This window comes from Desulforamulus ruminis DSM 2154 (assembly GCF_000215085.1).
In the GTDB taxonomy this organism is placed as follows: domain Bacteria; phylum Bacillota; class Desulfotomaculia; order Desulfotomaculales; family Desulfotomaculaceae; genus Desulfotomaculum; species Desulfotomaculum ruminis.
In genome coordinates this window covers 980,417-1,095,759 of sequence record NC_015589.1, presented here as the reverse complement: position 1 = coordinate 1,095,759, position 115,343 = coordinate 980,417, and the positions used below count along the sequence as shown (strand labels likewise).

Here is a 115,343-nt window from a genome sequence, read left to right as displayed (position 1 = left end):
AAGGCCACCGCCAGCCTTTGCTCATCTTTTAAAACCATGGCCAGGTTCAACAAAGTTAAGTCCGCTTCGGGCAGAGGTACGGCCAGCTTCAGGGCGTCGTTTACTCTGCTTCCGGGAGGCAGTTTGTAAACCCCGGGCTTTTCCACCGCTCCCACCACATAAACCACCGGACCGGTTTCCTGCTGTTCCCTTTGGTTGTTTTCCGAAAGCACAGTGGGTTCCGCCGGCCCCTTATCCCGGGCCGCCAGCCGGTAACCGGCAGTGAATAAAAGGACTGCCATAAAAATAAAGAGAACCGCTTGCTCCCTGCGGCCAAGGTTAAACACCGCAACCAACTTCTTTCTCTAATATCATCCATGGTTGCAAAGTATTATCAGCAAATCTTTATAGGTTATTTCTAGCTATAGCTGCATTTTCCTTCTTTTATTTCCATATTCAGAGATTATTTTTGCCGGTCGTCATTTTGACAATCAATTAATAACTGGCCGTTGGTATTTAAGGTGGCCAGCAAAACCTTTTTGGGATGAAAGCCTCTTTCCGCCAATTTTTCCTTTAACCAGGCTTCGGTTAAATTTACTTTTTGTAAATTTTCCTCCAGTACATCCCCATCCATAACTAGAACCGTTGGCAATCCCTCATAGGGAGTGGGAATGCCCAGGTCTTCGGGCGTTACCGGCCTCTTTTGGGAACGGGGAATAACGCTTAATTTTCCGGATGTCTCCAGGATGGCGTATTCCACGTCCTCCATGTTGGGATAGCCCTTTTCTCTTAGTTGACTCAAAAGATCATCCAGGTTATACCGGGAGGACCTCATTTCATGCTTTAAAAGTTTCCCGTTTTCAATAATCACCTGGGGGGATCCGTAGACGATCTTACGCAGGGGGCGGTTGAGCAGAGTTAGATAGGAAAAGGTTACTTCCAGCAGGCCCAGGGTGGCAATGGGAACAATGCCGTGCCAGATGGGGATTTTTTCCGATTCCATAGGGATGGCCGCTAATTCAGCCAAGATAATGGCTACGACAAAATCAAAGGAAGAGAGTTGGCCGATCTCCCTTTTCCCCATTAAACGAACGATAACCAGAACCGAAAAATAGATTATCACCGTGCGCCAGACGTAGGTTAAGGCCATATCCACCGGTGCCACCTCCCTTTGAGCATACATGTTTTAGTATGCTCAAAGGGGGTAAAGTTATACGAAGGTTTTATTTTGATTTTAACAGCCGGCTTTTGGGGCCCGGAAAAACACCTCCCCGGACTGCCCGGGCATCCGAGATATTAAAGAAGATGCCCTCCTGAACCTCATCCAGAATCTTCAAGGCAATTTTCAGGTTTTTTCTACCTAATAAAACAAACAGAATGGTTCGTTCTCCGCTTCTCCCGCAGCATCCTACGGTACTCACCCCAAAGCCCTCTCCCCGGAACCGGTTCACCAGTTCATCCACACTTTCCGGTCGGGGAAATACCTGCATGGATAAATGTCCTACAGCCAGCCACTCTTCAATTAACGATCCCACAAAGTTCCCGGTGGCAAAGCCCCCGGCGTAAGCGATCACTTTAAAGGGGTCATCCAGCCCTCCGGTTAAAACCTGTCCCAGGGCCACAATAAATACAGTGACCTCCACAAAGCCAATCAAACTGGCCACCACTTTGCGTCCCCGCATCAGCATCATCAGACGGATGACATCCAGGGAAATATCTACTACCCGGGCAAAGAATATAAAGAGATAAGCGAAAATGGGTATTGAAAGGAACTCCAACAATATCTCCTCCCAGTAAAAATTTTTAGTAAAGATGAAAGACACCGGAAGGTGCCTTTTGATTTTTTATTTGATTATCTTACCACAATATTTAATAATTTACCCGGTACGGGAATGACCTTAACAATTTGTTTCCCAGCAATTAAGGCTTGAATGGATTCCTTTTGCAGCAGTATTTCCTGCATTTCAGCGGGTTTCAGATTGGCGGAAATGTTCATGCGGTCTCTGATTTTGCCGTTGATTTGAATGGCAATTTCCACTTCCTCTTCCACCAGGGCCGCCGGGTCATAAGCCGGCCAGGGCTCTTTGTGCACACTTCCCCGGTGCCCTGTTTCCTGCCACAGCTCCTCCGCCACATGGGGGGCAAAGGGAGCCAGCAGAATGATCATGCTGTTAATGGCCTCCGCCAGAACCGCGGGGTCCCGTTCCACTTCCGCTACTTTATCCCGGTAGGTATAGGCGCCGTTGACCAGTTCCATGATGGCGCTGATGGCTGTATTGAAATTAAACCGGCCGCTGATATCTTCAGTGACTTTTTTAATGGCATAATGGGTTAACCGGCGCATTTCCTTGTGCACGCCGATGTAATTTTCAGCACGGACCGGCGGCGCCGCTATGACCTGATCTTTAACGGAATAAACCAGCCGCCACACCCGGTTTAGGAAACGGTGGCTGCCTTCAACCCCCCGGTCGCTCCATTCCAGGTCTCTCTCCGGCGGTGCTGCAAATAAGATAAACAGTCTGGCCGTATCTGCGCCGTAACGAGCCACAATGTCTTCGGGACTTACCACATTTCCCTTGGATTTGGACATTTTAGCCCCGTCTTTTAACACCATGCCTTGGGTCAATAGGTTTTCAAAGGGCTCCTGCACATCCAGCAGATCCAGATCATAAAAAACCTTGGTAAAAAACCGGGAATACAGCAGGTGCAAAATGGCATGCTCCACACCCCCGATATACTGATCCACCGGCATCCAGCCCTTGGCCTTGGCTTTGTTCCAGGCTTCCTGCGCATCCCTGGCGCTGGTATAACGGATATAATACCAGGAGGAGTCCACAAAGGTATCCATGGTATCGGTTTCCCGCCGGGCTTTTCCGCCACAGTGGGGACAGGTCGTCTGAACAAAATCCGCATCACCCTTTAACGGGGACTCTCCGGTTGGTTTAAAGGCCACCTCGGTGGGCAGCAGTACCGGCAGTTGGTCCTCGGGAACCGGAAGGGCGCCGCATTGCTCACAATAAATAATAGGAATGGGGGTTCCCCAGTAACGCTGGCGGGAAATTAACCAGTCCCGCAGTCTGAAGTTTACCAGCCCCTGGCCAATGCCCTTTTGTTCGGCGTATTCGATGACTTTGCGAATGCCCTGCTGATTGGGCGTGCCGTCAAAGGGCCCGGAATGAATCATAAATCCGGCCGAAACATAGGCCTCTGTCATTTGGTCCGGGTGCAATGCTTTCTCTTTGGAGGGAGTGATAACCACTTTGATGGGCAGGTCGTACTTCCGGGCAAACTCAAAGTCCCTTTCATCGTGAGCCGGCACACCCATCACAGCTCCGGTGCCGTAATGATAAAGCACGTAATTGGCTGTTAGAATCGGTACTTTTTCTCCATTAAAGGGGTTAATACAATAGGCCCCGGTAAAGACGCCTTCTTTTTCGGTACTGGTCCGGGCCAGCTCCGTTTGTTTGGCCACCCGGTTTACAAACTCCGCTACTTTGGCCTCCTGGGGCGTCCCTGCCGAAAGTTTGGCCACCAGGGGATGTTCCGCCGCCAGCACCATATAGGTTACACCGTAAACCGTATCGGGCCGGGTGGTAAAGACCTTGATTTCATCGTCGGTGCCGTCCACCTTAAAGGCCAGTTCAGCACCCTCGCTGCGGCCAATCCAGTTTTCCTGCATGATCTTTACTTTATCCGGCCAGCCTTCAAGCTTTTTAAGATCATCCAGCAGGCGCTGAGAATAATCCGTAATGCGAAAGAACCATTGATCCAGTTCCTTTTGCTCAACGGTTGCGCTGCAGCGCTCGCAGCTTCCCTCCACCACCTGCTCGTTGGCCAGCACGGTGGCACATGCCGGACACCAGTTTACCCGGGCGTGTTTTTTATAACATAATCCCTGCTTATAAAGCTGGAGAAACAGCCACTGGCCCCATCTGTAGTATTCCGGATGGCAGGTGGCCACTTCCCGCCGCCAGTCATAGCTCAGGCCCAGTTGCTTTAACTGTGCTTTCATCTGTTCAATATTGTCCCAGGTCCAGGTCGCCGGGGGAATCCCGTGTTTAATGGCCGCATTTTCCGCCGGCAGCCCAAAGGCGTCCCAGCCCATGGGATGCAGAACATCAAAGCCCTGCATGGTTTTAAAGCGAGCCACCACATCCCCAATGGAATAGTTACGAACATGGCCCATGTGCAGCTTGCCCGAGGGATAGGGAAACATTTCCAGACAATAATATTTGGGTCGTTCGGAATCATCGGGAACTTGATAAATATTTTCCTGCTCCCAATATTGCTGCCATTTTTTCTCTATTTCCTTGAAGTCATAGTGCTCCTGCAAAATACTTCCTCCTACCTACATCACGATTCATTCTCGATTTTTACCTGCTGATCGTTTTATTCTTTCAACCGGGTTTCCTCGAGAATTTTACCATGATTTCGGCTTTATTTCAATCATTGCTAGGCGGTTTCAATCTTTGTCAGGTTTTCCAGTCCCAGGGCGGTGATGGCTTGTTCCCTGAGCTTATATTTTTGTATTTTGCCGCTGGCAGTGATGGGATAGTGATCGATAAATAATACATAGGAAGGAATTTTATATTTAGCGATTTTATCCCTACAATAGTCCTGAATTTCTTCCTTGGTCAGGGTAACGCCTTCCCGGAGCTGAACGTAGGCCAGGACCTCCTCGCCGTACTTCATACTGGGAACCCCCACCACCTGAACATCTTTAATTAAAGGATGAGTATACAGAAATTCTTCGATTTCCCGGGGGTAAACGTTTTCTCCCCCACGGATAATCATATCCTTCAGGCGTCCGGTAATTTTAAAATAACCCTTTTCATCCATAATGCCCAGGTCGCCGGTGTGCAGCCAGCCGTCCTGGTCTATGGCCTGAGCGGTGGCCTCAGGCATTTTATAATACCCCTTCATGACATTGTATCCCCTGCTGCAGATTTCACCCTGAATACCCGGCGGACAATCTTCTCCGGTTTCCGGATCTACGATCTTGGCTTCTACATTGGGGATCACTTTTCCCACCGTGGCAACCCGCAGTTCAATGGGATCGTCCGTTCGGGTCATGGTAATGGCCGGTGAAGCTTCCGTTTGACCGTAGGTGATGGTGATCTCTTTCATTCCCATCCGGTCCACCACCGCCTTCATCACCTCAATGGGACAAGGGGAACCCGCCATAATACCGGTACGCAGGCTGCTGACGTCATAATTTCCCTTGGCCAGTTCTTCCAGCTCCATAATAAACATGGTGGGAACGCCGTGCAGAGCGGTGCAGCGTTCCTGATCCACGATTTCCAACACTCGCACGGGATTGAAAACTTCCAGGGGTACCATGGTGGCCCCGGAAACCACACAGGTCATGGTTCCCAGCACGCAACCAAAGCAATGGAAAAAGGGAACGGTAATTAACAGTCGGTCCCGCTCGGAAAAGGCCATACAGTTGGCGATGCTGTGGGCATTATTGACAAGATTGGTATGGGTCAGCATCACTCCTTTGGGAAATCCGGTGGTCCCGGAGGTATACTGCATGTTGATGCAATCATCCGGGTCCAGGCTGGCCTGGCGTGCATCCAGTTCTTCATCGGTTATCTGATTAGCCAGTTCTAAAAGATCATTCCAGTTCAACATCCCCGGCTGGGCTTCTTCGCCGATAAAGATGATATTTTTCAGCAGGGGCAGACGGGCGGAATTTAACTGTCCCGGCGGACAATCCTTCAGTTCCGGACAAAGTTCATTGATAATTTTTAAATAATTGGTTGTCTTGGTTCCACCGATCATGACCAAGGTGGTGGCATCCGACTGCTGAAGCAGGTACTCCACTTCAAAGCTTTTATAGTTGGTATTCACCGTAACCAGCACCGCGCCCATTTTGCCGGTGGTAAATTGCAGGGTTACCCATTCTGGAACATTGGTGGCCCATATGGCAATATGCTCGCCCTTTTGAATGCCAAGGGCCATTAACCCTTTGGCTACTTTCCGGCACAGCCGGTTAAATTCCTGGTAACTGAGACGTAGATCCCTATGATTATAAACCAGTGCGTCGTTTTCCGGGAATTGTGCCGCGGTTCGATCCAGCAGAGCACCCACCGTGATTCTGTCAAGTTTTTGCATCGTATCCCTCCCAAGCTGTTTTTTGAACATTCTGTTTTAATTTTTTAAACCTCTAACCCCTTCAGGACAAGCCGTGATAAAAATAATAAAACCCCTCATCCCACGTAGGGACGAGAGGTTACTCCCGCGGTACCACCCCGGTTGATAAGTATGAAAACACTTATCCCCTTAAAAGCTGTAACGGGCAAACCCGGCCCGGTGTACGGATGCCTTTCCACCGGACGTCTCCGGGGCGAGATTCAGCAATTACGCACGCTGCCTTACACCATCCGGCAGCTCTCTGATGAGCGGTTTTGCCTACTGCTCCCCATCAAGGACTTTTATAGCGATATAGTGGTAATTATAAACAAATTCATAGGTTATTGTCAATGAAAGTTTTGAAAATTAGCCCTTTGCAGAAACTTCCACCACTTGTGCGTCACCCCAAAGTCGTTCCAAATTATAGAAGCTTCTCTCCATTTCCTGGAACACATGAATGACCACATCACCATAATCCAACAACACCCATGTACCTTCCCGAAAACCTTCCCTGCGCAAAGGCCGGACGCCGGATTCCTCCAGTTGGTCCTGTATATGCTCCGCAACGGCTTGCACCTGGGTACTGGAACGTCCGGTGCAAATCAGAAAATAATCGCAAATAATGGAGATATGCCTGATATCCAGCACCGTGATATCGGTTGCCTTTTTGTCCTCGGCAGCCCGGTAAGCAATATCAAGCACTTGTTGTGGATTAAGCGTCAATCAAACCCCTCCTAATTAAACTTAAGATCATTATATCCTATTCCACTATTTTCTAAAAGACCCCCTTGCGGTCAGGACCGCATTGCGGGCCTTCACACTGGTGGGATGGAGCAGGCATCCGATTTTTAAGGCATAGCGAATACTTTCATCGATGCACAGCAGCAGGGCTTCATCCAAATCCTTTTCAGCCCGCTTACGGATTTCCTCCACAGCACCGTGGCGGCGGTTGGGTTCCATTTTATCGGCTACAAAAATTATCTTGTCCAGTTGATTCATGTAGGGGGAGCCTACGGTATGTACGGCAATGGCATTTAAAATATCCGGGTCATTCACACCGAATTCCTCCCGGGCCATAACCGCTCCCACCGGGCCATGCAGCAGCAGGGGCATGGCAAAACCGTATTCACTGACTTGTAAATTGGCTTTTTTAGCCCTGTTCAGCATTTCGTTATCATCAAAGTCCCGGGCAATATCGTGAAGCAGTCCGGCTAACCAGGCTTTCCGGGGCTCCAGTCCAAATCTTTTGGCCAGCATTTCCGCTGTTTCGGCAACACCCAGCAAATGTTTAAAACGTTCCTCCGGTATACGAATCTGCAGGTGGCTTTTTATAGACTCTTCATTATACATCTTTTTTCCTCCTCATCCCAGTATACGAGAAAAAACCCCCATTTCCAGAGGAATGGAGGTTTAGAAAACCACTAAGCCCTGCCGGCTTCACGGCTTTTTGCTTCGTTCACGGTGATAACCCTGCCATTCAAATCGGTACCATTTAGGGCAGCTACCATTTTTTCGGCATCCTCATCATTGACTTCAACAAAACCAAACCCCCGAGAACGACCTGTTTCACGGTCTGTAATCACCCGGCTGCTTATCACTTCACCGTATTGTGAAAAAGCCTCTTGTAAATCTTCTGCTTTGGTAGCCCATGGTAGATTTCCTACATATAACGTTGCCACTTAAGTCACCTCTTTCCAGTTGGATCTATGTTTCGGTTGTAAACGTATTATTTGCAAAAGATGACGATGAAATGCGGCTCATTACACGCTAAGTTATTTCCAATTAAGGGAATAAAAGTTTTTCATTGATTTACTTGTAGATTCCATGGGATAAAATATATTCCTCCACAGACTCGGGCAATAAATATTTAATACTTTTATTCTCCCTAACTCTTCTACGAATATCGGTGGATGAAATGGACAGGGCGGGAACCTCCAAGGATATAATATTATCAAGGACCTTCCCGGAAAGGGAACACAAGTTTTTTTTCAGGCCTTTAAGGTCATATCCGGGCCGGGTGGCGGCAATGAAGGTACACATAGCCAGCAGTTCCTCGGCTTTTTTCCAGGTGATGATTTCAAGAACCGCATCCGCCCCGGTGATGAAATAGATTTCTCCTACACCATAACGTTCTTTTACTTCCTTAACCGTATCAATGGTATAGGAAGGCCCGTCCCGCTCCACTTCTAAAGTAGACACCTCAAAAAACCGGTTGCTGGCCGTAGCTAACCGAGCCATATTCACCCTGTGCAGGGGTTCCGATATCCTTTGTCCGGTTTTGTGGGGGGGTCTGGCCGCAGGAACAAAGATTACTTTATGTAAATTAAACTGCTGTCGAACCTCTTCCGCCACCACCAGATGTCCATGATGAATGGGATCAAAGGTTCCACCCATGATGCAGATACGGTTCATGGCTTACTTCCCCTCGCCTATGTTACAGTCATTGTATAAATTGATTAACCAAAAAGCAATACCATAAAAAAAACCCCTGTTTGCACAAGGGTCACAATAAAATAAACCCGCGTAGATTATTGCTTAAACGTATTTTAAGCCGATTGGCTAAAACCTATTCAATTCACTTTACATTTTTCATGGCTGTTATAATTTTATCATAAGTCTTATGCCATGCTTCAGAGATGACCCGGGTATCTCCGATAACAGCCATAAAGTTGCTGTCTCCATCCCAGCGGGGAACCACATGAATATGGAGGTGGCCCGGAATACCCGCCCCGGCTACCTTGCCCAAATTGATACCCAGGTTAAATCCATGGGGGCTGCCAAAGGCGGTGCGGAGCACCCGGACCATCTCTTGGGATACCTTCATTAATTCGGTCAGTTCATCGTCGGTCAGTTCGGAAATATCACCCACATGTCTTTTCGGAGCAATAAGCAGGTGTCCGTTATTATAAGGATATAAATTCATAATGACAAAGGTTTTATCCCCACGATATACCACCAAATTTTCTTTGTCTTCGGTGGAGTTTAATTTCTCACAAAAAATACAGCCTGTTTGAGGTTTCCCAATATATACGGACCTCCAGGGCGCCCATAAATTCTCCATGCGGCCACAGCCTCCTTACGCTACTCTTTACCTCGTAATTCTATTTTAAATTAAAATTCCCTGTTGCCATCCAGAAAATAACCCCGCCACCTGGGCGGGGTTATGTGAATTTATTTCTTTTTGAGGTATTTTTTGCGCAGATAGCTGGAGTAGCACACGGCCAGAGGATTGTGCCCCAGGACACGGTCTTTAACGGCAAAGGTGGTTACCGGAGCCTTAGAGTATTTCTTGAATAAAATATCATGGCCCACACACAATCCCACTTCCAGGTTCAGTTCCGTTTCCTTCTTATTTAACATCTTAGCCTGCAAAACCGGATTGCAGAGGATCTCCACTTTTTCCTCTTTTACTTTAGGAACATCAAAGTCCTCTTTTTTCGGTCCTCCAATTTTACAGCAGGTGGAATGCACCTCAAAGTACTGGGACAAGATTTCCTCCAGTACGGCGGCCTCATCGGCCAAACCCACGCAGAAGGCCATACCGATTTTCTTGTAGCCCATGGCCTGAGCGAACTTAATCACTTCGTCCAGGCGGGACAAATTATTGCCGCACTCTTTTTGAAAATGTCCGCTTAACCGGTGAAAGGGTTTATTTGCTTCTTCCAGGCATTCGTCTATACTCATCTTACCACCGGTGCAATCGAAGCCTTCTTTGTCACACTTATTTCTGGGTTTCATCTTACAGGAAGCACACTTCATTGCGCTGGACCCCCTTGTTAATTACCATGCTGCGGGATTTTTAGATTTAGATACCAATACCCGTGGCTGCTTTAATCATCGGACCAAACATGTATTTAATGCCTACATAGAGAAGCACAAAGGCCAGGAAATATTTTAACTTGCGGCCGTCGATGAACTTGGAAAGATGTGCGGCAACAACGGTACCAATGGCCACACCAACTAATTCAAAAGCCAGGAATGAAAGATCCATTTGACTGCCCATGTTGATATAGTTGGCAATACTGGTTAAAGAAGATACCAGAATGGAAAGTACGGAAGTTCCGGCCACAATATACATGGGGAAACCCATAATACTGGTCATGAAGGGAACCAGCAGAAATCCGCCGCCCACACCCAGGGATGCGGAAATGATGGCCACAATAATACCGGTGATGAAGGGTGTTAAAGCATTGTACTTAAATTCCTGACCGGCAAAGGTGAAGGTATTCTGCATTCCGATTTGACTAAATTTAACACCGATTTCTTTAATTTCATTCAGTTTGCCGGCAGCCTTGAGCTCTTTTACTTTCGCGGCAAAGGCCTTGTTGGCCTCCTTTACACTCTTTTGACTTTCCATAAACTTCTGGGTGCATTCGTAAAACAAACGGAAGGAAATCAACAGGGTAAAGAAGCCGAAATAGGGTTGGAAGGTTTTCATTTCAGCCAAAAAGTTTGAAGAAAAATAAGAACCGATAAGAGCGCCGATAATTCCCCCTAGACCCAGAGCGACGGCAGTGGGAACCACGATCCTTTTTTCACGAAGATATAAAGGAGTCCCGACGATGGGGCTGACAAGGGTTAATACTTGGTTCATGGGTTTTACCATATTGGCTTTTTTAATGCCAAAAACCGTCATATGACCTACACCGGCTAAAATCCCACCCGCTGCGCCTACGGTGGTAAATACATACCCTACAAAAATACCCCAGAGAATCAGGGCGATAGGGCTGGCATCAACTCCGGCCATTGAAAAATGCATAATAGAAATCCTCCATTCTTCTATTTTTCTGTTAATCCAGAGACAGGGTCTAAAGCAACCCGGGGACGAAACTTCACCCAGATGCCTTTACAGAACTTTACAAAGTAAAATAATACATAAGCCATTAAATAAGCTGCAAAAATATGAATTTCCCAGTCAACCACCGGAAGGGTAATCGTCTTCCACTTCATACTGATTAACCAAATAATTAAAATATGAGGAAGCAAACTATAAATCGCATCCACAGCAATGGCGGTTAAATAATCAAAAAACACTTCCCTCATTTCCGTTTGCAGAGACCGGTAGGCTGCCACGTCTCCTATCTCAACCGCCACATTGGAAAGTTCATCCAGTTCCTGGTATTGTTTCTTCAGACGTTGTATCTTTTTTCCATGGGGGTCTTTAAGAGCTTTCAGCAACGAAATTACTTTATCCATGGCACATGCCTCACTTACATTTATTTTCCCAATCGCAAGAAATCAGAAACAAGTATGAAATCTAAAATAATTCTTTCATTTATCCCCCTCTCTCTTTTTACATTTTTTTCGCGATTACCTTGTTAATAAAATATCAAACTTTCGTCCTGTATTCATGTCACACCCACGACTCTATTTATGTCATTATTTTTACTTATTTTTTGTCTTGTATTTTACATTTAAAATGTCATACGTAGGACAGAATGCTATTTTTTCTTAACGATCCTTTATCCTGACGAAAAAATAGAGAAGAGGCTGGTCATTAACCAACCTCTTCCCGGATGGATTATTCCATTAAACAATCCACTTCGTCAGCTTCTCATTATCGAGAATATACATCTCCCGTCCTTCAATGGCAATGCTTTTTTCCTGTTTAAAGGTGTTCAGCAAAGACGTTACGGTCTGCCTGGAGGTGCCGATCATGCAGGCAATTTCTTCATGAGTCAGACGCAAATCAATTTTTGTGCCATTCTCCGATTCAATTCCTGCCCGCTCCGCCATTTTTAATAACAACATGGCTAAACGTCCCGGGACCTGCCAGCACACCATTTCATGAATAATGGCTTCCGCCTCTCTCATTCGGACACCGAGGGTTTTAGCCACTTTAATGGCAATGGAGGGATGCTGTTCAAGCAGTTCCTCAAACCGGCCCTTGCGCACCACCACCAGTGTGGCGTCATTAATGGCTCCGGCAAAGCAGGTACGCTCCCCGTGATAAAGCGTTTCCGCCAAGCCCATTAATTCTCCGGGACTTCTCATGCTACCCACGGTCACCCTTCGGCCATCGGCGGTAATACGGTAAATTTTCACAAAACCCTCTTCAATCAAATAAATCCGGTCGGCAGTATCCCCGGCGGCAAAGATAATCTGTCCTTTAGGGTAATGAACAGCAGACCCATATTCTCTAATCAGGTTCTTTTCATGTTCTTCCAAGGCTAAAGGCTCATAATTGATGTTTTCCATCCAGAGCATCCCTCCTGAACCGGTAGGTAATTTTGAAAAATTTATAGATCCTCATGCTGAGGTTGAAAAACAACATTACCAAAAGGTCTATCCAATTCTTATATTCTAACTCAGTTTACCGGGAATCATCAACAGTTAATAAAAATTTATAGGATTCTTTTATGGTTTACCGGTATAAAGGATTTTACCCAAGAAAAGCAGTTGGGAGATTTTTAGAGTGATTGTTTAAACCAAGACTTTATACCAATAATAACTACGGACGAAAACACACCGTTCTAATTGGATTTTTTGCATGCTAAAAAAATTATTTTTTAAATACTTTATATACATACCATAATTATACAGGCTTTTGCTTCATATACCAAATGTTTAATCAGCCTCAATTTATCTAAAAGCAAGTATTTATGCCGGAAAATTCAAGTTTTGCCATAGGGTAGCAAAAAGATGAAAAAACCACAGGCCTTATTAGGCGTCCTTGCTCCTTTAGTCTATTTGTGGGCAGTCATTTTAGGCGGTTTGCTCCAAAAAGACTACAGTCATGTGACCCAAGCGATCAGTGAATTAACCACCCGGAACGCTCCGTACAAAGTGCTGTTGGATGGCCTCTTTACCATCTACAATTTTTTCATTATCTTTTTTGGGGTTTTGGCCTTCCTATCCCTAAAAAAATTCAATCTGAAAAGCCTTATGACGTCCATGATTTTATTATCGCTTACCGGGGTCTTTGGCCTGCTGATGGGATTTTTCCCTATGGATAAAAGGGGCTCGGAAGCGACCTGGCAAGGCATCCTGCATATCATTCTGGCAGGCATACTGTCTCCCACGACTCTATTGGTCCTATTACTGTCTGGTCTTGGTTTCAGGCGGGTCAAAGGCTTGGAAGGATTTGCGGCTTATTCCCTCTGGTCCGCCTTTGGCCTTTTCATTACAGGAATACTGGCTGCTTTCAGTGCAGCCAATGGATTCTTACTAACCGGGTTGCTGGAAAGGCTCACCATCGGAGCTTTTTTACAGTGGATCACCGCGCTGTCCCTTCAGTTTTACAGAAAATTTTTGTGACGGATAGTGCAAAATCAAGTCCAAGTTTAGCAAAATAAATCCCGCCGTCTCATGCTTCGGCGGGGCTGAAATTAATAATTGCTTAACTTTAAATTGTTGTCATCATCCAAAAATATTTCAACCCGGGTTAGCCGGTCTTCCAACACTTTACTCCTCCTGCCTACCTGAACGCATACGCCGGGGTAAACAACATCCAGCTTAATCTTTTTCCCTTCAGCTACCGCCAGGCGAGTTTTGGTACCCATTTCCGAACCCGCTTCGCAAATGTACAAATAATCACCGGCGTAAATGTTTCCTCCCCTAAACACACCGGTTATGCTTACCGCCCCGCCGGAGTGGATTCCTGTATTAAAACAACCGGGTCCGTTGACCTGAACATCACCGGGGCTGGCAATGGTGGAATTCAAAGCACAGGTTAACCGAATGGTGCCATGGGAGTGGCTGACGGAATCTACATAATTTAACACATCCCGAATATTATCTATACAGCTCTTGAAATCCTCGGGGCCTGTAAAATTAATGATATTGATTCCCACCAGTTGGTTAACGGCACCCGTCAACATCTCTTCATAAACTCCCAAAAGCTTTAGATCATATTCCTTCAGCTTTCTTTCCAGGGTTTCGGCGTAACTAAGCTCTTGCCTATATTTTTTTTCCTTTAAAAAGGTCAGGATGTGCCCAAAACGAACCTTCTGGGTACTGGAAATATAACGGTAGTTTTCCAGCGCCACCCCATAGACCTTATCCAAATACTGGTACAGCCGCTTGATCAGGGGCTCGATGGCTTGGGTCAGAATAACAAAACCGCCGGCAATCAGCTCACCGTTTACCACATTGCCCTTAACAATAATATTGGACCCGGCCGTGACCTTGGCTCCAGTCACCAAACTGGACACAATAACATCCCCGGTGGCGCTGACACTCATGCCGTTATCCACACAGCCTGCAATTTGAACATTGCCCCGGAAACGAATGTTGCCTGTTCCCAAATTGACATCACCAGGATGGTATAATACCGAATCAACAGTAACGGTCCAGTTGACGCCCCTCTTTTTGACCTTCGGCAACCCCTCTGTGACTGCAAAGGCTTTTTTACCATCGTCGGTCAGTTCCACTCCTTTGCCGGCCAGTAAATTAAATTGGACCGGTTCTGTGGGGGGAATAATCCGGCCGCTGACATCCTTGCCCGGCAGACCCATTTGCGGATCATAATTTAAGGCCAAGGGATCACCAACGCCAACCGTAGGTAGTTTATTAATTTCCTTAAAATCAATGTTCCCTGCGTTTTCTAAAGTCTTGGCCATATCCAGGGATTCATCAAAGAATAATTCAACCTTACCGTCTTCAGGGAGGGTGGGAGCCTGACCCCTGGCAACCTCCACCATTCCGTCGTAAGGATATTCAATTAACTGCTTAATAATGGTATAATCAATGCCATACTCAACGCCCTGTTTCTGGAGTAATTTCAGGATTCCTTCAAAATTAACGGGAGCAAATTTGGTCCGTTTTTGTTGTGCTCTGAGAACCAAACAATGACTGGCCCCGGCATCCATTAATTTATATGAAATTAAATCATCGGTTTTAATTTCCAGGTAAGCCGACAGCTTATCCTGGGAAACATGCACTTTAATAAATCCGGGCTCCTTATGGGAAAGAGGCAATACCTTGATCTCATCGGCTGCGGAGACTTCTATGGCTGCCTCCACGGGCACTCCGTTGACATGAATAGTAATGCCTGTACAGGGAGTAAGGGTTGCTTTGGCCTGACCCTGCTCGGGATCTTTGACAAAAATTTGTCCTTCCTGAACCCAGGCCAATCCGTGCCGGGCGGCGGATTCCGGCTTTCCTCCAGCAACAACGCCCTTCCCCGGCGCCGGTTGAAGGTCAAGCTTTTTCAGAGCCTCTTCGGGACTTAGTAGATTTTGCTGATCCAGCCAATGCACAAAGGCCGCCACCACCGCAGGGTCAAACTGGGTAAACACCATTTTTTCAAGTTCCGTCACCGCATCCTTCAGGCACAGGGATTTCTTGTAACACCGGTCTTCCGTCATGGCGTCAAAGGCGTCGGCTACGGCAATGATTCTTGACAGCAGGGGAATATTTTCACCCTTTAAGCCGTAGGGATAACCGGTACCGTCGTACCTCTCATGGTGGCATTCCACCGCCTGGGCCAAATCCTTGATTAGTGGAATGGATCTTATGATATCGGCACTTCTTTTGGAGTGGGTTTTCACCAGATCAAATTCTTCCCGATCCAGCTTGCCCGGTTTAAAAAGCACTTTCTCGGAAATGCCAAATTTGCCTACGTCATGAAAGATTCCTACAATGTAAAGGGATTTCAGTTGAGCCTTATCCAGCCCCATGGCTGTACCGATGGCAAGGGCATACAGCGCCACATTGCGGGAATGTCGTCCGGTGGTCTTATCCCTGAGGTCAATGGTTGCCAGCAGCATATCGGCGATTTGTTTTAATTCCTCTTCAATTTCCGGAATGGGAAGCTTAATCATCGACGTCAGGGAATAATCCATTATTATTTTTCACAACCTTCCAAAATAACTCTGAAACTTATTCTTATTTAAAATTACTAGATCAACTACAATTTGTAAATAAAAATGTTATTTTTTCCATGGGCTTCAACTATCATATCTTTTTAATGTTAAAAATCAGGTGCAAGAATCTTTAAAAATTATTTAATGCCATTGTTGAAGAATAAGGAAAGACCTATTATGAAGGAGCGACCCATGATGGCCAGCAAGGAACCAAGCATCTTTCGTCCCCCCGGCGAAGCAAACAGTTTTCTTTTGCGCGTGACCCAGGGCTGTTCCCATAATCAGTGCACCTTTTGCAGCATGTACCGGCAAGTCCGGTTTAGAGTAAGATCCTGGACAGAAGTAGAAAAGGAAATCATTCAGACCGCCCTTCATCATCCTTTTCTGCGGCGGGTTTTTCTAGCGGACGGAAACGCCCTGGTCCTGGGTACAGCCAAATTATTAAACATTATCAATACACTGCACAGGCATTTTCCAAAGCTATCCCGGGTAACTTGTTACGCTGCTCCCGGGGATATTTTAAAAAAATCTCCACAAGAATTGGACGCATTAAAACAAGCCGGTTTACGAATGATCTATATGGGCATTGAAAGCGGTGATGATGGGGTTTTGGCGGCAGTAAACAAAGGGATCACTTCCGACGGCATCATAACCGCTGGGCAAAAGGTTTTACAGGCCGGTATGAAACTCTCCACCATGGTGATCCTGGGTTTGGGAGGCCGGGAAAAAAGCAGGGTCCATGCTGCTAACACCGCTCAGGTCATTAGCCTTATTAACCCCACCATGCTGAACTTCCTAACCCTGACCCTTTATGACGGTACACCTCTAAAGGAAGAAGCCAGCAAGGGCAACTTTCAACCTTTAACCCCGCTGGAAACCTTGTTCGAACTAAAGGAGATACTGGAACAAGTCTCGTTGGTCCGGCCTTGTATTTTACGCAGCGATCATCTGTCCAACCCTTTACCCTTAGCCGGTATCCTGCCCAAGGATCAAAAAAATCTTTTGCAGGATGTTGCATCGCTCCTGCCAACCCTGCAGATAAGGTCCCCTTTTTTGTGATATGAAAAGTGAAAGGGATTGTTGCAAAAAACTAGAATGGTGGGATTGCGCAGCCTTTATTTCCAAAATAAAAAAACAATAGAACGCGGATTTTACGGATTTCCGCGGATTCCCACAGATTTTATAATTTTAATTAAAATCCGCGGAAATCCGTAAAATCCGTTTAATCCGTGTTCTATTTCTTTTTTGCCGATTGTTCCTATGTTATCTGCCGTTCTTGAAGCGCACTGCAAAGTCGTTTTGCGACAGTTCCTTCATTTCTTACCGGAACCATATATTGCGAAAGGAAATATCCTGCAGCAGATTTTGCCCGGTCTCCTTGCCTCGTTTCATAATATAACCGATAAATGCCTTTAAAAAGCTCTCCCAAATGCGTGCCACCATTTTGGCATCGGCCTTGCTGCGTGCCCGGATCACCATGCTGGCGTCCACAGCCCGCCGCAAATCCTCCAGCACCTTGGAGAGATGGGTGGTTAATTCATCTGCACCGGTCAATCACCCTCCTCCTTTTCCTCTCATTCCGATTGATTGGAAGGCGGCTTCTCCTGGGTCATTCTGGAAACCGAATCCTTTAGCCGATTAAAGTTTGCTTCGCTGACAATATCCTCAAATTCCTCTTTGGCCTGGGTAAAAAAACCTTGGGCACGGTCTGTTACTTCTATGGTTTCTTCCACCGCCTTACGGGCCAGACCCCGCATGGATTTTCCCAATGAGGGTAGAAACAGTAGTCCCAGCAGCGATGCCCCCACACCCCAGCCAAAACTGCGGCGATCAATGGTTTTTACCGGCTCGGTCAGTCGGTTGAAAAAGCCGCCATATCCTTCCGCCCCATTGCCTGCCTGCAAACTCTGCACTAAATCGGGCACACCCATTCCCTGCTGGCGGGTCTCCTGCAGCAATTCATAAACCATTTGTCTTAACCGGGGATCCGGGGTTTGTCCCCCGGGGCGGTTCATAGCGCTCACAGACCTCAGTTCATTTAAGAGGTTTCTTCTTAGCAGCATCCGTTGGCGCTGATAGTCGTATTCCTCCTGTTCAGCCCAATCCAAATCAAATTCGGGAGGTCTTCGATTTCTATACATCGGCGCCGGTGCAGGACACCAGCCCCAATATCGTCCGGGCCCCATCCCCCTGCCCCGTCCATACCTGCGTCCACCGTACCCTCCGAATTCTTGACGATCAAAATTAGCGTTATAATTGTTTTCCTGCCATTCTCTTCTCGCCTCTAAGTCATTTAAAATCTCTTCTTTAAGTTGACCCATCATTTCCGGGTCGTAAGCATTATTCTGGGTCTGCATTACTTTTGATTTAACCCCCTCTCTTGTTAATAAATGTAATATTCCCTTAAAATTGTTAATTATTACAATGACTTAGCATGGTTTTGCGAACCTTTCTCTTCGTATTGCGAAAGGCAAGAAGGTAAAAACTAAACTAAGTTTTAAAATAAGGAGGTGAGAAAAAATGCGGTGGTTAGTGGCCAGGCCATTACAAACACTGTCTCCCTTAGGACTGGTGGCCGTAGGAACCGTAGTTGGAATCGTTGGAGTGCCGGCTCTAAAAAAGACCGCCCGGGGCATTGCCGTTATGACCGTCAGAGGCGCGCTTGCTATAAATGATGTAATGAAGGGTACCCGTAACTCCGTAAGCCAAGGTTTTAATGATATCATGCAGGAAGTCCGGTCAAATTCGGACGAAGTCACACCGAGCAGCCGCACCGTATTCCAGCCAGTGGAAGGAGGCAATTTTACAACCCCACCTTCCCATGCTGGAAGAACCACCCAGGATGTGGCCGAAACCCATCCGGTGGGGAATGAAATGAAGAATTCCCTTTCTAAAAATCGGGCGAAACCCATTGCCAGCAAAACAAAATCTAAAAAAGCGAATGAGGAAGGTCTAAAATAGATTCATGAACATTCATCCGCTGCCCCTAAGAAATGGGCAGCGGATGAATGTTCTTTTTGGTTTGTCTAAGCCTTCTGCTTTGCCAAGAGGCTGTCAAAAACTTATCAAAAATATAGGTTACACCGGAAGCTCCGAACACGGTGATTAAATCCGCCGGACCCAGGGAGGAAGTTTTGAAGATTCTCCTTCCCACCGGCAAATAGAGAGCCCCGGCCAGCAGCACCGCAGATAAAGCGAGGGAACCCAGCAGATACCGGCTGTATTTCTCTTTTCGGCTCCGCTCACTGCATTCCAGGGAAAACAACAATTTACTGGTGATAAAAGAAGCCAGCAGCACCGTCCGTGCCCGTCCTAAATCCCCCTGTTTTAAAACCCGGTGATAGGTTTCCAAACCCACCAGCCCGGTGGCAACACCCCGGGTGAAGATTTGCCGGCCCAACCCGTTGTCAAAAAAGCCTTTTTGGGTTGACCTGGGCGGTTGCTTCATCAGCCGCGGGGTTGGCGGTTCCACTCCCAGGGCCAGAGCCGGCAGACCGTCCCCCAGTACATTCAGAAAGAGCAGTTGGATGGGAAGCAGCGGCATTTCCAGACCCAAAAGCACCGCCAGAAAAACAATCAATACCAGACCGACGTTGGTAGCCAGCAGATAACGGACAGAACGGCGAATATTGCCGTAGATTCCCCGTCCCTGTTCCACCGCAGACACCAGGGTAGTAAAATTATCATCGGCTAAAACAATATCGGCAGCCTGCTTGGTTACATCGGTTCCCGATTTTCCCATGGCCACTCCGATATCTCCTTCTTTTACCGCCGGGGCATCATTAATGCCGTCTCCCACCATGGCCAGGATTTCTCCCTGACTCCGGAAGGCCTTCACCAAACGAAGTTTTTGTCCGGGCAATACTCTGGCAAAAACCCGGATGTCCCGAATGGTCGCCGTCAACTCATAATCGTTAAGCCGGTCCATCTCGCTTCCGGTCAGTACTCGAGAATTATCGGTAATCCCCACCATCCTGGCAATGGCCAGGGCGGTATGAGGGTGGTCCCCGGTGATCATAGCCACTTTAATCCCTGCCCGGTGACAGGTGGCCACCGCTTCCTTAACTCCTGGCCGCGGTGGATCAACCATTCCTACCAGTCCAAGTAAAACTAGATCCTCCTCCGGGTCCTCCAGTTCCGGCTGAGGCAGGGGTTTGTAGGCCATGGCCAAAACCCGCATAGCCTCTCCGGTCATCTTCTCGTTGGCCTCCATGACTTCGGCCCGTTCTTTCAGGGTCAGAGGCGCTACCCCGCCGTTCCTTTGCATCTGGGTACAGCGCTGAATGATCATTTCCGGAGCCCCTTTGATAAAGGCCACGGTTCCATGCTTTTCTTCCCGGCAAAGGGCGGTCATCCTCAACCTTTCCGCGTCAAAGGGCATTTCCCGGATGCGACGCCATTTCTCTCTTAATTCTTTATAATTGATCTCCTGGTGTACGGCCGCCAGCAACAGTGCTCCTTCGGTGGGATCTCCGTCCACCCGCCAGTGGGATTTTTCTTTGGCCGATCCAGGACGGTTCCAGAGCAGATTGGCGTCATTGCATAATATTCCCGCTGTCAACAGCGCTCTAAGATCCTCCGGGTTCCCCTCACTCCCAAGGGGTTTAAGCATCGGTTGATCCATTTGGGCCTGCCACCACTGACCGCCGGTATAGGCTGCTTGAATTTGCTGACGGTTTTGTGTTAAGGTCCCGGTTTTGTCTGTACAGATAAGGGTAGCGCTGCCCAGGGTTTCCACGGCGGGCAGTCGACGCACAATGGCATTTTCCCTGGCCATTCTCCGTACACCGGAGGCCAGGGCAATGGTCACCACTGCCGGCAGCCCTTCCGGTATGGCCGCAACTGCTAGACTGACTCCGGTTAAAAACATTTTAAAAAGGGAGCCTCCCCGGAGGATTCCCGCCAGCACCACCAAACCGCTGACCGTCAGACAGTATTTCAGAATAACTCCGCCCACCTGGGCCATCCGGTTTTGTAAAGGAGTGAGTTCCTGTTCCTGCTGATTTAACATGCCGGCAATTTTTCCGATTTCGGTAGACATCCCCGTGGCAATCACCAGACCGGTTGCTTTTCCCCGGGTTATATTGGTGCCCATAAAAACTAGATTCTCACAGTCTAACAGGGGAATGCAGTCCGCCATCCGGCTGGCTTTTTTGACAACCGGATAAGCCTCTCCGGTTAAGGCGGATTCCTCCACTTCCAGTCCATGGGCTTCTATCAGACGCAAATCGGCGGGAACGCCATCTCCCTGTTCCAGTAAAACAACGTCCCCGGGCACCAGTTCACCGGCAGACACCCGCAGAATTTTACCATTTCTTTTTACTCTGGCTGTAGGAGCGGTCATTTTATTTAAAGCACGCAGCGCTCCTTCGGCTTTTTGTTCCTGCAGTACACCCAGTACGGCATTAATGACCAGAATGCTGGTGATCGCCAGGGCGTCGCCGAATTCACCCAGCAGCGCGCACACTCCGGCAGAAGCCACCAGGGTTTTGACCAAAAAATCCTTAAACTGACCCCAAAGTTTTTGCCAGAAACCCGAAGGGTTTTCCTCCTGCATTTTATTAAAACCAAATTGGGCGATTCGCCTGCGAACTTCATGCCCGGTTAAACCCTCGACCAAATCCGTTTTCAGTTTATGTAAAATTTCTTCTACGGACAAACTGTGCCAATTGCTGCACTGATAGGGCTGCAGATGATTTTCTTTAGCCAAGGCTTGTCCTTCTTCGGCTGCCAGGGCGGCGGCAATTTCCCCCTTGGTGCCTGAATATACCGAATCATCCATTCTCCGCCGGTTTTTACGTCCGGATAACAAGCGCAGAGAATTGGCGCCCACCGCGATGGAAGTCAAATTATTATAAACATTGGCGCTCATGGGAGAGAGCCAGCCCATGGCCCCCAGGGTCATCCCCACCGCATTGGCCGCCCGAACCAGGGCCAGGTTTTGCTTGGCCCTCTGTTCCGCCCTTAAGGCCAAGCGGAAAGCCTCCGGTAACAACGGCAGATCGGACATTAGCACATCTGCCCCCACCGGACTCAGACCTTGGCTAAGGCAAATGCTTAGAAGGGCCTCCTCGGATAATTTCGGCTCTTCATCACCGTCCATAACTACAGCTACTTTACGCCCCTGTTGGCTTAATTTTCTGATGATTTCAAGCTTTTCCCCAGGGGAGGACGGGCACCAGATATGGGTCAGCCCTAATTCCCTGACCGTCTGTTTTAGCACCGCATGTTCCGGTTTCACAAATAAACCAATATGAGGCATACCCAAGGCCCGCAGTTCGCGAATCATTTGGCGGAGCCCAGAGGCTTGACTTTGTTGAATGCCGACGACCCCTACCAGCTTACCTTGAAAAGCCACATACAGGGGCATCTGGGACAAATGCTGCATCCGTTTTGCCTTATAAGCAGCCTCCCTAATTTCAATGCCTTCCTTGACGAAGGTCTCCTCGTCCCCCACCAAAACCGTCCCGCTCTTGGAACCTGGGTTTCTTGCTTTATAATGAATGTTTCGGACTCTCTTTAACAGCAGGCTGAAAGGGTCTCTATTCTCTGCAGCGGCCCGCCCTATGAGAGCTTTCAGTTGCTCCTTACTGCTGTCGGACGTCGGAAAAAGATCTCCCAGGCAGTAGGTCATCGCGTTGTTGAATATTTCTGTTCCGGAAAAGATAACCGTATCCACTCCGCAGAGCCGTTCCAGTGTGCGTGGTTCCCGGAAAAAGATTCCCTTTTTACTTCCTTTGGCCATCACCGTTGTCACTGCCGTGGCAGCAGATATTCCGGCGGGAGACGGGTTGGCTGCCAGCAGCATGGCCAGGGACCGTTGAAATCCCCCTTTGCCGCCGGTGAGTCCTGCCAGGGAAGCCATTCCCAGGGTGGGCAGCATCACCTTGCGACCATACTCCTGGCCGGCCTCATCCCATTTTAAAGAAGTTTCCCTTGTTTCAGGCCGTGCCCCGGGTAACTGGGGCAGCATTTTGCGGTAATTCCTGAACACCAGAGATTGCCCCAAAGCCGTCAGGTTGGCCAGGGTTAGCACCAGTAATCCCGGTACGCTTTCCCGCAGCAAAATGGTTCCTAGAGCCAGACCACTGATCAGTAAATCATGATTGATTTTTCCCTTGGCCAATCCCTGAAATCCGCTGCGCAGGACAGGGTATCCGGAAATAATGGCGGTCACTGCGGCCACATTAAAAATGTGTGCATTTTGAGCCAGGGCGGTTCTACCGTACAAGGAATGTTTCAGTCCCAGATAAGCCAGCACACCGCCTCCCAAAGCCACATTCAACCATTGCCTGCGGATGGGTAAATCCTCCGGTTCTATCGGTTTCCGGGCTACTCGTTCCTCCTCTCTTAATCCTCTTGGTTCTTTTCCCTTGGTCCTGGAAGTAATTTTATTTAGAAACTTCAGAAGAACTCCCGGAGCAAGCCGGTCCTGAGCATACACTACCATCACCCTACCGGTCAAAGGATTGGCGTGTACCTCCCGAATTCCCGGCAGTTGCTTTGTCACTCGGGTTATGACTGCGCTCAAAGAAGGATTTTTCTTCAATTCAGGCAGATCTATTCTTATTCGGCCAGGCAGGGAATGAACGACTTTAACGCTCATTCTTCATCTCCTCTCGCAAGGATGCTAAACGCTATTTTTCTCTTCTTTATCATTTTTTATCAGAAAAATATCGTAAATCTCCTGTAAAGAAATATGCGGCGTTATTTGCATAAAATTCTGGCAAATTCCCAACTCTAATATGCGAGGTTTTTCCCATATAGGAGGACGGTAATGGCTTATCTATTTATTAAACATCATCTCCCGGGAAGAGTTCGGCTAGCAGTGCCCCTGCTGAGAAATAGAAAAGGATTGTGCCGGCAGTTGGAAAGCTTTTTAACCCTTTTACCGGAAATACATAGTAGCAAAGCAAATCCGCTTACCGGTTCCGTGCTTATACACTACCGCCCCCGGAGTTTTTCTCCTCGCTCTTTGCTTTTTATTACAGGAAACTATTTAAATCAGGCTGCCGGCCAACGATCGGAGGCCGCAGCAGCCTTCTGCGGTGGTCAGGCCTCGTTGGCCCCCGGCGATGAAAAAAAAGTGCCGGTTAAAACAATGGCCCCTGATGAACTGCCCATTCCTTTACAGGTGGCCCAGGTGACTCTGGGAGCCCTTGTTTTGTCGGTACTCACCCTGCGTAAATTCTTGGGTAAAAAGGGACATGGACACGGTGGAAGGGGATTTAATTTCTGTTCCGCAGCTACCTTGTTGGCCGCCTATCCCATTATGCGCAGCGGGATTAAAGGCATTGTGCAAGAAAAAAGGCTAAACAACGACCTTTTAATCAGTGTTGCCACCTTGGTAGCACTGATGATGGGGGAAGGGATCACCGCACTGGTGGTGGTCTGGCTGATTAATCTTAGTGAATTACTACAGTCTTATACCCTGGACCGCTCCCGCAGAGCCATCCGGAAACTGCTTACCAGTAAAAATGAGCAGGCCTGGCTGCTGGTTGACGATACCCAGGTAGCCGTTCCGGTAGATCGTCTAAATCCCGGCGATATTGTTGTGGTTCACCCGGGCGGAAAAATCCCGGTGGATGGCAAGGTTCTTTCCGGTACTGCGGCGGTAAACCAGGCGCCCATTACCGGCGAGTCCCTGCCGGCACACAAAAATCAGGGAGATTTTGTCTATGCCGGCACGGTGGTTGAGCAGGGTTCCATCCATATTTACGCGGAAAAGGTTGGAGACAAAACGGCGTTGGCCAGAATTATTCACCTGGTGGAAGAGGCCGGCAACAAAAAGGCTTCCATCCAGAATCTGGCGGATGCTTATTCTTATAAAATTGTCCCGCTTTCCTTATTACTGGCTTCTCTGGTTTTCCTGGTTACCAGGGATATCCACCGTACCATGACCATCCTTATTGTGGCTTGTCCCTGTGCCGCAGGTCTTGCCACTCCTACCGCCATCAGCGCCGCTATGGGAAATGCGGCCAGCAGAGGCATCTTAATTAAGGGAGGATGTTATTTAGAAGCGGCAGGCAGGCTGGACACCGTTCTTTTTGACAAGACCGGTACCCTTACGGAGGGTTGCCCGGAAGTAAGTACTTACGCTTCCCTGGATGACCATTACACTCCGGAACAAATTGTTGCCATTGCGGCAGCCGGCGAAATGCATACAAACCATCCCCTGGCCCAGGCTGTTATTGAAAAAGCCCGGCAAATAAAAGAAGAAATCCCCGCCTATCAGGATAAAGAACTGATCATTGGCAAGGGTTTAAAGTTTAATCTAAACGGCCAGCAGATCCTGGTGGGCAATGACCGCTTAATGGCAGAAGAACAAATTGATATCAGCCGGGGTGAACACTTTGCCAAAAATATGAGCGGCCGGGGCGAATCCATTATTTTTGTGGTCCGGGAGCAAAAGCTCCTGGGGTTAATCGGGGTGCGGGATACCCTGCGTAAGCAGAGTAAATATGCCATACAAAAGCTGAAAGCAACCGGTGTAAAAGACATCGGCTTAATCAGCGGCGACAACTTCCACTGTGCTCAATCGGTGGGTCAGGGTCTGGGACTAACCAGTGTATGGTCGAACATGCTGCCCGAAGATAAGGTGAAGGTAGTTCAGGAGAAGCAGCGCAAGGGTCTGGTGGTGGCCATGGTGGGCGAGGGCATTAATGACTCTCCGGCCCTGGCGGCTGCGGATATCGGCATCGCCATGGGTGTCAAAGGCACCGATGTGGCCGTGGAATCCGCCGATGTAGTCCTGTCCGGGGATGACCCGGCGAAAGTAGCACAGTTAATCCAATTGAGCCGGCGCACCTTGCAGGTGATTCACCAGAATTTCGCTTTTGCCATCGGAGCCAACGCCCTGGGCATCACCCTGGGCACGTTAAAGATTATTTCTCCCTTTGCCGCAGCCTTACTTCATAACGCCAGTACACTGGCGGTGGTGATTAATTCCACCGGTTTAATCACCTACAAAAAGAAAAATCTAAAAAAACGCCTTTCTTCGTAAAAGGGGAAAGGTGTTTTTTTACAGGATGTAAATTTAATTTATCCTTAACAGATCTTTAAAAAAGTTTTTGTACAATACAGTAGAAAGATTAAAATCTCTACGGCAATTTCTTTTTCTTCCGGGATTGACCAAAGAGCAAATCTAGTTTATAATAATGATAATCATTATCATAAACCACGGTGGAGGTAATTATAGTATGATAAACCGTGATACCTTTTGGAACAGAACAGAGTATGACTATGAACAGGATTTCACTGCTCTGATTGAAGCCGGTCAACGAACTATCGACTGGTCTCTTAAAATATATTTTAAGAATATGAAGAAAAGTATGCCCCTTTTCATTGAAAAACTGCTTAAAGAAGAAAAATTTGATTTTAACAAGGGATTTGCCAGTTTCTTTTTGCACAAAACCGAAGTTGCCGAACTGGTAAAAGATCTTGAAGAACATATCAACCTGGATATTATTTCTCTACAAAACAAATGGCTTCCGCATATTAAACTGACAAGCCCTGATCTAAACATCTCCTTTGATTTCTTTACAGAGATTTTAAAAGAACAGAGAAGAACCGTCCAACTTTGCAAACAAGTTGAAAAAACCATGCACCGGCTCACTTTCAAAACTCTTTCCGGCGTAACCTCTTCCTTTATGCCCAAAGGAAGTTTGATCAATCCGCTGCTGGTTAACAAAGTAACCGCTGCCATGGCCCTTGATACGGCTAAATCTTCCGGTGACTTATTGCAAAGCATCCTTGCCGGTTCGTTAGATAATCTTGAACATGATTGGAAGGAACAATTTAAATATCAACTAGCTGACCAGTTATATCATTGGTTTGACCGGTATATCGCTGAGCAAAAAAACCTTGAACAGGTCGTTAATCAATAGTCTATGCTAGGCCGCTCCAATATAGATAGAGATTGGGAATGAAAATTTTCCCAATCTCTTTTTCTTTTAGAGTGGATAAATTAATAAAATATTCTATAAAAAATTGGTGTAATGGATAATAGAAGACGGCGAGGGGGCGTTGGCGGGGGCGAAGGAAACGAGCCGAACAAAGGCGCTGGGAAAGGCAGCGGAGCCGGGGCAAAGATCAATGCCGGCGCTTTGATTGTAATTCAGGAGGGGGAAGCCAAGGTTTATTCCCTGAGCCAAAAAGGGACTCTTGAAAAAATTGCGGAAATGATTCCTGAAGCGATAACCAAGTTCACCAGGAGAAAGCGGGTACGGATCCCGGTTCGCGTAGCGTTTAAAATTCCAAGGGCCGCTGCCAAAAGTTTGGCGGAGGCCCTTGCTGCAGCAAAGAACCGAGTCCTTTTTTCGGACTCGGTTCGATCTTTGTCCTCTACTCTTTGAGATAGCAGGCCACGATTTCACCATAATACATTCCATGATAATCCCCTTTGGGATAAGCCAGTTTTTTGATATTTGGGGCTGCTAAAGCCGGTTCCATGGACTGCTGGTAAATTATTTTGCACTCATAATGCAAATCGCATTCGCCAATAATGGGGGTCTCTACCACCTTTCCCCGCTCCGGGGTAAGGTTGCATTCTTTAAACTTGTCGATATCCCGTCCCGATTTGGTTCCACAGAAGGCCAATTCTTTTTTGAGATCCCTTTTTACCGGTATACTTACGGTAAATTCCCTGGCATTTTCCAAAATTTGGTAGGTATGTCTGGATTGTCGGACCATGATCATAAAAACCGGCTTTTGCCAGATAAAGCCGATGGTTCCCCAGCCGATGGTCATGGTGTTTAATTTGTCCCCATCCTTTACGGTTAAAAAGGCTCCTTTCGGTAATTGTTCCAGGACCTCTTTAAGATAGTCATTGTACTTGACGTCTTCTTTCACACGGATTCCCCCTTTGAAATATTACCCTAGCTGAATAGATAGATGCCCTTTTAAGCGAACGATGTTGGTGGTTACCTCGCTGTACAGAGCATAAACTTCAACTCCTTGTGAGACGGCCTGATGGAGGCATCGGGTAAAGTGCGGGTCTGCGGCCAGGTTAGGAGAAAAGATCCGGGCATCGTCCCGCTGGACCACAAAGATGACTGCTGCCCGGTAATCTTCCTTAACGGCCTGGGCCAACTCCAGAAGATGTTTGGCTCCTCGCTGGGAAGGAGCGTCCGGAAATTTGGCCGTGCCATCCTCCACCAGGGTAACGGATTTTATCTCAATTAAGCACCTTCCGGGATTCCCTCTAAGATAGAGATCAAAACGGCTTTGCCCATAAGCCACTTCTTTTTTTATTTCCTCATAGCCTGCAAATTCCTCCATGACTCCACCGGCCAGAACCTTGTACATCAGCCGGTTCGGCAGCAGTGAATCCACGGAAACCAGCGTTTCTCCACAACGGGCAAGATGGATGCGGTATTGTGTCCGTTTGCCCGGAGGCATGGGCGTGATGTAAACGGGATTGCCCGGGAAAAGCAGTTCCCTCATTCTACCGGAACTCGGAACATGAGCGTAATAGGGCCTCCCTGCTACTTCCACCAGTCCCGCAAAACGGTTTTTTCTTTCCAGAAATACCGCTTCAGTCAGCTCCGGCAGTGGAATGACGGTTTCTCCGGTCTGGTTATTGCGTCCACTCAAATTCCCAGTTCCCAATGCGGACAATATCTCCTTCCTTGACCCCGGAGTCAACCAATTCCCGTTCCAGTCCCATCACTCTCATAATACGTTGTAAACGTTCCACTGATTCCTCTTCTTCCAGATAGGTCATGGCCACATGACGCTCAATTTCCTTGCCGGTAATCCGCCAGTTTCCGTCATAATCCCTTTGCACCTTATAACGTTCCTCAGGAGAAAAGACCGTGAGCCTTTCATCCACATCCGGCTGCACCGGCTCTTGTTTAGGAATTTGTTCCAGCAATTGGGCAACCCGGCGAATGATCACATCCAGCCCTTGGTTGATGGCCGAAGAGATGGGATAGATTTCATACTGATCCCCAAATTCTTCCTTAAGACGGGCCAGATTTTCCTCGGCCTGGGGCTTAATGTCCATTTTATTGGCAGCAATAATCTGAGGCCTTTGGGCTAGTTTAGAATCGTAAAGTTCCAGTTCCCGGTTAATAATTTTGATGTCCTCAACGGGGTCCCGGCCTTCGGTTCCGGCAGTATCCACCACATGCACCAGCAGTCGGGTTCGCTCGGTATGCCTTAAGAATTCATGTCCCAGGCCCACTCCCTGGGAGGCACCTTCAATGAGACCGGGGATATCCGCCAGTACAAAACTATGATCCAGGCCAACAGACACAACTCCCAGGTTGGGTGCCAGGGTTGTAAAGGGATAGTCGGCCACTTTGGGCTTGGCGGCGGATACCATAGAAATAAAGGTGGATTTACCGGCATTGGGAAAGCCGATCAAACCGACGTCCGCAATCAACTTTAATTCCAGTTCAACCCAGAATTCCTCTCCAGGTTCTCCTTTTTCGGCAATTCGGGGTGCTTTATTCACACCCGATGCAAAACGAACATTGCCGCGGCCTCCGCGGCCTCCCTTGGCAATGCGAATCTCCTGGCCGTCTTCCACCAGATCGGCAATGATCCGTCCGGTTTCCGCCTCCCGGATAATGGTTCCCGTTGGGACCCGGACGATCAGGTCATCCCCTGCGGCGCCGTTCATGTTGCGCCCCATCCCGTGCTGTCCCCGGTCCGCCTTAAAATGCTTTTTATAACGAAAATCCACCAGGGTATTTAAGCCCTCGTCGGCTTTAAACAAAACATCTCCTCCACGGCCGCCGTCACCGCCCCAGGGTCCCCCAAAGGGTACATATTTTTCCCGGCGCATGGCAATGCAACCGTTGCCGCCATCGCCGCCTTTAACATAAATTTTGGCTCTGTCATAAAACATGTTGATATCACCCAATACTATTATTTACTCATTTACTTATCCTAAGCCTTTGTTTTTGGAAAAATCATATATATTTCCGCATCCTTCTCCGTTACGGCCAGCTTAATGCTGCCATGGGGTTCCAGATAGCGTGATAATTCCATTTGTTTCTTGGCTTCCTGGACCACTTCCACCGGAACTCCCGGAAAACCCAGCTTGATGGTGATTTTCTTGTCTCCTTCACTAATGCTTAATTTTATCCTGCGGTCGGTAACTTGCGGCGGAGACAGAAATTTGACGGCATGGTTGATACAGTGTTCCAGGGCATTGCCAACCACCTCACCGGGAGCTTCCAGGGACTTCAGGTCTGTATCAATGTCAAAAACAAGCTCCACCTGATATTTAGCCGCCTCGTTACAGGCAATTAATAAAACGGCTTTTACTTCCGTAGATTTTAAACGAGTAATCCTGCTTAATTTCTCGTATTCCACACAAACCTGTTTGATATAATCCCTGACCCTTTCGCCCTTATTCAGTTGGAGCAGGCCGGAAATCACCTGTAAATGGTTTAAGAAATCATGCCTTTGTACTTGAATTACTTCCAAAAGTCCCTTCATTTCCATATGGCCTCTTCCTTTCAATCCAGATAGCCAGGTATTCGCCGGCTTGGATGAATTTTCCTGCCCCCGTTAAAACGAAAAACCAGCCCCAAATTGCAGGACTGGTTCTTTTATTCTATACCTTCATCAAGATAAAATTAAGTATGAAAGTAAAGGCAATGAAGAAGGATTCCGCCTGTTTTTTGCTTTGCTGCGGGAAAGACGAGTGAAAATCGCTTTCTTAATTTACTGAGCGGCGATTTCCGGTACAACAATGCTAACCTGCTTTTTATCCCGGCCTTTACGTTCAAATTTAACCACACCGTCGGCCATGGCGAACAATGTATCATCCCCGCCGCGACCCACATTATCACCCGGATAAATCTTGGTACCCCGTTGTCTAACAAGGATACTGCCGGCAGAAACAAACTTGCCGTCACCTTCTTTTACGCCGAGCCGTTTGGCCTGGGAGTCCCGACCGTTCCGTGAACTCCCCACCCCTTTCTTATGAGCCATACAAATCCCACCTCCTAATGGTGAAAAATATCGGAAAATTAAGCTTCAATCTTTTCAACAACCACCTGGGTAAAAGGCTGACGATGGCCTTTCTTACGGCGGTAATTTTTCTTGGGTTTATATTTAAAAACAATAATTTTCTGGCCTTTTCCGTGACGGACAACATCCAGGACAATCTTTGCCCCTTCCACCTTCGGAGTGCCAACTTTCACCTGGCCGTCCTTCTCAACCAGAAGAACTTCGGTTAATTCAACCTTTTGACCTGGCTCTGCGTTCAGTTTCTCAATGTACAGGGTGTCGCCTTCCTGAACCTTGTACTGTTTCCCACCAGTCACAACTACTGCGTACAAACCTACACCTCCCCATCTTTAGGACTCGCCATGAAGGTACCGTTTACGGATTTAGAAACCTTTGCTGAGCGGTATGCAGGCAAAAAGACACCTACATCTCAATATTTTATCACAATTGGCATATTTGTCAACAAATTACCGTCGCCCTATAGGATGGTTCCCGGGCTTCCTATCAAACCAGTCTGGCTTTGGCGTAGGTCCGGTGAACCTTTACCACTTCCACCGAAACCACCTCGCCAATCAAACCGCCCCCGCCTTCCACATCAATAATAAAGCCGTCCAGTCTGGCGATGCCGTCATGGGTATTGGATATGTGCGTTTCCTCCACCTTCACTTCAATCACTTCTCCGGCCTTTACCGGCAGCGTTTGAGAAACGATCTCATCGGAGTCCGACAGGGGTTTGATGCTTACCTCCTCCAAATGGTGGGTTGCTGAACCCCGGATGTATAAATTTTTCCCTGTTTTTTGTTCCAGTTCCCTTAGATTGGTTCCGCCGGCGCCGATTAACCTGGAGGCCACAATGGGATTGGCTTCCACCAGAATGGTATCGGCGATAGTTTGTTTCGCCATCTGGCAGATCTGGGTCTTTAAATGAATGCTGACCGTTTCTTCGGACAGCACCTTGCCCCGCCCTTCACAGTAGGGACAGTGTTTTTGCAGTACCTCCGACAGGGAAGGCCGTACCTTTTTACGGGTCATTTCCACCAGACCCAGTTGAGTAATGCCCAGGATGTTGGTTTTGGTTTTATCCTTTTTAATTTCTTCTTCCAGGGTTGCCAGCACCAAATTCCGGTGTTCTTCCTCAGCCATATCAATAAAATCAACGATAATAATGCCGCCAAGATTTCTCAGCCTGAGCTGCCTGGCAATCTCCACTGCGGCTTCCAGGTTGGTTTTTAAAACCGTATCTTCCAGATTGGTACTGCCCACAAATTTCCCGGTATTCACATCCACAGCCGTAAGGGCTTCGGCCTGATCAATCACCAGATAAGCCCCGCATTTAAGCCAAACCTTTCTTTTTAAAGCCTTTTCCAATTCAACGGAAATTCCATAATCCTCAAAAATATTCTCCCGTTCATCCAAAAAAACCTTTAACTTTAATTTCGGGTCGCTAATATCTAAAATCTCTAAAACTTTATCGTATTCACTTCGGGAATCCAGGGTCAGACGGTCAACATCTTCACTGAAAACATCCCGCAATATCCGTTGGATCAATTCCAGGTCCCGGTGCAGCAAATTGGGTGCCGGACTGTTGGAGGCTTTGCTTTGAATCTTGCGCCAGAGTTTGCTCAGTAATAAAATATCCTGCCGGAATTCTTCCTCGCTGACACTTTCCGCCACCGTGCGTACAATGGCTCCCATTCCTTCCGGCTTGATCCGGTTGGCCAAATCCTTTAATCTTTCCCGTTCCTTCTCCGACTCGATGCGCCGGGATATGCCGATATAATCCACCGTGGGCATCAGCACCAGATACCTTCCGGGCAGGGTAATATGGGTGGTGACTCTAGGACCTTTGGTACCAATGGGTTCCTTGACGATTTGCACAATAATCTCTTGATCCTGTTTAAGGATGTCGCCGATATTTACCGTTATTCCGGGGTTGTTTCCCCCTTCGGGGTTCCGGGTGGGTTGAGCGTCTTCCACATAGAGAAAGGCGTTTTTTTCCAGACCGATGTCAACAAAGGCAGCCTGCATGCCCGGCAGAACATTCTCCACACGGCCCTTAAAAATGTTGCCCACCAAGCGCTGATTGGGCGACCGCTCTATGTAAACCTCCACCGGGATCTTATCCTCCAAGACAGCCACTCGGGTTTCCTCTTCCCGTACGTTAATTACAATTTCTTTTAACATAAATGACATTCCTCTCCTACCCTGGTCCTCAGACCTCCCAAAGGGAGACAGGACCGGAGGGACCATTGGCGTACAGGGCGGTTCGCTGGACTCGAAAATCTTCCGGAAGCAGGGGGATTCCCCCGCTGCGGGACATTTCCCATAAAATCTCCGTAGGACGAACATTGCCTGAACTGCCAATTAGCAATTCCATATTTATTTCCAGTATATGTTCTTTTATTCTACCTGTTAGTGAAAAAAGACCGGGACGAATATCAATTTCTTTTCTTCTCCCTTTTATTTCTCTGGTAACCATGATTTCTTTAAAATTTAAAATATTCTGAACTGCGGATGATAATTCCGCCTGAGCATAATCCAAAGGCAAAGGGGCGGTGGCTCGGTAAGCTGCCCTGGAAATGAGGGACATCAAAGCAGGGCTGCCTTGGGGAATTTCCTTTACGGCAATCACCCGGTAACCCTCCTGCATATTGGCCTCTAAGCGCTCAGCCAATTCCTCGGGCGCTATGGCCCGGGTAAGTTCCATATCCATATATTCATCCCCGCCTCCAATCCCCACAGGCAGAGGGGAGGCAAAACTAAATTTGGGATGGGGGTTGAATCCTTCGGAAAAAGCCACCGGCAGGCCGGCTCTCCTGGTAGAACGGTCAAAGGCCCGGACCATATCTAAATGGGAACTGTAGCGGGCCGGGCCCTCTTTACTATATTTCACCCTGTAGCGGGGCAATGTCCGCACCTCCCAGTATGCTTGGTTTAATCTCCAGCGCAGGGCAAAGCCCGCAGCCGGTGCAACGTCCACTGCGACAATCGATGGTGGGCTGCTGTGCTAAAGCTTTTTTATGTTCCCGGATTAAGAACTTTTTGCTAACCCCGGCCTCGATATGATCCCAGGGTAAAACCTCCTCATAGCTGATTTCCCGGTAGGCGTACCATTGGGGATCCAAATTTTCCTGTTCAAAAGCTTCCAGCCAGAGAGGATAGCGAAACTGTTCAGACCAGCCGTCAAAACGGGCCCCTTTGGCCCAGGCGGTTTCCAGTACCGCTCCCAGGCGGCGGTCTCCTTTGGCAAAGACCGCTTCCAGAAAACTGGTTTCGGGATCGTGCCAGTTGTAAGAGATTCGTTTATCCTTTAATTTTTCCTTTAAATATCTCTGCTTATCCCGCAGTTCCTTCAGGGTATCCTGAGGCTCCCACTGAAAGGCTGTGTGGGATTTGGCGACAAAAGAGGAGGTACTGACGGTCACCTTCAGACGCCCTCTGGGAACGCCGCACTGGTAGCCAATCTCAACCACCTTACGGGCCATGGCGGCAATCCCGTCCAGATCTTCGTAGGTTTCCGTAGGCAAACCAATCATAAAATACAGCTTAACCGAAGACCAACCGTTTTGAAAGGCAGAGGTGACCGCATCAATCAAGTTCTGTTCAGTTACATTTTTGTTAATGACATCCCGGAGGCGTTGGGTACCCGCTTCGGGAGCAAAGGTTAAACCGCTTTTGCGTACCTTTTGCACCTCTTTGGCCAGATCAATGGAAAAAGCGTCTAATCTCAAGGAAGGCAGAGATACATTAACTCCCTGCTCGCCATAGGCATCCAGGAGGTTTTTAACCAGCGGCGCCACCCCGGTGTAATCGGCTGTACTCAGGGACGTAAGGGAGATCTCATCATGGCCGGTACTGCGAATCATCTTTTCTACCTGCCCCATCAGGGTCTCAGGTTTCTTCTCCCTTACCGGCCGGTAAAGAACCCCGGCCTGACAAAACCGGCAGCCCCGGGTGCAGCCTCGCAGCACCTCCAGCATGATCCGGTCGTGAACCACGCCCATGGATGGAACAATGGGGCTGGTGGGAAAGGCCACTTGATCGAAATCCCGGACAATCCTCTTCTCAATTTTTGCCGGCACACCCTCCTTCACAGGGAGCACCGAGTCAATTTTTCCGTCTTCTTGATAATTTACCCGGTAAAGGGAGGGTACATAAATCCCCGGAATCTTGCGTGCCATTTGCAGCAGCATTTCATCCCGAGCCATTCCCTTTGCTTTCAGCACTTTAAAAGTGTCCAGCAATTCATGGATCACTTCTTCTCCTTCACCAATGACAAAAAGATCAATAAAGTCGGCCAGAGGTTCCGGGTTAAAGGCACAGGGACCACCGGCAATAACTAGAGGCATGCTGGCGTCCCGATGCATTGAGCGAACCGGCAGACCCGCCAGATCCATCATATTTAGGATATTGCTAAAACTCATTTCATATTGCAGGGTAAATCCCACAATATCAAAATCTATAAGGGGACGCTGAGACTCCAGGCTGAATAAAAGCAGCTTTTCCTGGCGCAGTTCCTTTTCCATGTCGGTCCAGGGCGCAAAAACCCTTTCCAGCAGCGCATCCTCCCGGCTGTTGACCACATGGTAAAGAATTTGCAGACCCAGATGAGACATGCCCACTTCGTAAACATCCGGGAAAGCAAAAGCCAGTTTAACATCCATCTGGTCCCAGTCTTTTTTTATCGCGTTCCATTCGCCACCGGCATAACGGCTGGGTTTTTGAACCCGGGCCAATACTTTATCCAATCTATGCATTCTTCTGCCTCCATTATTTGCCCATAAAAGAACACTTATCTATATTATTGCCAAAATCCCTGCGGAAAAATATTCCTTAGCCATCTTTCTACATACCAAAGACTAAATCCTGCAAAAAAGAAAGGGACCCGTTCAACAGGATCCCTGTCATTCTGCCAAATTATTTAGTAGGATGAATCAATTTTCCCAGGGGATAATTCATGCCGTAGGCGAAAAGAGCGTCCACCACCTGGGCTTCGCTCAACTGTCCGAGGTATTCCATCTTATCGTTCAGGAGCAAAATCAAATGATATTTTTGCGGCACAAAAAGCTTTACAATTTCTTTGATCGGCACATCCTCTTTGGCCACCAACTGTTCTGCAGGTAAAACGCCGTTCCTGGATAACTCTTCCTTTTTTTGGGCCAGGTGCTGCACAAACAGATAGGGTACCAAACCTTTCTCCTTGGAGGCCGAGTAAAACACAAACAAAGCAATAATGACTACATCCAGTCCGGAAAGCCGGTTTGCAAAGCCAATTACCCCTAAACAGGCCACGGCCACCGCAATAACTTGTCCCATCCTTGCCGCCACCAAGGTTGCCCGGGAAACCCCGATGTGAATGGCCAGCAGTGAACGCAGGATTCTGCCTCCATCCAGGGGAAGGGCCGGTAATAAATTAAAGGTCGCCAGTAATAAATTGGTTTGCACAAAAAACGGGCCATATTCCTCCGACCATAGGCCGTAATTTTTTAACCCCAGGGCCATGCCGATCAAAAGGAGATTGGAAACCGGCCCCGCCAGAGCCACGGCAATTTCTCTGTGTGGCTCCGCGCTAATTTCATAACCAACTCTGGCCACTCCCCCAAAGGGCAGCAGTTCAATATCACTGACCCGAACCTCCATGATTCTCGCAACCAAAGTATGGGCCAGTTCATGAAAAAGAACCAGGGCAAAAATAATCAGACCTTTTTCCAGAACCCCTGCCACAAAATACAATCCTAACAGTAGCAGAAACAACAGGTTAAAATGGATTTCAATGTCCTGAAACCGGCCTACCTTCATGGTTTGGTGATCTCCGTACCTTTATTGGTACTTTCCTTTTCGCCCGGGGTTGTCTTTTCCTTGATGATCTCCGGAGTAAGATTAATTTTCTTTAGAGGATCAATTAATTTATCGTTTTCGCGCACCTCAAAGTGCAGAACCGGTTGACCCTGCTCCGGCTCCACCACTTTTCCAAGCTCCTGGCCGGCCTGGATTTGGTGTTCTTCCTGCACGGTGATATCCGTCAAACCTGCATAAAGAGCATACTCTCCCTTGCGGTGCTCAATCAGTACAAACTCACCATAGGTCCGGTCATGTCCAATACGGCTAACCCTTCCCGGCTGTACCGCCTTGACGGGAGTTCCTGCTTCCGCTGCAATATCAATTCCCGGGTTGAAGCGCTCCAGATTATCCTCCGGACTTTTTACCCAGCCGAACTCCTGCACCAGTTGACCGGATACCGGCACAGCCCAGGAAGCATTGCTTTGCCTCTCCGTAACCGCAGGGACTACCGGACCTGCCAGTTCCTCAAACATAGGCCAATCCATATTGACGGTTTTTAAGCCGACCTGCACCACCCGGTCAAAGACCGGTGTTACATCCCAATCGGTAGTCAGGGCTACCCTTAAACCCTCTTTGGCCTGTACACTCCAAGGATGTGTGGATTCTTTCATGGCCAGCAAAATGGCAAAGATCCCCAGGGCAATGCCAATTCGGTAGAAGGTCTTCCAGCCGCCTGCTTTGGGTTTTTTTCTTTTCCAGCGGCTATTGGAATAATAGGCGTTGTTCCAGTCTTCGGACGCATAATAACTGTTTAGAGGTTCCTTGTTCTTTTTCTTAAAGAAATTAAAATTAAATCGACCAATTTTCATCTCGATCTCCTCCCAGGGTATTTCTACTGTTTCCGCCTCCAGGGCTAGTACAGTATATTTACCGGGTAGGACAAATATGACAAGCCCCTGTGCTAACAGGGTATTTCTTTGGGGTCCGGCTGTTGGTTTTCAGCCATGGGTTAAAAAGAATGGGATCAAAAAGGAATGTTGCAAAACTACTTTTTAAAAGCGAGGCCAAGAACAGGCAGAGAAACCAACGAATAATAGGCTAATTAATAGAACGCGGATTCACACGGATTTAATAATTTTAAATAAAATCCGCGCAAATCCGTATAATCCGTTAAATCCGCGTTCTATTCCTTTTTATTAAATAAGGGGCTGCGCATCAGAAACCTTCCCCGGTTCTTTTGCAACAACCCCTAAAGACGATTTTTTTAAAGTCGATAACCGGACCCCCAAGAACCCCCATTAAAACAGGATCTTTTGTCTTCGCATGTAGACATTGAGTAGCATGGATGTGGCGATCATATTGGCCAGCATACTGCTGCCGCCATAGCTGAAGAAGGGCAGCGGAACACCGGTTACAGGCATAATTCCGGAAACCATGCCAACATTAATTAAAATATGGAAGGTTAACATGGACGCCACTCCGGTGGCCAGTAAGGCTCCGAATAAATCCTTGGCCTGGGAAGCAATTCGTATGGCCCGGAATAAAACAATTAAAAATAAGAACAGCAGCAGGGTGACACCAATGAATCCCAGCTCCTCGCCAACCACCGAAAAGATAAAATCCGTATGCTGTTCAGGCAGGAAATTTAACTGGTTCTGGCTGCCGTTATAAAGGCCCTTGCCGGTCAATCCTCCGGAGCCAATGGCAATTTGGGACTGAACGATATGATATCCTGACCCGTGCCATTCTTTCCAGGGGTCAAGAAATACCAGGAGCCGGTCCAATTGATAGTCTTGCAAAGGAATCCATAAACCAAATTTAAAATGCATCCACACCCAGGCAATGGCCGTACTCCAGCCCCCCACAAAGAGCCCTGCCAGCAGCTTGGGATTTGCCCCGGCCACAAAAAGCATGCCAAAGGTGATAGCAACAAAGATCAAGGAGGTTCCCAGATCCGGCTGCTTTAAAATTAAAAGCATGGGAATACCAATATGCAAAAAACAAGGTATTAATTCTTTTAGGCTATTTAATTTCCCTTCCCTTTTGGCCAGGAAATCAGCAAAGGTTATAGTAATGGCAACTTTAGCAAATTCAGAGGGCTGCAATAAAAAAGGAAGTCCTACATTAATCCAGCGGGTAGCCCCTTTGGCGGAATGGCCGATGGGAGATAAAACAATTAACAGTAAAATTAAATTCAATAGATAAATGGCTTTTCGGTGCCGTCGCAAATCTTCATAGGGCATGGAAAGGAGAATGATCAGCACCAGCACGCCCAGAAAAATAATAAAGATTTGCTTTTTCACCAGGTCACTGAAAAAAACCTTTGAATATTTCAAAATAGAAACACCAATGGGCTGCTCAGCCACTTGGCCGTCAATTCCCGATGCATCTTCACTTAAGGTTTCCTGGTGTTCTCTGAAATCCCTGGGACTGCTGACCAGGGTTGCACTGCTGATAATCGCCAAACTGAAACAGAGAATCAAAAAAACAGCAATAATCAAGGTGTAGTCAAGGTTTTTTACAAAGCGTCTATCCACCATGGCAGCACCCCCTTTTCAATATCTTAACCTATAGATTATATAATATTGAAGGACAAAACAAAAGGGGGGGATCAGGAAAGGTTTTAAAGAGAACCAGCGAACAAAAAGAAGGTGCAAAGCACCTCCTAGGCCAAACTTTTGGTTCTTTTTACCCTCTTAACAGGGATGTTGGCCACCAGGGCCACCTGATTGTCATTGCTGTCCAAGGTTACTTCCAAGGACTTTTCATCGATATCCAGGTAATTCGAGATAACCTTGATTAAGTCATTTTTAAGGGACGTAAGTAACTCAGGTGAAACATTGGCCCGGTCGTGTACCAAAACCAGTCTTAATCTTTCCTTTGCTACATTCTTGCTGCTGGCTGATTCCCGGCCAAAAATCCTGTTTAAGAAGTCCAGCACCCCGGTACCCCCCTTTCTACTTGAGTCCAATCATTTTCCTCAAAGCATTGAAAAAACCACCGTTATCCTCCAGGTTTAACAAGGGTACAGACTCACCCAAAATCCGGCGGGTAATATTGCGGTAAGCCTGGCCGCTTTGCGATTTATCATCCTTGACCACGGTCTCCCCTTTGTTGGTGGTGATGACCACCTGCTCGTCCTCCGGCACCACACCCAACAAATCGATGGCTAAAATTTCAATCATATCGTCAATGCTCATCATATCGCCATGTCGAACCATTTTAGGACGAAGCCGGTTGATAATTAGCTTTGGTTCTCTGATTTCCGCCGCTTCCAGCAGACCGATAATCCGGTCGGCATCCCGCACGGCGGAAACCTCCGGCGTGGTTACCACAATGGCTTTATCCGCTCCCGCAATAGCATTCTTAAAGCCTTGCTCAATTCCTGCGGGACAGTCGATGATTACAAAATCAAATTCTTTCTTCAGTTCCTCGCACAACTCTTTCATTTGTTCCGGGTTCACAGCGGTTTTATCTTTGGTCTGGGCTGCCGGAAGCAAATGGAGTCCCTCAAACTTTTTATCTTTGATTAAAGCTTGACGGGTACGGCATACCCCGCTGGTAACATCAACAATATCATAAACAATCCTGTTCTCTAATCCAAGGACCACATCAAGATTGCGTAATCCGATATCAGCGTCCACCAGGCATACCTTTTTACCCAGAGAAGCCAGTCCCGTCCCGATATTGGCGGTGGTGGTGGTTTTGCCAACCCCTCCTTTACCGGAAGTGACTACGATGACTTCACCCATATTTTAAGTCCCCCTTACTGTGTCGCTTTTACTTCATTTGAGAATTAAAGGTTTCAATGGTTACAACACCATTTTTTATCCGGGCCACCTCCGGGTAATCTGGGTCCGAAGTTTCATCTTCCGGGGGCCTGGTAATGTGGTTGGCAATTCGCAATTGAGTGGGCCTCAGTCGAAAGGCCAAGATCATAGCCTCCGCATCGCCCTTCGCACCGGCATGAATCACACCCCGCAGAGACCCCATTACAATAATATTGCCGGAAGCCACAATTTCCGCTCCGGGATTCACATCCCCCAGAACAACGACGTTACCGTCATGGCATATGCTCTGCCCGGAACGCAATGTTCTCTGGATTAAGACGGTATTTTCGTCCACCAATCCTTCCAATTCTACGGGAAAATGACCGGTTGAAGGCCTTGATGCAGACGAATTGGCTACAGTATCCTTGGTCAAATTCTTTACCTCCCGCATTGCCGCTTTAGTTTGAATTCTACACCCAATAACCAAATCCTTCTAAAGTTGGATAAAAAAAAGGGCCTGATGGCCCCGATATTGCGAGATAATCTGACATTTTGGGATTATTCCGGACTGTAGAACACTTGCCGGGAACCTGACTCCACTCCAAAATAGGCGGCCAGCAGGTCCCTGGTCACAGGCCCCGCCGCAGAACCCCCGTGGCCACCGTAATCAATTACGGTAACTACCGCCACCTCCGGTTTATCATAGGGGGCGTAGGCTGCAAACAAAGCATGGTTATCATGTCCGAAAACCTCTCCGGTTCCGCTTTTACCCGCCACCTCCACCGGAAATCCTGAGTAAACACCCATACCTGTTCCCTGGGTAATGACCATCCTCATGCCTTCCTGGGATAATTTAAGGGCTTCCGGTTTAACCTCCAGCCGTCCCAGTTCCTGGGGTGCAAATTCTTTTAAGACCGTACCGTCCGGACGGGTAACCTTTTGTACCAGATAGGGCTTCCAGCGGGTTCCGCCGTTAGCAATGGCGGCGATATAATTGACAATTTGCAGGGGCGTGTATTCATTGTAACCCTGACCGATGGACATATTCAGGGTATCGTAAACCTGCCAGTCTAAATCCCATTTGTACTGGTCATATTGGTTTTGTATGGACCTACGTTCCTTTTCCTTGGCCTTTTCCAGTTTGTCCCTTTCCTCAGGAGTGGCGGCATTGGCCAGCAAAGGCTGGTATTTATCTTCCACCGCTTTAAATTTAGGATTATAAATGGCATCCAGATAGTCCTTATTTCGCTTGTATTTGTACGCCGGGGTAGGAACAACGCCGGCAGGCTCTCCGGGTATTTCAATCCCGGTTTTTTCCCCAAAACCAAACATCCGGGCGTATTTTCCAATGGTATCCACCCCCAGCATACGGTGCCCCAAAATCCAGAAAAACGTGTCGCAGGACTCGGAGATGGCCTTACGCACATCCACAATGCCATGACCCCGGGGATTCCAGTCACTGAAGGTTTTATTGCCAAAGACATAATGGCCGGGGTCTGAGATGGTCCAACGGGAGTCAATCTTGCCGCTGTCCAAGCCGGCAACAGACAGAACCATCTTAAAGGTAGATGCCGGCGGGTAAAGCTGCAAAACCCGGTTGGGCAAAGCTCCGCTTTTTTGCAGGTCCTCCCATTGTTTTTGGCTGAGGCCGTCAATCCAAATAGAAGGTTCGTAGGTGGGGTAGCTGGCCATGGCCCGGACAGCACCGGTCCGGACATCAATCATGACCGTAGCTCCGCCCTTGGATTCATAGCCCTGTTTTCTCATGGCCAAAACCTGACGCTCCAGGGATTCTTCCGCTACTTTTTGTAATTTGGTGTCAATGGTTAATTGCAAATTATTTCCCGGTACCGGATCTTTAATTCCCAAATCCCGGATAGGTCTGGCCTGGGCATCCACTTCTACCTGCCTGGCGCCGTCTTCCCCTCTTAAATACTGTTCAAAGGAATTCTCCAGCCCCTCCTGGCCATACATATCTCCCAACCGGTAATCCTTGTCTTTATTGGCTTCCAACTGTTCTTGCTTTATTTCCTGAACATATCCCAATACATGGGCAAGCATGGATTTAAAGGGATAGTTGCGGACCGGCTCCACATCAATCACCACTCCCGGAAGTTCCCGGCGCCGTTCTTCAAGGGCCGTAACCGTCTCTAGAGACACATTGCTGGCCAGTCTTACCGGCTGATACATTCTAAGCTGCTGTTCTTCCAGCTTGTTAAAAATGTCGGTCGGGTCCATACCTAAAATCCCGGCTACCTGCTTCACTACTTGATCGGTATCCTTTAGTCCCAGGTAAACCAGAGATACGGTATAAACCGGCTGGTTGCCGACAATCTTTACCCCGTTCAGGTCGTATATCTCACCCCTGGGTGCAATAATGGGGTTTAAGCGCATATGATTTTGTTTGGATAAGGTTTCAAAACGTTCACTTTCAATTAATTGCATGTAGGCCAACCGGCTGACCAGGACGATGAAAATGAGCAAAACAATACAGAGGAGCACACGGGTCTTTTTCTCTATGAGTTTCCTTTCCAAATCATACCCCCCCAAATAAGATTCAGCAGTGGGAAGTGCTATCTAAACCGTCCGCTCCCATTCTTTAAGCCAGCCGAGCTCATTAGAACGGTAAAACTTCCAATAGGTTAAGGGAACCAGCAGGGCACTATAAATGGCCGTAGGTACAACCACCTGGAAAAAGGCGTAGAAGGGCAGTACTTGAATGTCTAAATAAAAAAGCAACAGGTAGGTGGCAAGCTGGCCAAAGATCCCCAATACAAATGTAATTAAGGTGGCTATAACCACACTTTCCTTATAGAAGCGCGATTCCGCCAGTCCCGCAAGGTAACCCACAGACATTTTAACCAAGGCATGGAGGCCAATATAGCTGCCGGAAAAAATATCCAGCATGAGCCCCCCTAAAAAACCCAAAAAAGCCCCCTCCCTGGAACCACGGAGGAAGCCGTTAAACACCACAAGCAGTAAAATCAGGTCCGGCTTAACTCCCGCTACCTGAAGAAAGGAAAAGAAGGTTGCCTGCAGCAGCATGGCTAAAAGAACTAAAAACAAAAGTATAAAAGAACGCAATTAATCACCCTCCGTTGGCGGAAGAAGATCGGGATTATATACCGTAGTGATAATCAAGACTTCTTCCAGGCGGTGCAGATCGGAAAAAGGATTTACCGTGGCTGTTTTAAATAATCCCGTGGGTTCGTTGGACACATCCACGATGCGGCCGATGGGAATCCCTTTGGGAAAGGTTCCCCCCATGCCGGAAGTAACTACCACCTGACCGTTACTCAATTGGGTATCCTTCGGCACATGAATCAGCCGGGCACCTCCGCTTCCCGCCGTAATTCCCTCCAGAACTCCGGGAATACGGGTTTCCTGTATCATCGCCCCCACACCGCTGCGAGGATCGGTAATCAGCATAACCTGAGAGGTGTTACGGGATACGGCAATGATCCTTCCCGCCAGGCCGGAAGGGGTTACCACGGGCATATTTTTTACTATACCATCCTTCTGACCCTTGTTCAAGGTGATGATGCCAAACCAGTTTTCCGGGTCACGTCCAATAACCATAGCCGCCGTGGTATTGAAATTTTGCTGATATTGTTCATGATATTGCAAAAGACTGCGGAGCCTCTGGTTTTCCTGTTTCAGCTCCTCCTGTAGGTAAAGCTGGCCTTTTAAGAGGTCCACCTGTTCTTGCAATTTTTTGTTTTCATCTTCCAGCCGGCCGAGAGAAACAACAGACTCCACCCCGTTGTGAAAGGTTTGGCCTATTTTCATAAAAATTCCCTGGACAGGACCCAGGGCATCCTTAACAGCCGCCTCAAGGGGGGTCAACTGATCCCGCCCCACCTGTGTAAAGCGCATCACCATTAAGGAAATTCCTACTAAAAGAACCAATAAAAATAAGTTTTTATAGGAAACAAAGCGGGGCAAAACCACTCACACCCTTAGGCTAACTTTTTAGGTTGAATTAATACTCTACGTAAAACATCGATATTTTCCAAAACTCTGCCGGAACCATAAGCAACCGCCAGTAGCGGTTCTTCCGCCATATGAACCGGCATACCGGTTTGTTCACTGACCAGCCGGTCCAGTCCCCGCAGCAGGGAGCCGCCGCCCGCCATGACGATACCGCGATCCATAATGTCGGAAGCCAGTTCCGGAGGGGTTTTTTCCAGGGTTACTTTGATGGCGTCCAGTATGGCCGCCACCGGTTCCGACAAGGCTTTAAAAATCTCCGTAGAAGTAATTTTCAATGTTTTCGGCAACCCGGTTACCAGATCCCGTCCTCTTATTTCGGTGGTTTCCTCGGCATCCGGAAGATAAGCCGTACCGATTTCAATTTTGATCTGCTCGGAGGTTCGTTCCCCTATCATTAAATTGTAGGTGCGCTTCACATGCTGGATAATGGCGTCATCCATCTCATCTCCGGCAATCCGAACCGATTTGCTGGTAACAATCCCTCCCAGAGAAATAACTGCCACTTCGGTGGTTCCACCGCCAATATCCACAATCATATTTCCTGTAGGTTCGTGAACAGGCAGCCCCGACCCAATGGCTGCCGCCATGGGTTCTTCAATCAGGTAAGCTTCTCTGGCACCGGCCTGCAGGGCCGCTTCCCGTACCGCCCGCTCTTCAACCGCCGTCACCCCGGAAGGCACACTCACCACAACTCTGGGCTTAACCAGAAAGGAACGCTGGCGGAGGGCCTTATTAATAAAGTATTTAATCATACTTTGGGTAACGTCAAAATCAGCGATAACCCCGTCCTTCATGGGACGGATAGCAACAATATTGCCGGGCGTCCGGCCGATCATCTGCTTGGCCTCTTCTCCCACAGCCAGCACCTGACCGGTTTCTCTCTGAATAGCCACCACCGATGGCTCCCTCAGCACAATGCCCTTTCCTTTAACATATACTAAGGAGTTGGCAGTTCCTAAATCAATTCCCATATCCTTTGAAAACATACCAAGTCTCATTATAAATTGCCCCCCATAGGTTAAATAAGTCCTTTCATTTTTAAACTGGCAAATTTATTATCTCCAATAATCAAATGGTCTAGGACATCAATTCCAATAATTTGACCAGCCTCGATCAATCTTTTGCTTAAAAGGATATCTTCCCGGCTGGGTGTAGGGTCCCCGCTGGGATGATTATGTACTAAAATAACAGCCGCCGCACTGCGGCGAATGGCTAATTTAAACAACTCCCGGGGATGCACCACGGAAGAATTCAGCGTTCCAATGGAAATGGTCTCTCTAACCAGCACTTGATTTTTGGTATTTAACAGCAGGGCTTGAAAATATTCCCTATCCAGGCCTCTTAAATCTTCCATCACCAGAGAAACAACATCCTCCGGACAACGAATGGTCACTCTTTCCTCCGCAGGCATAGCGGCTAACCGCTTTCCCAGTTCCAAAGCGGCTTTAATCTGAACAGCCTTTACCGGACCAATGCCCCGGATCTGACTGAGTTCTTCAATACTGGCCTGGGAAAGAATCCGCAGATCCCTAAATCTCTGCAACATCTCTGCGGCCAATTCCATGGCCGAGGTTTTGGCCGTACCCGTCCTCAACATAATCGCTAGTAAATCAATATCAGAAAGTGCCGCAGGTCCCTCTTTTAACATACGCTCCCGCGGGCGTTGTTCAGGGGGTAGCGCTCGAATGACCGGATAAGTCATAAAATCTCGACTCCAAACACCCTTAATGCATCCGCCAGTTTGGAAACAGGCAGTCCAACCACATTAAAATAACAACCCTGGATACTGTCAATAAAAATGGAAGCCTTCCCTTGAACAGCGTAGGCTCCGGCTTTATCAAAAGGCTCCCCTGTATTAACATAACGCTCAATTTGTTCCCGGGTCATGGGTTTAAAACAAACGGCTGTGGATTGATGGGTGATGACCGATTGTCCGGTAGCGGCATCAATGACAGCCAGCCCGGTTAAAACTTCATGACGTTGTCCCTGCAGGATATTAATCATCTGCACGGCCTCCTGCCGGCTTGCCGGCTTGCCAAGAGGTCTTCCCGCAAAAACGACCAAAGTGTCGGCTCCAATCACCAGGCCCTCTTTACTTTCGGCAGCCACTGCGGCCGCCTTACGCTCCGCCAGTTTTTCCACCAGTTGGGCCGGAGGTACACCGTCTTCCATAATTTCATTGACTTCACTAACTTTAACATTAAAATCCAATCCCAGATTTGCCAAAAGTTCCCTTCGTCGAGGAGAAGCGGAGGCAAGGATGATCGGCGTCACAGGAATAACCCCCCGTAAATTCACAAAGAAAACCTGGCTGTCCGAAGCCTTCTGGGCATTTGTATTCTCAAGAGTTAAAAGGGTTTGCTACAATCTTCTGTAAGCCAGAAAACCCAAAAGAATCCCTAAGCCCGTAAGGGGCCCCAGCGCCATGGTCAAGCCAAAAGAAACCTTTAAGAAGAATAAACTCAGGTTCGTATTGTCTAAACCAAAGGTTGTAAAATTTTTCAAAAAAGGAACGTAGGGTGTTAAGGCATGTCCCAGGGCGCTTCCGGCAAGCCCGCCCGCCAGGAGCAGGATCACTAAAGTACCGGGGCCTCTTCCCCCTCTGAATGGTCTGCTCAATGAACTCACCTGTCAGGAAAGTAATGGAAACCTATAGCATAAGTTTAACATCCAGGCTTTTTTCTGACAAGCGAATACATTTACTTTTAATTGTCCCCGATCTTATCATAAATATCCGGGAAATAAAAGAAGGGGTGATAAAATACACCCCGACTTTGTTTTTATTTTTCTTTCAACGCCAAGTTAAAAGTGAGTATTTCCAGCTTCACGGAAAGGTCCACATTGCGAACTTCCACATGATCCGGCAGGTTCAGGGAAATGGGCGCAAAGTTTAAAATTGCCTCCAAGCCGCTCTTAACCATAATATCGGAAATTTCCTGGGCTGCTTTATCCGGTACGGCAATGATGCCAATACGAACTTTGTATTCACTCACAACTCTTGACAGTTCTTCCAAAGGAAGAACTTCAAGGTCCGCAATGCGTTTACCGATTTTTGTTAAATCATTGTCAAATACGCCAACAATGGTAAAACCCCGGTCCTTAAACTCTCGATAGGTTACCAAGGCCGAGCCGAGATTCCCTGCCCCCACCATAACCAGATTCCATGGTTCGGAAAGACCAAGGATCTTCACGGTATAACGGATTAAGTCCTTTACATTATAGCCTACGCCACGAGTTCCAAACTCGCCGAAATAGGCCAAATCTTTACGGACCTGGGCCGGGCTGACTCCAACACCTTCGGCGATATCACCGGAGGAAACCGTCGTAATTCCCTTTTGATCCAATCTTTTCAAAAACCTGGAGTATATCGATAAGCGAGTAATGGTTGCTTCTGGAATTTTAAGTGCTTTCACAGGTTCCCTCCCCTTAGCTAAATAGTATATAAAAGATAGGATGCGATATATTATTTAATTTAATAAACTTTTTGATATTAATATTATAGTAGTAAAAAGACAGGTTGCAAAGAGTATTTGTGAATGTTATGACATCACTTTTAATGGCTTCTCTCAATTCTGTCGTCTAGATGACATTGCTGCAAATAAGCAAAAAACGATTTCGACATTATTCTACTTTATATTTTAAAAAGAAACAACTTAAATACGTTAAAAATACAATATCCCTTGTTTGTGACAGAATTCTTTTTTCACAATTGAGAAAAGGCTTTGTCATAGTTTACCCTATTTAGTCATTCTCTTTCCTTTTAATTTGAGCCATGCCCCGGCCTCGGCAATCATGTATAAAGAACCGGTAACACAAACCACCTCTCCGGGAGAAGCCATGGCTAGGGCAGTTTTTATGGCGCTCCCCACATCCTCCACCAGGGTTACCTGATCCAACTCTTTTCTTACATAATCCGCCAGTTGGGTCCAATCTCCGGCCCTGGGGCTGTTGGATCGGGTCACCACCACCGCCCTGGCCAGAGGAAGCAGTTCCGCCACCACTTTGGCGCGTTCCTTGTCTGCCAGCATACCAAGAACAAAAATAATCTTTCGGTGGGGAAAGAAGGTCTGCAAAGCCTGCTTTAAGGCCATGGCGCCGGCATGGTTGTGAGCGCCGTCAATGACCAGGGTTGGTTCGCCTCCCATTACTTCAAAGCGGCCGGGCCAGTGTACCCGAAGCAAACCACGGATCACAGCGTCAAAGGGTATGGGCTGGTCAAGACGGGAAAACAGCAGTTCAACCGCCGCAACCGCTGTGGCAGCGTTTATCTGCTGAAAAGGGCCCAGCAGCGGCAGCTCAACGGGATAACGGTTGAACAGGCCCATGACCTCAAACTGCTGTGTCCTGAAATTTCCGGAATGGTCCGAAGGGAACCATGACACATCCCGTCCTACCTGAACCAACCGGCAGTTACTGGTTTCAGCAGCCCGCCGGATAACCTCCAGCGGGCTGCCCTGGGCCGCCGTCACCACCGGAATCCCGGGTTTGATTATTCCCGCCTTGACTTGAGCAATCTCTTCTACCCGCTGTCCTAAATAATCCATATGATCCAGGGTCACATTGGTAATTACCGAGACCATCGGCATCACCACATTGGTGGAGTCAATGGCCCCGCCCATGCCTACTTCCAAAACCACAAAGTCCGTACGTTCCCTGGCAAAGTACAGCAGGGCCAGGGCGGTGCTGACTTCAAACTCCGTGGGGTGTTCCCAGCCTTCAGACACCATGTCGTCCAGGTGAGGTTTTATCTCGGAGATTAACCGGGCCAGAGTTTCTTCTTCTATAGGCTCTCCACCGAGGACAAAACGCTCGGTATAGCTGTGCAAATGGGGGGATGTAAACAATCCTGTCCTGTACCCGGCAGCCCCTAAAATACCGGCTACCATGGCCGAAGTAGATCCTTTGCCGTTGGTTCCCCCGATATGAATGATTTTAAGCAAGTGCTGGGGACGATCCAACCTGCGTAATAATTCTTCAATCCGATCAAGGCCTAGATTAATGCCAAACTTGGTTAATCCCTTGAGGTAATCCATTGCCTGTTGGTAATTCACTGCAATTCCCTTCTGTATAATAATTTCATTTTCTAGTGGCAGTTTTCAATTAACAGGAAGCGCAGGGCTTCTTTAAAATTTTCCAGCGCTTCCTCCGGGGTCGCCCCACGGGAAGCGCAGCCGGGGACATCGGGAGTCACCACGTAAAATCCTCCGTCTTGGTGGTCCGGCTCGACCTGCACCCGTATGCGCACTTTTATTTCTCCCGCCATGCCTCCCTGGGGCAGCGGGGTTACGTATTCTTCAAACTTCAGTACCATTGGAAAACTCCCTTTCTCCCAAGGTTTCTTCGCAGCTCAATAGTATTTGTTTGAGACCCTAAGAAATATCCCTAAGCCTTGGTCTCAAACATGGCTAAACGATCCTTCAAGGCGGCAGCCTTTAGAGAGAGTTCTTCTTTCTTGGCTTTCTCCTTCTCCACCACATCCGCAGGCGCTTTGGCCAGAAAGCCCTGATTGTTAAGCTTACCATGAATTCGCTGCAAATCTGCTTCCACTGTCCTTAATTCCTTATTCAGCCGGGCCACTTCTTTCTCAATATCAATCAGCCCCCGAAGCGGCACAAAAATTTCAATACCACGGGTCACCGCGCTGGCCGCCTGATCCGGTTTCTCCAGCAGTTCAGCCAGCACTTGAACCTCCGCATTGGCCAAGGCCTGAACATAAGCCTGGTTTCTCTCCAGTATGCCCTGAATCCGAGGATCGCCGGCGACCATGAGGACTTCCGCCTTTTTGCCCGGTGGAACATTCATTTCTCCTCGTATACGGCGAATAGCGGTAATAGCCTCAATCAACAAGGCCATTTCCATTTCCGCAGCTTCATCCCTGAACTTCTCCTGAGGGCAGGGCCAGTTGGCCTGCATCACCGTCTCTCCCCGGTGGGGCAATTTTTGCCAGATTTCCTCGGTGATATAGGGCATAAAAGGATGCAGCAGTTCCAAGGTTTCCCTTAACACATGGACCAGTACTTTCTGTGCGGTAACCCGGTCTTCCGGCGTTGTTTTACCAAAAAGACGGGGCTTGGCCAGTTCAATATACCAGTCACAAAATTCGCTCCAAATAAACTCATATAATACCCGGGCCGCTTCACCCAGCTCATATTTCTCCAAAAATCCGGTAGTCTCAGCGGCAATATTCTGCAGCCGGCTCAGGATCCAGCGATCCGCCAGGGTATAATCCCCGCCTTGAGCTTGCTCATGATAATCCGCCAGGTTCATCATAACAAAACGGGAAGCATTCCATAATTTATTGGCAAAGTTACGGGCGCCGTCCAGGCGTTCAAAATGGAAGCGGATGTCATTCCCCGGTGTATTGCCGGTAATCAGCATAAAACGGAGGGAATCCGCCCCATGGCTTTCAATCACATCCAGGGGATCCACCCCATTGCCCAGGGACTTGCTCATTTTTCTGCCCTGGGAATCCAGAACCAGCCCATGAATGAAAACTCCTTTAAAGGGTTCTTCCTCCATGAAGTTCAAACCGGAAAAAATCATGCGGGCAACCCAGAAGAAAATAATATCACGACCGGTAACCAGCACCGAGGTGGGGTAAAAATGTTCCAGTTCAGGGGTTTTTTCAGGCCACCCCAGGGTGGAAAAAGGCCATAGGGCAGAGGAAAACCAGGTATCCAAAACATCCGGGTCCTGTTCAACGGCTCCCCCGCATTTAGCGCAGCGGGTCACCGGCTCTGCGGAGGCAACCATTTCCCGGCAGTCCTGGCAGTAATAAACGGGAATGCGATGCCCCCACCAGAGTTGGCGGGAAATGCACCAGTCCCGAATATTCTCCATCCAATTTAAATAGATCTTGGTAAAACGTTCCGGTACAAACTGAATGCGGCCGTCCTTGGCGGCCTCAATGGCCGGCTCCGCCAGAGGCTGCATCTTAACAAACCATTGCTTGGAAAGCATGGGCTCAATGGCGGTGTTGCAGCGGTAGCAATGACCCACGGCATGGCTGATGTCTTCTACCTTTACCAATGCCCCCAAAGCCTCCAGGTCCTGAACAATTCTTTTCCGGCATTCCCAGCGGTCTAACCCCTGATATTTACCGGCCTGCTCGTTCATCCTGCCGTGCTTGTCCATAACCCGGACCTCCGGTAAGCCATGGCGCCGGCCAATTTCAAAGTCATTGGGGTCATGGGCCGGCGTCATCTTCACGGCACCGGTACCAAAGGTGGGATCACAATAGTCATCGGCAATCACCGGCAGTTCCCTGCCTACAATGGGCAGCACCACTTTTTTTCCTACCAGATGCTGGTAGCGTTCATCCTCGGGATTGACCGCCACCGCCACATCGCCCAGAATGGTTTCCGGGCGCGTGGTGGCCACAATGATGGATTCTCCGGGGTCATCCTTGGAAAGGTATTGAATATAGTAAAGTTGTCCCGGTTTATCCAGATGCTCCACTTCAATATCGGAAATGGTGGTCTGGCAGTGGGGGCACCAGTTGGTAATATAATAATCCCGGTAGATCAAACCTTGTTCAAAAAGCCGCACAAAGACTTCCAGCACCGCCTTGGAGCAACCCTCATCCATGGTAAAGCGCTCCCGATCCCAGTCACAGGAAGCCCCCAGCCGGCGCAACTGGGTGGTGATACGGTTGCCGTACTGTTCCTTCCAGTCCCAAACCCGCTCCAGAAATTTTTCCCGACCCAAATCATATTTGGACAAGCCTTCTTTGGCCAACTGTTCTTCCACCTTCGCCTGGGTGGCGATGCCGGCGTGATCGGTTCCCGGAACCCAGAGGGCATTGTACCCCTGCATGCGGCGCCAGCGTGTTAAAATGTCCTGCAGGGTATTGTCCAGAGCATGACCCATGTGCAGTTGACCCGTAACATTGGGCGGAGGCATAACGATACAAAAGGGTTTTTTATCCCTCTCTACTTCGGCATGAAAATATTTCTTCTCCTCCCAGTGCTGATACCACTTATCCTCTACCTCTCTGGGATTATAAACCGTTGGGATGTTGCTTTGCGACACGTTAATCTCTCCTTATTTTTAATCATGGCTTAAATAACAAAATAAAAAACTTCCATCCTTCAAGGACGGAAGTCTTTTTCCGCGGTACCACCTTGTTTCCGGCACGGCATTCTACCGTGCGGCAACTCTCTAGACGATAACGGGTCCACCCGTCCAGACCTACTTTCTTTCAGACTGGCAACTCCGGGGCGACATCCCGGGGCACCGGACAGGAGGCCTTCCAGCCCTGGACCCCCTTCTCTAAGACCGTGCAATTCCCTGGAACTCCCCATCTTCGACTTTACCTACCCAATAGTTTAATCATTTTACCTTTCCATGTCAATAAAGCGGTAAATCTCTCTCCTGCCCCGGGATCGTCTCCTTACTGCCGGAAGATTTACGCCGATAATCCCCCCCAATGACCCAAGGAGGGCCATGGCGACCGTCAAGATAACCGGATCAAAAACAGGCAGCCCCAGACCTGCGCTAATCATGGCAAAGATGGCGCCATAAATGAATCCCGTCACGCCGCCATGCTGCCAGCCCCGGATTCTGGCCACTGCACCGGCACTCCCTCCGCCAATCAAAGCGGAGGCCAAAACCACAAACAAAACCCCCAGGGAAAAATGATAAACCGGTTGGTTGGTTATGGCCACCACAACGCCCATGAGAAGGAACACCGCCAGCGTTGCACTAAAAGCCCGCACCAAACCCGCCCCAATGGCCTCTCTCTTTAATAGCCTGTCCCCTGGTACCCCATGCTTATGCCATTGCACAAAAGTTAACCTGCTCATAAACGAACCTCCTTACAAATAAATTCTCTATACATATGTATGGGATATTCTGAAATTTATTCCTATATATCTACAAAATGGTTATGAAAATGGTTTGATCTAATAGATATATAACAGACCCGGTAAAAAATCGTTCTTTTTTAATTCCCATTTAGGAGGTTGAAAGGATGCGCTTCAAAAGGTGGTTCATGCTGCTGTTTTTATTGGCTATGATTGTCGCCATGGTTATTTTAAGTATCAAAACTTATTCACTCTTTGGGAAGGGCCCTGAAAAAACAGATAAAATCAGGGTGCTGGAAACTGAACGCACCCTGACGGCCCTGCCCCATTATCTTGCCCTGACCCTTGGATTTTACCGGGAACAGCAATTGGAGGTGGATTCCCTCCTCCTTAAAGACATGCCCGAGGAAGTGAAGCCGGATGCCCGAGGGGAAGTCTGGTTGTGCAATCTCACCCAGTGCCTGTTTACCCGTCCCCTGGGTACAGGGGCAGAACTGGTAGCCTTTGCCGGGTTAGCCCGCAAGGACGGAACCTTTCTTCTGGGCCGGGAGGAAAATTCCTCCTTTGCCTGGGAACAGTTACGCAGAAAATCAATCCTGGGCGATCCCCCTGATGACCAGTGCAATATTCTTTTGGAAGAAATATTAAGGAAAAATAATTTATTTTTACAACATCAGGTCATTATCATTCAAAATATTCCCCGGGATTTGAAGGAAGGAACCTTTGAGGCCGGTTTAAGCGATTATGTTTTAATGCCCGAACCCATGGCAACACGGACAGAGGAAAGCGGTCTGGGGAAAAAATTAACTGCCCTAAACACATCCCTGGATCCCGTTCCCTCGCTGGTTATGGCTGCCTCCCCCGTTTACCTGAAGCAGCATGAAAGAGAAGTACAAAAATTAACCAATGGTCTGTGCAAAGCCATGCTGTGGCTGGATTATCACGGTTCTGCGGAAGCAGCCCGGGTAATCGCTCCTTTTTTCCCGGAAATAAACCAGCCAACCCTAGTAAAAATGATTCAGCAATACAGGGATATGGGATTATGGGATCAATCCCCGGTGATTGCCAAAGAGGATTATGAATTACTGCAAAGTTTTGTGCGCAAAGCCGGGGAGCTAACCAATCCGGTGGAATATAGCCGGGGCAGCAATATGAAATTTGCCCAAAAGGCTGCCGGCACCGTGCAATATATTCCTCCGGAGCAGCAAAAAGAAAAAAGCCGGTGGGAAAAAATTAAATTTTATTTCCAGGATTTGTGGGCAAAATAAATTAACAAACCTTTAGTGGAGGTGAGCCCTTGAGGGTTGCCATTATCGGAGCCGGAATTTCGGGCTTGGCCTGTGCCCATGAATTAGAACGATTCCGTATTTTCCCGGACATCTATGAAGAACGTTCGCGAACAGGAGAGCTCTTTCCTCATGTAGGCGGTTTGCTGCAACTGATGAACCGTCCTGTCCGCGATCAACTGAAATGGCTTGAAAAAGACTATCATATAAAAATCAAGCCTCTAAACACCTGGAAAAAGCTCACCATGCACGCCCCCCATGTTTCCAAAACGGTTCACTCCGGCAAGCTGGGTTATTTTGTGGAGCGCGGCCAGGGAGATCAGTCCCTGGAAGTGCAGTTAAACAAAATGATTAAAAGTCCAATTTATTATAATTGCCAGGCTGATTATTCCGAATTGGCCCGGGAATACGATTACGTCGTGGTAGCCAGCGGCAATCGGGAAATTGCGGCTACCTTGGGTATCTGGAAAGATATATTTATTACCATGGTTCGCGGCGCCATTGTTCTGGGTGACTTCAATCCCGAAGAACTGAAAATGTGGGTCAATACCGACTATGCTCTGGGCGCTTACGCCTATTTAACCGCCTTCAACCGTACCCGTGCCAGTCTGGTTTTAATTCATGCCAATACCAGTGCTAAGGAAATGGAAAAAATTTGGCATACTTTTCTTAAGAAAGAAAACCTGGATTACCAGATTACGGAGGGGTTTTTACTGAGCCATGTGGCCGGAACCGTTTTCCCTCATCAGGTTAGAAACATCCTGCTGGTGGGATCGGCCGGGGGCTTTATGGAGTCCTTCCTGGGCTTCGGAGCGATCTCCTCCCTGCGCAGCGGTGTACTGGCCGCCCGTGCCATTGCTAAAAACCTGTCCTTCGATAAACTCTCCAAAAGGCTAGATGAAGAAATGAGAAGATCCGTAAGACTTCGGGAAATTATTAACACCATGAAAAACGAGGATTACGACCGTCTTGTTACAGTAGCAACCCTGCCTGTCATTAAACAGATTGCCTATAACAGTAACTTCCCCCTATTAAAGTACGCCGGAGATATTCTGGAACTGTCCCGGGCCTCAGTTGACTGGGAGAAAAAAAGCATCCTGCCCTCTCCCAAAAAGCAAAGGTAAAACCGCTACCCGGTGGGATAGCGGTTTAGGCATTGATTATACTATGGGTTTGGGACCGTTGCTTGGGCAATCCATTGGGCAATGACTTCCAGCAGCTCTTCCCTGCCCCGCCCGGTTTCGGCGGAAAAAGGAACCAAGCGGTGTTCCGGGGACAGAGGCAGTGTTCTTTTTATAACCCCCTGCTGCTTAGCCCACTGGTTATTGGAAAGTTTGTCTATTTTCGTGGCCACCACCACTGCCGGTACGCCGTAATGAGCCAGCCACTGGTACATTTGTTTATCCTGGGCGGTGGGTACATGCCGGCAGTCCAATAATAAAAAAACGCCCTGCAAATTGGCACGGTTTTTAAGATAACCTTCAACCATCTTCCCCCACCGGACCCGCACCTCTTCCGGCACCTTGGCATAGCCGTAGCCCGGCAAATCCACCATCATAAAGTTTTCATTCACCCTGAAAAAATTAATCAGTTGTGTCCTCCCGGGTGTCTTGCTGGTCCGGGCTAAACCTTTGCGGTTGAGCATTTTGTTAATCAGGGATGATTTACCTACGTTGGAGCGACCCACAAAGGCCACCTCGGGCAAATCCCCCGGGGGATAGCCCCCGGGGTTGACAGCACTGGTTATAAATTCAGATGACTGGATTTTCACGATGGTAACTGGGTTCCTCCTTGTTGCTGAACCTCTTGATGCTCCACACCGGTGGTGAAGGGTGGATTATCCATGGTTGCCGCGGCCTCAGGAACGGAAAGACTGTTGGTCTCTTCCTTTTCCAGCAGAGCCAGCTCCAAAACCTGATCCATATGGTCAACCAGTTTGAATTCAAGCTGTTTTCTAATGTTGCCAGGAATGTCTTCCAGATCTTTCTTGTTATCCAAGGGCATGATGATCATTTTAATCCCTGCCCGGTGAGCGGCCATCACCTTCTCTTTAATGCCTCCTACCGGCAGAACCCGGCCCCGCAGGGTGATTTCTCCGGTCATGGCCACATCGTGACGGACCTTTCGTCCGGTCAGCACCGAAGCAATGGCGGTGGCCATGGTAATCCCCGCTGACGGACCGTCCTTCGGAATGGCCCCTTCGGGAATATGAATATGCATATCGTATTTTTCAAATAACTCCCCGGGAATCTCCAGTTCGCCGGCCCGGCTGCGAACATAGCTGTAACCGGCCTGGGCGGACTCCTTCATCACATCTCCCAGTTTTCCCGTGAGGGTCATGCGGCCGTTGCCCTTATAGGTAGTTACCTCAATTACCAGGGTATCCCCACCCACTTCGGTCCAGGCCATGCCGGTGACAATGCCCACTTCGTCGTATTGTTCGGCCACGCCGTAACGATAGCGGGGAACACCCAAAAATTGCTCCAGGTTCTGAGCGGTAATCTTAACCTTTGTTGCTTCCTTGGCCACAATTCTTTTTGCCGTTTTGCGGCAGAGGGAGGCAAGGTTGCGTTCCAGACTGCGTACGCCGGATTCCCGGGTATATTCCCGGATCATCTTGCGCATGGCGGTCTCGGAAAGGCTAAGCATATCCGCGGTCAGACCGTGTTCTTTAATCTGCTTGGGCAGCAGGTGACGCTTGGCAATTTCCAGCTTCTCTTCTTCAGTATACCCAGAAATTTGAATTACTTCCATGCGGTCCAGCAAAGGCCGGGGAATGGACCACATATTATTGGCCGTGGTAATAAACATAACATTGGATAAATCAAAGGATGATTCAATATAATGATCGCTAAAGGTACTGTTCTGTTCAGGGTCCAAGACCTCCAACAGGGCTGAGGCCGGATCGCCCCGGAAATCACTGGCCATTTTATCGATTTCATCCAGTAAAAATACAGGGTTTTTGGAACCGGCCTGGCGCATCCCTTGAATAACCCGGCCCGGCATAGCGCCTACATAGGTACGGCGGTGGCCGCGAATTTCCGCTTCGTCCCTTACGCCACCCAAAGAAATACGGATGAATTTACGCTCCAAGGCCCGGGCGATGGACCGTCCAAGGGAGGTTTTCCCCACACCCGGAGGACCAACCAGACAAAGAATGGGCCCCTTCATCTTTTTAGCCAGCTTACGGATGGCCAAATATTCAATAATTCTCTCCTTGGGATTCTTTAATCCATAATGGTCATCATCCAAAATTTGTTCTGCGGCTTTAATCTCCAGGCGGTCCCGGGTACTTTTGCTCCAGGGCAGGCTGAGAACCCAGTCCAGATAATTGCGAACCACCGTAGCCTCTGCGGCCATCGGGGGCATTTTTTCCAGCCGTTCAACCTCTTTTATGGCCTTTTCTTCCACTTCCTTGGGAAGTTTGGCTTTGGCTATTTTCTCCCGTAGTTCCTCACATTCCGCAACCCGTTCATCTTTCTCGCCCAGTTCCTTCTGAATGGCCTTCATTTGTTCCCTAAGGTAATATTCCTTCTGGGTTTTTTCCATTTGCTTGCGAACCCGGATATTGATCTTGCGCTCCAGTTCCACAATCTCTAATTCTTTGGCCACAATGGAACAAAGCTTTTCTAAACGCTCAACAATATCAATGGACTCCAGAACCTTTTGTTTGTCTTCAATGCGCAGGGCCAGATGAGAGGCAATAATATCGGCCAAACGCCCCGGTTCCTCAAGGTTCACCACAGAAACCACAGTTTCAGGCGGAATCCGTTTGGAAAGTTTGACATATTGCTCAAACTGGTAAACCAGGCTTCTCATCAAAGCTTCTATTTCGGAACTCTTTTCAAATTCCTCAGAGTACTGGTCAATTTCCACTTTGAAGTAGGGTTCCAATCCTTCATATGTTCTTATTTTGGCCCGGGCAATGCCCTCCACCAGCACCCGGATGGTTCCTCCGGGAAGTTTTAATAACTGCTTAACCTCGGCTACCGTTCCTACCTGATAAATGTCGTCTACCCCGGGTTCATCGGTTTGCGCTTCCCTTTGGGTGGCCAAGAAAATCATTTTATTATCAACCATTGCCTCCTCAATGGCCTGAACAGATTTTTCCCGCCCCACATCAAGATGAATCACCATATAAGGGAAAACAAGAATACCCCTCAGAGGAAGCAAGGGTAGGGTTTTAATTTCGGAATTCACTGCCGCACCTCCTTGTATACTGTAATCTTATGTTGGTTAACTAGTGATTCAGAATACAGTAATAATAACACAAAAAGCAAAAGCCTTGCCACAGCAATAATTGCTAATAACGGAAAAAACCCAGCAATCGCTGGGTTATAAAAGCTAGAGCAAACTGATTTAGTCCCATTCTCCCTGACAGGATTTTTCACCTTTCTCATTAATTATGCTGCTTATCAGGATTTGGCAGAAGGCGATAAAAAGGCTGCCGCCGGAACATCCAGGGAAGTGGTCACCGGTTCCCACTGCATCGGCTTCTCCGTTTGCTTCACTAAAGCTCCCTGAATCACTTCATGCAAGGTTTCTACCGCTACAACCTCAATCCCTTCCATATTTTTAAAGATTTCCTGGTAGTTTTCCTTGGGAATCAATACCTTTTTTACACCTGCCTGACGGGCCGCTTCCACCTTGGCCAAAACCCCGCCCACCGGTTTAACCAGCCCCCGGATGGAAATTTCTCCGGTCATGGCTACTTTGTTGTCAACGGCGGTTCCCTTAATGGCTGAATAAACCGCCGTGGCAATGGTCACTCCGGCCGACGGACCGTCCACCAAGCCGCTGCCCAAAAAATTAACGTGAATGTCGTAATTTTTGGGTTCCACCTCCATGACCCTGCGCAGTACCGTCAGCACATTCTCCACCGAACTGCGGGCCATGCTCTTTCTTTTGATTCTTTTGCTATTTCCGCCAATTTCTTCTTCCTCCACCACACCGGTTACCGTAATCTGGCCCCGGCCTTCCTCGGCAGCAATCACGGTGGCTTCAACTTCCGATAAAACTCCCATGTTGGGACCATATACCGCCAGGCCGTTGACCACGCCTACCTGAGGCTGCGGGTTAATTTTGCGTTCCGGTCTCGGCGAATACTGTCCGCTGTGCACTACCCATTCGATGTCCCGGACCAAAATTTCCTTTCTATCTTCCGTTAACGCCAGCCCGCCGGCAATTTGCACAATATTTACCGCTTCACGCCCGCTGGTGGCGTAGCGTTTAATTACCTCCAAGGCCCCTTCCTCCAGGGGCAGGCCAATTTTTTCCGCGGCATTGGCGGCAATTTTCTCAATTTCATCCGGCAGCAGGGGTCTAAAATAGATCTCTAAACAACGGGAACGAATGGCAGGCGGAATTTCCTCCGGAGTACGGGTGGTCGCCCCTACCATGCGGAAGTCCGCCGGCAGACCGTTTTGGAAAATATCATGAATATGGGTTGGAATATTGGTATCTTCAGAACTGTAATAAGCGCTTTCCAAAAACACCTTGCGATCTTCCAACACTTTTAATAGCTTATTCATTTGGGTGGGGTGCAACTCCCCGATTTCATCAATAAAAAGCAACCCGCCGTGAGCCTTGGTAACCGCCCCCAGTTTGGGCTGGGGAATACCGGCCATGCCCATGGGGCCTGCCCCCTGGTAAATGGGATCATGGACCGAACCAATCAAGGGATCGGCAATGCCCCTTTCATCAAACCGGGCTGTTGTTGCATCCAGTTCGATAAATTTAGCCTTTTCTTTAAAAGGAGAACTTGGAGCCTTTTTGGCCTCTTCCAGAACCAACCTGGCAGCCGCGGTTTTTCCCACCCCCGGAGGTCCGTAAACAATAACATGCTGGGGATTGGGTCCACACAGAGCAGCTCTGAGGGATTTCAAGCCCTCCTCTTGCCCAATAATTTCATTAAAATTTTTGGGTCGGGTTTTCTCCGACAAAGGTTCGGTCAAAGAAATGGCTCTCAGGCGCTGGAGCTTCTCCATCTCTTTCCGGGATTCCTTTTCCACAGCCGTTTTATTTCCCTGCTGGGCCTTCAGCAAATTCCAGAAATATAAACCGATGACCACAGCAAAAAATACCTGTATGAAGGTTAGAAACCCGCCAAGACTGGTTAGTTCCCCCATGAACCATGCCTCCTTATTGATACAACTTATCTTGTATTATTGCTAAAAAAACTTTTTTTTACACATAAATAGCGAATCTGTTTTTCTTTAGGGTCCAGTTGCTGGTGATTGTCCTTAAGGGATTCCCTGTAGTCCTATTATTGATTGTTAAAACGGCCAAGGACAAGATCCTAAAGAAAAACCGATCGTCTAAACTGAGCCAAAAAATGAAAAAACACGGAGTATTAAGCTCCGTGTTTTTGACCTTTTAGGTTACGCGGTTTCTTCTTTCTTTTTTTTACTGTCCACCGTAATAAATAGAGGATCACCCTTCTTAAGAATGGCTTCTTTGGTGATCACCACTTTAGAAATATCCTCCCTGGAAGGGATGTCATACATAATGTTCAGCATGGCATCCTCCATGATAGCCCGTAAGCCTCTGGCTCCGGTTTTGCGCTTGAGAGCCTCCTTGGCCACCTCTTGCAGGGCTTCCGGCTGGATTTCCAGCGCCACCCCGTCCAGCTCAAACAGCTTTTCATACTGCTTGGAGAGAGCATTCTTGGGTTCGGTAAGGATACGCACCAAAGCTTCCTCATCCAGGGCTTCCAGGGTAACGATCACCGGCAACCGACCCACAAATTCGGGAATTAAGCCAAACTTTAAGAGATCTTCAGGCAGAATACTGGCCAAAATTTCACCGATTTTAAGATCTTTTTTGCTTTGGATTTCGGCCCCAAAGCCCATCTGTTTTTTACCGATCCGGTTTAAAATAAGCTTTTCAATACCATCAAAGGCACCACCGCAGATAAATAAAATATTGGTGGTATCAAGCTGAATAAACTCCTGGTGCGGATGCTTACGCCCACCCTGGGGCGGCACACTGGCAACCGTACCTTCCAGAATCTTTAACAGCGCCTGCTGCACGCCTTCCCCGGAAACGTCCCGGGTGATGGATGGATTCTCGGACTTGCGGGCAATTTTATCTATTTCATCAATATAAACAATGCCCTTTTCCGCTTTTTCAACATCATAATCAGCAGCTTGTATTAATTTCAGCAGGATGTTTTCAACATCTTCACCCACATAACCTGCTTCTGTTAAAGAGGTGGCATCTGCAATGGCAAACGGCACGTTTAACAAGCGAGCCAGCGTCTGGGCCAGCAATGTTTTACCACTGCCGGTGGGGCCCAACATTACAATGTTGCTTTTGGAAAGTTCCACATCTTCTACCTTGCCGCCAAGGTTAATTCGCTTGTAGTGATTATAAACGGCCACGGCCAGTTGTTTCTTGGCTGACTCCTGACCAATCACATACTGGTCCAGAATCGTTTTAATTTCCTTGGGTTTTGGTAGATCGCCCATGTCCAAATTGAGGTCATCGCTTAACTCTTCTTCGATGATTTCGTTGCACAACTCAATGCACTCATCGCAGATATAGACCCCGGGTCCTGCTACAAGCTTTTTAACCTGATCCTGCATCTTACCGCAGAAGGAACATTTGAGCTGGCCTTTCTCATTAAACATGTCTCCACCTCTTTTATCTTTACTTCCTATACGGCATCACCTCATCAATGATTCCGTACTCCTTGGCCGCTTCCGCCGACATGAAGAAGTCCCGCTCGGTATCCCTGGCGATTTTATCCAGGGGCTGACCCGTATGATGGGATAATCTTTCATTTAAAACTTCCTTGATTCTTAAAATTTCTTTGGCATGAATATCAATGTCGGTCGCCTGCCCTTGTACACCGCCCAGGACCTGATGAATCATAATGCGGGCATAGGGCAGTGAATAGCGTTTTCCCTTGGTGCCGGCGGCCAGCAGAAAAGAACCCATGCTTGCCGCTTGGCCCAGGCAAATGGTGGATACCGGGCACTTGATGTATTGCATGGTATCATAGATGGCCATTCCGGCAGTTACAACTCCCCCCGGGGAGTTGATGTAAAGGTGGATATCCTTTTCCGGATCCTCCGCCTCCAGGAACAAAAACTGGGCAATGACCAAATTTGCGATGTGATCCTCAATGGGGCCGCCAATAAAGATGATTCTGTCTTTCAATAGTCTTGAATAAATGTCGTAGGCCCGTTCACCCCTGTTTGTTTGTTCAACTACAATTGGCACCAAACCTGACAAGTTTATCGCCTCCTTGGATCTTTTAAAAGGGTAGATGTTAGGCTTACTGCATAGTCTATGTTTTTTATGCTTCCTTTGTGCTTTCTACAACTTTAGCATTCTCAGCCAGGAAGGCAACGGTTTTGCGACGGGCTATATCTTGAATAATATTCCCCATCTCATTCTGTAATTCCAAAGTTTTACGTACGATTTTCTCGTCCTGGCCTACATAGGCAGCAATTTTTTGAATTTCTTCGCTAATTTCCTCTTCGGAAACTTCAACTTTTTCAATCTTGGCAATGGCATCCAAAACCAGTTCATTTTTAACGTTGGTTTCTGCGTCCGGCTTCATCCGTTCCCGCATCTCATCAATACTGGTATTGGTATATTTAAAGTACTGTTCGAGATTAATCCCTTGTTGCATTAAACGCTGATTCAGATTATTTAACATTTCTTCCAGCTTGCGCTCAATCATAATCTCCGGTACTTCTACGGTGGCATTGGCCACCGCTGCTTCTACGGCACCATTTTCCACTGCCGATTTAGCCTTGCTACTGGCAGCTTCACTTAATTTATTCCGAATGTCGGACTTTAATTCTTCCAGAGTATCAAATTCACTGACGTCCTTGGCAAATTCATCATCCAGCGGAGCCAGTTCTTTCCTTTTTAATTCTTTGACGGTTACTTTAAAGGTGGCCGGTTTCCCAGCCAGATTTTCGGCGTGGTACTCTTCGGGGAAGGTCACATTGACCTCTTTGGACTCCCCGGTCTTGACGCCCAGCAGTTGTTCTTCAAAGCCTGGAATAAAGGTGCCGGAGCCAATGTTTAAAGAATAATTCTCTGCGGTTCCACCCTCAAAGGCTTCTTCGTCCACATAGCCGGTAAAATCAATGATGGCCGTATCACCCTGTTGAATTTCTCCTTCTACGGTAACCAGCTTGGCGTGGCGGGCCTGTAGTTTTTCCAATTCCTTTTGTATATCCTCTTCCGTTACTTCCTCGGAAGGCCTATTTACTTCCAAACCTTTATATTCACCCAGAGCAACTTCCGGTTTAACTTCCACAGTGGCTTTAAAAATAAGCGCTTTACCCGCTTCTCCCTGGACAATATCAATTTTAGGCTGGTTGATGGGTTCCGTTTCCGTTTCTTTCAAGGCCTGCATATAGGTTTCCGGAATGAGAATTTCGGCCGCTTCCCCAAAGAGGGTTTCCACACCGACGTATCTCTCAACCATCGCCCTGGGGGCTTTTCCTTTACGGAATCCAGGAATATTTACCTGACCTACAACTTTACGATAGGCTTTGTCCAACGCCTTGTTTACCTGTTCTTCCTCTACCTCAATTTGCAAAAGGACGGTGTTTTTCTCGATCCTTTCCGCGGTGGCTTTCATTATACAGTGCTCCTCCTTAAAAACATGGTTTATTTGGTAAATAAGTCATTACTTTTGCCAATGTATCTTCCACCCGGAAAATTTTTCATCTATTAGCTTTCCCGAATTCATGGCATATTATCTAGTTCTACGAAGGTTAGTTAACTCCTGCCAGCTTGCAAATCATTTAAAGCCAAAAAGGGCAATTTTTTCCAGATGGCTCAGTAATTAAAATACCAGGGCATAACCCTGGTTATCCAGCTTAAGCCCAATTATATCATAATGTTTTGGGTTTGCAAAACAATACTTGACGGCTGTTTCTATGCATTCTATAAAGACAAACCCACATTTTTTAGATCCATTCTTTAAATACACTGTATACATTTGGTTGACAATTGAAAAAACACTGAAAATTATGTTAAAATAGCTTATTAGGAGGGAAATTCATGTCAACTTGTTCTATTTGCAACAAAGAAGTCAGCCGATTATTGGAATGCTCGCTCTGTGGAAATGAAGTATGTTCGTCCTGTTATGAACAATGCAATTCCTGCAAACAGTGGTTCTGTCATCGCCATCTCATTTGTATTTATAAAAGAGTTCATCTTTGCGATCATTGTTACGCTGACCAGTTAAGAAATTCCGAATAACCCGGAGCCATGGCTCCGGGTTATTTTTTACCTCTCATGACTTTATCTGCCTCGGGAAATGCTAATTGCCATAAAAAGTCGGGAGGTTTTAGCTATGACAGGTTGGACTCTTTACCAAGCCATTTCCTGGGTACTGGTCACTCTGGTGGTTGCCGTTATTTTATGGACGGGATTTAAATACTTTAAAACAAAATCTTAAGTATTATTTTTAACTTTTCCGCTTCCCTCTTCATAATATGGACTGTAACTGATTTTGAAAGGAGTCTTTTATCATGTCCGATATGGGAAGGGAAAAAGTCAAATCTTCCGCTTTGTTTGAACGAGGTTTATTGTCCGAATTCAGCGCTTCCGTCCTACCCAACAATATTAACGGCGCCACCGCCATTCCTCTGGCCACAACACCAACCACCCTGGCCGCCTTGGCCAACACATCCGCCATCCGGGTGAATAGTGTCAATGACCGGGTATGGCTAACCGGCACGGTGGGTTGGAGGGCTGTTACCCCGGCTACGGTGGGCCGGGTGGATGTGATGTTTAGAATCTGGCGTACCGCTCCCATTACAGGCACTTTAATTTTTAGCACCTTAGACAGTGCCGCTGCTTTAGACATAGACCAAACAACCAGTTTTATACACGTGGATCTAACTCCCGTTCTGACACCGGGACAACATATTGTTCCCTATTACCTAACTGCCGAACTGCCCCTGACAGGCAGCGCCGCTACCATTATTGGTCCCATTACCTTTACCGCCGCCGAAATAGAACCCAATCGCTGCGGCTGCCCCTAAGGATGATAAAATTTCTTGCTTTTGTAAAGAGGCTGAGAGTAAACAGTGTTATGTTTACTCTCAGCCTCTTTTATAAAGATTCCTTCCTATATAAAAGCAGTCCTTATAGTCTACAATCTTTTTTCTACCGCTTCAATGATGGTTTTCATGGTTTTTATCCTGGCATAATATTTGGAGTTGGCTTCCACAAGGGTCCAGGGCGCATGAGACGTACTGGTCCGTTGAAGCATCTCTTCCACCGCTTCAAGATAAAGGGGCCATTTATCCCGGTTTCGCCAGTCCTCCTCGGTGATTTTCCACGGCTTACGCTGCTGCCTTTCTATAAAGCGTTTTAATTGCTCTTCTTGCTCTATGTGCAGCCAGAACTTGACCAGCAGAACCCCGGCGCCAACCAGATACTCTTCCATTTCGTTGATTTCCCGGTAGGCTCTTTGCCATTCCGACCGGGTACAATAATTCTCCACCCTTTCCACCAACACCCGGCCGTACCAACTCCGGTCAAAAATGGTTATATGACCGGCCTTAGGCAGGTAGTTCCAAAATCGCCAGAGATAATGGTGTGCCTTCTCCAGATCATTGGGTATGGCAACCGGAACCACCCGGTAACCCCGGGGATCCATTTTTTCAGTTACCCGCCGGATGTTTCCCCCTTTCCCCGCCGCATCCCAGCCTTCATATAAGATAACCAGGGGGAGCCTTTTAAGATAGAGGGCATGTTCTATTTCCCGGATTTTCTTTTGATATTTTTTTAATTGTTCCCGGTATGTCTCCTGGTCCAGGGAGAGCTTTAAATTCACCTCCAGCAGACCCGCCTTGGCTGCCTTTGGCAGTGATTCCCCGCCTTTTGTCATTTCCCCGGAACCCCGGGAAAGGGATTGCCGCAAATGAACGGCGTCCTCTATGGCCTTAACCAGGGTGGAATATATTTTTATCGTTGCGAATCTTTGATGATGGGCCTCCACCACCGTCCAGGGAGCGTGCCGGGTATTGGTTTTTTCCAGCATTTCATTGGCAGCCTTTTGGTACAGGCCATACTGCCGGTGGTGTTTCCAGTCCCGTTCCGTCACCCTCCAGGCGGTGGCCGGGTTCTCGGCCAATTCCTCCAGCCTGGCCTTTTGCTCCTTTTGGCTGATATGCAGGAAAAACTTTACGATTAAACATCCGCTATCCGTAAGCTGTCTTTCAAAAACATTGATTTCCTCATAGGACTGTTGCCATTCTTTCTTAGCAACAACCTTTTCCACCCTATCAATTAACGTCCTGCGGTACCAACTGCGATCAAATACTGCAATCCTGCCCTGGGCCGGAGTTTTAATCCAAAACCGCCATAAAAAAGGATAAAGCCGTTCTTCCTCCGTAGGTTCCTGGATGGAGTAGACGTGAAAACCCCGGGGATCCAGGGCCTGAATCATCTGGTTGATTAAAGTCCCCTTGCCGGCCGCATCCCAGCCTTCAAAAACAACCATCACCGGAATCTTCAGTTCCCGGATCCGCCTTTGCAGTTCCGCCAGTTTCATTTCCAGGGGAGAAAAAAGCTTTTTAAAATCCTCTTTATCCATTTTTTGATTTAAATTAACCTCTTCTAACATTTCTAACCGTCCGTTCTCCTCTCCCCTATGTGACACAATTTATCCTAAAAATGAAAACGCCGCAAGATAAAAGTTCAATGGCAATAAGATTTATATTTTCAAAAAACTACTCCGTATGCGATATCTTCCGGCTCAATCTGTATTTTATGGTATAATATGACTGATTATTTTAAGAAAAGGTGTATGATTAATGTTTATTGCCGATTTCCATATCCATTCCAAATACTCCAGGGCTACCAGCAGGGACTGTGTCCCCGAAATCCTGGAAATGTGGGCCAGACGCAAAGGGATCAACGTGATCGGAACCGGGGATTTCACCCATCCGGCCTGGCGTGAAGAATTAAAGGAGAAGCTGATCCCTTCTGGAGAAGGTCTTTATGTCCTGAAAAACAATTTTCGCCAGGAGGATCCGGTGGCGGGAGCCGATTTCCAACCTCAATTCATTGTTTCCGGCGAAATCAGCTCCATCTACAAGAAGAACGGAAGGGTTCGCAAGGTACATAACCTGATCCTGCTGCCCGGCTTAGACTATGCCGAATCCATCTCTCGCCGCCTGGAGGCTATCGGCAATCTGCATTCCGACGGCAGGCCCATATTGGGTCTGGACAGCAGGGATCTGCTGGAAATCGTGCTGGAGCAGTGCCCGGAAGCCATCTTTATTCCCGCTCATATCTGGACCCCGCATTTTTCTCTGTATGGCGCCTATTCCGGCTTTGACCATATCCAGGAGTGCTTTGAAGATTTAACCCCCTATATTTATGCGCTGGAGACGGGCCTTTCCTCCGACCCGCCCATGAACTGGCGCCTTTCCGCATTGGATCAATTTACGCTGATTTCCAACTCCGACGCCCATTCCCCGGCCAACCTGGCCAGGGAAGCCAATCTTTTTGCTGCCGAGCCTTCCTATCCCGGCATCTTGCAGGCTTTAAAAAACCGCCATAGCCAGGAGTTCTACGGTACCCTGGAGTTTTTTCCGGAGGAAGGAAAATACCACTATGACGGACACCGGGCGTGCAAAGTATGCTGGAAGCCGGCGGACACAATCGCTGCGGCAGGCTTATGTCCGGTTTGCGGCGGCAAAATTACCGTGGGCGTGCTTCACCGGTTGGAAGCCCTGGCAGACCGGAAAGAGGGGTATATCCCCCCGGCGGCCAAACATTTTGAAAGCCTGGTGCCGCTTCATGAGGTAATTGCTTCCTCCATGGGTCTTTCTGCGGCCAGCGTCAAGGTAAAAGGAAAATACCAGGACCTGATCCGAAACCTGGGACCGGAGCTCTTTATCCTTCGCGAGGCCACGCTGCAGGATATTGAATTGGCCGCAGGGCCCTATATCGCCGAAGGCGTCCGCAGGTTGAGATGCGGTAAGATTGACATACAGCCGGGATTTGACGGAGAATACGGCAAAATTAAAGTCATGGACAAAAGCGAAATCACCCTGCTTTCAGGCCAGTTATGCTTTTTGAGTTCTTCTACTACAGAAAACCAACCTTCCGCCCTTAAGGAAAAAAAGGCGGCCCAAGCGCTGCCTCCGGCACCCACTTCGCCGGATGCCTGTCTCCCGGAGGGTGGTGAAGCTGCTATTAAAACGGATTCTCCGGACAGGCCTTACGGGCTGAACCCGGAGCAGTGGGAAGCAGTCTCATCCCCCCACCCGGCCATTGCGGTCATGGCCGGTCCCGGAACCGGAAAAACCAAAACCTTGGTAGGCCGTATTGCTCATATGGTTGAAAACTGCGGTGTAGATCCCTCCCGGATCACCGCCGTCACCTTTACCAATCAGGCCGCCAAGGAAATGCGCCTCCGCCTGGAGATACATTTTGGGGATAAGCGAACTGCCCGGGCAATGACCATCGGCACCTTTCATTCTTTGTGCCTGCAAATCCTGTCCAAAGGAAAGGATGGGAAGAACATTGTCCTTATTGATGAACAGAATGCCCTTTCCATGGTCGGGGACATCTTAAAGGACCTTCAATTAAAAATCTCTCCCCGGGAGGCCATGAAGCAGATCTCACTGCTGAAAAACGACGCATCAGCGACGGGAGACAAGAAAAAATCGGATGTTCCTGCGGAGGTCCACGAATTATACCGCTCACAACTGCAGCGTTACGGTGTCCTGGACTATGACGATCTCCTCCTGGAAGTACTCAAGCTCTTTGAAGGCAGCCCGGAAGAGCGCAAGAACCGGCGTCTGGAGAAGCCTTTCTCCTATCTTCTGGTGGATGAGTTCCAGGATATCAACGAGGTCCAATACCGCCTGTTGAAAGCCTGGGGCAGGAAAAGCGAAAATATATTTATTATTGGTGACCCGGACCAATCCATTTATGGCTTTAGGGGTTCGGATTTCCGTTATTTCGAAAAGTTCAAAGAGGATTTTCCCGGTCTCTGTCAGGTCCGGCTAGTACAGAACTACCGTTCCACTCCTGAAATTATCCATTGCGCCACATCGGTCATTTCCAGGGAACCCTTCCTAGGCCCCGAACGTTGCCTGGAAGCCAAAAGAGCCAAGGGCGCCCCGGTGCGTCTGATCGAAGCTCAGAATGAATTTTCCGAGGCTTTGTTTGTGGCCAAGGAGATCAATCGCATGGTTGGCGGCATTGATATGCTGGATACCCTGAAAGGATCTGCAGCCAATAAAAAAAGACCCGTGCCGGAACATCCCCGGGCCTTTTCCGACATTGCGATACTCTACCGTACCAACCGTCAGGCGCGCATTCTGGAGCAGTGCCTGCTTCAAGAAGGCATTCAATATGTGGTGGCGGGACGGGACGAGTTCCTTGGGGAGCAGCCGGTCCGCGAGGCCATTGCCTTTTTCAGTTTTTTGCTTAACCCGGGGGATATGCTTTCCCTGCGGCTATTCCTGCAAGCAGAAAGCACCTATACCGCAGACCTGAGACAAAAAGTTCTGGAAGAGTACGCGGCTCTGGAGAAAAATGTGTCTTCCCTTGTGGGAATCCTGGAAAGGATCGCTCCTCCGCCAAATATCCCGGATAAACACGGGAATTTAATTGAAAGGCTGAGGAAATATGAACCCATGGTGCATAAAGAAAAGCCCGGAAAACTGATGGCCGCCTGGATCAACGACAACGCCCTGTCAGATCTAAAATCCATGGAGCTGCTTTTACAAACAGCGGTTTTGTATGATAAAATGCCTTCTTTTATGCAAAACCTGGTGTTGGGGCAGGAAAGTGATGTTGTCCGCAATGGTGGCAAGGCTTATTCCTCCGATGCGGTTTCTTTAATGACCCTGCACGGGGCCAAAGGTCTTGAATTTCCTGTGGTGTTTCTGTGCGGCGTAAACGATGGGCTGATTCCTTTAAAGAACAGTAAGCAAGATCTTGATCCCGGGGAGGAAAGACGGCTTTTCTATGTAGGTCTGACCCGAGCCCGGGATGAACTGCTCCTGCTGACGTCCCGCACCCCTTCTCCCTTTATTGACGACTTGCCGGAAGAAAATCTTGTCACAGAGAAGGCCGGTACGCCCAAGCAAGGTCCCCAATTTAAGCAGGTCAGTCTTTTTAATCTTTAGTTTATTATTTTTTCGTTAGTTGTTTAAAGCTGTAGGGTTATGCCGAAGAAAGCCCTGGAATATGATTCCCGGCTTTCTTCAGTTTATGGGCTTTTTTATAAACATCGGTCTAGACCAAGAATATTTTTCAGTGTCCACTAAACGCCGCTGTTTTTGCTGTTGTATTTTACGAATAATTTGAGTATGATAATATCAACAAAGAAAGAGGTGATCGCATGCCAAACATCAAGCCAGTTTCCGATTTGCGAAATTACAATGAGGTTTTAAGGGATGTTGCCGCGGGCGAGCCGGTCTTTTTAACCAAGAATGGCAGAGGACGCTACGCGCTTGTTGATATTGCGGACTACGAGAAAATGCAGGCCACCATCAAGCTCATGTCACAGCTTGCCGAGGGTGAAAAGGCCGGCCGTGAAAAAGGCTGGCTGGCCGTAGAGGAAGTCGAGAAAAACTTGGGGGTGTAGTATGAAACTCCACATATCTCCCCAAGCACAAAGCGATTTGCGGGGTATCAAGGAATATATTGCTGTAGAGCTTGAGAATCCCGCAGCTGCCCTTAATACGGTTTCAAAATTAACCAAAGCGATTCGCAGGCTTTCGGATTTTCCCGGCAGCGGAGCGCCCTTATCATCCGTTATGGATGTGCAGAACAATTACCGCTTCTTGGTGAGCGGCAGTTATCTCGTTTTTTATCGGTACGAGGGCGACAGCGTCTATGTCGTTCGCGTTCTTTACGGCAGACGCGACTATATAAAAATTCTGTTCGGAGAGCCGCAAGCAGACGAAAACTAAATAACTCTATAATTCATGATTGTCATCTATGTGAATTTGAAGGCAGTAAAAAGGGTATAACTGCACCTCCCGCCGGTGCTTTTATATAAATGTGATCAACTCCATTAAGAATGGGTCGGTGTGGAAGATCGCATCAAATCCGTGAATTTCGGTCTGGGAACTCTCCCCGTCTAGAAAGGTTCAATTATAAAACTTGCATTTGATAATATGGGCGTAAGGAAACTCCTCCAACAACTCAGGGCGCTCTGCGTATTCCTGTGCGTTGTAGATATTGCCACCTTTATCGGAAAACAGGGAACGGTAAAGAACGATTTCTTTACCGTTCTCAATGCTTGCACGGTTTGCTTCGGGGCCGTAAAGGCGCCCGCCGGACGTATAGTAAGTACTTGTTTCGCTGTTTTTATTTTTACCACTCTTTTTACGCATTACAAACAAGAACAAGCTGGCGTACGCCAGCTTGTTCTTGTCGTTATGAACACTCAGGTCATTTCAAGTGGTGCGGATGAAGGGACTTGAACCCCCACACCTTGCGGTACTAGATCCTAAGTCTAGCGCGTCTGCCAATTCCGCCACATCCGCTTAAAATTATTGGTGACCCATCCGCGACTCGAACGCGGGACACCCTGATTAAAAGTCAGGTGCTCTACCAACTGAGCTAATGGGTCAAAAAATAAAATGGCTGGGGCGGCTGGATTCGAACCAACGAATGCCGATTCCAAAGACCGGTGCCTTACCGCTTGGCGACGCCCCAACAATTTCGGATATAAAAATATGGGGTGGATAATGGGACTCGAACCCACGGCCTCCAGAGCCACAATCTGGCGCTCTAACCGGCTGAGCTATACCCACCACAATGCTTTTAAATGCTTTCAAACTCGCAGGATTTATATTACCAAAGTGTGCCTACGTTGTCAAGGGTCATTCAGCCCTGACTAGAGCAAACTTTTGCAATAAAGTCTTATTCCTTTACATCCTTTAATATGCCTTGTTAAACCTTCATTTATTTATTGGTTCATTTATTTAGATTCATTTTTTGCAAGCAGCCCCTCTATCATCGCCACCGCCTCCTGCACGGTGGCCGGAACAGTCTCTCCACATAAGGAAGGAAAATGCAAAAAAATCCGGCTGACTGTAGGAAATTCTAAATGAGCGCTTTCCACAATTTCCCGGTCCGTGAGCAGTCTGGGACTGCCTTCCGCCACCAGCCTCCCGTCTTTCATTACCAGTACCTTATCGGCCCACTGAACGGCCATATCCACATCGTGAGTGGCCATTACAATGGTCTTGCCCTCCCGTTTTAAACGATCCAGCAGGGAAAACAGTTCCCTTTTCCCCGCTGGATCCAGGAAGGCCAGGGGTTCGTCCAGCACAATCATCTCGGGATTCATGGCTATCACCCCGGCAATGGCCACCCGCTTTTTTTGACCATAGCTGAGATGGTAGGGGACTTTGGCGGCATAGGCTTCCATGTTGACAAAACGCAGGGCCTCCCTGACCCTTTCTTTTAAAGTCTCCCCCTGCAGTCCCTGGTTAACCGGTCCGAAGGCCACGTCTTCCCAGACACTGGAGGAAAAGAGCTGATCATCGGGATCTTGAAACACCAGGCCCACTTGATCCCTGACCCATTTTTCGTTTTTGGCGGTGACCACTTCTCCTAATACTTTAAGAGTTCCCTGCTGCACCGGATGAATGGCATTAAAGTGCAGCAGCAGGGTGGTTTTGCCGGATCCATTGGGTCCCAGCAGGGCCACCCGGCTTCCCCGCTCAATATTGAGGGTCAGCCTGTCCAAAGCCTTGGTACCGTCTTTATATTGAAAGGAAAGGTCTTTTACTTCAAATGCCCAAACCATCGGGCTCCCCCCAGTTCAAGAAATTTTATGGTCCAGGCCACCGCGATCATGGCCGTTCCCCAGCCCAGGTCCAAAAGGCGGATTTTAGCAACAGGACCGGAGCCCTTCCATTGGCCGCTGTACCCCCTGGAGAGCATGGCATAATACACCCTTTCAGCCCTTTCGTGGGACCGTAAAAAAAGCATGGCAATGCAACGGCCCAGGGTTTTCATGGTATGACCGTGCCAAAAATTTCTGCCCATCCGGAATCCCCTTGACTTGGCCGCCCTCTGCATTTGGACCAGCTCCTCCTGCAGCACGGCAATATACCGGAGAGTAAATTCAATAATCATAATTAAGAAGGCCGGTACACCCAATTGGCGAAAGGCGCTGCCAATGTCGCCAATGGAGGTGGTGGCGGTTAAAAAGATCATTCCCAAGAAAGCGGCGGTCATGCGCAGGCAGGGAAGGACGGCGCTTTCCCAGCCTTCCCTGGAAGCCACCAGTTGAACAAAACCCAAATCCAGACTGAACAAAGGCTCGCCGGGAATTACCAGCGGCAGGGTGACGATGACCAGCCCTCCGAAAGGAATCAGGTAGAGCAGCCGCATGAGGATACGCTTCAGAGGGACGCCTGCCAAAAGGGCGGCGGTCAGAAGAAAAATTCCCGCAGCCATTAACATGGTTTTATGCTGCAGCGTGGTTATCGTGATAATAAAGATCATCAGGGAAACCACTTTGACTCTGGGATCCACCTGCCGGACCCAGGATCGGCCCACGCTGCTGTCCTCAACGCCCCTCATGCGCTTCGCGGTTCCCCATGGCATCAGCGGCAGGATGGGTCTCTTTTTTAACCAGCAGTCTCCGGAGACCCACAATCAGACCAAAGGTCAACAGAGTTCCCACAATACCGGCTGCCCCGGTGGCTACAGACTCATCGCCAATGCCGGGCATGATATAATCCGGTATGGGGGAGTTGAGAACCTCTTTGCCCTCCGCGTTGACCAGAAAATGAAGCTCCTCCGCAACCTTCTCCAGACCGTCCGGATGCGGCGAAGCCCAGGGAGATAAAAAGGACGCCACCAGGAGAGATATTAGCAAACCATAACATAGTTTTTTATTCATAACAGGCTTCCCCCTTTTTCAATCCGTTGGGACAGTAGCCCGCATTCAAAACCACCAGCACCACCACAGCCGTGATTAAACCTTCTCCAATGCCAATCAGAGCATGGACTCCCAGCATTGCCGGCAAGGCCACCGACAAGGGAACCGTTCCGGAAACAGCCAGTTCCAGGGCTACCGCCAAAGCAGCCATCATGACCGAAGTCCATGAGGCTAAAAAGGCGACAACAGCAATGCCCGCCGGACTCTTGGTATACTTTTTAAAAAGGCCATAAATGGCTACCGAGGTCCAAACCCCCACAACGCCCATGTTGAAGATGTTGGCTCCCAGAACGGTCAGCCCTCCGTCAAGAAAAACAAAACACTGAATGGCCAATACGCTGGTTAGAACAATGCTGGCACTAAAGGGTCCCAGCAGGGCTGTGGCCAAGGCCGCTCCCAAAAGGTGTCCGGAGGTGCCTCCGGCAATGGGGAAATTGATCATCTGGGCTGCAAACACAAAGGCCGCCATCACGCCCAGGGTCGGGACCTGCCGGTCGGTAAGCTGTTCCCGGGTCTTTTTAAGACTGTAGCTTAACGCCCCGGCACTTAAAACCGCAGCAGCAGCCCAAGTCTTGGTGTCCAGAAACCCATCTGGAATATGCATCCATATCGCCTCCTAAAAAATAAAAAGCCAACGGAGCCCCGGTCCTTCCGGATGCATACCTTTTTGGCTTTCCTGCTCTAAGCAATACTTATCTCTCAGTGCCTCCATGGCACCGTCTGTTTTTATTTTTATTCGTGATCAACCAGGATATTCCTCCAACCGGCTCCACTTAAATAGGACTTTTTTGTGTTTTGGTGACTTTAACCGCCCCGGCCCGGGGTAAACACTGGATGAAAACCACGCCGGACAAGATCATACCGCATCCCAGCAACTGCAGCGGATACATCCTCTCTCCCAGCACCAGAAAAGCCACCGCCGCGGCCACAACCGGTTCCAACGTGCTGGTTAAGCCGGTAATCACGGTGCTCAAATCTTTAAGCCCTTTGAAATACAGGCCAAAGGGAATCACCGTGGCGAAAACGGCAATATAAAGAAAGAATCCCCATTCGTTGGCGCTGTGCCCCACCAGGGTTACCCAGGGTGGCGTTAAAAGGTTCGCTCCCAGGGCCCCGAAACCAAATCCATAAACCAGCAGGGTCCAGGGATTTAAACCGGATAAACCGATCTTGCCGTAAATGGTATAAAAAGCCAGGGACAGGGCAGATACGATGCCGCTGATGAATCCCCGGGTGTTGACGGCAAATCCCCCGCCGGGAACTCCTACCAAAATCAGGTAACCACCCCCCAGGGTCAATAACAAGGCGGCCAGCTTGGCTCCCCCCACCCTTTCCCCTTGAAAGGCAAAGGCATAGGCAACCATCATACCGGGGGCTAAATACTGTAAAAAAACAGCGGTGGCCACATTGGTCTGGCTGATGGTATAGAAATAACTGAACTGCACCATGGCAATTCCCAGACCCAGGATGGTAAGGTAGCGTAAATCGGATTTCTTTACCCGCAGCAGATCTGGTTTAGCAAAGGCCAGATAAGCAAATAAAATCAGAAAGGACAAAGTCAAGCGGACGGTAACCAGATGAAAGGGGTCCACCTGCTGATTGAACAAATATTTCGCCACTGTTCCGGAAATACCCCACAAACTGGTGGCACCCACTAAAAATAAAAAACCCCGAACATATTGATGCAAAGGGTACACCTCCCGAAGCATATTTTAGCACATTCAACCGAATCGGCATATGGCCTTCTGGCGGAACAGTGAAATTGGACAGGTAAAATTTAAAAGATTGGATATGTACAATTCCCTGAAGGTTTTGCTATGATTAGGCCAATATTTTTAGCTCTAGTAAGCAGGGAGGTTCGTAATTGTTGCGCTTAGAATTTAAGGAAGGCGTACAGGCCGCTGTACCGCTGGTTTTCGGCTATTTTCCCATCGGCATGGCCTTTGGCGTGCTGGCAGTCCAGTCCGGAATGAGCATTGCCGAGATTTTTATGATGTCACTGCTGGTCTATGCCGGTTCCTCACAATTTATCGCTGCAGGTTTACTGGCAGCCCAGGCGTCCGTTGGAGCCATTCTTTTGACAACCTTTTTGGTTAACTGCCGCCATCTGTTAATGACCGCCTCTCTGGCGCCCTTTGTCAAGAACATCAGCCCCAAGATTTTATCACTGCTGGGGTTCTGGGTAACTGATGAGACCTATGCGGTTTCCATCAGCACGGTGGTAAAAAAACAAAAAAGCCAGGGGTATTTCTTCGGTCTTTTTATAACCGCCCACCTGGCATGGCTTTCCAGCACCGTCCTGGGCGCGGTACTGGGAAACTTCATCCCCGAGCCGCAAAAATTTGGTCTGGACTTTGCTCTGCCGGCCATGTTCATTGCCCTGCTGATTCTTCAAGTACGGCATAAAAAGGCCGTTGCCATTATCCTTGTATCTTCGATATTGTCCATTTGCTTTAAACTCAACCTGGCCGGGAACTGGAACATTATCCTGGCTACCATCATCTCAGCCACGATCGGAGTGTGTATTGATAAATGGATGCAAAAGTCCTCACTGTCATCATCGGTATGATGATTGTTACCTATATTCCCAGAATGCTGCCCCTGGCCATTTTATCCAGAGTGACTATTTCCAAGGGAGTCCTGGACTGGCTGGGCTATGTGCCGGTGGCGGTGTTGTCGGCCCTCCTGGCTCCCGAACTCCTGATAAAAAACGGAGAACTCAACCTGCATCTGTCCAACACGTATATGCTGGCTGCCATTCCCTGTTTTATTGCCGGTATCTACAGCAAAAATATTTTTGTTACCGTTATTACGGGAATGATGATGGTGGTTCTATTGAATAAATTAATGTAAACCATAAATTAATTCACTTTATCCGGTCACCGGGAGGTGTTTATGGTGAACCGTCGTATCGATACATTCATGTCCCGGCCTGTCATTACCTGTCGCCCCACAGACCCGGTAAGCCAAGTGGCCAACATCATGATTCGCCGGAACATCAGCGCCGTCATGGTTGTTAACGACCACAACGAGCCGGTAGGAACCATTACGGAAAAAGGCCTGGTGAAAAAATTAATTGCCGTGCCCCGAGATATGGGAAGCTGTACTGCAGAAACCGTCATGGAAGCCAAAATGATCACCCTCCCCCCTTCAGCCTTTCTTTATGAGGCCCTGCTGGCTGTCATCAAGGAAGGAGTAAAACACCTGACCGTGGTGGAAGAGGGAAAACTAGTGGGTATCGTCACCCTGATGGACCTGGTGAAAACCCGCAGTACCGGTACTCTCTGGGTAGCCCGCACCATTGAATCTCAAGACACACTGGCCGGGCTGCAGGAAGCCGGCCGGGAGGTAGATCTGCTGCTTAGCGCCCTGATTGCAGAGAGAGCGCCGGTCCCTGTTCTTTTTGAAATCATGTCTGAAATGCACCGGCGTCTAACCCGGCAGATCATCACGCTCTGTGAAAAGGATATGGAAAGGGAGGGTTACGGCCCTCCCCCGGTGCCTTATAACTGGCTTGACCTGGGCAGTGCCGGACGAAAGGAACAAACCCTGCGCACCGATCAGGATAATGCCATGGTTTATGCCGACCCGCCGGGGGATAAAGCCGCTGCCGCCGCTGAATATTTCCTGCTCCTGGGTGAAAAAGTGGTGGAAGGATTAGCCCAATGCGGCTTTACCAAATGCAGGGGAAAGATTATGGCTGCCAATCCCAAGTGGTGCCGGTCCCTTTCGGATTGGCAGAAAACCATCGACCACTGGGGAGGGCGGCTGAGCTCTTCTGAAGTACGGGACTTAACCATCTTTCTTGACTTTCGTCCCCTGAACGGCCCTTCTTTTCTGACACAGGCTTTGTGGGAACAAATCTTCCGGTCTTTAGGAGCCGGCTCTCCGGCCTCCCACAGGTTAACCGGAGATGAGCTTCAACACCATCCCCCCCTGGGCTTGGGCAAACGTTTTATCACCGAGAAATCCGGTCCTCACCGGGATGAGATTAATTTGAAAACAGCCGCCGCCCTGCACATCGTCAACTGCCTGCGCATTTTTGCCCTTCATTATGGTATTACCGAAACCTCCACCCTGGGCAGGCTGCAGCAGTTAGCTGCATTGAAAGCCATTGATCGGGACGAGTCCGAATATATTCAAGATGCCTTTGAAGCCATTATGAGCTTCCGCATAAGGGAAAATCTGCGCAAGTTCCGTTGCGGCCTGGAACCCGATGATTCCATTAAACCTCACCAGTTAAGCCGCCGGGAGCAGGATGTTCTGCGCAGCGGCCTCTCGGTGATTGTTCGGCTGCAAAAACAAACCGGCAAATATTTTAATATGCCCCGGTAAGACCATCGGCCTGCAGCCCGGATACCATTGAACAGACGGCATGCCGGTGAGCATGCCGTCTGTTTCCTATTGGACAAAGGACAATCGATTTTTAAAACAGCCTGCAGTAAGATAAGAAATCGGCCAAATCCTGAAGGGTATGAACTCTCTTTTGCTCAAGATGTGCCAGCATCGCCTGCAGCAATCGCGCAGCCATGACCGCATCCCCAAGGGCGGTATGGCGTCCCTCCACCGGAACACCATAGTCCTGAGCCAAGTCTTCCAGGCTGCGCTGCCGGCAGTTGGGATAGAGCAGCCGGGCCAGGACAAAGACATCTAAACTATGGGCCGCACAAAAAGGTTCTCTTCCATGATCCTGTAGTTCGGCATTAAGAAAGGCTAAATCAAACCCCACATTAAAGCCGGTGATAATGCCCCCTTGGGCAAAATCAAGAAATTCCGGCAGAACCTCCTGCAGCAGGGGTTGCTCCAACAGCATGGGACCGCTGAGGCCCGTGATATCGGCGGCCAGGGAAGGTACGTCTCTCTGAGGATTAACCAAGGTGTTGAAATATTCCGGGTTTATTTCCCCTTTTTCCAAACGCACTGCGGCCAGGGACATAATCCGGTCCCCATTCCAGTGCATCAGACCGGTGGTCTCACAGTCCAATACCAGAAAACGCTGTTCCCGCAAAGGCACCTCGGGATCCCAGGCACCAAAACGTCCCCCGGTCCGTTGCGGCGAAACCCGCTCCACAGCCGTCCCCCTGCTCAGAGAGCGAATATATTGGAATAAAAGGCTTACGGCCACCATCCCCCTCCCCCTTTACCAGCGGGGCCAGAAGACGGCCATACCCGCTCCCAGCAGTACCGCCAGGCCAAAGCCGGCTGTTACGGACAGCAGGGCGGCTTCCACCGCAGACCCCACCATGATTAAAAACGCCAGATAAGAACTGTAGAGGAAAAAACCCCTCCAGCGAGTCTTCGCAGCCATATTAATCCCTCCTAACGGTTTGCTTAATGGGCGCCTGCCGGTGTCTGCTTGGATTCTTCCTTAATGTATTCATCCCGCAACCCCAATTCTTCAGGTGCATGCAGCACCAGCATTTTGTACCCCGCATCCTTGGGCACTCCCCCCGGAGTCAGTAAGGAAACAATAAAAATGAGGCTTAGGGACAGGGGAACGGCCCAAATGGCGGGCTGTTCCGCCAGGGAACGGATGACCGGATGGGCTGCGTAATAGGCGTTTAGGGCCGGAATCACCTTTTTATCCGCCAGCATAACCGATACAATGGCCAGCAGGGCTAAAATTCCCCCTCCCAGCATCCCGGCGGCCGCACCGGCAACGCTGGTCCGCCGCCACCATACGCTTACAATCAGCATGGGGAAATAGGAAGCCGCAGCAATGGCAAAGGCCCACCCCACCATCATGTTAATATCAAAATTCTCAACCACGGTGCCAAGCAGTACGGCCATGATTCCGCCGGCGGCGGCCGCCACCCGGAAGGCGGTCAGACGTTGGCCCGGAGAAGCCTGGGGATTGATCATATTGCCGTAAATGTCATGGGCCAGCGCCCCGGTAATGGATACCAGCAGCCCTGAAAAAGTAGTCATAAATCCCGCAAAGGCTCCGGCTGAAGTAATCCCGGCCAGCAGATCCCCCAGGTAAGGGAAGGTGCCGTTTAATAAACGCGGCAGCATCAGCACCACCGAGTCGGTGCTGAAGGCCCCCCCGGTAACGGCGTAAAGTTGCGGTACCAGGTTTCGGCCCAAAGCGCCCCACATGGGCGGAAACAGATAGAAGCAGCCCAGCAATATAATGACCCAGAAAGCCGTCCGCTTAGCCGTTTGGCCGTCCGGATTGGTGTAAAATCGCACCAGGATATGGGGAAGGCCCGCCGTACCGCAGATGATGGCCAGGATCAGTGAATAGGTGTACAGCAGCGGGTGTCCATATTTATCGGTAAAGGGACCATAGGGTTCAATCCAGGCTCTATCCGGGGGAGCATTGGGTACGATCTCGCCCTTGGCATAAAAAATTTGTACGCTTTCCTGATTATCCACAGGATATACCGTCATTTTGACCGGTACGGTTTTTCCGCTGCCGGATACCGCCATGGGGTCTGCCACCGTAACCAAACTGCCCGCCGGAAATTGATACAGGGTCACCTTTTTGCCCGCCATTTCCCGAGTATATTTTTGCTGGGGCAGTCCGGATAGCACCAGATTCTCCGGTAAAATGGAGCCGCTTCCCTTTTCCAGGGGCTTGGCGGTGGTAATGGCCACTTGGGCTCCGTTCACAAAGGTGGCCTGAGCGGCAGCCGGAAAAGTAATTTCGTTGGCCGGCGCCGTGGGCTTGTAGACTATGGTGCTGTCCTCCGTAAACCGGGGCAGCTTGTTTCCTTCTTCACCGGTGCTGCCAATCTGAGCCATATGACCGGGGTAGCCCCCCAGCACCGAAAAAAGAATAAACAGGGGAAGGGAAATGGCAAACATTTTGATCCAGTATTGAAAGGCCTGCACAAAGGTAATTCCTTTCATTCCTCCCAGGGATACATTAAAAGTAATCACCGCGCCAACTAAAAGGACTCCTACCCAATAAGGAGTGTGCAGAATATTAACCAGGGCCACCCCGGCCCCTTTCATCTGAGGCATGGTGTAAAACAACCCAATAATCAGCACGAAGATTACCGCAATTTTACGAAAAAGAGGGCTGGAAAAACGCCCCTCGGCAAAATCCGGAATGGTATAGGCGCCAAAACGCCGCAGGGGGCTGGCAATGAAAAGCAACAAAAACAGATAGCCGGCTGCATAAAGGGTGGGATACCATAGTACATCATAGCCAAATTTCATAACCATGCCGGCGATGCCCATAAAGGAAGCTGCTGAAAGGTATTCCCCGGAAACAGCGGCGGAATTTAAAGATACGCTGACTGAGCGGGAAGCCACGTAGAGGTCCGCCGCGCTGCGTACCGACCGCTGAACATAAAATCCTAAACCAATGGTACCGACCACCAGCAGTGTTACAAAGGCAAATGGAATCCAGGCAATCTCACTCACGACCTTCCCTCCCTTTTAAGACCCACAACCCGTTGGGCAATGAGATATTCCAGCTTTAATGAACGCTTTACATAAATGTAGGCCACCGCCCAGGTAAGGGGATAGAAAAGAACCCCCAGAAACAGCCAGCTCAGGGTAAAACCAAAGAGACGAGCATTGGCCAGTTCCGGCAAATAAAAATTAAATAAAGGCAAACCCAAAAGAATGATAATAAAGATGGCAAAGAGTCCTAAACTCAATCGAAGTTGCTGGGACATAATCAGTGCTAAATATTCCTGGCTGTGAACATCCATGGTCCTTGGGTTTTCTACGGGTCCCGCCCCGGAACAGCCAACCCCTGGGGTTGCATCGGTTCCTCTGATCTTTTCCATCAACCATCACCTCGCTTTTTTTGGTGATGTAATTATAGCCGCCAACTCTTGACCTTCCCATTCATTTTCGGTCAAATGCCATATTCGGGCGTTTAACGCATCTCTTGGCAGCAGGCCCCGGATCATGGATAAAAACATTATTTACGCCGGCGCCAATGGCACAGGCACACCGCCAACGGCCATAACCGGGGGGTAATTTACATAACAACCCTCCGCTTTCCTTTCACCCCTGTTCCCCGGTCATTGCCGGGTCTAGAGAACCGTTGGAAATACAACGAATACAAGGTTATGGATCTTAAATCATCAGGGCACCGGAATGACCGGTGCCCTGATAACCATAGTGAAAAGGCACCGGAGGCCGGTGCCTTTTCATCATCATATTTTAATTATTCTTCGTCTATTTTTAACCGCGAAATCCTCATTTATTAACAATTTTGCTGTAAAACGAATATAAAAGCAGAGGAGGATGAACCGTGGGATTAATAAAGTCTGTTGAAAACCTGCAGCAAATTAATAAAGAATTAAAAACCAAGATCACCGAATTTAATTTGGCCTTTACCAAATTATTAAACCTGATTCATTCAGCAACCCGCTAAATTCTGGTTCCTTCCAGAGGAGAATAATCCAGCTTCACCGCATATTCAACTTTGTCATCAAAGGCCTGGTCGTGGGAAACCAAAAGCAGTTGTTCAAACCGGCATTCCTCCTGGGAACTGGCAATGGCCTCGGCCAGCAGTTCCCGGCCCTCCACATCCAACCCGTAGGTGGGTTCGTCGAAGGCGCAGAACCCCGCTGAAGAAAATTCTTTCACCAAAGCCAACTGCATGGCCAAGGCCGCCTTCATCTGCTGACCTCCGGAAAGACTGGCAAACCTTTTCTCTCCCGACACGGTGGTTAAACTTAAGCTGTAATCCCCGGACCGCCAGCTAAACTGAGAGGCATCCCGGGTCATGGCGTTGTAAATATTCTGAGCCCGGGCCGCCACCCGGGAAGTGAGGCTCCTGGCCACTAATTCCTGAGAATTTTTTAAAATTTGCCGGGCTTTCTCGATTATTTTTTCCTGGGCCTGCAGGCGGGCCCGTTCCCCCATTTGTTTTGCCCGCAGTTGATTCAGCTTGTTTAAAATCTGCACGCGGTTTTGCTGTTCTTGCAAAATTCTTTGGGCGTCCTTTTGCTTACTTTTGGCCTCTCCCAGCAGGAGATTGGCCCGGGCCAACTCCTCTTTGGCTCCTAGGTGCTCCTCTTCGCTGTAGCGGTCCTGTTCCTCCTGCAGCCTTTGTTCCGCTTCCGTCCGTTGCAGCTTTACCTGTTCCAGAGCTTTTAGGTTATTTTGCAGGGCTTGGCTGTATGCATTGAACCTTTCCGCAGCAGGCAGGTTTTGCAGATACCGGGTGTATCCCGGCTGATACTCTGCTTTCCTCCGGTCGTTCTCAACCCCTTGGGCGTCTAAGTGTTCATATTCCTGAAGATTCTTGAGCCGCTCCTTTATCTTTTGCCCCAGTTCCTCCAGGTTTTGTTGAAGAGTCATAACCCTTTTTTCAGCCCCTTCGGCACTTTGCAGCAAGGTCTGAATGTCCTGGGTCAGGGATTTTAAAGCCCGTTCCTCCCCGGCCAGTTCTTTGGCCTGGGCAACCCGCAGGGTTGCCGCATCCTGTGCCCCTTTGATTAAATCCTCTACTATGGGAAACCACTGCTGATAGTACCCATACAGCTTCAATTGCCTTGCTTTCATGGATTCGACCAAGGTCCGGCAGCTCTCCACCGTGGACACCTTGATTTCCTCCAGCCCCGGGATGGGAGGAATCTCCGGCGGCAGACCCTGTATTTCTAAACCCAGTCTTTCAGCGGCTGCCCTGGCCGGGGCGTCCTCCATTTGCCGAGCCAGACCGAAAATATTGCTGGCCAACTGCCGTTCCTGAGCCAGCTTTGCCACTTGTTTTTTCTCGGCCTCCAGCCAAAGATCCAGTTCTTTTTTGCATCCTTGGCTGTTTAACCTGTGCCGGTCAAATTCTTCGGTCACCTGTTTTACCGTATCCTTTAAATGGGCTAAATCCTCTTTGGCCTTATCCGGATTGAACTGATTGCACGCGGTCCCCAGCAAGGGGCACATTCCCGAAGAAAGTTCCTTTAATTGTTTTTCCAGGCCGATTTGATCCTGACAGATCCGCTCCAGCCTGCTCCGACAATCCTCTTCAGCTTTTTCAGCCCGTTTCAGGGCCTCCCTGGCGGTTGTCACCCGGGAGTCCATTTGATCATCCAGGGAACTGTAGACGGTCTCCAGTTCAGCCATTTGATCAATGGCCTGCTTGTTCAGGGTGGTCATGGCCTTCAGCCACTCCACCACCTGAATCAAGGCATTTTTCATCTCCTCCGCCCGCTGGCTGAGTTTTTTGACCTCCGTTTCTCCTGTCCTGTGCCGGTCCCGCTCCCGGGTCCAGGTTTGCCACCGGGAGACATATTCCTTGTTTTTTGCTTCGGCCTGCCCCCGGTCCTTGGCCGCTGCGCTGCCGGCAGCTTCCATCTCCCGGGTTAAACCGGTTTCCTCCCGCTCCAGGGCAGCCAATTCCTTTAGCAGCCGGTCCCGGGATTGGCGCTTTTCTTCCAGCAGGGTCCTTTGTTTTTCCACCTCCAGAAAAGCCCGGTAATGTTCCTGCCATTGCTCCAGCGTCTCTTGAGCCTGCCGGGCCTCCGCAACTCTGGCCCGGGCCACCTCTACCTCAGCCTGGCATCCCTCCATCCGGCCCCGGATTTGGGTGACTTCTAACCGGGTTTTTTGCAGACGGTTCAGTTGTTCATCCAACTGTTTTACCACCACGGAAGTTTTATGTAGACTTCGCTGGCACTGCAGCACCATTTCTTCCCAATGAGCCGCCTCCTTAATCCCTTCCTCCAGCCGCAGCGGAGCGTCCTGAAGCTGGGCCATTTGTCCTTCCAGTCCGCTGATTTCAGTAAGCAGGGTATGGATGTCCTGGCGAATCTGGTCCGCGGGTTCTTTCAACTGGTCAAAACACTGCCGGAAGATATCCACGTCCAGTAAAGGGTCAAAGTGATTTTTTGCCTCCCCGGGCTTCAAATCAAAGGGAAGAGTAAAGCGGCCCTGTTTTACGCCCAACAGGCTGTAATAAACCTCCGGCAATCGTTCAGGCCGGTCCACTCCGGCAAGCTTGGCCAAAAATTCCCGGACTTCCTTATCTCCTTCAGCCTCAATAAAGTGATCGTCTTCCCGCACCACTTTCCAGCGGCGGCCTCCGTTGCCCAGGTCCCGTTCCACCCGGTAGAGGCAATCCTGCCCCCACACCCACAGATCAATTTCTCCGGATTTTGAGCCGTTTCTGAGCAAGTAGGTATTCCTGGCCATTCTGGCATTCCCCATCACGGGATCGGCATCAAAAAGCACATACCCAACGGCCTCGATAATGGTGCTTTTGCCAACGCCGTTTTTACCGGCAATTTGATTGACCCCCGGCTCCAGGGAAATAAAAATTCCCTGGCCCTGGTCTCCCTCACCGTAACTTTTAATATTTTTCAAGCGGATTTTTTGTATCCACATTTAAACTTCCCTCCTGTCCCGGGCAGCGGCCACCACCGCTTCGGGCTGCACCAGCTCCTCGGTTTGGGACAGCAGCCGGGATACCAGCGGACTGCATTCCAGCCTTTCCCTTATCTCCTGAACAGAGGCCCGGTTCCGAACATCTTCTTTTAATTGATAAAAAAACCGGGCCAGCTCACCGGCCTCCCCTTCCAGTCCCGGAAGGGGCTGGTTGGCAACCAGTTCTTCAATGGCCGCAAGCTCTAAGGCCTCCCGGGAGGGAGGCCCCTCTGGACCCTCATGACTGCTGCTTTCGGCACGGGTCGGTTGGAGCGCTCCGGAATGGACCTCCACTGCTTGCAAGGGAATCTTCTCCTCCAGGTATTGAGCCAGTGCTTCGGTGTCCAGCCGGATGCGCCCCAGATTAACCGCCCCGGTCAGTTCCAGCCGCAGGGCTGCCTCCGGTTCCATATCTTTACTCCTTACAGCCGCCTCGATATCTTCCTTTATTCCTTCCATGGCCCGCTTGATTTTATTTCCGTGAGGGGAACAGTCATAGCGCAGGGTATAAATTTTCCGTCTGGGCAGAGAGCGGATTTCCACCTTAAGCAGCGGTTCCGGCAGGGCAGGATCCATTTCCAGCACCGCCATTCCCCGGGGCTGTCCGTCATACCGGCACTCTTCCAGGCGCACATGTTCCGGTGAGCCCGGGTTAACGGCCCATCCTCCGTGCATCATCGGTTTGTGAATATGTCCCAGGGCCAGATAATCCACCCGCTCATGGAGAAATTCCAGGTTTTCTTTGGAGAACCCCCCGCCCTCCTGCACGATGTAGTCCGGTCCGGCGTGCAATAGCATGATCACCGCTGCCACTTCTTTCCGGTCCCAGCGGGCCATTTCCTCGGCAATCAGCCGGGCTCTCCGGATGGTCCCGGCCCCCAGATAAGCCGAACCGACGATGCGGACGCCTTTAAAATCATAGTAAGAACCCTGCCGGCTCTGCAAATCCCAGGGAGTCAGCACCGGACCTTCCGGAGTAAAGGGGATGGATAAAAGGTGAAGTATGCCGGCATCGCTTAAATAGCGGACCCAACTGATGGATTCCCCGGTCACCGTGGCCCGGTCGTGGTTTCCCTCTACGGCAAAAACCGGAATACCCGCTTCCTGCAAAGGCCGCAGGCAAGCGGTTGCCTGCTGTAAAAAGGGCGGCTGAATATTAGGCGAGTCAAAGAGATCTCCGGCAATGAGCAGCGCATCGGCCCCGGTATCCAGCGTGTAATTTACGATATAGGCAAAGGCCCGGGCAAAATCGGAATCAGGCAGTTTACCGCCCAGGCGCTGTCTTCCCAAATGAATATCCGAACAGTGAACAAATTTTAAAAGGGACATGGTCATTCCTCCGTGACATTTTCTGGTTCAATTATAACCAACCCTGCCGGGTAATACCAGTTTGCCTTTGGGACAACCCTTTTATTAAATTGGACCAAAATGAAGAAGATGCAGGATATTCGAAAGCTTTTTTCCCTTTTGGGGGAATACTATGCCCAAAAAGGAGGGATCCGCCTTGCGTAAAGCACGAAGTCTAGCCAGCCTGGAAGAATTGGACCGGAATGTACTTCTTTTTGTAAAAGAACATGCCTCTCCGGACGGCATGCTGATTTATCCCCTCCGGGAAATGGGAAAAAATCTGGGCTATTCCGAACTGGAGGTAAACCAGGCCCTGAGAAATTTAGAAAGCTTGAAACTTTTGGATTACCGGGAGGGGGAACACCCTGAAGATCCCAATATGATTATCTATAAAGAGGAGTGGCTGGATATTTTCACTCAGGTCCAGGAGCAGGGAACCGTGATCGATTAAACCGACTGCTAAAAAATAATGGCTTTATCAATAAATCATTCTTGACCCTATAATCGTATTATTGTAATATTTAAATAAGTTGATAATAAACTTTGCGGAGGGCCCTATGGCACAAGTTCATAAGTTTGAAGCCCCGGCAGAACTCTTAAAGGCCCTTGCTCATCCAACCCGGCTATGTATTGTGGAGGGTTTAATGGGGGGCCAGTGCAACGTCAGTAAAATCCAGGCCTGCCTGGATATACCCCAGTCCACGGTATCCCAGCAGTTATCCATTCTGCGGGCCAAGGGAATTATCGAAGGACGGCGCCAGGGTACGGAAGTGGTTTACTCGGTGGTCAATGAAAAGGTAAAAAAAATTGTCAGGGTCTTGCTGGAAGACCCGGAAGGAGTATGAGTTATGAGTCATCCTGCTTTATTGGTTATTGGTGGCGTGGCCGCGGGAACCAAGGCGGCCGTGAAGGCCAAGAGGGAAAATCCCCACTGGCAGGTTACCATCCTGACCCGGGATCAGCATATTTCTTACGCCGGCTGCGGATTGCCTTATTATCTAAGCGGCGTCATCGACGAGGAACGGGAACTGCTGGTCCGCTCCCCGGAAGATTTCAAATCGAACTATGATATTGATATCTTGATCCGCCATGAGGTGGCCGATATTTTACCCGACCAAAAGCGGGTGCTGGCTGAGGATTTGGCTACCGGGGAACGCAAGGAATACCCTTACGATAAATTAATTATTGCCACCGGCGCCTACCCGGTACTTCCCCCCATTCCCAACATTCAATTAGCCAATATTTATACGCTGCGTAAGGTCACCGACGGCAGCTTTATCCGCCAATTGATTGACCGGGGAAACGTTAAGCAGGCAGTGGTTATCGGCGGCGGGCTCATCGGCCTGGAGGTGGCTGAAAACCTTGCCCACCGGGGCATTAAAACGGTGATCGTTGAACTGGCGGATCATGTTTTAGCCCCCTTTGACCCGGAGATGGCCTTAAAAATCCAGTCTCACTTAATTGAGCAGGGTGTGGAACTGAGACTTGGCAGCAAGGTGACCGGTTTCCTTGATCAAGGACAGGGTAAAGTCGCCGCGGTAGAAACCAGTGCAGGAAATATTCCGGCGGATCTGGTGGTGGTATCCACCGGTATTCGTCCCAATGTTGAGCTGGCCGCCCGGGCAGGCGTTGCTCTGGGCTCCACGGGCGCCATCCAGGTCAATGCTCATATGCAGACCAATCTTCCGGACATTTATGCGGTGGGGGATTGTGCGGAAGTCACTCATCTGGTCTCCAACCAAGCCGCCTGGATGCCCATGGGTTCCATTGCCAATAAGGCCGGCAGGGTCGCCGGCGCCAACGCCGTGGGCGAAAACCGGGCCTCTTTACCCGGCGCCCTGGGCACCGCCATTGTAAAAGTGTTTAAGATGGCCGCGGGCAAAACCGGTCTTACCGAAAAGGAGGCCCGTTCCCAGGGCTACAATATTGAAACCGTACTGGTTCCCTCCCTGGATAAAGCGCATTATTACCCGGGAAGCCGCCAACTCCTGGTTAAGCTGGTGGCGGAAAAGTCCTCCCATCGGTTGTTGGGAGGTCAGGTTGTGGGAGAGGGCGCCATTGATAAGACCGTGGATATCCTGGCCACGGCCATTAGCTTAAAGGCCCGGGTTGAGGACTTAAGCGCCATGGATTTAGCTTATGCGCCCCCCTTTTCTTCCGCCATGGGTCCCACCATCCTGGCGGCCAATGTTATGTTAAACAAGTTAACCGGTAAATTTCGGGGGGTGTCGCCCTTTGCACTGGCGGACCGGCTGGCTGCCGGAGCCTCTATCATTGATGTGAGGTCGCCGGAGGAATATATTCTTTACAGCATTCCCGGTTCCACCTCTATTCCAGGCGAACGCTTAACGGAAAGGCTGAAGGACCGTCCCCGGAGTGAGGAAATTATTCTGATCTGCAAGGTCGGTTTGCGGGCTTATGTGGCCAGCCTGAAATTAAAAAACATGGGCTTTACCAACGTCTCTATACTGGATGGCGGTATTGTGGGCTACCCCTTTGAACTACAATAAAATCAGGGAGGTTGCTTTATATGGCTGAGATTACGATTAACGCCCGGGGCCTTCAGTGTCCGGGACCCATTGTGCAGTTGTTTAAAGCCTACAAAGAAGCGGACAGCGGAGACACCCTAATTATTGAGGTAACGGATCCGGGTTTTAAGAAAGATGTCCACGTCTGGGCCCAAAAGACCCATTGCCAGATCCTTTCCCTGGAAGAACAGGACGGCGTTATCCGAGCAGTGATGCAAAAAGAGTAAGGGGGCATGTCCCATTGAAAAAAACCATTATCGTCTTTAGCGGCGACCTGGACAAAGCCATGGCCTCTTTCATTATTGCCAACGGCGCGGCAGCCATGGGCGACGAGGTCACTTTGTTCTTTACCTTTTGGGGATTGAACATTTTGCGCAAACCGGAGTATATGCCGGGTAAAAAGTCTTTCATGGAAAAAATGTTTGGTTGGATGATGCCCAAGGGACCGGAAAAACTGGGGATTTCCAAAATGAACTTTGGTGGCTTGGGGGCCATCCTGATGAAAAGCATTATGAAACAAAAAAAGGTTGAAAGCCTGCAAAATTTAATGGCCACAGCCACCACCCTGGGAGTAAAATTGATTGCCTGCACCATGTCCATGGAGGTCATGGGCTTTCGGCCCGAGGAGTTAATCGACGGCTTGGAGTTTGCAGGAGTGGCCACTTATCTGGGCGAAGCGGATAGCGCCAATGTAAACCTATTTATTTAACAAAGATAAAAATCGCAAAACGCCTTAGAATAGAGCCTCAAAGAACAGGTAGATAAGCCAGTGAACAACCGGGCTATAAGAAATAGAACGCGGATTGAACGGATGATACGGATTTACGCGGATATAAAAAATTATAAAATCCGCGAGAATCCGTGGAAATCCGAAAAATCCGCGTTCTATTCTTTTTTTATGTTTGGAAAACCAAAAGGCTGCGCAATTCAATCATTTAGGGTTCTTTTTGCACATTATTTATTCTGCTCCCAATCGCTTCAGGAACAATTTGGTTCTTTCCTGCTGCGGATTATTGACCAGGTCAAAGGCCTTGCCCTGCTCTACAATCACGCCGCCGTCCATAAAGATGATATGATCGGCCACTTCTCTGGCAAAGTCCATCTCATGGGTAACAATCACCATGGTCATATGCTTGCCGGCCAGCTCCCGAATCACTTTAAGAATCTCGCCCGTCAGCTCCGGGTCCAAGGCGCTGGTAGGTTCATCAAAAAATAAAACATCGGGCTGCAGGGCCAGTGCCCGCGCTATGGAAACACGCTGCTGCTGACCGCCGGACAATTGATAGGGGTAGGCCTCCGCTTTATCTTCTAAGCCCATTTGCCGCAGTAAATCAAGAGCGGTTTCCAGGGCCTGCTCCTTCCTTTGGCCGGCTACATGAATGGGTGCTTCGGTAATATTCCTCAGCACTGAAAAATGGGGAAACAAATTAAAGTTTTGAAAAACCAGACCAAAATAGGAGCGGATTTTCTTCAATTGCGCCGGCTCAGAATAGACCGCTTGTCCATTTCTGTTATTGACGACCATGGGTTCCCCTTTATAGTAGATACTGCCGGAATCCACTCTTTCCAGCAATGTGGCACAACGAAGCAAAGTGGACTTTCCTGAGCCGGAAGGTCCGATAATGGCCAGCACTTGTCCCTTTTTTACGGTCAGAGAAATATCTTTTAATACCTCTAACTCTTCGAAGGATTTACGGATATTTTTTATCTCAAGTAAATTCATGGTTTTATGCCCCTATTTAAAATAATTCATTCGTTTCTCAAAGCCTTCCATGATCCATGCCACCACATAATTCATAATGTAATAAAATACTCCGGCCACAATAAAGGGAAGAACGGATACTTGTGAGGACGCCAGGGCCTTTGCCGCAGTAAACATCTCTCCCACAGAGATAACCGTTGCCAGGGAGGTGTCTTTGACCAGCGTAATCACTTCGTTGGTTATGGCCGGCAATATCCGTTTGATAACCTGTGGCAAAATAATCCGGAAAAAGGTCTGTACTCTGCCAAATCCCAGTACCTGCGCTGCCTCATATTGTCCGGCGGGCATTGACTCGATGCCTCCACGAAATATCTCTGCAAAATAGGCGGCGTAATTCAGTACAAAACCGATTAAAACAGCATAAAATCTGTATTCGCTGCTGATGGATACCTCAAAAATATAGTAAGGTCCAAAGTAAACCATCATCAGTTGCAGCATCAGCGGCGTACCGCGCATAATCGAAATATAGATCTTAATGATCCAGCGCAAAAATGGATTTTTTGACATTCGGCCAAATGCCACTAGTAATCCTAGTGGCATTGACAGAACCAATGTTAAGATAAAAATTTCTACCGTGGTGAATAATCCCGCAGTCAACTGACTAAGGATGGCCGACATTTCATCGGATAAAAAACCGTTTCCCATGACCTATTAGCACTCCCGTATTTTTCCTGGCTGCAATTTATTTGCCAATTGTTGTAATATCTTTACCAAACCATGAATCTGAGATTTCTGCAAGCTTGCCGTCTTTGGCCATTTCAATCAATGCAGCCTCTACTTTATCACGTAATTCCTTATTGCCTAACTTAAAGCCTACGCCAAACTCCTCAGCGCCGATGGATTCATCTAGTACTTTGTAATTGGCGCCCTTTTTCTCAATGGTATACCGGGCAACAATTTCATCCATCACCACCGCATCCACCGCTCCTGACTCCAGTTCCATCAAAGCATTTAAATTCGTTGGTGTTTTCACCAGAGATTTTAAGGAATTCTTAAATTCCGCATTGCCATCAATGGCTGTCAAGGCGCTGGAATCGTCCTGGACCCCTACAATCTTTCCTGCCAGGTCGGATAATTTGGTCACATTGGAATCGGCAAGTACCACAACAATCTGGTTATTATTCATATAGGGTTTTGTCCACTCATATTCCCTTTCGCGTCCGTTGATTGTAAACCCATTCCAGACGCAGTCAATATTTCCGGAATCCAGTTCCATATTTTTTGCATTCCAGTCAATTGGTTGAAGTTTTAATTCAAGACCCAAGCGGGTGGCCACTTCTTTGGCCAGATCAAGGTCAAAGCCTGTATAAGAACCGTCTTCAGCCACAAAGCCCATGGGGGGAAATTCTTTATCAAACCCCACTGTAAAAGTGGCTTTTTCTGGAGCGGAATTGCCCGATGAATCATTATTGTTCCCGCATCCAGTAAACAATGATAATGCCATCATCACCATAAAACTAAGAATAACATACCTTCTCATATTAATACCCTCCCATTAATAATATTCTTTATGATTGTTATTATATATTGCTCTAGGTCAACATTGTAATATATTACTCTAGTAAAGTAAAGGTTGTTTTCTATTTATAGCATCATAATAAAAAATGTACCTTTTTTATACTTCAAGGTACATAGAAATAAAATAAGCCCCGGCCGGGGCTTATTTTATTTAGTGTTTTTCTTCTGCAGGAGCTTTGTCACGGAACAAGGTTGGGATCAGTACAATGCCGGACAAACCTACCAGACTGTAGATAATCCTGCTCAAAAGAGAGGATTCCCGCATCGAGCTGCCGCCCAGGAGGGCTGCAACCAGGTCGTAGCTGAATAAACCAACCAACAACCAGTTCAGCGCCCCAATAATCACCAGTACCATGGCGACTCTTGTCAGCATTTCCACTTACAATCAACTCCTCGTAAAAATTATGAGTACGAGGATATTATTACCAGTTATTGTGATTCTAATACATTCAAGATCAAATTTACTTAAAGACGTCGTTAATCAGAGTTTCAATTTCTTCTTCCGCCTCTGCCGTTGCATCGGGATCAAAGCTGAAAAAGAACTGTACCACGGACCCCTCTTTTACCTCTTCGGGCAAAAAATCTCTTGGAACATTCCACATTAAAGATCCTTCCACTTCCAAAACAGCCCATTCTTCTTCAAAACGATCCACAATGGCCCTCATCTTTTCGCCCTCCTAAAACCAGCCTCTTTGGCCTCCCGCTCGGTTTTAAACCATTGCTCGGCTTTGGTCTGTTCATAGTTTACCTGGCCGGGTAAATGATAGATTTTATCTCCATTATTGTTAATATTGCCTTTAATTAAACCTTTCCCTGTGTTATCTACATATATTTTTTCACCCTGAATCTCCTGATCGGCAGGGAGTTTAGGAGCGGGCCGGCTCTCTTTTATATCAATATTTTTTCCATCGGAAACCACTTTAATGGTTCTTGACTCTGCCGTTTGATAAACCTTAATCCCACTCTGCCGGAGTCTTTCCAGTGTTTCCCGGTGAGGATGCCCGTAATCGTTTTCCTTGGCCACGGAAATAATGGCTGTTTTCGGAGAAACCGCTTTTAAAAAGGCATCGCTGGTGGACGAACGGCTGCCGTGATGAGCAACTTTCAGTAAATCGGCCTTCAGGTCATAGCCTTTTTGAAGTATTTCCTGTTCGGATAATTCTTCCGCATCTCCGGCTAAGAGAAACCGGGTATCTCCAAAGGTTATTTTACAAACAATGCTGTAATTATTGAGCTCTTTATATTTTGAACTATTGGGGGCCAGCAGTTCAACCTTGGCCTGACCCAATTGGAAGCTCTGACCTCCGCCGGCTGCAACCGCTTTGATTTGCTTTTCCTTCAGGGCGGCAAGAACATCCCTGTAGGTTTTGGTAGTATGGGTTACCCGGGGCAAATAGACCTCACCCACATCAAAGCGCTTAATGGCAACATCCAAGCCTCCCACATGATCTTCATGGGGGTGCGTGCCCATCACCACATCCAGTTTGCCAATGCCTTGATCCTGCAGGTATTTGACCACCAGTTCCCCATCATTATTATTTCCTGCGTCAATTAACATATTGGCTTCTCCTGTGGTAACCAGTATGGCATCCGCTTGTCCCACATCGATAAAATGAAGCTGTAGAGATCCGTCATCCTTTCCCTTTATTTCAGACCGGGTTGTTACTTCCGCCCTTTCACCACACCCTGCTGTAATTAAGATGATCAGTGTGCATAAAGCAAAGATGAATTTTTTCAAGTTGCCGTCTCCTCTTCTGTTGTTCTTGAATATTATACCATTCCCTCTTCCAGGAACAATATCATTTGCCACAGACGCTCCGGCAGATAAATTGCTTTACCTGAGCCCTCTAATTTCCCTCTTCAACAAATTCTTTGATCCCTTGACTGATGGCCAGGGCTAATTGATGCTGGTAGGCCGGATCCTGAAGCTTATTGCGGTCCTCCGCATTACACAACCACCCGGTTTCAACGATGACTGCCGGTATATTAAGATGATCAAATAGGTAAAATTCTTCGGCCTTCGGCTCCTTGGCCGGGGTTGCGGCGACTTCGTTTAACTGCTGCTGTATGGCCTCGGCCAGCCTTAAACTAGCCTTATTTTGCGGCGAATAATAGATTTCCGGTCCCTTGTTCCGGCCGACTCCGGAATTTACATGGATGCTGATAAAAATACTTCCTCCCCACCGGTGGGCGGCTGCAATTCTCTGATTAAGGTCATATCGTTCCGCCCTTTTGCTGTAAACACCCTGTGAGGTAAAATCCATATCCTTTTCCCTAGTAAGGCGCACTTGAAATCCCTGGTCAGGCGTAAGTTTTTTCATTTCTTTAGCAATGGCCAGGTTAATATCCTTTTCCATAACCCCCTCCCGGCAGGCCCCGGGATCGGTCCCGCCGTGGCCGGGATCAACGATCACCACCGGCCCCTGGAGAGGCTTCTTCTGAGGTCCAACCGAAGCATGACCGCTGCTGGGAGACAAGTCTTTGATTCTAAAGGCTAGAAATAACGGCACTACCAGCAACAGCAGTAGCCCGATGTAAAGGGCTTTGGATTTTTTATTTTGATGAAATCCCTTTAAAGCCATCTTAATCCCTTCATTGAATGCATTTTTAATTCCTCTTTAGTTTGGCACCTGGATAAACAGCCATGCGTAAAAATCCTTGTTAACTTATTACAAAAATGGATTGATCATGCCGCCCGGTCCACAAGCCATGGGACCAAAAGCAAGAACACTGCGCACCGGCAGTGTTCTAACCATTATTTTTTAGTTGTGTTCCTTTTTCATATTCAGGTTCTGCAGTCAGAGAAAATTCTTTAATGGTTCTGTTGCCCCATTTGATATCGTTCGCCACCACCGAAACATACATAAACGCATGCAGGAAGTTGGCTCCGGTCATTCTTGTATGCCAGCGGTCAATAAAGTAACTTAATTCCTCCCAGAATTGCTCGTTGGGTGAAACCCGGGGCATTGGCTCTCCGTGTAAAATATACTGGCGGAGCTGATGATTCAACTGGGCAAAAGACCCGATCCCCCTTTCCAGCATGGCCAAAACCTCTTGGAATTCGCTGGTTATGGGAGGGTCTCCTCTCTCGGTCCGCCACTGCAGCCGCTGCTGGGTGGCGCTGTATATCTCCACACTTTTATAAAATAAGCGGACACTAAAATCCAGGTATCTTTCCCAGATTTCCTGATCCTCAGAGGAATTCCCTTTAAGATACTTATTTTGATCCTTAAAAAGATCAAACTGACTTCGGGTTAACCTTAAATGTTCCTTAATTTTGCTTCTCTTTTGCTCAAATTGTTCTTGACTGATGAGATCCAGGGTAATAAAACCCCTGACCAATTCTTCAAAAAACTTGGCGGCTTGGTCATTTAAATCAACTAGATTTTTTAAGACCAACCGGTTGTACCGCGGCTGGGGTAAAAGGCTGTTCACCAGCAGGGCCGAGGCCAAACCTACAAAAATGACATAGGACCGGGTGAGGGCGTGGCTTAAGAAATCATGTTGGGGCGCATCCAGCACAAAAATGCCGGCAACCACACCCATGGCAATGCCATGCACCAGTTTTAACTTTACATTGGCGGCAATAATTAAAATGGAGGTTAACCCCATGACTATGGGGTTTGTTCCTAAGGCGTAGCCGCTGATGACGGCAATGATTACAGAAACCAAGTGGGTTAATATTTGTTCCACGGCGTTTCTAAAAGAACGGTAAATGGAGGGCTGAACGTTTATTACGGCACTAACGGCGGAAAAAACTTTGGGTTCAAGATTCAACAATGTACAAAGATAGATGGCCAGGGACACGGCAATACCGGTTTTTAAAATCCTGGCTCCGATCAACTGCAGGCCGGGTATTTTATTCATGGAATGACGGAGATTCCCCGTGTAAAGCCAGCACCATAGACTTGGCAAGATTGTTAAAACCATTGAACCCCAAAAAGGACCGACGGGAATCCGGCAACTCCAGATAAGGAAAGCCCATCCCGTTTCTACGCCAGTATTGATCCGCACCAATTACCAGTTGTACCCGGCTTTCATGGATAAACATCCTTAAAGTATCCGGATTTAAATAACGATTTTTAATCTGATGAATAGGAATTATTTTCATGCCCAGATCATCCAGGATCCGGCTAATCAAATCCTTTTTATGATCCTCCAACAAAACCAGTACTCTTTTGCCAAAAAGTTCGGAACCATAGTGATTGATTCCTTCGGTTACACAATGCAGACCCTGCCGGATGACCTGCTCCACCTGGAGCGAAGGCAAACCCAGGGCAGATCCAATATCCCTCAATGATCCCGCTGTTTCTGAAGGACCGAAAAAGGAAACGGTTAAATAAGGGTGGCCAAAACGAACCTGCAGCCTTTCTTTGGTGAACAACTCACTGATCGGGGAATGATAAAGATTTAAATGGACCTTTTGCAATACCCCCGACTTTATGTTATCACCCGGCAGATACTCTGCCTTAATACCCAAGGCCAATAATAAATCCTTTATCTCTTTTATCTCTGCCTGGTTATGAAACTCCCCAATTAAATTGGCCAAGCATTTTTGTTCTCCTTGAGAATTGAAGATAACCGCCTCCTGAATTGCCATATCAAACACCTCCGGCAAAGTATCAAAGACAACAAAAAATGGTACTGTTTCTTTCCCCAGCACCATTGCCAATCAATCTGTTTTATTCCGTTTTTTTGATTATACCACCAGAAGGCCGCTCTTTCAACCGGGCCTTTCATGAATACAGTATTTCAACGGCCATTTTTTAAAGGGTATTTTTCAGCCTTTCTTGCGGAAAATACCTGAACTTTGGAATATCCCACTTCCCTGGCCAAGCGGACCGCTTTGGCGTAATCAGCCCCCACATCTTCAGGACAATGGGCGTCCGAACTTAATACAATGGGAATTCCATGACTATAACAGGTTTTTAAAAGTTCCGGGTGCGGGTACATCTCTCCCACGGGCTTCCTTAGACCGGCGGTACTGATTTCAATACAGGTGCCGTTTTCCGCCAGGGCTTTAGCCACTCGGTCATACTGCTGCTGCAAGAATTTTGAATCCCCAGGAATGTATTTAAAAATTTTGGCTAAATCAAGATGGGCGGCAATATCAAAGAGCTTACTTTCAGCCAGGCTCTGAATCCGGTCAAAATAGGCAACCCAAACATCCTGCGCTTCTCTCCGGTCCCATTCCCCTCTCATCTCCGCCAAATCAATACCCCATTGGTCAATCCAATGAACGGAACCGATAACATAATCAAAGGGATATTTCTGAATAAATTCGGCTATTTCCTTTTCTTTGCCTGGGAAATAATCCATCTCAATACCGAACTTAACCTTTATTCCCTGCTCCCGGGCCTGGAGAATCAGGGACAGGTAATCCTCTATTTTCTCCGTTTGGCGGGCTGCCACCCAGTCATTCATAAAAATACTGCGGGTTTCTATAAACCGGTAGGCGTGTTCGGATACTCCCCAATCCGTAATACCCACAACCTGAGCCTGCCGGGCGAATTTGCGGAGCCATTCCACTGTGTAGGGACCTCGTTCAATGTGTATATGATAGTCTGTCAGCATTTTTTCCTCCAAGGTGTTTTATAAAGCATACTATATAAGCACCGGTGGAAAAAATCAATTCTATTTTTAAGACCCTCAATCAAAAAATTATGATTACCGAATTTCACGGTAATTTGATAAAATACAAGACAAAGAATATTTCTGAATAAAAGAACGGAGGGCAAAAAATGACCCAATTTTCAGAACAAGATCTGTGTAATCTATTAACCAAGGCAAGAAGCATGGCTCTTGCGGATGAGACCGTCCCCCCTACCGCATTATCCAAGGAAGAACAGGAAATCATAAAGCGCTACATTCCCATGCAGCTTAATGAAGATAGCGCCCAAAAAATGATGGCTATGGTTAACGACATCCGGGAAGGCAGTCGGTCCCCCATGAATGACCAGGAGAGGCTTGAACTAAACCAAAAAAACATGGAGGAAAGTTTAATCAACTTTTTATCAAGGCTTCGTACCGCCGATGATGATGAGTTTGACTCCATGTGCCAAATGTGTGAATGTATTCGAAAAAGCCGTTCTTCGGAATAATAAGCTGTAAGCCCTGCTCCGGCAGGGTTTACTTATTGTAAAAGAAAAACTCCCGGCAAGGGAGTTCATTTCAAAATTTATGCAGTTGAAATCAACAGGATTTTTTACATACAACTTTCACCATAATATCTTTCTCCGTTGGGCTATCAACAAAATACACCAAGCAAGGGGAATCGGGATCTAAATTGTTTTTAACGAATTCTTTCCAGACTTCTTCAATGGAGTCATTGGGCTGTAAGAAAATAGACTGCAAACTTGTTCCGCAGCTATTTTGCCTACAAATTTTATTAACCAGATTGGCGGCCAAGGAATCCTGCTTAACCGTACCACGATCCAGTTCCATCCAGGCAACTCCTCCTAAAACAGATTCCATACTACTCATTTTGATTATGCCAAATTTAACAGACAACTTCAATATGAAGATCCGGTTTTGGGGTTGTCTTTTTTATGACAAAATTTGCAGTTTAAAGATGTGCTTTTTATAATTCTTCCGGTGCTGACAACTCCATGGTAAACTGGTGAATGGCCACGGCATTGGGCCCGGAGAACCCCGTTGAAAGCACCCTTCCGGAGGCCTGTTTCACCACTATGGAATAATAGGCCTTTTTCTTTAATCCCCGGTCAAAAAAACATTTTAGACAGCACACGGAAAATAGATCCGTCTCATACCGTTTAATGAGCAAACCTTTTTTTACTTCTTCCACAATCCAAAAAATATCTTTGCCAATGAATGAATCCTTGCATTGCTGGCACTGAGAAAAGAAAGGAAGAATCTCGGATAATTTTTTCTCCGCCTTCTTCCTAGATTTATGCCAGTTTTGTGCTACAAAAATAATAGTTTTAATCATTTGTTCCTTCTGCACGGGGCACTCCCTTTACCGCTATTTTAAATAACATTCTACGTCCTCACCATTTTCCCTTCCCGCCCCTCTGCAGCCTTGACTTGAAAGTCCGGTTCTATTAAAATTAAATAGCTTACCGTAGAGAATAGGATTGAGTATTATTCCTTATTGTACAGTATTAGAAGTTATGTTAAAATAATTTGTGTTGCTTTAAAATATTTGTCCCAGTAGCTCAGCTGGATAGAGCAACGGACTTCTAATCCGTAGGTCGGGGGTTCGAATCCCTCCTGGGACGCCAGAAAGAAAAGATATTCCGCATGGAGTGTCTTTTTTTGTCTAAGTCATACGAGGGACTCGAACCCGGAAGGGCGTCCGCCGTGAAGAAAACAGTCGCGGATTGTTTTTAGGCGGGCGGTCCAAGCCTTTCGCACAGGCGCAGGACGGCAGATGCGAGCGCAGCGAGCAGGTGCGTAGTCCCTTCGACCGCACCAAAACGCTTTATTGAGGCAAACGCTTTGAGGAGCGTTTTTTTATTTGTGGAAAGAAAAGGGGTTCTTTTTCCTTTGTGCCGGGTATAAAAACAATAACTGTAAACCAATACTTAAGGAAAACATTGTAAAATCCACTTACAAGTGGGACGGAAACTGTTATGATGGAAAAAAAGGGGAGGATCTGTTATGAAAAATTTATTTGATTTAAAGGGTAAGGTTGCATTGGTCACCGGCGCATCATCAGGATTGGGCGTTCAGTTTGCAAAGGCGCTTGCCAATCAGGGTGCGGACGTTGCCATCGCCGCACGTCGTGTCGATAGACTCGAGCAGGTTAAGAAGGAAATCGAAGCGATGGGTGTTCGTTGCATTGCCGTTTTCTGCGATGTGACGGTGTCGGAACAGATTACCGCCATGGTTAACACCGTTAAGGAGGAGTTTGGCAGAATCGACATCCTCGTCAATAACGCGGGCGTAGGCAAGGGGATTCCGGCTGCCACACAGAGCGACGAGGAGTGGCTTTCCACCACACGCATCAACCTCGACGGGGTGTACTTTGTTGCCCGCGAGGTCGGCAAGGTGATGATTGAGCAAAACTACGGCAAAATTATCAACCTCGGCTCCATCCACTCGATGGTCGCTATGGCCGGCTCCCCTATCTCGGCATACTGTGCATCTAAGGGAGCGGTACTCATGCTGACCAAGGCACTGGCGAATGAGTGGGCAAAATACAACATCACCGTCAACGCCATCGGACCGGCTTATTTTCCCAGCGAGATGACCGTGGACGCCATCGCAGCAGAGGGTTTCGATCTTGCCGTCAAGGCATACTGCCCTATGGGCAGAACGGGCAGAGATGGCGAACTGGACGGCGCTATCGTCTACTTCGCGTCGGATGCTTCGAGCTACACCACTGGTCAGTACCTCGCCATCGACGGCGGTTGGACTGCCATCTAAGCAAACAGCGTGAAAAAGGCAGTCCAACTGAGGTTCTCTGCCTTCTATTTAAAGATCAGGCGATAAGAATTTCTGCCTAACCGTAAAAATTTTTTCCACCATTACTCCAGAAATATTAAGGGCTCCGGTCATTCGCCGGAGCTCTTATTTTTGTCACGGGGAACAAAATTTAATCATTTGTAGCCAGTAGCGACTTTGAAAACTCTTTAGGTTGATAAAAAAACAAAAAAGGAACGTTCTTTCCCGACCATCTCAATGTGGTGACATATTGGACATTTGTGCTGTTTCTATCTTAACAGGATTTTTATTTAGCCAATTGTGCAAAGGTTTTTCAATGAAACGATACAATAAGCACCCTACAATGATGGAGGTTAAAACTGATATAGAAAATATTAAAAAAGAGTTAAAACTTTTTCCAAGTTTAATATTAACCAATGTTATTGTTACAAAATGTGTTAGGTAAATAGAATATGATGCATCCCCTAGATATATAAAAATGTTTTTTAAACTAGCTTTATTTGCAGGCACTTTTTCCTCAAGCAACACAGCGCACAATATAATTATAAAAAATGGAATACCAAAAGTAATTACATCCATTTTATGGATTACATCATATATATGCCCGGCGTGAAGGCTATAGCACCACGATATTGCCAATAAAAGAACTGCAAAAGTCATTAGTAATCTAAGTTGATACTTAGGTAGTTTGCAGCTATATTTTCTAAAAAAATAAGCTGCCATGCAACCCATAAAAAACTCCAGGTTTTTAACATTCAGAATAACATTCATTAGTAAGTTACCAGTTTGAAAAGAAAAAACCGAGTTTATTATAACAGCGACCACCCATATCGTTATAAAAAACATTGATATTTGTTTTCTTAATAAGATTAGCAAACTGAACATAACATAAAAGACGATTTCATAACTTAGTGTCCAGGCTACTGGTATTATAGATGCTTCTTGAATAGCTGTGTTAACTGGGTATAAAAACAATGATCTTAGTATATTTTCCAGGTTAACATTTATCCAGTAAATTAAGCCTTTTCCGGTGTATTTCATTAATACAAAGTGTATCGCTAACGTTACCAAGGTGTATATCCAGTATATAGGATAAATCCGATTAAATCTTTTTCTAATGTAATAACCATACCTTACTGGATGACCAATAAAATAATAATTCACATGGTAAATAATAAAACCACTAAGTACAAAAAAGAAATCTACCCCGCATCGTCCCACTACCAACAGCCCACTAAACAAACTTTTGTCAACGATTAGATTTGCATGTGAAACCAGCACCATCATTGCGGCTAGACCTCTAAACATTTGTAAATTTATAATTTTTTTTGTATGATTCTTTGTCAAATTAGCATTTGTTGGCAATACGGTTCTCTCCATTAGTTTATCTTTTACTTGTCTAATTCCATAAGTTCTTCTTTGCTCCTTTAACATATTTTGTCGAAATAAAATAGTCGAGAAGGAAAGGGAAGTCCCTTTTTAGTTATAAGTGTATAGGTAAAAGGCACCACTGCGTAGGTACTATACCCTCTTCCAGTAACCCCTTAGCAGCAGCCAGCTAAGGGGTTACTTTTTTCTTTGTAACATTCTCACTTTCATTTCCATATTATGGAGTATCCTAGAGGAAAGGAGGATGTATAATGAGTTACGGATATGGCGGTTGCTATGACAGTTGTGCTTTCATCATCTTCTTAATTCTTATCCTGCTGCTTCTTGGAGGCAGTGGCTACGGTTACGGATGTAACAGTAAGTAAGTATGGAGCAAACCCTCCGGAGATATCTCTGGAGGGTTTGCTTTGTTAAAGGAAAAATCACCAGGTTCCTCTCTCAAAGCAAACCCTTTAACAGCGACTGGAAGTTTACCTTTTTTCCGTAACATTCCAGCATTTATTCCCATATTATGGACCATCACATAAGGAAGGGGCATGCATGGTGAGCTACGGATGCGGTGGGGGTTGCGGCGGTGGCTGTGGTTGTGGTGGATATGGTGTAGAAAATTAAAAAAAGGCCCCTGGAGGGAGCCGGGTTCCGTATTATACTAACAAATGAGTTATATTAATAACCACCTCTCCATTATAAGGAATCGATAGAGAAGTTTAATAAAGCCTCCTAAGTAATAACCAAGTTATACCAAAATGTATATCTGTGGCTTTATTTTCTTTGGGTAATCCCTTAAATTTTGCCCAATAAATTGGTTTACTTGTCTTTTTTTGTAACGTTTTGATCATTTTTCTATATTATGAAGTATCATTTAAGGGAAGGAGAATTGATATGGGTTTTGGAAATAGTGGCTGTGGTGGAAGCTTCGACGACTCCTTTTTCGGCATAGGTATTGGTTTTATCATTGGTTTTATCATCGCTTTACTAATTGGCATATTATTGTTACTTGCTTTCCTGTTACTTTTTTAAGTTGATAAGTAAAAAAAATAAAGAGATCATGTCCCCCGGATATCCGGGGGTTCTTGTTGAGACGCATAGCTTGTTTATACTGGCTGCTAACCATCAAATTTGCAGGTCTCTGGATAATTTAAAGAGTTTTTTAAAGAATTAATGTTACACTATATTTTTGCAGAATCCATCGCAGTATAATAAAATCAGATAAGCCATTTTTAAAAATGAAGTTCTTTTTAAAGTCAAACAGGGGCAGGCATATGCATCATTTAATGAGTCACTTAAATAACATGGAACGGGTCCGGGCTGCAATTCAAGTAATAAAAACAGCCCTAAGTGCAGGTATGGCTTGGGAGTTAGCCATATTAATAACACATAACGATTATCCTTATTTTGCACCCTTGGCGTCTGTTTTGGTAGGACAAGTAACCATTGCCGATTCGCTGCAAAAAGGAATCAATCGGACCATTGGCGTTATTGGCGGGGTTTTGGTCAGTATGTTCATCGGTCATTGGATTCCATTAAATGCTCTTTCGGTTTTTCTGGTTGTTCTTATGGGGATGGCCCTTTCAACCACTCTTCATATGAATGCGCAAATTACCTCGCAGGTTGGAGTTAGTTCCCTTCTGGTGCTTGCATTTGGTCAGGAAGAAGCATACATAATGGGCCGCATTATTGAAACCATTTTAGGTTCAGCCGTGGCCATCGGAGTAAATGCCATTATTGTTCCACCCAATGAAGTTCCAACAGCAGAAAAACAAATATCGAAACTAAGCTTGGAATTAGCGGCCATGCTCAAAAAGTTGGGCTATTTATATGAAAAAAATGGGGATCCTTCAGAAGCACTGGTGGAAACAAGAAAATTGGCATCAAAAATGGAAGCAGCTTCTCAATCTTTAAAACTGGCCAAAGAAAGTCTAAGATATAGCCCTTTCTACTTTAAGCGGAGAGAGAAACTCAAACATCTTATTTTGGGAATGGTTCGACTTGAACGTATTACCATAGAGGTTCGCGGAATTGCAAGAGCCTTGTGTGACCTGGAAGATACTTTAGAATTCAGGGAAGGAATTGTAAAAATTACTGAAACAACAGCAAAATCTATTGAACGCTTCGGGGAAGCTGTTATTTCCCCGGGTAGAAAAATGGAACAGCGTTTAAAGGATGCCATTAAAAAGGCCCGTATTCAGCAAATGCTCTGTTTATCCGGTCTTAATATAAGCAAATCCATTCACATCGGGAGTATTCTTACAGATTTGCACCGAATTCTTAATGAAGTTACTTTATTCATAGAACAGGATTGTTCATTCCTTGAGAATAAAGGACCGGGGCTTTCGCCCCGGGAGTTTTAACTAGTTTGTTTTAAAGGGGTTCTCTTCTTGATGATCCTGACTTTCTGATGAACCAAGCAATCGCTTCAGTGCCTCGGCATCAAAATACTGTTCACCACAGGACTGGCACTCCCAGTAAGTCACGGGCACATGTCCCGATTTACCACCGGTTGAGTATTCTGCAGTTACCTTCTTTTTATTCATGATGCCTCCACATTTAGGGCAGCCGTCTTTCATTTATCAATCATCCTGTCATTAAATTTTTACAACATCGTATCACATAAACCGGTTTTAAGAAACCAAAACTCCGGAGTTTTCACTAGGGCTCTGGTAGGAGATTTCAGAGAAAAACGCCACTGCTTACTCCTGCCGCCCTACAAACTCCCCGCAGGCCATCGGTTGCTGCCGGCCTTTTTTTATCATTTCTTCCAGGGACTCTTTTCCCAGCAGCAGGATTAAATCAAGAATCTCTATATGCTCCGGCACCCTTTTCGCACCGGAACGATAAGCTTTTATTTCCGTTACACAGATTTTTCGGGCTTCCTGCCGACCCATTACAGTGACGAAAAATTTGCACTTCTGGCAGGAATTACGAAACTTTTCTCCGGCAGCCGGCACCATCATACGGTGTCCACCGTATAGACGATTTGCCCGATAATAATTTTTAACCTTTTCTTCCATAGTATACTCCTTCATGAGTCAGTGATATGGCTCTTTTAATACTTCCTGAACCCCACCGGGAACGGATTTCATCCGTCACCCGGTCAATTTGTTCCTGCTTCTCTCGGTATTCAAAAAGATCCAGTTGCTTTGCCTGCATTTTTATAAGACCGGATAAGCTTAATCCCACCAGCCGCGCACCGACGTTTTCTGTCCAGAATTGCTTCAACAACTGTACGGCACCCTGAAATATTTCAGAGGTGATATGGGTGTACCGAGGCAACCTGCGGGAATGAGTTTCCGTAACAAAGTTAGGGTCTTTAATGGTTAAATGGACGGTTCTGCCGATGCACCCGGCTTTACGGACCCGTTCCCCCACTTCTTCGGCAAGCTCCCAGATGACCACTCTAATGGGATGGTATCCATAGTAATCCCTGGGCAAGGTAATCTGATTGCCCACACTTTTGACGACCTCTAACCCGCTGGGATCCAACGGGCTGTGGTCAATGCCCCAGGCGGAAAAATGGAGAATCTTCCCTATCAGTCCGTATTGTTTCTCTAAAATTTCCACCGGTAGATAAGCAAGATCCTGGATGGTCTGCACACCCCGGGCAAGAAGCCATCGCTCAATGCGGTGACCCACCCCAAAGAGCTTCCGCACCGGCAGTGGCCAGATAACCCTGGGCCAGTCCTGCGGGGTGAGGGAAATAATTTTGTTTGGTTTCTCCAATTCCGCCGCCATTTTTGCCAGCAGTTTGGAGGAGCCGATACCAATGTTTACGCCTACGCCAATCTCACCATGAATACGCTGCTGGATGGACCGGGCTATATCCAGGGGAGAGCCAAACAGGTTTAGACATCCTGTCACATCCATAAAACTTTCATCAATGGAGTAGGGCTCTACCAAATCACTAAATTCTCTTAAAATAACATTAATCCGGGAAGAAAAAGAAGCGTAATCCCGGTGAGATGGAGCAATGAAAACGGCCCGGGGGCATCTGGACCGTGCTTCTGAAATAAGCATGCCAGTTTTCACTCCAAAGGGTTCTTTGGCCTCAATGCTGGCAGCCAGCACAATGCCGGTGCGTTTGGCCGGATTACCCCCAACAATGACCGGCCTGCCCCGGAGAGCCGGGTCCATAGCCTGATGTACCGAGGCGAAAAAGCTGTTTACGTCACATAATAAAATGGTTTTCATCTTTCACCACCGGTTAATAAAGAATTATGGATAGGATTATACCAAACATACGTTCTTAATTAAAGAGGAAATATCCGGTAAATAAAAAAACCCTTACCACTTGGTAAGGGCCAGACTGTCAAAGAACCTCGTTTCAAACGAAAGAAACGGGGTTCTTGATATAAAAGAGAAAGAAGTGAAGAGAAGAGAGAAAAGAAGAGGAAGCTTTAAACTTCCACATGGCCAATTTTTTGAGATTCATGGCAGCAAATTTAAGCCGGACCCAATTGCTCACCTGGTCCAGGCCCCGATAGGGAGTATAGCGCATGGCATATTTCTCTTTGGCATCTGCAAAGACCCGTTCAATGGTCTGACTTCGCAGGGCATAGGTCTCTTTCCCCAGCGGCGAATGCCGGACATCCTCTGCGCGTTCCAGATAATCCTGCCACACATGACGGGTGACTGTCTTTTGGCCGCTTCGGTTCCCGACACACCGTTCCCGGGTAGGACACTTTTCGCATCGGTAGCTTCTGCTCTTGTATTCCCGATAGCCGTAACGGTTGGTGGTGCAATAGCTCAGAGGCTTGTATTCCGGGCAGAGGATCTGATCGTAATATTCATCGTAGACATATTTGTACCATTCATGGTTTCCCTTTTTAGTCACCGGTCGTTTATAGGGTAAGGACGGCACCCGTCCATCATCAAAAATTCTTTTGCAGATCCAGGGCGTTTTGTATCCGGCATCGGCGGTGATCACTTGGATTTGAGGATAACGTTGCGTCACTTTTTCATAGACGGTATCAAAGACCACACTGTCATGGACATTCCCGGCCGTCACTTCCACTTCAAGCACAAAGTTATGCCGGTCGCATACCGTGTGGGCACTGTAGGCAAAACATTGCTTATGCTCTCCTTTGTGGAAAACACCACTTTCCGGATCGGTTGTGGATTGGGTAAGGATCTTTTCTTTGGGGCTGCCGCTGGAATCGTCGTCATCAAAGGGCTTTTTACCATGGGCCTTCCGGTCGGCATTGATCTCTTGTCTCAGTTGCTGTTCATAGACCCGGGCGGCGGTGGGAATGGCCTTTTTTACTTTCTTTTTGAGGTTGGCATTGGCTTTGATATGGGTCGCATCAATAAACACCACTTCCGGCTTTAGGTATCCTGCTCGCTCTGCTTCGTAGAGGATCCAGGTGAAGATTTGTTCCACGGTCTGGGGGGTGTAGCGCTGCTTGAAGTTGTAGCTGATGGTAGCAAAGTGCGGAATGGGTTCATTGAGGGTATAGCCCAGGAACCAGCGGTAGGCGATGTTCATTTCGATGTCTTTTACGGTTTGTCGCAGCGACCGGATCCCGTACAAATGCTGGATCAGAACCATCTTAAACAGCACCACCGGATCTACGCTGGGTCTTCCGTTATCCGGGCAGTAGAGTTCTTCCACCAGATCATAGATTCTTGTAAAATCCACGCTTCCGTCGATCTGCCTCAGCAAATGATCCTTTGGAACCAACAGGTCTGTATTCACGATTTCCATTACGTTGCGTTCTAGTTTCTCTCTTTTAAGCATCTTTCCATCACCCATTCCATTTTATCAAAAAAGGCCGGCCATTGGCCGACCTTTTTTGACAGTCTGACCCTTACCACTTGGTAAGGGCTATATCTACTCAGCTTGATCTTCAGAATAATCAATTCTCTCTAACCCAACCTCGGTCAGGATTTTGTTAACCAGTTCTTCAGACATTTAAAATCCCTCCTTAACAGTATAAAAACAAAAAGACACGAATTTTCGCGCCTTTGCTCTTCATAAAGAATGCTTCATTGCATCTTACATTTTTTCAATTTTAACAATTATAACAACAATCTCTCTAAGTTTCAATTGTCTGCCTCTAAGAATACACAATACTTGTAAAAAACTTCGGTCCCGACGAACCTTTTAATTGGAACCGGCTTCCACACTGAATCTTTCCAGCAATTTGGAGGCGATTGCCGCCAAGGGTTGCTGATATAACATGGACAACGTTACGGGCAGCGCCACTGCAGGTGGAAAGTAGGTTAAGGCCAGAACCAACCCCAGGCTGTTGTTTCGCATGCCGATACTATAAATCATGGAGACCATTCGCTCCCGTTGGTGTCCCCTTAGTATATAAGAACTAAGAAATCCCAGTGAATAGCCGCTGACCGAAACAATAAATATGACCAGCAAAAGTTTAATAATGGAGTGGTTCCAGTTTATCTCCGGGGCAATGGCGCTTGCGTTTATGTAAATTACTAAGATAATGGCGATCTTTGAGGCAAAGCCGCCAATGGATCGGGTATATTTTTCATAGGCACCTTTGGTATAGTCATGAAGAATCATTCCCAAAATACCGGGAACCGTGACCATCCAAAACAGCCCCAGCAGCAGATCCATGGTGTTAATGTGGATCGCCTTCCCCACTACCAAAGCGATGAAGACCGGGAGCAACAGAGGGCTAATCAGGGTGTCCAGGGTAACTGTGGCCATGGTTAAGGGAACGTCCCCGCCTACCATCTGAGACCATAGAATTGAAGTCACACCCACCGGAATAGAAGCACCAATTAGGAAACCTAACCGAATAAATTCGTTTTCCGGTCCCGGGTAAAACACCAACCCAATGATATAGGCGATAAGAGGCATCACGCCATGGATAAACAGTAACATCCATATGGAAAGCCACGGCTTTGAAAGCTTGTTTATAAAGTCCTTTAAACTTGTATCCAAGGATGCAGAGAAAGTCATATACGTAAAAGATAAAGTTGCCACTAAACTCCAAAACTTGGTGGTTTCTACAGGAGCCATAAAGCCGATTAACAGGGGAACTAATACCACAAAAAACATCCGGCGCCCTAACAGTTGGTTCCACTGGTTAAAGAGATTAAGCATAAAATTCTATCCTTTTGGGCATTTGATTGAGAAACCCGGCAATAGCAATTCTATTGGTCTCCCGGGCAAACAGGCCCATTATTCTTATTAAAATTCTATCAAATTGGCTTTCAAATGTATATACCGGCAAGCCTACATTCTTATTCTCATTCAATGACCTGCTCTAAAAAGTAAGTAAAGATCTTACTGGTTGACTGGCCTATATCCGGGTGGAGGGGTTGTAAATTAAGAATAGAAATTTACTAACAAAGAGGTCTTCGGTAATTTTCCATGGACTACTTCCCTTTAATAACTGAATACAATCTGTCAAACCCGGTATTGGCTTTTCAGGATTTTTGATAAAGAATGTCACTTAGTTTGCTCAATCTAGCGCCAGAAATCGATAGTTGTCCACATACAGCCATTGTTTTCCACAGATTTATCCACATTTTATTCACCATCTTCAGACCAATCTGGGGCTTACGACCTAAAAAATTTAGTATTTTATTAGATATTCTGTCGTGGTACTGTCAGCTATTAACAAACTTTGTTTTAATGACAAACTTTAAATAGAAATTCCATAAAAGGAAAAGTCCTTTATTAGACGAACTTATAGAATATTTAAAAAGCCGTAGCCTATGGAGGTACGATTAATGAAAAAGTTGTCTATTTATTTTATTCAAGGGCTTTTTGTACTGCTGCCAATACTAGGGACTTTCTACCTTCTAGCCTTTGTGTATACAAAAATCGCCGGCCTGGGAAACGCCATACTTTATCCCTTCATTGAGAAGCCCGTGCCGGTCATTGACTTTATTTTTGTTATTTTTATCGTTATCTTTATTGGGACTGTAGCCAACTGGTGGATATCCAAGAAAATTCTTGAACTGGTAGAACAAATTATCTTTACAGTACCAGGGGTTAAAACCATTTATAACACTATTAAAGATACCGTTAAATCCCTAGCGGGAAATGAGAAAAAATTTGACACTGTGGTTCTGGTGCATCTCTCGGAAAAAGTTGCCCGCCTTGGTTTTTTGACGGCCAAGGATTCCCCCTTTCGAACAAGAGACGGCAAAGAACTGGTTGGTGTTTATTTTCCACAAACATTTCAGGTAGCCGGAGATTTATTCTGGGTTCCTGAAGAATGCGTGGAAATCCTAAATATACCTGTTGATCAGGCTCTAAAACTAATTATCTCCGGGGGAGCCACCCGGCTGGAAAATATTATTTAATAAGATGAAGGATGTTGTATTTGGAAGTACTCTTAGCACATTAAAAGAAGGTTTTATTTTTATCATAACACCCAAACAAATGGGCTGGCCCTTTAAAAAATAAAAACAGGCATCCGGCCAGCAGATACCTGTTTCTCTTAAATGATCCCTTTTACATTTTTACATATTGGATAATTCCTTACTCAATTTATGAATAGAATTACTTTCAATTCTCGATATAAAGGATCTGGAGATATTTAATTGCTTCCCAACTTCCTTTTGCGTCATTTCCTCCTGTCCCGTCAGTCCAAAGCGCAGGGTAATCACGCGCTGCTCTCTTGGAGCCAGTTTTTGAATGGCTTTTTCTAACCGCTCAACATCCAGGTTGTTGGCCACTTGCTCTTCTACCGGAAGTTCATCGGTCATCAGTGTATCCTTCAGTTCAAGAGGTGTTCCATCCTTATCGCAGTCCAGCGGCTCGGACATAGAAACACATTTTTTATCATTTTTATGTTTTCGTAAAACCATTAACATTTCATTTTGGATGCACACACCGGCATAGGTTGAAAATTTATTGGCTCTGGTGGAATCAAAGGTATCCACTGCTTTGATTAAACCTACAACACCGTTTTGAAATAAATCTTGCTTTTCCACGCTGTGGTCATGAATCTTATTGGCTATCTTTGCCACCAGACGAAGGTTTCTTTCCACCAGAATGATTCTAGCCAGCTTATCTCCCTGACATAACCTTTCCAGCAACTCTTTTTCTTCTTCCAAAGATAACGGATCCGGAAGATTCCCTGCGGAAAGGTAGGAGACCAGGACCATGATACCATTTACAAGGGATAGAACAATTAAAGTTAAAACTCCAGGTGTCAAAGTCTTCCCTCCAATTTTGAAAAATAGCTTCTAACTCTATGTTACGGTGTACCAAGTAAGAAGGTGCTTGTTTTACAACTAAAAAATATGGCTAATAAAAATCTTTTAAGTTGGGATAACTTAATTTAAGAGCAAAAAAACTTCATGTTAAAAAGTGTTAATCAAATCATTGTAATGTTAATTTTTCTTCGATTTATAACAACCTTTTAACAAAAAAGGTTGTTATATGGTATACTCTGTGAGGGACAAGCAATTTATCTCCGTGGGGGGGTCAGCATGTTTTTTAAAAGAACAGATATCTTCTTTTCAACTTTTGTTTTAATTTCGGAAAACTTGATTAAAGCCGCCGTAGAATTTAAAGATGAAATCCATAATCCAACTCCAGACCGTGTTGGTTTCACTAACATTCAGGATTATGAAAAAATTGGAGATCGTCACACCCATACCATTATTAAGGAGCTAAATAAAACCTTTATTACTCCTTTGGAACGGGAAGACATCATTAATTTGGCCGTGAAATTAGATGATATTCTAGACGGTATTGAAGCCACTTTTATCCGCATGGATATTTATGAAATTAAGGACATGAATATTTTTATTAAGCGTAATGCAGATATCATCTATGAAAGCTGTATTGAAGTTGGAAAATGCATTGAAAAATTGGTTTCTAAAAAGTTTCTTGAAATCAGACCTCACACTGTAAAGATTAACAATTTGGAAAATGAAGCAGACTCTCTTTTTAATAATAGTCTCCGGGAACTGGTATCCTCTTGTACAGATCCCATCGGATTTGTAAAGTATAAGCAAATCTATGAAATGCTGGAAGAAATTACGGATGCCTGTGAGGATGTAGCCAATATTCTAGAAAGTATCCTCATGCGCAACTCCTAAAATTAAGAGGCGTAAAACGAATGGAACAACATGGCATTATTATTTTAGTTGTACTCCTGGCTCTCAGTTTTGATTTTATTAACGGCTTTCACGACACGGCAAACTCCATTGCTACATCCATTTCAACCAAAGCCCTAAGACCCAAGGTCGCAATTATGCTGGCCGCCTCTATGAACCTGCTGGGCGCCCTGGTTTTTACCGGCGTAGCCAAAACCGTAGGAGGCAGTGTGGCCAACCCCATGGAAATTGAACATGGGGTTTATGTGGTAGCGGCAGCATTAATCGCCGCCATTGCCTGGAACCTTTTCACCTGGTATTACGGCATTCCCAGCAGTTCGTCCCATGCCCTGATCGGCTCCTTAGCCGGAGCCGTTATTGCTGCTGCCGGGTTTCAAGCCGTAAATTATCATGGTTTTCTTACCATTATTGAAAGTTTAGTCTTATCCCCGTTGCTGGCATTTACCGTTGGTTATATCATTATGTCGACAATTCGGTTAATATTCGCCAATTTCTCGCCTCATAAATTGAATTCAACCTTTCGGTCTCTGCAGATTTTAACGGCCGCTTTTCAATCCTTCAGTCATGGCACCAACGATGCCCAGAAAACTATGGGGATCATCACTTTTGCCTTGGTAGCCGGCGGGTTTCAAACGGATATGGAAGTTGCTACCTGGGTAAAGATTTCTGCAGCAATGGCTATGGCTCTGGGAACCTCTGTAGGCGGTTGGAAAATTATTAAGACGGTGGGAACAAAGATTATTAAATTTGAACCTGCCAGCGGTTTTGCTTCCGATTTAAGTTCCGCTGTGGTAATTCTCAGTGCAACCTTGCTTAAACTCCCGGTCTCTACTACTCATGTTATCAGTTCTTCCATTATGGGCGTTGGTTCCGCCAAAAGAGTGTCGGCAGTAAAATGGGGAACAGCCGTAACCATGGTTTCGGCCTGGATTATTACTTTGCCGGTTACCATGGTCCTGGCAGCCATTTCCTTTACTCTGGTAAAGCTACTTTTCTTATCATAAAGAATCTGACTCCGCCTCAGGTAAACTTTATTGCTTAAGTCCACAGGATTCATACAGGGGCTGTGCGAAACTTGTTTGTGGTTTGCACAGCCCTTGCTGTTAATGGAACAAAAAAATATAAACGTCCTCAATTTCACTTCATCGTGAAAGAGGGACGCTTTTTGATTATCCTATCTTTTGTATTTTAAAACCATTGCTTTTCCCGCCGGGCCATCTCTCTCATCCTCAGGATGCCCGATAATCTTTTTGCCTCCTGGCAAACCACCCAAAAGAGGCAATTCTCTTCGGACGGCCTAAAGAAATCCCCGGTTTGTTCAAAGTTCACGGCATAGCATCCCCCGGCGCAAGGACGGGAGCAGCCTTTGCAATGTTGCGGCTGCTGGCCCACAGGATTTTTAAAAAGATTTAATAAATCTTCCTGAATTCCCGTATTAACGTTACCGATAATGTGTTTTCCCTCTTGGCTGTTTAGACCCAACAATTTTGAACAGGGGCTTACGTCCCCATTGGGAGCGATGGCCAAGGAGGTGCTCCCGGCACGGCATCCCCAGCCCAAAAATTCATTTTCACTCTTTTCCAATTCCTCGATAAACAAGGGAACTCCCTGCTGCTTTAACCGGTGGTATTGCCGGGTGATCTCCATAAGATTTAACCCGTATTGTTTTATTTGCTCCATGGTCCAGGTCTTTTCCCCTTGCGCCGGAGCAATGATCATCTGGTTAATTCCCATATTTACAATTTGCCGGAAATCCTCCACCATATTATTTACCGCTTCGGTGCTGACAGTCATTCTGGCACCTAGCCAAGGTTGATATTTTTTTATTAGGGGAATTAAACTGGTAATCCTATGCCAGGTGCCCTCCCCGCTCTTAGTTCTACGATACCGGTCGTGTGTCTCCGGTCCCCCGTCAATACTAAGAAGCATATTCATTTGGTTTTGAGCAAAATATTGTAAAATTTTTTCATTGATTAAGGTTCCATTGGTTGTGATAGCCCAGGTCACTTCCCGGTTACACTTTTGGGCAGCTTCCTTGGCGTATGGAACGATCTTTTTTATTAATTCAAATTCCAGCAGGGGTTCACCCCCGATAAGGGTAATCACCACCACGGGAAAAACCGCATGCTCCATTAATAAATCAATGGCTTTCCGGGCGGTTTCAAAGCTCATCCTGTCTTCAGGACTTTTGCAATGTACAAAACAATACTCACAAGTTAGATTGCAGTTAAAAGTCAGGTTTAACTCAATGGCAGCTAAACCCAGTTTTCCCGCCCGAAGTTCTTTTTCCACATAAACTACCAGTTTGATGGCATCCTCAACCGGAATATGAAATTTACTTGCCAGCATCTCGGCAAGAAGTTGCGGAGAGTACCCGGGATTGCTTCCGGTGTACTCCCTGATAAAGATTGCTAGCTGATCCAGAAAAATATTTTGGTTTATTTTCATTTTTATATTTCCTTTGTACTATTTTTCCTCTTATTCTCCCCCGTCGTTTCCTGCCATGGGCCCGACAATACCTATAAAAGCTTGGCCGGGGCAGGCAAAACCTCCGGGAGCGGTGCAGCCAAATT

Annotated in this window: 112 protein-coding genes, 5 tRNA genes and 1 other annotated feature (2 of these 118 running past the window's edge); of the genes, 29 read left to right on the top strand and 88 right to left on the bottom strand. The window is 47.6% G+C overall.

Features of this window, described 5'->3' with window-relative positions; genetic code table 11:
• From DESRU_RS05415 to DESRU_RS05345, 14 genes are all read right to left on the bottom strand, one after another.
• Nucleotides 1-326 carry the 5' portion of a ComEA family DNA-binding protein gene (locus tag DESRU_RS05415; protein WP_041275607.1) on the bottom strand. The gene continues 310 nt to the left of window position 1, outside the view, so 326 of the gene's 636 nt are visible here — the first part of the coding sequence; the start codon lies at nt 324-326; its stop codon lies beyond the left edge, outside the window.
• A 116-nt stretch (nt 327-442) separates the two neighbouring features.
• On the bottom strand, nt 443-1,129 hold the full coding sequence (locus tag DESRU_RS05410; protein WP_041275606.1) for a DUF421 domain-containing protein: 687 nt from the start codon (nt 1,127-1,129) through the stop codon (nt 443-445).
• A gap of 73 nt (nt 1,130-1,202) precedes the next feature.
• Nucleotides 1,203-1,757, bottom strand: a complete 555-nt coding sequence (locus DESRU_RS05405) for a DUF2179 domain-containing protein (RefSeq protein ID WP_238446370.1) — start codon at nt 1,755-1,757, stop codon at nt 1,203-1,205.
• A gap of 74 nt (nt 1,758-1,831) precedes the next feature.
• Nucleotides 1,832-4,312 (bottom strand): leucine--tRNA ligase, encoded by a 2,481-nt coding sequence (gene leuS, locus DESRU_RS05400; RefSeq protein ID WP_013841104.1) that lies wholly within the window; start codon nt 4,310-4,312, stop codon nt 1,832-1,834.
• A gap of 119 nt (nt 4,313-4,431) precedes the next feature.
• On the bottom strand, nt 4,432-6,096 hold the full coding sequence (locus DESRU_RS05395; protein ID WP_013841103.1) for an AMP-binding protein: 1,665 nt from the start codon (nt 6,094-6,096) through the stop codon (nt 4,432-4,434).
• Between the two features lie 103 nt (nt 6,097-6,199).
• Nucleotides 6,200-6,419, bottom strand: a binding site (T-box leader).
• A gap of 61 nt (nt 6,420-6,480) precedes the next feature.
• Complete coding sequence (gene rsfS / locus DESRU_RS05385; RefSeq protein WP_013841102.1) at nt 6,481-6,837, bottom strand: ribosome silencing factor; 357 nt, start codon at nt 6,835-6,837, stop codon at nt 6,481-6,483.
• A 45-nt stretch (nt 6,838-6,882) separates the two neighbouring features.
• The gene (gene yqeK, locus DESRU_RS05380) at nt 6,883-7,464 is read right to left on the bottom strand and encodes a bis(5'-nucleosyl)-tetraphosphatase (symmetrical) YqeK (protein WP_013841101.1); all 582 of its coding nucleotides are present in this window, start codon (nt 7,462-7,464) and stop codon (nt 6,883-6,885) included.
• A gap of 71 nt (nt 7,465-7,535) precedes the next feature.
• Nucleotides 7,536-7,793, bottom strand: coding sequence for an RNA recognition motif domain-containing protein (locus tag DESRU_RS05375; RefSeq protein WP_013841100.1), 258 nt, complete (start codon nt 7,791-7,793; stop codon nt 7,536-7,538).
• A 130-nt stretch (nt 7,794-7,923) separates the two neighbouring features.
• Nucleotides 7,924-8,526, bottom strand: coding sequence for a nicotinate-nucleotide adenylyltransferase (nadD, locus tag DESRU_RS05370; RefSeq protein ID WP_013841099.1), 603 nt, complete (start codon nt 8,524-8,526; stop codon nt 7,924-7,926).
• 163 nt (nt 8,527-8,689) lie between these two features.
• On the bottom strand, nt 8,690-9,175 hold the full coding sequence (locus tag DESRU_RS05365; protein WP_013841098.1) for an HIT family protein: 486 nt from the start codon (nt 9,173-9,175) through the stop codon (nt 8,690-8,692).
• Between the two features lie 110 nt (nt 9,176-9,285).
• A complete protein-coding gene (locus tag DESRU_RS05360; protein ID WP_238446369.1) occupies nt 9,286-9,852 on the bottom strand; it encodes a DUF1847 domain-containing protein in 567 nt (188 codons plus the stop codon).
• 67 nt (nt 9,853-9,919) lie between these two features.
• Nucleotides 9,920-10,873: a sulfite exporter TauE/SafE family protein gene (locus tag DESRU_RS05355; RefSeq protein WP_013841096.1), complete on the bottom strand. Its 954-nt coding sequence runs from the start codon at nt 10,871-10,873 to the stop codon at nt 9,920-9,922.
• Between the two features lie 20 nt (nt 10,874-10,893).
• Nucleotides 10,894-11,310, bottom strand: a complete 417-nt coding sequence (locus DESRU_RS05350) for a hypothetical protein (protein WP_013841095.1) — start codon at nt 11,308-11,310, stop codon at nt 10,894-10,896.
• Between the two features lie 333 nt (nt 11,311-11,643).
• Nucleotides 11,644-12,312 carry a Crp/Fnr family transcriptional regulator gene (locus DESRU_RS05345; protein ID WP_013841094.1) on the bottom strand — a complete coding sequence of 223 codons (669 nt, stop codon included), beginning with the start codon at nt 12,310-12,312 and terminating at the stop codon, nt 11,644-11,646.
• Nucleotides 12,313-12,756: 444 nt separating this feature from the next.
• Here DESRU_RS05345 and DESRU_RS05340 point away from each other — a divergent pair, with 444 nt between their 5' ends.
• Complete coding sequence (locus tag DESRU_RS05340) at nt 12,757-13,371, top strand: DUF998 domain-containing protein (protein ID WP_013841093.1); 615 nt, start codon at nt 12,757-12,759, stop codon at nt 13,369-13,371.
• Nucleotides 13,372-13,442: 71 nt separating this feature from the next.
• On the opposite strand, the gene DESRU_RS05335 is transcribed toward DESRU_RS05340, so the two are convergent.
• Nucleotides 13,443-15,899 carry a flagellar assembly protein A gene (locus DESRU_RS05335; protein ID WP_013841092.1) on the bottom strand — a complete coding sequence of 819 codons (2,457 nt, stop codon included), beginning with the start codon at nt 15,897-15,899 and terminating at the stop codon, nt 13,443-13,445.
• A 198-nt stretch (nt 15,900-16,097) separates the two neighbouring features.
• Here DESRU_RS05335 and DESRU_RS05330 point away from each other — a divergent pair, with 198 nt between their 5' ends.
• The gene (locus DESRU_RS05330) at nt 16,098-16,979 is read left to right on the top strand and encodes a radical SAM protein (RefSeq protein ID WP_238446368.1); all 882 of its coding nucleotides are present in this window, start codon (nt 16,098-16,100) and stop codon (nt 16,977-16,979) included.
• A 261-nt stretch (nt 16,980-17,240) separates the two neighbouring features.
• Here the strand turns inward: DESRU_RS05330 and DESRU_RS05325 are convergent, their stop codons facing one another.
• A complete protein-coding gene (locus DESRU_RS05325; protein WP_013841090.1) occupies nt 17,241-17,474 on the bottom strand; it encodes a hypothetical protein in 234 nt (77 codons plus the stop codon).
• A gap of 20 nt (nt 17,475-17,494) precedes the next feature.
• Nucleotides 17,495-18,277, bottom strand: a complete 783-nt coding sequence (locus DESRU_RS05320; RefSeq protein ID WP_013841089.1) for a hypothetical protein — start codon at nt 18,275-18,277, stop codon at nt 17,495-17,497.
• Between the two features lie 163 nt (nt 18,278-18,440).
• On the opposite strand from DESRU_RS05320, the gene DESRU_RS05315 reads away from it, so the two are divergent.
• A complete protein-coding gene (locus DESRU_RS05315; RefSeq protein WP_013841088.1) occupies nt 18,441-18,881 on the top strand; it encodes a hypothetical protein in 441 nt (146 codons plus the stop codon).
• A 25-nt stretch (nt 18,882-18,906) separates the two neighbouring features.
• Here the strand turns inward: DESRU_RS05315 and DESRU_RS19775 are convergent, their stop codons facing one another.
• Nucleotides 18,907-23,526: an HAD-IC family P-type ATPase gene (locus DESRU_RS19775; RefSeq protein WP_013841087.1), complete on the bottom strand. Its 4,620-nt coding sequence runs from the start codon at nt 23,524-23,526 to the stop codon at nt 18,907-18,909.
• Nucleotides 23,527-23,697: 171 nt separating this feature from the next.
• Between DESRU_RS19775 and DESRU_RS05305 the strand changes: the two genes are divergently transcribed.
• The 3 genes from DESRU_RS05305 (at nt 23,698) to DESRU_RS19770 (ending at nt 27,274) form a co-directional block, all read left to right on the top strand.
• Complete coding sequence (locus tag DESRU_RS05305) at nt 23,698-25,923, top strand: heavy metal translocating P-type ATPase (RefSeq protein WP_013841086.1); 2,226 nt, start codon at nt 23,698-23,700, stop codon at nt 25,921-25,923.
• A gap of 196 nt (nt 25,924-26,119) precedes the next feature.
• Entirely contained in the window at nt 26,120-26,806 is a 687-nt protein-coding gene (locus DESRU_RS05300; protein ID WP_013841085.1) for a hypothetical protein, read from the top strand.
• A 111-nt stretch (nt 26,807-26,917) separates the two neighbouring features.
• Nucleotides 26,918-27,274, top strand: a complete 357-nt coding sequence (locus DESRU_RS19770) for a GerW family sporulation protein (RefSeq protein ID WP_013841084.1) — start codon at nt 26,918-26,920, stop codon at nt 27,272-27,274.
• Here DESRU_RS19770 and DESRU_RS05290 read toward each other — a convergent pair.
• The 27 genes from DESRU_RS05290 to DESRU_RS05160 form a co-directional block, all read right to left on the bottom strand.
• The gene (locus tag DESRU_RS05290) at nt 27,264-27,770 is read right to left on the bottom strand and encodes a flavin reductase family protein (protein WP_013841083.1); all 507 of its coding nucleotides are present in this window, start codon (nt 27,768-27,770) and stop codon (nt 27,264-27,266) included. The two genes, DESRU_RS19770 and DESRU_RS05290, sit on opposite strands and share 11 nt — an antisense overlap.
• A gap of 21 nt (nt 27,771-27,791) precedes the next feature.
• A complete protein-coding gene (gene sfsA / locus DESRU_RS05285; RefSeq protein WP_049786738.1) occupies nt 27,792-28,514 on the bottom strand; it encodes a DNA/RNA nuclease SfsA in 723 nt (240 codons plus the stop codon).
• Entirely contained in the window at nt 28,498-29,775 is a 1,278-nt protein-coding gene (gene obgE, locus DESRU_RS05280) for a GTPase ObgE (RefSeq protein WP_041275312.1), read from the bottom strand. The genes sfsA and obgE overlap by 17 nt, the downstream gene beginning before the upstream one ends.
• Before the next feature lie 41 nt (nt 29,776-29,816).
• Nucleotides 29,817-30,377, bottom strand: a complete 561-nt coding sequence (locus DESRU_RS05275) for a sensor histidine kinase (protein WP_041275311.1) — start codon at nt 30,375-30,377, stop codon at nt 29,817-29,819.
• A 222-nt stretch (nt 30,378-30,599) separates the two neighbouring features.
• Nucleotides 30,600-30,869, bottom strand: coding sequence for a 50S ribosomal protein L27 (gene rpmA / locus DESRU_RS05270; protein ID WP_013841079.1), 270 nt, complete (start codon nt 30,867-30,869; stop codon nt 30,600-30,602).
• Nucleotides 30,870-30,907: 38 nt separating this feature from the next.
• Nucleotides 30,908-31,219, bottom strand: a complete 312-nt coding sequence (gene rplU / locus DESRU_RS05265; protein ID WP_013841078.1) for a 50S ribosomal protein L21 — start codon at nt 31,217-31,219, stop codon at nt 30,908-30,910.
• A gap of 172 nt (nt 31,220-31,391) precedes the next feature.
• Nucleotides 31,392-33,071, bottom strand: a complete 1,680-nt coding sequence (locus DESRU_RS05260) for an Rne/Rng family ribonuclease (RefSeq protein ID WP_013841077.1) — start codon at nt 33,069-33,071, stop codon at nt 31,392-31,394.
• 28 nt (nt 33,072-33,099) lie between these two features.
• Nucleotides 33,100-33,804, bottom strand: a complete 705-nt coding sequence (locus DESRU_RS05255; protein ID WP_238446367.1) for a TIGR03936 family radical SAM-associated protein — start codon at nt 33,802-33,804, stop codon at nt 33,100-33,102.
• The gene (locus tag DESRU_RS05250; RefSeq protein ID WP_013841075.1) at nt 33,770-35,644 is read right to left on the bottom strand and encodes a TIGR03960 family B12-binding radical SAM protein; all 1,875 of its coding nucleotides are present in this window, start codon (nt 35,642-35,644) and stop codon (nt 33,770-33,772) included. The genes DESRU_RS05255 and DESRU_RS05250 overlap by 35 nt, the downstream gene beginning before the upstream one ends.
• 160 nt (nt 35,645-35,804) lie before the next feature.
• The gene (locus DESRU_RS05245) at nt 35,805-36,686 is read right to left on the bottom strand and encodes a M50 family metallopeptidase (RefSeq protein ID WP_013841074.1); all 882 of its coding nucleotides are present in this window, start codon (nt 36,684-36,686) and stop codon (nt 35,805-35,807) included.
• The gene (locus DESRU_RS05240; RefSeq protein WP_013841073.1) at nt 36,683-37,537 is read right to left on the bottom strand and encodes a M23 family metallopeptidase; all 855 of its coding nucleotides are present in this window, start codon (nt 37,535-37,537) and stop codon (nt 36,683-36,685) included. Before DESRU_RS05240 ends, DESRU_RS05245 begins: the two co-directional genes overlap by 4 nt.
• 429 nt (nt 37,538-37,966) lie before the next feature.
• Nucleotides 37,967-39,208: a rod shape-determining protein RodA gene (gene rodA / locus DESRU_RS05235; RefSeq protein WP_013841072.1), complete on the bottom strand. Its 1,242-nt coding sequence runs from the start codon at nt 39,206-39,208 to the stop codon at nt 37,967-37,969.
• A 125-nt stretch (nt 39,209-39,333) separates the two neighbouring features.
• Nucleotides 39,334-39,609 (bottom strand): cell division topological specificity factor MinE, encoded by a 276-nt coding sequence (minE, locus tag DESRU_RS05230; protein ID WP_013841071.1) that lies wholly within the window; start codon nt 39,607-39,609, stop codon nt 39,334-39,336.
• Between the two features lie 16 nt (nt 39,610-39,625).
• Nucleotides 39,626-40,420 (bottom strand): septum site-determining protein MinD, encoded by a 795-nt coding sequence (minD, locus tag DESRU_RS05225; RefSeq protein ID WP_013841070.1) that lies wholly within the window; start codon nt 40,418-40,420, stop codon nt 39,626-39,628.
• A gap of 28 nt (nt 40,421-40,448) precedes the next feature.
• On the bottom strand, nt 40,449-40,871 hold the full coding sequence (minC, locus tag DESRU_RS05220; RefSeq protein WP_013841069.1) for a septum site-determining protein MinC: 423 nt from the start codon (nt 40,869-40,871) through the stop codon (nt 40,449-40,451).
• Nucleotides 40,872-40,996: 125 nt separating this feature from the next.
• The gene (gene mrdA, locus DESRU_RS05215) at nt 40,997-42,973 is read right to left on the bottom strand and encodes a penicillin-binding protein 2 (protein WP_013841068.1); all 1,977 of its coding nucleotides are present in this window, start codon (nt 42,971-42,973) and stop codon (nt 40,997-40,999) included.
• Between the two features lie 42 nt (nt 42,974-43,015).
• Nucleotides 43,016-43,522: a rod shape-determining protein MreD gene (gene mreD, locus DESRU_RS05210; protein ID WP_013841067.1), complete on the bottom strand. Its 507-nt coding sequence runs from the start codon at nt 43,520-43,522 to the stop codon at nt 43,016-43,018.
• Entirely contained in the window at nt 43,523-44,389 is an 867-nt protein-coding gene (gene mreC / locus DESRU_RS05205) for a rod shape-determining protein MreC (RefSeq protein WP_274376997.1), read from the bottom strand. It abuts the gene before it with no gap.
• 8 nt (nt 44,390-44,397) lie between these two features.
• A complete protein-coding gene (locus tag DESRU_RS05200; protein ID WP_013841065.1) occupies nt 44,398-45,429 on the bottom strand; it encodes a rod shape-determining protein in 1,032 nt (343 codons plus the stop codon).
• Between the two features lie 20 nt (nt 45,430-45,449).
• Nucleotides 45,450-46,133 carry a RadC family protein gene (radC, locus tag DESRU_RS05195; RefSeq protein ID WP_013841064.1) on the bottom strand — a complete coding sequence of 228 codons (684 nt, stop codon included), beginning with the start codon at nt 46,131-46,133 and terminating at the stop codon, nt 45,450-45,452.
• Complete coding sequence (locus DESRU_RS05190; protein ID WP_041275310.1) at nt 46,130-46,705, bottom strand: Maf family protein; 576 nt, start codon at nt 46,703-46,705, stop codon at nt 46,130-46,132. Before DESRU_RS05190 ends, radC begins: the two co-directional genes overlap by 4 nt.
• Nucleotides 46,706-46,792: 87 nt before the next feature.
• A complete protein-coding gene (locus DESRU_RS05185) occupies nt 46,793-47,050 on the bottom strand; it encodes a DUF4321 domain-containing protein (protein ID WP_041275309.1) in 258 nt (85 codons plus the stop codon).
• Nucleotides 47,051-47,211: 161 nt separating this feature from the next.
• Nucleotides 47,212-47,844, bottom strand: coding sequence for a redox-sensing transcriptional repressor Rex (locus DESRU_RS05180; protein WP_013841062.1), 633 nt, complete (start codon nt 47,842-47,844; stop codon nt 47,212-47,214).
• A 324-nt stretch (nt 47,845-48,168) separates the two neighbouring features.
• Complete coding sequence (locus tag DESRU_RS05175; RefSeq protein WP_013841061.1) at nt 48,169-49,482, bottom strand: bifunctional folylpolyglutamate synthase/dihydrofolate synthase; 1,314 nt, start codon at nt 49,480-49,482, stop codon at nt 48,169-48,171.
• 32 nt (nt 49,483-49,514) lie between these two features.
• Nucleotides 49,515-49,742 (bottom strand): type II toxin-antitoxin system HicB family antitoxin, encoded by a 228-nt coding sequence (locus DESRU_RS05170; RefSeq protein ID WP_013841060.1) that lies wholly within the window; start codon nt 49,740-49,742, stop codon nt 49,515-49,517.
• A 71-nt stretch (nt 49,743-49,813) separates the two neighbouring features.
• Nucleotides 49,814-52,462, bottom strand: coding sequence for a valine--tRNA ligase (locus tag DESRU_RS05165; protein ID WP_013841059.1), 2,649 nt, complete (start codon nt 52,460-52,462; stop codon nt 49,814-49,816).
• A gap of 305 nt (nt 52,463-52,767) precedes the next feature.
• Nucleotides 52,768-53,235 carry a TIGR04086 family membrane protein gene (locus DESRU_RS05160; protein WP_013841058.1) on the bottom strand — a complete coding sequence of 156 codons (468 nt, stop codon included), beginning with the start codon at nt 53,233-53,235 and terminating at the stop codon, nt 52,768-52,770.
• Between the two features lie 167 nt (nt 53,236-53,402).
• On the opposite strand from DESRU_RS05160, the gene DESRU_RS05155 reads away from it, so the two are divergent.
• Nucleotides 53,403-54,503 (top strand): ABC transporter substrate-binding protein, encoded by a 1,101-nt coding sequence (locus DESRU_RS05155; RefSeq protein WP_013841057.1) that lies wholly within the window; start codon nt 53,403-53,405, stop codon nt 54,501-54,503.
• A gap of 29 nt (nt 54,504-54,532) precedes the next feature.
• Complete coding sequence (locus tag DESRU_RS05150) at nt 54,533-55,645, top strand: NAD(P)/FAD-dependent oxidoreductase (protein WP_013841056.1); 1,113 nt, start codon at nt 54,533-54,535, stop codon at nt 55,643-55,645.
• 41 nt (nt 55,646-55,686) lie between these two features.
• On the opposite strand, the gene yihA is transcribed toward DESRU_RS05150, so the two are convergent.
• The 6 genes from yihA to tig form a co-directional block, all read right to left on the bottom strand.
• Entirely contained in the window at nt 55,687-56,292 is a 606-nt protein-coding gene (yihA, locus tag DESRU_RS05145) for a ribosome biogenesis GTP-binding protein YihA/YsxC (RefSeq protein WP_013841055.1), read from the bottom strand.
• Nucleotides 56,289-58,721: an endopeptidase La gene (gene lon, locus DESRU_RS05140; protein ID WP_013841054.1), complete on the bottom strand. Its 2,433-nt coding sequence runs from the start codon at nt 58,719-58,721 to the stop codon at nt 56,289-56,291. The genes yihA and lon overlap by 4 nt, the downstream gene beginning before the upstream one ends.
• A 215-nt stretch (nt 58,722-58,936) precedes the next feature.
• Complete coding sequence (lonB, locus tag DESRU_RS05135) at nt 58,937-60,649, bottom strand: ATP-dependent protease LonB (RefSeq protein WP_013841053.1); 1,713 nt, start codon at nt 60,647-60,649, stop codon at nt 58,937-58,939.
• Between the two features lie 252 nt (nt 60,650-60,901).
• Nucleotides 60,902-62,152 (bottom strand): ATP-dependent Clp protease ATP-binding subunit ClpX, encoded by a 1,251-nt coding sequence (gene clpX / locus DESRU_RS05130; RefSeq protein WP_013841052.1) that lies wholly within the window; start codon nt 62,150-62,152, stop codon nt 60,902-60,904.
• Nucleotides 62,153-62,171: 19 nt separating this feature from the next.
• The gene (clpP, locus tag DESRU_RS05125; protein ID WP_013841051.1) at nt 62,172-62,759 is read right to left on the bottom strand and encodes an ATP-dependent Clp endopeptidase proteolytic subunit ClpP; all 588 of its coding nucleotides are present in this window, start codon (nt 62,757-62,759) and stop codon (nt 62,172-62,174) included.
• A gap of 64 nt (nt 62,760-62,823) precedes the next feature.
• Entirely contained in the window at nt 62,824-64,128 is a 1,305-nt protein-coding gene (tig, locus tag DESRU_RS05120) for a trigger factor (RefSeq protein WP_013841050.1), read from the bottom strand.
• An 898-nt stretch (nt 64,129-65,026) separates the two neighbouring features.
• Between tig and DESRU_RS05115 the strand changes: the two genes are divergently transcribed.
• The gene (locus DESRU_RS05115; RefSeq protein WP_013841048.1) at nt 65,027-65,542 is read left to right on the top strand and encodes a hypothetical protein; all 516 of its coding nucleotides are present in this window, start codon (nt 65,027-65,029) and stop codon (nt 65,540-65,542) included.
• Nucleotides 65,543-65,652: 110 nt separating this feature from the next.
• On the opposite strand, the gene DESRU_RS05110 is transcribed toward DESRU_RS05115, so the two are convergent.
• Complete coding sequence (locus DESRU_RS05110) at nt 65,653-67,131, bottom strand: hypothetical protein (RefSeq protein WP_013841047.1); 1,479 nt, start codon at nt 67,129-67,131, stop codon at nt 65,653-65,655.
• Between the two features lie 190 nt (nt 67,132-67,321).
• Here DESRU_RS05110 and DESRU_RS05105 point away from each other — a divergent pair, with 190 nt between their 5' ends.
• The 3 genes from DESRU_RS05105 to DESRU_RS05095 all read left to right on the top strand — a co-directional run bounded on the left by DESRU_RS05105 (nt 67,322) and on the right by DESRU_RS05095 (nt 71,446).
• The gene (locus tag DESRU_RS05105; RefSeq protein ID WP_013841046.1) at nt 67,322-70,657 is read left to right on the top strand and encodes a UvrD-helicase domain-containing protein; all 3,336 of its coding nucleotides are present in this window, start codon (nt 67,322-67,324) and stop codon (nt 70,655-70,657) included.
• A 215-nt stretch (nt 70,658-70,872) separates the two neighbouring features.
• Nucleotides 70,873-71,118: a type II toxin-antitoxin system prevent-host-death family antitoxin gene (locus DESRU_RS05100; RefSeq protein ID WP_013841045.1), complete on the top strand. Its 246-nt coding sequence runs from the start codon at nt 70,873-70,875 to the stop codon at nt 71,116-71,118.
• 1 nt (nt 71,119) lies between these two features.
• A complete protein-coding gene (locus DESRU_RS05095) occupies nt 71,120-71,446 on the top strand; it encodes a type II toxin-antitoxin system RelE/ParE family toxin (RefSeq protein WP_013841044.1) in 327 nt (108 codons plus the stop codon).
• A gap of 180 nt (nt 71,447-71,626) precedes the next feature.
• Here DESRU_RS05095 and DESRU_RS05090 read toward each other — a convergent pair whose 3' ends face one another.
• The 10 genes from DESRU_RS05090 to DESRU_RS05045 all read right to left on the bottom strand — a co-directional run bounded on the left by DESRU_RS05090 (nt 71,627) and on the right by DESRU_RS05045 (nt 76,136).
• The gene (locus tag DESRU_RS05090) at nt 71,627-71,872 is read right to left on the bottom strand and encodes a hypothetical protein (protein WP_187290614.1); all 246 of its coding nucleotides are present in this window, start codon (nt 71,870-71,872) and stop codon (nt 71,627-71,629) included.
• A gap of 68 nt (nt 71,873-71,940) precedes the next feature.
• Nucleotides 71,941-72,025, bottom strand: a tRNA-Leu gene (locus tag DESRU_RS05085).
• 10 nt (nt 72,026-72,035) lie between these two features.
• Nucleotides 72,036-72,111, bottom strand: a tRNA-Lys gene (locus DESRU_RS05080).
• Nucleotides 72,112-72,122: 11 nt separating this feature from the next.
• Nucleotides 72,123-72,197: transfer RNA gene (locus tag DESRU_RS05075), tRNA-Gln, on the bottom strand.
• A gap of 21 nt (nt 72,198-72,218) precedes the next feature.
• Nucleotides 72,219-72,295, bottom strand: a tRNA-His gene (locus DESRU_RS05070).
• A gap of 167 nt (nt 72,296-72,462) precedes the next feature.
• Nucleotides 72,463-73,296 carry an ATP-binding cassette domain-containing protein gene (locus DESRU_RS05065; protein ID WP_013841043.1) on the bottom strand — a complete coding sequence of 278 codons (834 nt, stop codon included), beginning with the start codon at nt 73,294-73,296 and terminating at the stop codon, nt 72,463-72,465.
• The gene (gene cbiQ / locus DESRU_RS05060; protein ID WP_143758750.1) at nt 73,275-74,102 is read right to left on the bottom strand and encodes a cobalt ECF transporter T component CbiQ; all 828 of its coding nucleotides are present in this window, start codon (nt 74,100-74,102) and stop codon (nt 73,275-73,277) included. The genes DESRU_RS05065 and cbiQ overlap by 22 nt, the downstream gene beginning before the upstream one ends.
• Nucleotides 74,065-74,400: a PDGLE domain-containing protein gene (locus DESRU_RS05055; RefSeq protein ID WP_013841041.1), complete on the bottom strand. Its 336-nt coding sequence runs from the start codon at nt 74,398-74,400 to the stop codon at nt 74,065-74,067. The genes cbiQ and DESRU_RS05055 overlap by 38 nt, the downstream gene beginning before the upstream one ends.
• Entirely contained in the window at nt 74,393-75,043 is a 651-nt protein-coding gene (locus DESRU_RS05050; RefSeq protein ID WP_013841040.1) for an energy-coupling factor ABC transporter permease, read from the bottom strand. Before DESRU_RS05050 ends, DESRU_RS05055 begins: the two co-directional genes overlap by 8 nt.
• Nucleotides 75,044-75,212: 169 nt before the next feature.
• Nucleotides 75,213-76,136 carry a DMT family transporter gene (locus tag DESRU_RS05045; RefSeq protein ID WP_420794910.1) on the bottom strand — a complete coding sequence of 308 codons (924 nt, stop codon included), beginning with the start codon at nt 76,134-76,136 and terminating at the stop codon, nt 75,213-75,215.
• A 167-nt stretch (nt 76,137-76,303) separates the two neighbouring features.
• Here DESRU_RS05045 and DESRU_RS05040 point away from each other — a divergent pair, with 167 nt between their 5' ends.
• Genes DESRU_RS05040 through DESRU_RS05030 form a run of 3 tightly spaced genes read left to right on the top strand, consistent with a single transcriptional unit; the run spans nt 76,304 to nt 78,774 of the window.
• On the top strand, nt 76,304-77,008 hold the full coding sequence (locus DESRU_RS05040; protein ID WP_013841038.1) for an AzlC family ABC transporter permease: 705 nt from the start codon (nt 76,304-76,306) through the stop codon (nt 77,006-77,008).
• Nucleotides 76,972-77,292 (top strand): AzlD domain-containing protein, encoded by a 321-nt coding sequence (locus DESRU_RS05035; RefSeq protein ID WP_041275307.1) that lies wholly within the window; start codon nt 76,972-76,974, stop codon nt 77,290-77,292. Before DESRU_RS05040 ends, DESRU_RS05035 begins: the two co-directional genes overlap by 37 nt.
• 42 nt (nt 77,293-77,334) lie before the next feature.
• Complete coding sequence (locus DESRU_RS05030; RefSeq protein WP_013841036.1) at nt 77,335-78,774, top strand: DUF294 nucleotidyltransferase-like domain-containing protein; 1,440 nt, start codon at nt 77,335-77,337, stop codon at nt 78,772-78,774.
• A 91-nt stretch (nt 78,775-78,865) separates the two neighbouring features.
• Here the strand turns inward: DESRU_RS05030 and DESRU_RS05025 are convergent, their stop codons facing one another.
• From DESRU_RS05025 to DESRU_RS05015, 4 genes are read right to left on the bottom strand one after another with little or no spacing between them, the layout of a single operon-like run.
• Nucleotides 78,866-79,567 carry a 3'-5' exonuclease gene (locus DESRU_RS05025; RefSeq protein WP_013841035.1) on the bottom strand — a complete coding sequence of 234 codons (702 nt, stop codon included), beginning with the start codon at nt 79,565-79,567 and terminating at the stop codon, nt 78,866-78,868.
• 12 nt (nt 79,568-79,579) lie between these two features.
• Complete coding sequence (locus DESRU_RS20725; protein ID WP_013841034.1) at nt 79,580-79,747, bottom strand: hypothetical protein; 168 nt, start codon at nt 79,745-79,747, stop codon at nt 79,580-79,582.
• 23 nt (nt 79,748-79,770) lie between these two features.
• Nucleotides 79,771-81,813 (bottom strand): sodium/solute symporter, encoded by a 2,043-nt coding sequence (locus DESRU_RS05020; RefSeq protein WP_013841033.1) that lies wholly within the window; start codon nt 81,811-81,813, stop codon nt 79,771-79,773.
• Nucleotides 81,810-82,184: a DUF485 domain-containing protein gene (locus DESRU_RS05015; protein WP_013841032.1), complete on the bottom strand. Its 375-nt coding sequence runs from the start codon at nt 82,182-82,184 to the stop codon at nt 81,810-81,812. Before DESRU_RS05015 ends, DESRU_RS05020 begins: the two co-directional genes overlap by 4 nt.
• 473 nt (nt 82,185-82,657) lie before the next feature.
• Here DESRU_RS05015 and DESRU_RS21450 point away from each other — a divergent pair, with 473 nt between their 5' ends.
• A complete protein-coding gene (locus DESRU_RS21450; RefSeq protein WP_013841031.1) occupies nt 82,658-82,780 on the top strand; it encodes a hypothetical protein in 123 nt (40 codons plus the stop codon).
• Here the strand turns inward: DESRU_RS21450 and DESRU_RS05010 are convergent.
• Entirely contained in the window at nt 82,777-85,734 is a 2,958-nt protein-coding gene (locus tag DESRU_RS05010) for an AAA family ATPase (protein ID WP_013841030.1), read from the bottom strand. The two genes, DESRU_RS21450 and DESRU_RS05010, sit on opposite strands and share 4 nt — an antisense overlap.
• Nucleotides 85,735-87,102, bottom strand: a complete 1,368-nt coding sequence (locus tag DESRU_RS05005; RefSeq protein ID WP_013841029.1) for a metallophosphoesterase family protein — start codon at nt 87,100-87,102, stop codon at nt 85,735-85,737.
• Nucleotides 87,103-87,277: 175 nt separating this feature from the next.
• Between DESRU_RS05005 and DESRU_RS05000 the strand changes: the two genes are divergently transcribed.
• The 5 genes from DESRU_RS05000 (at nt 87,278) to DESRU_RS04980 (ending at nt 90,357) form a co-directional block, all read left to right on the top strand.
• Nucleotides 87,278-87,571, top strand: coding sequence for a hypothetical protein (locus DESRU_RS05000; RefSeq protein ID WP_013841028.1), 294 nt, complete (start codon nt 87,278-87,280; stop codon nt 87,569-87,571).
• 106 nt (nt 87,572-87,677) lie between these two features.
• Nucleotides 87,678-87,965: an ArsR/SmtB family transcription factor gene (locus DESRU_RS04995; protein ID WP_013841027.1), complete on the top strand. Its 288-nt coding sequence runs from the start codon at nt 87,678-87,680 to the stop codon at nt 87,963-87,965.
• Between the two features lie 3 nt (nt 87,966-87,968).
• A complete protein-coding gene (locus tag DESRU_RS04990) occupies nt 87,969-89,630 on the top strand; it encodes an FAD-dependent oxidoreductase (protein ID WP_013841026.1) in 1,662 nt (553 codons plus the stop codon).
• Between the two features lie 20 nt (nt 89,631-89,650).
• Nucleotides 89,651-89,875 carry a sulfurtransferase TusA family protein gene (locus tag DESRU_RS04985; RefSeq protein ID WP_013841025.1) on the top strand — a complete coding sequence of 75 codons (225 nt, stop codon included), beginning with the start codon at nt 89,651-89,653 and terminating at the stop codon, nt 89,873-89,875.
• Between the two features lie 14 nt (nt 89,876-89,889).
• A complete protein-coding gene (locus DESRU_RS04980; RefSeq protein WP_013841024.1) occupies nt 89,890-90,357 on the top strand; it encodes a DsrE/DsrF/DrsH-like family protein in 468 nt (155 codons plus the stop codon).
• A gap of 249 nt (nt 90,358-90,606) precedes the next feature.
• Here the strand turns inward: DESRU_RS04980 and DESRU_RS04975 are convergent, their stop codons facing one another.
• From DESRU_RS04975 to DESRU_RS04930, 10 genes are all read right to left on the bottom strand, one after another.
• Entirely contained in the window at nt 90,607-91,371 is a 765-nt protein-coding gene (locus tag DESRU_RS04975) for an amino acid ABC transporter ATP-binding protein (RefSeq protein WP_013841023.1), read from the bottom strand.
• 12 nt (nt 91,372-91,383) lie between these two features.
• Nucleotides 91,384-92,055: an amino acid ABC transporter permease gene (locus DESRU_RS04970; protein WP_013841022.1), complete on the bottom strand. Its 672-nt coding sequence runs from the start codon at nt 92,053-92,055 to the stop codon at nt 91,384-91,386.
• Between the two features lie 37 nt (nt 92,056-92,092).
• Nucleotides 92,093-92,890, bottom strand: coding sequence for an amino acid ABC transporter substrate-binding protein (locus DESRU_RS04965; protein WP_013841021.1), 798 nt, complete (start codon nt 92,888-92,890; stop codon nt 92,093-92,095).
• 189 nt (nt 92,891-93,079) lie between these two features.
• Complete coding sequence (locus tag DESRU_RS04960; protein ID WP_013841020.1) at nt 93,080-93,307, bottom strand: DUF378 domain-containing protein; 228 nt, start codon at nt 93,305-93,307, stop codon at nt 93,080-93,082.
• An 82-nt stretch (nt 93,308-93,389) separates the two neighbouring features.
• Entirely contained in the window at nt 93,390-93,593 is a 204-nt protein-coding gene (locus tag DESRU_RS04955) for a DUF3006 domain-containing protein (protein ID WP_013841019.1), read from the bottom strand.
• A complete protein-coding gene (locus tag DESRU_RS04950) occupies nt 93,590-94,666 on the bottom strand; it encodes a ComEC/Rec2 family competence protein (RefSeq protein WP_013841018.1) in 1,077 nt (358 codons plus the stop codon). The genes DESRU_RS04955 and DESRU_RS04950 overlap by 4 nt, the downstream gene beginning before the upstream one ends.
• Nucleotides 94,667-94,775: 109 nt before the next feature.
• Nucleotides 94,776-95,510: an N-acetylmuramoyl-L-alanine amidase family protein gene (locus DESRU_RS04945; RefSeq protein ID WP_013841017.1), complete on the bottom strand. Its 735-nt coding sequence runs from the start codon at nt 95,508-95,510 to the stop codon at nt 94,776-94,778.
• Between the two features lie 166 nt (nt 95,511-95,676).
• A complete protein-coding gene (locus DESRU_RS04940; RefSeq protein ID WP_013841016.1) occupies nt 95,677-96,795 on the bottom strand; it encodes an FUSC family protein in 1,119 nt (372 codons plus the stop codon).
• Nucleotides 96,788-97,528, bottom strand: coding sequence for a nitrogenase component 1 (locus tag DESRU_RS04935; RefSeq protein WP_187290613.1), 741 nt, complete (start codon nt 97,526-97,528; stop codon nt 96,788-96,790). The genes DESRU_RS04940 and DESRU_RS04935 overlap by 8 nt, the downstream gene beginning before the upstream one ends.
• A 152-nt stretch (nt 97,529-97,680) precedes the next feature.
• Nucleotides 97,681-98,502 carry a histidinol-phosphatase gene (locus DESRU_RS04930; RefSeq protein ID WP_013841015.1) on the bottom strand — a complete coding sequence of 274 codons (822 nt, stop codon included), beginning with the start codon at nt 98,500-98,502 and terminating at the stop codon, nt 97,681-97,683.
• 167 nt (nt 98,503-98,669) lie between these two features.
• Between DESRU_RS04930 and DESRU_RS04925 the strand changes: the two genes are divergently transcribed.
• Entirely contained in the window at nt 98,670-99,029 is a 360-nt protein-coding gene (locus DESRU_RS04925; protein ID WP_013841014.1) for a hypothetical protein, read from the top strand.
• Nucleotides 99,030-99,120: 91 nt separating this feature from the next.
• On the opposite strand, the gene DESRU_RS04920 is transcribed toward DESRU_RS04925, so the two are convergent.
• Both DESRU_RS04920 and DESRU_RS04915 read right to left on the bottom strand, forming a co-directional pair.
• Nucleotides 99,121-99,372, bottom strand: a complete 252-nt coding sequence (locus DESRU_RS04920; protein ID WP_013841013.1) for a hypothetical protein — start codon at nt 99,370-99,372, stop codon at nt 99,121-99,123.
• 136 nt (nt 99,373-99,508) lie between these two features.
• Nucleotides 99,509-99,877, bottom strand: coding sequence for a hypothetical protein (locus tag DESRU_RS04915; protein ID WP_013841012.1), 369 nt, complete (start codon nt 99,875-99,877; stop codon nt 99,509-99,511).
• 215 nt (nt 99,878-100,092) lie between these two features.
• Here DESRU_RS04915 and DESRU_RS04910 point away from each other — a divergent pair.
• Together DESRU_RS04910 and DESRU_RS04905 are read left to right on the top strand one after the other, a co-directional pair.
• A tRNA-Arg gene (locus tag DESRU_RS04910) sits at nt 100,093-100,169 on the top strand.
• Between the two features lie 379 nt (nt 100,170-100,548).
• Nucleotides 100,549-101,316, top strand: coding sequence for an SDR family oxidoreductase (locus DESRU_RS04905; RefSeq protein WP_013841011.1), 768 nt, complete (start codon nt 100,549-100,551; stop codon nt 101,314-101,316).
• Between the two features lie 252 nt (nt 101,317-101,568).
• Here DESRU_RS04905 and DESRU_RS04900 read toward each other — a convergent pair whose 3' ends face one another.
• Nucleotides 101,569-102,768 (bottom strand): acyltransferase family protein, encoded by a 1,200-nt coding sequence (locus DESRU_RS04900; protein ID WP_081461979.1) that lies wholly within the window; start codon nt 102,766-102,768, stop codon nt 101,569-101,571.
• A gap of 1,181 nt (nt 102,769-103,949) precedes the next feature.
• On the opposite strand from DESRU_RS04900, the gene DESRU_RS19765 reads away from it, so the two are divergent.
• A complete protein-coding gene (locus DESRU_RS19765; protein ID WP_081461978.1) occupies nt 103,950-105,074 on the top strand; it encodes an FUSC family protein in 1,125 nt (374 codons plus the stop codon).
• On the opposite strand, the gene DESRU_RS04890 is transcribed toward DESRU_RS19765, so the two are convergent.
• From DESRU_RS04890 to DESRU_RS04870, 5 genes are all read right to left on the bottom strand, one after another.
• On the bottom strand, nt 105,075-105,290 hold the full coding sequence (locus tag DESRU_RS04890) for a YgiT-type zinc finger protein (protein WP_013841006.1): 216 nt from the start codon (nt 105,288-105,290) through the stop codon (nt 105,075-105,077).
• 123 nt (nt 105,291-105,413) lie between these two features.
• Complete coding sequence (locus DESRU_RS04885; protein WP_013841005.1) at nt 105,414-105,734, bottom strand: hypothetical protein; 321 nt, start codon at nt 105,732-105,734, stop codon at nt 105,414-105,416.
• Nucleotides 105,718-106,911 carry a DNA polymerase IV gene (locus DESRU_RS04880; protein ID WP_013841004.1) on the bottom strand — a complete coding sequence of 398 codons (1,194 nt, stop codon included), beginning with the start codon at nt 106,909-106,911 and terminating at the stop codon, nt 105,718-105,720. Before DESRU_RS04880 ends, DESRU_RS04885 begins: the two co-directional genes overlap by 17 nt.
• 133 nt (nt 106,912-107,044) lie before the next feature.
• Nucleotides 107,045-108,457: an IS1182 family transposase gene (locus DESRU_RS04875; RefSeq protein WP_013841003.1), complete on the bottom strand. Its 1,413-nt coding sequence runs from the start codon at nt 108,455-108,457 to the stop codon at nt 107,045-107,047.
• A gap of 366 nt (nt 108,458-108,823) precedes the next feature.
• Nucleotides 108,824-109,792 carry a bile acid:sodium symporter family protein gene (locus tag DESRU_RS04870; protein ID WP_013841002.1) on the bottom strand — a complete coding sequence of 323 codons (969 nt, stop codon included), beginning with the start codon at nt 109,790-109,792 and terminating at the stop codon, nt 108,824-108,826.
• 632 nt (nt 109,793-110,424) lie between these two features.
• Here DESRU_RS04870 and DESRU_RS04865 point away from each other — a divergent pair.
• Complete coding sequence (locus DESRU_RS04865; RefSeq protein WP_013841001.1) at nt 110,425-111,003, top strand: DUF502 domain-containing protein; 579 nt, start codon at nt 110,425-110,427, stop codon at nt 111,001-111,003.
• Nucleotides 111,004-111,162: 159 nt separating this feature from the next.
• Here the strand turns inward: DESRU_RS04865 and sigK are convergent, their stop codons facing one another.
• Entirely contained in the window at nt 111,163-111,861 is a 699-nt protein-coding gene (sigK, locus tag DESRU_RS04860; RefSeq protein WP_013841000.1) for an RNA polymerase sporulation sigma factor SigK, read from the bottom strand.
• 276 nt (nt 111,862-112,137) lie between these two features.
• On the opposite strand from sigK, the gene DESRU_RS04855 reads away from it, so the two are divergent.
• Together DESRU_RS04855 and DESRU_RS04850 are read left to right on the top strand one after the other, a co-directional pair.
• Nucleotides 112,138-112,752, top strand: coding sequence for a DUF47 domain-containing protein (locus tag DESRU_RS04855; protein WP_013840999.1), 615 nt, complete (start codon nt 112,138-112,140; stop codon nt 112,750-112,752).
• 20 nt (nt 112,753-112,772) lie between these two features.
• A complete protein-coding gene (locus tag DESRU_RS04850) occupies nt 112,773-113,774 on the top strand; it encodes an inorganic phosphate transporter (RefSeq protein WP_013840998.1) in 1,002 nt (333 codons plus the stop codon).
• A gap of 184 nt (nt 113,775-113,958) precedes the next feature.
• Here DESRU_RS04850 and DESRU_RS04845 read toward each other — a convergent pair whose 3' ends face one another.
• Entirely contained in the window at nt 113,959-115,218 is a 1,260-nt protein-coding gene (locus DESRU_RS04845) for a radical SAM/SPASM domain-containing protein (protein ID WP_013840997.1), read from the bottom strand.
• A gap of 81 nt (nt 115,219-115,299) precedes the next feature.
• Here DESRU_RS04845 and DESRU_RS04840 point away from each other — a divergent pair, with 81 nt between their 5' ends.
• Nucleotides 115,300-115,343, top strand: partial view of a hypothetical protein gene (locus DESRU_RS04840; protein ID WP_041275302.1) — the start only. 334 nt of this gene lie beyond the right edge of the window; the window shows 44 of its 378 coding nt (coding positions 1-44); its start codon is at nt 115,300-115,302; the stop codon falls past the right edge of the window.

What these genes read in the sequence shown, in the direction of transcription:
- DESRU_RS05410 (WP_041275606.1), bottom strand. Translation starts at nt 1,129, where the DNA reads ATGGCCTTAACCTACGTCTGGCGCACGGTGATAATCTATTTTTCGGTT.
- DESRU_RS05395 (WP_013841103.1), bottom strand. Translation starts at nt 6,096, where the DNA reads ATGCAAAAACTTGACAGAATCACGGTGGGTGCTCTGCTGGATCGAACC.
- yqeK (WP_013841101.1), bottom strand. Translation starts at nt 7,464, where the DNA reads ATGTATAATGAAGAGTCTATAAAAAGCCACCTGCAGATTCGTATACCG.
- nadD (WP_013841099.1), bottom strand. Translation starts at nt 8,526, where the DNA reads ATGAACCGTATCTGCATCATGGGTGGAACCTTTGATCCCATTCATCAT.
- DESRU_RS05365 (WP_013841098.1), bottom strand. Translation starts at nt 9,175, where the DNA reads ATGGAGAATTTATGGGCGCCCTGGAGGTCCGTATATATTGGGAAACCT.
- DESRU_RS05360 (WP_238446369.1), bottom strand. Translation starts at nt 9,852, where the DNA reads ATGAAACCCAGAAATAAGTGTGACAAAGAAGGCTTCGATTGCACCGGT.
- DESRU_RS05355 (WP_013841096.1), bottom strand. Translation starts at nt 10,873, where the DNA reads ATGCATTTTTCAATGGCCGGAGTTGATGCCAGCCCTATCGCCCTGATT.
- DESRU_RS05350 (WP_013841095.1), bottom strand. Translation starts at nt 11,310, where the DNA reads ATGGATAAAGTAATTTCGTTGCTGAAAGCTCTTAAAGACCCCCATGGA.
- DESRU_RS05345 (WP_013841094.1), bottom strand. Translation starts at nt 12,312, where the DNA reads ATGGAAAACATCAATTATGAGCCTTTAGCCTTGGAAGAACATGAAAAG.
- DESRU_RS05340 (WP_013841093.1), top strand. Translation starts at nt 12,757, where the DNA reads ATGAAAAAACCACAGGCCTTATTAGGCGTCCTTGCTCCTTTAGTCTAT.
- DESRU_RS05335 (WP_013841092.1), bottom strand. Translation starts at nt 15,899, where the DNA reads ATGGATTATTCCCTGACGTCGATGATTAAGCTTCCCATTCCGGAAATT.
- DESRU_RS05330 (WP_238446368.1), top strand. Translation starts at nt 16,098, where the DNA reads ATGAAGGAGCGACCCATGATGGCCAGCAAGGAACCAAGCATCTTTCGT.
- DESRU_RS05320 (WP_013841089.1), bottom strand. Translation starts at nt 18,277, where the DNA reads ATGCAGACCCAGAATAATGCTTACGACCCGGAAATGATGGGTCAACTT.
- DESRU_RS05315 (WP_013841088.1), top strand. Translation starts at nt 18,441, where the DNA reads ATGCGGTGGTTAGTGGCCAGGCCATTACAAACACTGTCTCCCTTAGGA.
- DESRU_RS19775 (WP_013841087.1), bottom strand. Translation starts at nt 23,526, where the DNA reads ATGAGCGTTAAAGTCGTTCATTCCCTGCCTGGCCGAATAAGAATAGAT.
- DESRU_RS05305 (WP_013841086.1), top strand. Translation starts at nt 23,698, where the DNA reads ATGGCTTATCTATTTATTAAACATCATCTCCCGGGAAGAGTTCGGCTA.
- DESRU_RS05300 (WP_013841085.1), top strand. Translation starts at nt 26,120, where the DNA reads ATGATAAACCGTGATACCTTTTGGAACAGAACAGAGTATGACTATGAA.
- DESRU_RS19770 (WP_013841084.1), top strand. Translation starts at nt 26,918, where the DNA reads ATGGATAATAGAAGACGGCGAGGGGGCGTTGGCGGGGGCGAAGGAAAC.
- obgE (WP_041275312.1), bottom strand. Translation starts at nt 29,775, where the DNA reads ATGTTTTATGACAGAGCCAAAATTTATGTTAAAGGCGGCGATGGCGGC.
- DESRU_RS05275 (WP_041275311.1), bottom strand. Translation starts at nt 30,377, where the DNA reads ATGGAAATGAAGGGACTTTTGGAAGTAATTCAAGTACAAAGGCATGAT.
- rpmA (WP_013841079.1), bottom strand. Translation starts at nt 30,869, where the DNA reads ATGGCTCATAAGAAAGGGGTGGGGAGTTCACGGAACGGTCGGGACTCC.
- DESRU_RS05260 (WP_013841077.1), bottom strand. Translation starts at nt 33,071, where the DNA reads ATGTTAAAAGAAATTGTAATTAACGTACGGGAAGAGGAAACCCGAGTG.
- DESRU_RS05250 (WP_013841075.1), bottom strand. Translation starts at nt 35,644, where the DNA reads ATGCATAGATTGGATAAAGTATTGGCCCGGGTTCAAAAACCCAGCCGT.
- DESRU_RS05245 (WP_013841074.1), bottom strand. Translation starts at nt 36,686, where the DNA reads ATGAAGGTAGGCCGGTTTCAGGACATTGAAATCCATTTTAACCTGTTG.
- DESRU_RS05240 (WP_013841073.1), bottom strand. Translation starts at nt 37,537, where the DNA reads ATGAAAATTGGTCGATTTAATTTTAATTTCTTTAAGAAAAAGAACAAG.
- rodA (WP_013841072.1), bottom strand. Translation starts at nt 39,208, where the DNA reads ATGGTGGATAGACGCTTTGTAAAAAACCTTGACTACACCTTGATTATT.
- minD (WP_013841070.1), bottom strand. Translation starts at nt 40,420, where the DNA reads ATGGGTGAAGTCATCGTAGTCACTTCCGGTAAAGGAGGGGTTGGCAAA.
- DESRU_RS05200 (WP_013841065.1), bottom strand. Translation starts at nt 45,429, where the DNA reads ATGAGACTTGGTATGTTTTCAAAGGATATGGGAATTGATTTAGGAACT.
- radC (WP_013841064.1), bottom strand. Translation starts at nt 46,133, where the DNA reads ATGACTTATCCGGTCATTCGAGCGCTACCCCCTGAACAACGCCCGCGG.
- DESRU_RS05170 (WP_013841060.1), bottom strand. Translation starts at nt 49,742, where the DNA reads ATGGTACTGAAGTTTGAAGAATACGTAACCCCGCTGCCCCAGGGAGGC.
- DESRU_RS05160 (WP_013841058.1), bottom strand. Translation starts at nt 53,235, where the DNA reads ATGAGCAGGTTAACTTTTGTGCAATGGCATAAGCATGGGGTACCAGGG.
- DESRU_RS05155 (WP_013841057.1), top strand. Translation starts at nt 53,403, where the DNA reads ATGCGCTTCAAAAGGTGGTTCATGCTGCTGTTTTTATTGGCTATGATT.
- lonB (WP_013841053.1), bottom strand. Translation starts at nt 60,649, where the DNA reads ATGGGGGAACTAACCAGTCTTGGCGGGTTTCTAACCTTCATACAGGTA.
- clpX (WP_013841052.1), bottom strand. Translation starts at nt 62,152, where the DNA reads ATGTTTAATGAGAAAGGCCAGCTCAAATGTTCCTTCTGCGGTAAGATG.
- tig (WP_013841050.1), bottom strand. Translation starts at nt 64,128, where the DNA reads ATGAAAGCCACCGCGGAAAGGATCGAGAAAAACACCGTCCTTTTGCAA.
- DESRU_RS05115 (WP_013841048.1), top strand. Translation starts at nt 65,027, where the DNA reads ATGTCCGATATGGGAAGGGAAAAAGTCAAATCTTCCGCTTTGTTTGAA.
- DESRU_RS05110 (WP_013841047.1), bottom strand. Translation starts at nt 67,131, where the DNA reads ATGTTAGAAGAGGTTAATTTAAATCAAAAAATGGATAAAGAGGATTTT.
- DESRU_RS05105 (WP_013841046.1), top strand. Translation starts at nt 67,322, where the DNA reads ATGTTTATTGCCGATTTCCATATCCATTCCAAATACTCCAGGGCTACC.
- DESRU_RS05100 (WP_013841045.1), top strand. Translation starts at nt 70,873, where the DNA reads ATGCCAAACATCAAGCCAGTTTCCGATTTGCGAAATTACAATGAGGTT.
- DESRU_RS05095 (WP_013841044.1), top strand. Translation starts at nt 71,120, where the DNA reads ATGAAACTCCACATATCTCCCCAAGCACAAAGCGATTTGCGGGGTATC.
- DESRU_RS05090 (WP_187290614.1), bottom strand. Translation starts at nt 71,872, where the DNA reads ATGCGTAAAAAGAGTGGTAAAAATAAAAACAGCGAAACAAGTACTTAC.
- DESRU_RS05065 (WP_013841043.1), bottom strand. Translation starts at nt 73,296, where the DNA reads ATGGTTTGGGCATTTGAAGTAAAAGACCTTTCCTTTCAATATAAAGAC.
- cbiQ (WP_143758750.1), bottom strand. Translation starts at nt 74,102, where the DNA reads ATGCCATGGGGAACCGCGAAGCGCATGAGGGGCGTTGAGGACAGCAGC.
- DESRU_RS05055 (WP_013841041.1), bottom strand. Translation starts at nt 74,400, where the DNA reads ATGAATAAAAAACTATGTTATGGTTTGCTAATATCTCTCCTGGTGGCG.
- DESRU_RS05050 (WP_013841040.1), bottom strand. Translation starts at nt 75,043, where the DNA reads ATGCATATTCCAGATGGGTTTCTGGACACCAAGACTTGGGCTGCTGCT.
- DESRU_RS05035 (WP_041275307.1), top strand. Translation starts at nt 76,972, where the DNA reads ATGGATGCAAAAGTCCTCACTGTCATCATCGGTATGATGATTGTTACC.
- DESRU_RS05030 (WP_013841036.1), top strand. Translation starts at nt 77,335, where the DNA reads ATGGTGAACCGTCGTATCGATACATTCATGTCCCGGCCTGTCATTACC.
- DESRU_RS05025 (WP_013841035.1), bottom strand. Translation starts at nt 79,567, where the DNA reads ATGGTGGCCGTAAGCCTTTTATTCCAATATATTCGCTCTCTGAGCAGG.
- DESRU_RS20725 (WP_013841034.1), bottom strand. Translation starts at nt 79,747, where the DNA reads ATGGCTGCGAAGACTCGCTGGAGGGGTTTTTTCCTCTACAGTTCTTAT.
- DESRU_RS05015 (WP_013841032.1), bottom strand. Translation starts at nt 82,184, where the DNA reads ATGGAAAAGATCAGAGGAACCGATGCAACCCCAGGGGTTGGCTGTTCC.
- DESRU_RS05010 (WP_013841030.1), bottom strand. Translation starts at nt 85,734, where the DNA reads ATGTGGATACAAAAAATCCGCTTGAAAAATATTAAAAGTTACGGTGAG.
- DESRU_RS05005 (WP_013841029.1), bottom strand. Translation starts at nt 87,102, where the DNA reads ATGTCCCTTTTAAAATTTGTTCACTGTTCGGATATTCATTTGGGAAGA.
- DESRU_RS04995 (WP_013841027.1), top strand. Translation starts at nt 87,678, where the DNA reads ATGGCACAAGTTCATAAGTTTGAAGCCCCGGCAGAACTCTTAAAGGCC.
- DESRU_RS04990 (WP_013841026.1), top strand. Translation starts at nt 87,969, where the DNA reads ATGAGTCATCCTGCTTTATTGGTTATTGGTGGCGTGGCCGCGGGAACC.
- DESRU_RS04985 (WP_013841025.1), top strand. Translation starts at nt 89,651, where the DNA reads ATGGCTGAGATTACGATTAACGCCCGGGGCCTTCAGTGTCCGGGACCC.
- DESRU_RS04975 (WP_013841023.1), bottom strand. Translation starts at nt 91,371, where the DNA reads ATGAATTTACTTGAGATAAAAAATATCCGTAAATCCTTCGAAGAGTTA.
- DESRU_RS04970 (WP_013841022.1), bottom strand. Translation starts at nt 92,055, where the DNA reads ATGGGAAACGGTTTTTTATCCGATGAAATGTCGGCCATCCTTAGTCAG.
- DESRU_RS04965 (WP_013841021.1), bottom strand. Translation starts at nt 92,890, where the DNA reads ATGAGAAGGTATGTTATTCTTAGTTTTATGGTGATGATGGCATTATCA.
- DESRU_RS04955 (WP_013841019.1), bottom strand. Translation starts at nt 93,593, where the DNA reads ATGAGGGCCATTGTGGATCGTTTTGAAGAAGAATGGGCTGTTTTGGAA.
- DESRU_RS04945 (WP_013841017.1), bottom strand. Translation starts at nt 95,510, where the DNA reads ATGGCTTTAAAGGGATTTCATCAAAATAAAAAATCCAAAGCCCTTTAC.
- DESRU_RS04940 (WP_013841016.1), bottom strand. Translation starts at nt 96,795, where the DNA reads ATGAATAAAATACCCGGCCTGCAGTTGATCGGAGCCAGGATTTTAAAA.
- DESRU_RS04935 (WP_187290613.1), bottom strand. Translation starts at nt 97,528, where the DNA reads ATGGCAATTCAGGAGGCGGTTATCTTCAATTCTCAAGGAGAACAAAAA.
- DESRU_RS04930 (WP_013841015.1), bottom strand. Translation starts at nt 98,502, where the DNA reads ATGCTGACAGACTATCATATACACATTGAACGAGGTCCCTACACAGTG.
- DESRU_RS04925 (WP_013841014.1), top strand. Translation starts at nt 98,670, where the DNA reads ATGACCCAATTTTCAGAACAAGATCTGTGTAATCTATTAACCAAGGCA.
- DESRU_RS04920 (WP_013841013.1), bottom strand. Translation starts at nt 99,372, where the DNA reads ATGGAACTGGATCGTGGTACGGTTAAGCAGGATTCCTTGGCCGCCAAT.
- DESRU_RS04915 (WP_013841012.1), bottom strand. Translation starts at nt 99,877, where the DNA reads ATGATTAAAACTATTATTTTTGTAGCACAAAACTGGCATAAATCTAGG.
- DESRU_RS04905 (WP_013841011.1), top strand. Translation starts at nt 100,549, where the DNA reads ATGAAAAATTTATTTGATTTAAAGGGTAAGGTTGCATTGGTCACCGGC.
- DESRU_RS04900 (WP_081461979.1), bottom strand. Translation starts at nt 102,768, where the DNA reads ATGTTAAAGGAGCAAAGAAGAACTTATGGAATTAGACAAGTAAAAGAT.
- DESRU_RS19765 (WP_081461978.1), top strand. Translation starts at nt 103,950, where the DNA reads ATGAAGTTCTTTTTAAAGTCAAACAGGGGCAGGCATATGCATCATTTA.
- DESRU_RS04890 (WP_013841006.1), bottom strand. Translation starts at nt 105,290, where the DNA reads ATGAAAGACGGCTGCCCTAAATGTGGAGGCATCATGAATAAAAAGAAG.
- DESRU_RS04885 (WP_013841005.1), bottom strand. Translation starts at nt 105,734, where the DNA reads ATGGAAGAAAAGGTTAAAAATTATTATCGGGCAAATCGTCTATACGGT.
- DESRU_RS04880 (WP_013841004.1), bottom strand. Translation starts at nt 106,911, where the DNA reads ATGAAAACCATTTTATTATGTGACGTAAACAGCTTTTTCGCCTCGGTA.
- DESRU_RS04875 (WP_013841003.1), bottom strand. Translation starts at nt 108,457, where the DNA reads ATGCTTAAAAGAGAGAAACTAGAACGCAACGTAATGGAAATCGTGAAT.
- DESRU_RS04870 (WP_013841002.1), bottom strand. Translation starts at nt 109,792, where the DNA reads ATGCTTAATCTCTTTAACCAGTGGAACCAACTGTTAGGGCGCCGGATG.
- DESRU_RS04865 (WP_013841001.1), top strand. Translation starts at nt 110,425, where the DNA reads ATGAAAAAGTTGTCTATTTATTTTATTCAAGGGCTTTTTGTACTGCTG.
- DESRU_RS04855 (WP_013840999.1), top strand. Translation starts at nt 112,138, where the DNA reads ATGTTTTTTAAAAGAACAGATATCTTCTTTTCAACTTTTGTTTTAATT.
- DESRU_RS04850 (WP_013840998.1), top strand. Translation starts at nt 112,773, where the DNA reads ATGGAACAACATGGCATTATTATTTTAGTTGTACTCCTGGCTCTCAGT.
- DESRU_RS04845 (WP_013840997.1), bottom strand. Translation starts at nt 115,218, where the DNA reads ATGAAAATAAACCAAAATATTTTTCTGGATCAGCTAGCAATCTTTATC.